The organism is Acidithiobacillus ferrooxidans ATCC 23270, assembly GCF_000021485.1.
Lineage (GTDB): Bacteria > Pseudomonadota > Gammaproteobacteria > Acidithiobacillales > Acidithiobacillaceae > Acidithiobacillus > Acidithiobacillus ferrooxidans.
In genome coordinates, this window is sequence record NC_011761.1 from 2170290 (window position 1) to 2283909 (window position 113620).

A 113620-nucleotide genomic window follows, 5' to 3' on the forward strand; every position below is an offset into this window, starting at 1 on the left:
GCGAAAGGGAACTGCTGTTTTTAGGATTAACCATGCACTCTTTCCTCGGCTTTCAGCGGTCCAAATGACAGGAGTTTTGCCTTCAGCGCCACGACCAACTTTCGCCCGGCCGCCCTTTCCCCACAAAGGCATCGTCCCGTACATCAAGCCATTCATCCGGTAGATACAGCGTTCCTGCCCGTCATGAAGGTCTGATGGCGCCAGCAGCCACCCACATCAATAAGCGTTTATTGCCTGTATTTGTTTGCCAATCTCGGCAACCTTTTGGGCGTTCTTAACGACTTCCTCCCAGCGACCATCCTTGATCTGTACAATCATGGTGTACGTTAAATATTCTGCTTTATCTTTCAGTATTTTTGTCTCATACCTTGGATTAGTTGGCGCATGATCTTCGCGTGCATAGGCAGATAATGGCGCGGTCATAAGGATCATCATCATAAAACCCCGCAGGGCAGCATGGCGAAGTCTGATCGTCATGATCCGTATTTCTTTGTATATCTCCTGGTGGGATGTTTCTAATGTCATGGCGAATCCTCATGTATTGACTCAGATGAATTTAGTAGCGATCCAGTGGATGATATAACCCGATAATATCCCCGTGGTATTCCCCGATGAGCCGGATTACAGTTACTTCGTATTTTCATTGTCTGACCGGCGTGATCCTGGTGATGACGTACCCCCCGGCGGTATCCTTTGCGAAGACGAAATTCACGATCTCTCCAGTCTTGAGGCCGTTGAGCATAGCCGTGTTCTGGAGCAGGAAATTCATTGACATACTGGGCCAGCCAAGGGCCTTGACGGGACCCATGGCGACATTGGCCGTGTTCGCATCGGGATTGATGCTGTTGATTTTGCCCTGCCCCATGAAGGTCTGGGCCTTGGTCGCTTGGCCTGATACGGTGCCCATATTGTCCATGCCTGGCATGTTGCCCATGGCCGCATAAGCCGGAAGCGTGGCCGCTGCCGAACACGCCAGAATGAGGCTGAAATAAAAACGTTTCATGTTCGTCTCCTTGCTGTTGGTGAACTGTTCGTTTATCAAAGTTTAAGCACTTAGTTATGGCAACAATTTCCGGTGTCCCTCCTTTCCGCCCACGGCGAAATTGCGCGTCCGTTCTGCTCGCCTATCCATCACTCATGCCTGCTTTTCGTGTCATCTCCGTTATTTGAAGTCATGTCGTCCAGCCCTTCCGTCCCGCCGCTCGGTCCGCCTGGGTCCGCCTGGACACTGAACGCAGCGTCCCAATCGGCATGAAGGGCTTGGTATTCCGACTCGGTGAACCCCTTGTGACCGTGGATCATGGCCGATATCAAGCCGTGGCGACCCGCGATCTCGTGCGCCATCACGAGCGCCACATGGACAATGACGAAGGCAAGCAGCAGAAAGAAACCCCATTCATGCATCACCATCAACGGGGAGTGCATCGCTTCGCTATCCGGCATGAGCGAGAGACGGATACCCAAGGCAATCTGCACCACGGCAATCAGGAAAAAGACGAGATAGGCGGGGCCGGCGAAAGCGTTATGCCCCCGATAGGGAGAAATCGGGCGGCGGAAACCGCTCAGATAGCAGGCGAGGGTTTCCCGCCAGATGCGGCGCTGGGCTGACGTCAGGGGCAGGAGGTCGCGCCAGCGCGCCGTCGGCGGGCCGACAAAGAGCCAGATGATGCGCACCACCAGCCCGGCGGCGAAAGCATAGCCGCCGACATAATGGATGATGTCGATCTTTCCCATCAGGGCGTCAGACATGTCGTTACCCAAGGCCAGGAGGGTCGCGCCTGAGGTGAATTGCGCCATCATGGCAAGCGCCATCCACCAATGCAGTGCCCGCAGCAGCGGGTCCCAGACAGGGTGCAGGATATAACGGTTATCCGTTGTTGAGTTCATACTTCCTCCAGGGTCTGCGTATCATTGACCAAGCCCACAAAGATCCGGGAAACAGCCCTCACCATCGCGCAAGGCCGACCCCGCCACTTTGCATCCAGATGGTCCCGGGACCCTGTGCGCGGCATATGCCCCAATTCGCTCCTGCGGCCAGATCCGTAGAAAGCGATCCCAGCCCAATGGATTCCCATTGGATCGAGGAATCACGAGCGATCCATGCCCCCGGATCCAAGTCCAAGGATTCCCCTTTCGCCAGTGTGAGTTCCCAGACGTCCCCGTGACCGTGCAGCCAAACCAGCCCCTCCGCATCCCCTACCACGGAAAAGCGATCAATGCTTGACGCGGTGTCCCCTGTGACCCAAGGTCCGTCGCTCTCGCCGGAGAAGCTCTCGATGTGGACCGCGCCGCTCGCCGCCAGAAAGTGCGGGGTGGGTGCCAACAGAGTATCTCCGTCATGCAGGCTCACCCCGAATATCTTGCCGACGCAATCCCGGCTGAGACTCAATGACCCGGGTCCGGATGCCATCATCAGCCACGACGGACGATCCCAAAAACTTCGAGCGCTTTTCGGCGACGTGGCCGAAATGATGGTTTTCTGGTCTTTCCACAATAAGGTGTGATGCTCAAAGAGCACAAAACTCAAAGGGCCCAAGTCCAGCGTCAATACCGGGGTTAATTCCCCATCCAGACGGAAGCGGATCCCGCCATGCCCCCCCATCTTCGCCGATGTCAATAATTTCGGTTCCATCATCAATCCTCCATGCCTACGCTTCGTTAGTGTTGCCACGAACTTCTCCTTCCCACTTCGCACGGCATCATCACCGCAGGCCCAATCGCCGTTTCTGCCACAGGGCGTAGAGGGCGGGGATCACCAGCAGCGCCAGTAACGCGGCGCTGAACATGCCGCCCACCATGGGGGCGGCAATACGCTTCATCACATCGGCACCGGCGCCATGGCTGAACATGATGGGCAAGAGGCCACCCACCACCAGGGTCAAGGTCATGGCCAGAGGCCGCAGACGCAGCATGGTCCCCTCGATGACGGCAAGCTGAAGATCATGCCAACTCTGCAAGGTGTCGCGGGCCTGCCGCCGGATGAGGGCCTGATCCAGGTAGAGGAGCATCACCACCCCGAATTCTGCCGCCACCCCCGCCAGGGCGATGAAGCCCACGGCCACGGCCACCGAGAGTTTGTAGCCGAGCCAGTAGACGAGCCAGAAACCGCCGACCAGGGACAGGGGCAGGGTGAGCAGGATGATGGTCACCTCCACCCAGTTTTTGAAGTTGAAGTAGAGGAGCAGGGCGATCAGCAGAATGACGGCGGGAATGACCAGCTCCAGGCGCTTGGCGGCCTGCTCCATGACCTGATACTGGCCTACCCAGGAGACGGTATAACCTCCTGGGAGACGGACGGCTTTCGCAATCGCCGCCTTGGCGCGGGGCACATAAGCACCGATGTTGGTGCCGGGCTTCAGGTCAATGTAGATCCAACTGTTCAGCCGACTGTTGTCGCTAGTGAGCATGGCTGGCCCTCCCTCGATGCGGAGGTCGGCCACCTGGGCCAAAGGGATCTGGGCGCCGTCGGGAGCGGCGATGCGGCTTTCCATCAGGGTGGCCAGGGACTGGCGCAGTTCCCGGGGGTAACGGAGATCCACCGGGAAGCGCTCCAGCCCTTGCACCGCAGTGGTCAGGATCTCGCCGCCGATCGCCGTCTCCACCAGACGGTTCACATCCGCCACCGAAAGACCGTAGCGGGCGGCCTTGGCGCGGTCGGTGTGCACGACGATGTAGCGGCCACCGGTGACGCGGGCCGCATAGGCGCTTTGGGTCCCAGGGACCTTGCGCAAAACCGTTTGGAGGTCCTGCCCCAGGCGGTTCAGGGTATCGAGATCCGTTCCGCCGATTTTAATGCCTAATGGCGTCTGGAGACCGGTAGTCAGCATATCCACCCGTCCTTTGAGCGGCTGCGTCCAGATATTCGACAGGCCGGGGACTTGCAAGGCTTTGTTCATCTTGCTTTGCAGCTTGTGCATGGTCATCCCGGCTGGCCACTGGTCGGGATTTTTCAAATTCACCACCGTATCAAACATGGACAGGGGCGATTGATCGGTCGCCGTTTGTGCCCTTCCGGCCTCGCCGAAAACCGTCTCCACCTCGGGGAAGGTCTTCAGGATGCGGTCCGTTTGCTGCAGGAGCGCGGCCGCCTGGCCGATGGAGACTGCCGGATCCTGGGTGACCGGCATGTAGAGCAGCGTCCCCTCGTTCAGGGGTGGCATAAATTCCGACCCCAGGCGATTCCAGGGGTAGTAGAGGGTGGCCGTGAGCAGCAGGGCGAGGACCAAAATGATCCAGGGAGCGCGCAGGACACCGTGGATGACCGGTCGGTAGAGGAAAGCCAGGACCCGATTCAGGGGGTTTTTGCTTTCGGGGAGGATGCGGCCGCGAATGAACCAAGCCATGAGGATGGGCACCAGGGTTACCGAGAGCATGGCGGCGGCGGCCACGGAAAATGTCTTGGTGAAGGCGAGGGGCGCGAAGAGCTTGCCTTCCTCGCCGCCCAGGGCGAAGACCGGCAGGAAGGAAACGGCGATGATGATCAGCGAGAAGAACAGTGCCGGACCGACCTCCTCCGCCGCCGCTATGGCCGCCGCCCAAGGGTCGACGCCGGGGTTGTGTTCTAAATGCTTGTGCATATTCTCGATCATGACCACGGGGGCATCCATCATCACGCCGATGGCGATGGCGATGCCGCCCAGGGACATGATGTTGGCGGGGATCCCCAGAGACCACATGATGAAAAAGGCGGCCAGTATCCCCAGCGGCAGGGCGATGAGCGCCACCAGCGCCGAACGTGCACGCAGCAGAAAGAGCAGGGAGATGAGCGCCACCGCCAGGGATTCTTCCAGCAGCTTACCGGTCAGGGTATGGATACTGCGCTGGATGAGCGGAGCTTGGCTGTAGGTGGTGACAACCTTCACGCCCTTGGGCAGGGAGGGCTGGATTTCCTTCAGCTTGCGCTCGATCTGGTGGATGAGGGCGTAGGCGTTGCCGCCCTGGTTCATCATGACGATCCCGCCCACCACCTGTCCGTGGCCGTTGAGCTCGGCAATCCCGTTGGGCAACTGCGGCCCCAACTGCACACGGGCCACCTCCCGCAGTGTAATGGGCACGCCGTTGCGCACCCCCAGCGAAGCATCCTCCAGGGCTTTCAGGGAATGGATGTAACCCGAGGTACGGACGATATAACTCGCTTCCCCCATATCCACCACCGAGCCGCTGGTCTCCCCGTTCGCGGCGCGGATGGCGGCCTCCACCTCCGGCAGGGTCAGGTTGTAGGCGAGGAGTTTCTGGGGGTTCACCACCACTTGGTACTCTTGCACCATCCCCCCCACCGTCGCCACCTCGGCGACGCCGGAGATGCCCTGCAGTTCGTACTTGAGGAACCAGTTCTGCAAGGTGGTGAGTTGGGCCAGATTCAAAGTTCCGCTGGGATCGGTGAGGGCATACTCGAAGATCCAGTCCACCCCCGAACTGTTGGGGCCAAGGGCCGGCGTGATCCCCGGCGGCAGCTTGGACTGCACCTGGCTCAGGTATTGGAGTACCAGATTACGGGCCTGATAGATGCTGGTGCCACCCTTGAAGAGGACGTAGACATAGGAATCCCCGAACATCGAGTAGCCGCGCACGGCTTGGGCGCCGGGCACCTCCTGCAGGGTGGTCTCCAGGGGATAGGTCACCTGATCCTGAACGATCTGCGGAGCCTGGCCCGGATAGGAGGTCTTGATGATGACCTGGGTGGGCGAGATGTCGGGGATGGCCTCCAGGGGAATATTGATCACCGCCAGCGTACCGGCGACGGTCAACACCAAGACAGCAATCATGACCAGCAAGCGGTTTTCCATACACCAACGCATGATCGCCCTAACGGACATTGCGACTCGCGCCACCCCAGAGGATGAAAGAGAATGGGGGGTGAGGAGATGGCGGATTGAGGTCGAGCAAGTTTTTGGTGATTCCATCCCGACTCTAACGTGACCCGCCAGGCCGACTCGTACCCCGGATTGCCTCCCTTGAGAGCGCACATTAAAAGGGCCGCCTGAGGCTTGCCACAGGCTGGTGATTTCGGCGCTGGCATTCGCCATCTCTCCCTTTGATAGTAATTGGAGAGACGTCGTTATGGAACTGCAATCCCTCTTTCACCGGGTTATCGGACTGGATGTTCATCAGGCCCAGGTCACCGCCTGTGCCATTCTCACGGACCCTGACGGAAACGTTACGATTGAGCGCCGGCAATTTGGTGCTTTTCAGAAGGACCGGAAGGCATTGGCCCTGTGGTGTGCCTCCCATCGGCCCGATACGGTGGTCATGGAGAGCACCGGGATCTACTGGAAGAGTCCCTATGCGGCCCTGGAAAAGGTGGGGATCCAGGCACAGGTCGTGAACGCCAGGCACGTCAAACAGGTCCCCGGTCGCAAGACCGATGTTGGGGATGCAGAGTGGCTCGCCACCCTGGCTCGAGCCGGACTGCTGCGGGGTTCCTTCGTTCCCCCGGCACAACTGCGGGAGCTGCGGCTGATCGCCCGACAGCGGCAAAATCTGGTGGGCATGCTCTCGTCGGAGAAAAACCGCTTGCACAAGGTGCTGACCGATGGCGGAATTCGACTGGGGGTGGTGGTCAGCGATATCCATGGGCAATCGGCCCGGGCCATGATCCAGGCCCTGATTCAGGGGAGTCCCCCGGAGGCCGTACTCCGACTGGCCAGCCGACGGCTCAAAGCCAGCCAGGAGGAGATCCTGGATGCCCTGCAAGGCGAGTTGAGTGCCAGTCACCGCTTTGTCCTGGACGAGACGCTCCGCCATATCGAGTCTCTGGAGGCCCAAATCGCGCGCTTCGATGTCCAACTGCTGGAGGGCTTGAAGCCGCAAAAGAATGCTCTCGAACTCCTGCAGACCTTGCCGGGCATCGATACCGTGGGTGCTGCCTTGCTGCTGGTCGAAATCGGAGACGACATGAGCGTCTTTGGGAGCGCCGATCGACTGGCCTCCTGGACCGGCCTTTGTCCCGGGAACAATGAGTCTGCCGGAAAACGGAAAAGTGGGCGAACCCGCAAGGGCAACCCGTATGTCCGTCGGATCCTCTGCGAATGCGCCCACGCCGCCAGTCGTACCCACTGCGCCCTGCGCTCCAAGTTCCAGAGTCTGGTCGTCCGTAGGGGGCACAAGCGCTCCATCATCGCCCTGGCCCACAAAATGCTGCGCATCATCTACTTCATGCTCTCACACGGCAAGTACTACCGGGATGCCGATACGGACTATGAGGCACTGAGTGTGCAGCGCAATGCTTCTCGCTGGATCAAGAAACTGATCAAATTCGGCTTCCTGCCGCAGCATCAGCCAGCGTAGAGCGTCACTTCGATCCCAATATGGCCACCCGATGGCCAGGGATTGCCGTGCCCATTCCACGGATTTCTTTCACATTAATCATGGGATTGACCTTCCTGGCCCCTGTTCATTCCGGGCGTGGTACCCGGGCCGGACGAGGTCGGGGGCGTCGGTGGGGCGCCTGCATCCCCGGCGGGAGCGGCCGGCGCCGGGGATTCCCGGCCCTGAGTCAGACCACTGTTCTGCGACCGGGAACGTCCACTGCCCGGCATGGCACTCGTGGTGGGCGCCGTGTTGCCACCCAGCATGCGGGCCTTGACCGACTGGAACTGGGATTCGGAATAGAGCAGGAACTGGGCGCTCTCCACCACCCGGTCGCCCACCTTGAGTCCCTTGTCGATGGCTACCCAGCCGTCGGTTTCCGGCCCTAGGGCGACCTGTACCGGCAGGAAGTGCCCTTGGCCCTCACCCAGCATCACGTAATCCCCCTGAGCGGTACGCAGTACGGCGCTGCTGGGCACCGCCAGGGTCTCCTTGGGGCTGGCTAAAATAGTGGCGGTGGCGTAGGTGCCGGGGCGCAACTCTCCGCCGGGATTGGGAAAGCTCAGCCGGGCCGTCACCGTCCGGTTTTTGGGGTCGAGGGTCGGATAGAGAAAGTTCAGACGTCCTTCCCAGTCCTTGCCGGGATAGGCCGGCAGATGCAGGCGCACGGGGTTGCCGATCCGTATCCAGGGCAATTGGTAGGAGTAGAGCGCTACATTGACCCATACCCGGTCGAGATTGGCGATTGCATAGATATTCGTCTGGGGCGAGACGTAACCACCTTGGCGCACGTCGAGGCTCTCGACCACCCCGGAAGCAGGCGCCAGGAGTGGCACGTCCCGTTGCGCCGTCCCGCGCTGGGCCAGGGCCGCGATCTCGCCTTCCGGCATGCCCAGCAGTCGCAATTTCGCCTTGGCTGCCGCCAGCAGAGCCGAGTCTTCCGTCGTTCCGCCCTGGCGACGGGCAATGAGATATTCCTGTTGGGCGCTATACAGCTCGGGAGAATAAATCTCGGCGAGTACCTGTCCGCGCCGCACGGGGTCACCGACGGCGCGGACATTCAAGCGTGTCACCCAGCCGGAGAAGCGCGGATTGACGGAATAGACGCGGTTCTCGTCCACTGCCACGGTGCCCACGGTGTGGATGGCCTGACCCATCGGACGGCGCTGGACATCCACGAGACGCACTCCCAGGTTTTGGGCTAGGCGCGGATCGATGCTGAGGCCGGACGCCTTGGGCGCGTTCGGACTGGAGGCATAGACCGGGAGATACGCCATCCCCATGCTGTCCTTCATTGGGTGATCCGAATGAATCTTGGGGTTCATGGGGGCGGCCCAGTAGAGGATATGCCGTCCCTTTGGCGTGCCTTCCTGAGAATGGGTTGCGGTGGAGTTGGCACTCGGTGCCGCGGCAGGGACTCGCAGCCACCACACCGCGCCAGCCCCCAGACCTACACCAATGCCCAGCAGGCCCATGCCGATGATCCAGTTGCGTGCCTTCATGGTTGCGTTGCTCCTTGGGTGGTGAGGAAATCCAGCTCTGCGGCGCTGAGGTCCAGGTCGCGGCGGTATTGCAGGCGGGTCAGAGCATAGTCCAGCACTTCTTTCTGGGTGCGCAGCACCGCGCTCAGTTCGGCACGTCCCGCCGCGTAGGCGGCGAGCGTCGCGGAAAAGGCATTCCGGGCGGTGGGAAGCAGTTGCCGATCGGTGCGCTCCAACCGGGCCTTGAGGGCTTCATAACGGGCGAAGGTGGTGCGCGCCTGCTGGGTCAAGGCAAGGTGCTGATCGTCGTAGCGATATTGCGCCTGCAGTGCCTTGGCCCGGGCGGCGGCGACGTCCTGGTCCTGGCGATCTCCCGGAAATATGGGCAGGCTCAGGTTGACCCCCGCTGACAGCCAGTTGGGGCTGCCGGGGTAGAAATCCTGGCCATAATCGACGCTGACCGTGACTTCCGGCCAATAGCCACGCTTGGCCACCTGCACGCCAATTTGCGCGGCGCGCGTTTGCGCCTGGGCGGACCGCAGGAGGGGTTGGCCGGAAAGCCGGGCTTCCGCTTGGGCAAGGGTGGGCGGGGGTGGCAGGTTCGGCCATTGCTTTTCTATGGACGGCGGTTTCCGTAGATCCAGGATCTGCGCGATTTGCGCCAGATCGCTCGCCTGCTCCGCCTGTAATTGATTGATATCATTGGCTAGGCTGTCGCGCGCCAGTTGTGCGCGGAGTACATCGGCCTGTGACCCTTGCGCGGAGCGATAGAGTGCCAGCGCCGCTTGCACGCTCTCTGTCTGCAACTGTTCCTGATGTCGGACCGTTGCTACCGCATCTTCGGCATAGAGGGCTTGCAGCCAGGCGCGGCGCAGCAATAACACCAACTCGGCAGACTGGCCGCGCAGGGTATCGGCCGCCGCCTGGGCTTCCACCCCTGCCTGCTGCCCTTCCAGCCCCAGTTTGCCAAAGGAGGGAAAAGTCTGGCTCAGGCCCACGCTCAGCATGCTCATCTGCTGCTGGTTCATGGAGAAGTTGTTGAGGGGTGCGTTGACCACACCGAGGGCGAGGTGCGGATCGGGGAGTTGGGCTACCGCCACCGCTTGGTGCCGCAATTCCGCGATCTTTTGGGTCAGGGCGCCGAGACCGGGATTTTGCCGCAGGGCGATCGCCTCTGCGCTCTGCAGGCTCAATGAGACGGCACTGGCATAAGGGCTAAACACCATCATCAGCATGACGGGAAGGGAGAGTAGCTCTGCGCCCCTGCGAATAGCCGCAACCCACTTTAGAAAATATTTATTTCCAGAACTTCTTTGCACATCGCTCATAATAGTCTCCACATGCGGCCCGGGTTAGGGCCGAAGACGCGAATTTCCTGTCCGGCGCGACTATGCGCGGGACTACGGATTCAGGCGGGAGGCTAAATGAGAAAACGAACTGCGGAGAGTGGGGGAAGACCAGTGTGGGCCGCAACGTGGAGAAAATGGGGAACGGGCTTAGGAGAAGGGAGAGTAAGCCAGGACGCGACGGAAACGGCGAGAGCCGACATGGCGGGGGTGATGTTGTTGGCACTCTCCGCCACCGGCGTCATCATATCGTGGTGGCAGCAAGCAGTCAGGCAGGTGCCTTGCTGGGCCGGAGCGCCGAGGGTCTGCTCGCAACGCGGTGTTTGTGTGCTGTGTGCGGCTACCCCTGTCATCGACAGGGCGCACGGCGCCGAGGCAGCGTCTACAGGTGCCAACATCCAAGGCAGCAGTAGAAGCAGGGCCATAAAGGCTATCCGGCGAACGAACAGGCGAAAAACGCGCACGGCACTCCCATCTCAAGCTGCTAGTGTGGCCATCACAACACAACGGCCATCAAAAAGTCAACGCTTTCCCGAACCCGCGACTGAGTGCCGCGCTTCCCGCCCTTACTGGCGCGCCCCTTATCCATAGCTTTTTCTATCGCTCCAACCGTCGGTGTTTGTAAGTCTTTTCCGACGGCGAGATCCTCCATCTCTGGCGGGAGGTCCACGAAATGGCCGTCCAGCACTTGGAAGTCCTGGACGTGGAAAACTTCCGCCCCCACTACGCCCAGAACCTCATCCACCGGGTCCGCAGCCTGGAGGAACACAAGGAAGAGGCCATCGCCATGGTCGGCGAGAAACGCTATCGCATCTGGGCAATCTATGTGGGGTGCCGTTACCAATATGTGGACCGAAGTTACCGCGAGGCAGAGGTGAGATGGGAAGAATCCAATGGTCAACAGGGGGACCATTGGCAGCGGAGGTAGAGTGGCCGAGGGACTTGCCTAGGACCATATCCTCAATCGCCAGGACACTGATGGCTGAGGTGGTCCCCATCCATGGGATAGTCTGAAAGAAGATGGAATAAGTGGACACCGCCTACTACACTGAAGTGGCGTTGAATGGTCAGCAACGAGTGTTTGTTCTGGGTCCGTGGCGTAGCGAGTGAACGACGAGGAACAGAAAATGTGGCCTTACATGATGGGTGGTTTTGGCAATGGTTATGATTGGACAGGGTCGGTATTCATGGTCCTGTTTTGGGGTTTGCTTTGCCTTTTGCTGATTTTTGCCATCGTTGCCGGCGTCATGTTGCTGGTGCAGGCCTTCACGGGTCGCGGGATTCGGGGCGGCGAGAAAAACACCGCGCTGGATGTGCTCCATGAACGCTATGCCCGCGGGGAAATAGGAAGGGATGAATACCTGGAAAGACGTCGCGACCTGGAACAATAACGTTTCTCCATCCACCAAAGCGGGCCCGGATGCGCCACCAACAGGTGGAACTGTGGTAGACATCTCGTCTCGTTGGTTAAGAGCCAATGTCTGCAGCCGGCTCTGCGGGCTCCTGCGGCGGTAAAATAGAGAGGATTCTATGGACCATTCGGGACATCAGGAACATGGGATGGGTAACGCTCATCCCGGCGCGCACGGCGGTCACAACCATGGTGCCATGATCGCCGATTTCCGGCGACGGTTTTGGGTATCGCTGGCCCTGACGATCCCTATCCTCCTTTTGTCGCCGCTTATCCAGCGGCTGCTGGGGCTGGAGGCGGCGCTCGCCTTCACAGGGTCATCCTATGTGCTTTTCGCGTTGTCGAGTGGAGTGTATTTCTACGGCGGCTGGCCCTTCCTGAAGGGACTGTTTGCCGAGCTCGAGACCCGCAAGCCAGCCATGATGACGCTGATCGCTCTGGCCATCAGCGTGGCCTATTTTTACTCGAGCGCCGTCGTGTTCGGGGTGCAGGGGGAAGTGTTCTTCTGGGAGCTCGCCACGCTGATCGATGTGATGCTGCTCGGCCACTGGATCGAGATGAAATCAGTCCTGGGGGCTTCTGGTGCACTGGAAAAACTGGTGCAAATGATGCCATCCGAGGCCCATCTCGTAACCCCGGAGGGCATGAAAGACGTGCCGGTCGCCAATCTGCAGCGCGGTGACCGGGTGTTGGTGAAGCCCGGCGAAAAAATCCCTACGGACGGACGTGTCATCGAGGGACGGACCACCATCAACCAGGCCATGCTCACCGGCGAAAGCCAGCCCGTGGAGAAGGGGGACGGCGACGAAGTGATCGGTGGTTCGGTTAACGGGGAGTCGAGTATCACCGTCGAGGTCCACAAGACCGGCAGTGAAACCTATCTTTCACAGGTCATCGAGATGGTGCGCCGGGCACAGGAGTCCCGCTCCCGGACCCAGGACCTGGCCGACCGCGCGGCCCTGGTGCTGACCCTTACCGCGTTGAGCGTCGGCGGACTTACCCTTGCCATTTGGCTGGTCCTTGGCCAGCACTTCGAGTTTGCCCTGGCCCGCATGGTCACCGTTATGGTGATTGCCTGTCCCCATGCCCTAGGCCTGGCGATTCCGCTGGTCGTCGCCGTGTCCACCGCCCTGGCGGCACAGCATGGGCTGCTTATCCGGGACCGGTCTGCTTTTGAACGGGCGCGCCAACTGCAGGCGGTGGTGTTCGACAAGACCGGGACCTTGACGGAGGGACGGTTCGGCGTCACGGATGTGGCCGTGCTGGGCGGATACGCCGAAGATGAGGTCGTGCGGCTCGCCGCAGCCCTCGAAAGTCAGTCGGAGCACCCCATCGCCGCCGGCATCGTGGCATATGCCAAAGCGAAGGGCATCGGCTTCGAGCCTCCCAAGGAATTCAAGGCCATCCCCGGCAAGGGTGCGCAAGCCGTTGTAAATGGGCGCAATGTGAAGGTCGTAAGCCCCGGCTATCTCAAGGAGAGCGGTCTCGATGTCAGCGATGAGCGGATCGCGGCCTTGGCATCCCAGGGCAAAACGGTGATATACCTGCTCGTCGACGAGAAACCGGCGGGGGCTGTCGCGCTGGCCGACATCATTCGAGCGGAGTCGCGGGAAGCCCTCGCGCGGCTGAAGGGGATGGGCGTACAGGTGATGATGTTGACCGGCGACTCCGCAGCGGTGGCCCGTTGGGTGGCCCAGGAAATGGGGCTGGACGACTATTTCGCCGAAGTGCTCCCTGGACAAAAGGCGGAGAAGATCAAGGAGGTAAAGGCGCGGGGATTGCGCGTGGCCATGGTCGGCGACGGCGTCAACGATGCGCCTGCCCTAGTGGAGGCGGATGTCGGGATCGCCATCGGGGCGGGCACGGACGTCGCCATCGAGTCGGCGGACATTGTGCTGGTCCGCTCCGATCCCCGGGATGTGGCGGCTATCCTGGAACTTTCCCGGGCGACCTATCGCAAGATGATCCAGAACCTGTGGTGGGGTGCCGGCTACAACATCGTGGCGATCCCCCTTGCTGCCGGGGTGGCTTACAGCGTTGGCCTGGTGCTTTCCCCGGCGGTGGGGGCGGCCCTGATGTCCATTTCCACCGTGATCGTCGCCATCAACGCCAAGCTCCTCCAGAGGGTTCGGCTCACCGCCTAGCGCATGGATCGACAAGCAGCCAGCATGTCGCTTGTTCAGAGATTCCCCGAACGCAGGATCGCTAATTAACCCATCTGGCAACTGCCGTCGCAAAGTAGGCGTTCATCGAATACCTCCTTTTCCTCACCCGGCGCAGCAGGAAAACTGCTTCACGTCCTTGTTGAGGTCTGCGCCGCGAGCTTCAGCCCTTCGACCATCGTCAGATAGGGGAACAACTGATCGGCCAGTTCCTGCACCGTCATGCGGTTGCGAATCGCCAGCGCGGCCGTCTGAATCAGCTCGCCCGCTTCCGGCGCGACTGTTAACGGACAAAAAAGTATCCTCCCAGAAAATATGTAACTTATTGATTTATCGTTATCCGAATTTAACTGGAAAACAATGTTTCATCCTGAATCGATGTGTCTCTGAGAGAATAGCGCATTTCTAGAACAATAAAGTTTCATCCTGCCGTCTGTTGGCAGGAATCCCTTGTGCTTGCGCTATACCCAATGTCACATGAGCAGTGTAACCAGATTGCCCGGAAATTGATGGTCGATGCTTAATCTGGTTGAATCGACCAGGTGGTAGGTGATGTTTTGTTTTGTGGCTGTCATCTATAGACGTTCTCTAATCGCCAGCAAGACGGTTATGAGAGACAAGCAGCGTGATAATCTGGTCCAGCTTATCGCTTTGGCGTTGGATTTTATCTTCAATCCTTGTCATCCTATTTTCAATACGATCCATTCTGGCATCAAGGCGCGACTCTATCCTCGCCATTGCTTCAGAAGCTTCCCGGCGCTGGGCCAATATCTGCGAGGCCTGCTCACGCAGCCGCTCACTCATTTGGCTTTGAACGCCGCGAACCTCGGCTATTTGCGCTTTATGCGCGTCGAGTTTAGGCACCAGTAACCTCTGCACTTCTTCTGCGACGCTCATCATAAATTCTCCATACCGCACATAGTATAAGGCGGAGGGAAACTCGACAAGTAGAACCAACCTGCTGTCTCTGGTTATATTAGAAAAGCAGTTGCGGCCCAGAAGCTTGGGTAATGGGGGGCACCATTAGGCCCAATAATGTTTAGATGGCAATAATAGGGCATGGGTCGCAAGGCGATTGCAACGGATCGCCCCTATCCCTGATTAGGTATGAACTCATTTGTCTGCGCACCCCGCGTGGGTTACGCTTGCCACGACTGGTAACAGCGCGGCCAGAAGCCATTTTCCGCAACACACTCTGCAACCAGACAGACCTACCCCGAGGGGGGAATAGCGCCGGCTGCGGGAAGACGGCGATGCAGGACGCGCACCGCATGGATGAAGGACAGATCCTGAGCAGCCTGACCGGTTTGCGCTGCAGCTTCGGTCATCAGATGGCGCACCGCCGCATGAACCAACAGGAGGGCATAGAATTCCTGCTCCACCAATTCCGGTCGCTTGCTGCGTAGTACGACCCGGCGCTCGGCCAGATGGGTCTTGAGTTCATCGAAACTGGATTCGATAGACCGGAAACTGAAGAAGTCATCGGCGAGCGCCCCTGGAATGATCTGCGGCTGGTCATCGCCCATGATCCCATGACGGCGGCGGACCAGACCGCCAAGCGGAATGCGCGGATCGAAGCGCTGATTACCCAGGGCGACCAGTGGGCCGGCAAACTGGATGATCAGGATGACGGCAAGAAACACCGGGGCCGCAAGCTCTCCGGCAGCGATGCCAAGGCACGCTTCTACCATGCCGTCTGCGAGGCACATTTATCGCGTATTATCCAGGTGGACATGGCCGCCAGCAGTTTAGCTACGATATCGACGATAGCGCACGGGCGCTGGCGGAACGCATGGATGGCAAGCTCCTGCTCGTGACCGATGGGCAGGAGCTACCGCTCAGCATTTTCTCTCGGACTCCATGCCACCAGCTGGGCCACGGGCTCGCCTTCTCTGAGGATGATGATTTCCTCGCCCTGGACGGCCAGCCCCACTTAGTAGGGCAGTCTTGCCTTGGCGTCGGTGAGATTCACGGTACTCATGGTATGACTCCTCTTGTATCTACATGCGTCGGTGAAGTTACGGAGCGGCCCTCGAAATGTCGGATACTCCACATCCTCCTGGACGGACTATAGCACTGCGGGAATCCCCGCGTTATCCCCCGCGACGACGGTCCAGGACCTCGTCCACCCTGCAATTTGCGTTGCGGTTTTTTGCGAACCTGGATATCCCCCGCGGTATCGTCTACATTGAGTGTGAGGTACTTGCACCGCAAATGTACGGCTATAGTAGGATAACCTATCTACAAGTGAGGTGTAACGTGATGAATACCAATCAGATGCATGATGTTCAGGCCGCTCTCTCATCCTGTTCCTGTACGGCGCGTGTAAAGGGTATCGGTCTTACCTTCGGGAATCTAGTGCTGTACGCCATGCCCATTTTGATATTAGCCGTTGCTGTAAGCCATTGGTTCGCACAGGACTATCTGTTGGAATTGGCTGCGGTTTTTGCGGGTGATGTCATTGGCCTTTTCCTGGTTATCCGCTTGGAGCGTTACCGTATCCGCGCGATCGCACAGCGAGTTTGCTAACGAGCATTTTCTGGGGTGGCACGGTTGCGGGGACGCTGACGATTCCAATTTGACACCCCCGCATTTGGTGGAATGCTACCGCTCCATCCAGTTGCGGGCAGTTCTTTGCGGAATTTCGCAAAGGAGAGGCACTGGAAACGCTATCGCATGTCGACACCCTGCTATTCGACAAGACCGGTACGTTGACCGAAGGCCGTCCTGCCCTTGTTGATCAGGGTGGCCCTGATTCTGCCAAAGCATTACGTCTGGCCGCAGCGTTGGAGTCGGCTTCCGAACACCCACTCGGGCGGGCTATTGTCACCGCGGCTGGCGAGCGCGGTATGCACTTGCCCACGGTCAAAAATTTCCGCTCCATTGCCGGCTATGGGATCGAAGGTGAAGTGGAAGGCCGTATGGTGCGTGTTGGCGCCCGACGTTTTATGGAGCGCGAAAATGTGCTGTTGGGGGATGACGCCGAGACTGCGGCACAAAGAGAAAATGGCGGGCGCACAGTGGTGTTCGTCGCGGTCGACGCAACGCTGATCGGGTGGCTCGCCATTGCCGATCGCATCAAACCGGAGGCGTATGTGGTTGTACAGGCATTACGCGCGCGTGGGCTGCAGGTAGCCATGGTCACTGGCGATGGACGGGCTACCGCTCAGTCTGTTGCCAGGCAATTACATATCGAGCAGGTGCATGCCGAGGTGCTGCCCCAGGATAAGGCGAAAGTCGTCACCCAATTGCAGGAACAGGGCCGCCGGGTCGCCTTCGTCGGCGATGGCATCAATGACGCTCCAGCGCTCGCACAGGCTAATGTCGGCATTGCACTCGCTTCAGGCACGGACATCGCCATCGAAGCAGCAGACGTGACCCTCACGCGTGGGCAACTCGGCGAGGTGGTCACGGCACTGACGGCGGCACGGCGCACCCTGAGCAATATCCGCGGCAATCTGTTCTGGGCCTTTTTCTACAATATTCTACTGATCCCTGTTGTGGCTGGCGTGGCCGTGCCTATCGGCATCCATCTGAATCCGATGGTGGCTGGCGTAGCCATGGGGCTGTCCTCCGTTTTCGTGCTCAGCAACAGTTTGCGCCTTAAACGGCTCAAGGCTTATGTACCAACGGTAACGCCGGGTGCTGTACAGAATACCGCACTCGAACCTGCTCATTCCTGAGCGATCGTTCAAACGAGGAGAATCCTTATGAGTCAGTTCGTTTTCAGCGTACCCGCCAAGGGCGATTTTGAAACCACCGTGGCGCAGGTCACTGCGGCCCTCAAGGTGGAAGGCTTCGGTGTGCTCACCACGATTGACGTGGCCGCGACGCTCAAGGCCAAACTGGGCATTGAGGGACGGCCCTATGTCATTCTCGGGGCTTGCAACCCGCACTATGCTCATCAGGCGTTGGAGGCCGATCCCGACATTGGTGCCTTGCTGCCCTGCAACGTGGTGGTGCGCACCGAGGCCGATGGCAGCGTGAGCGTGGTGTTCATGGATCCCGCCGCCGTGCTCGGCATGGTGGACAGGCCGCAAATTACCGCGCTCGGCATCGAGGTGCGCGACAAACTCCAGCGTGTGGCTGATGCCGTGCGCGGTTGAATGATACCTATACGAGCGTATTGAATATCCCTTTTACTTCATTCCCAACAGGAGAAAACCTATGAGCGATATCAGGCTGAAGATCACCGGTATGACCTGCGGACATTGCGTGCGGGCCGTGACGAAGGCGCTGGAAGGCGTATCTGGCGTTGAAAAGGCCGATGTCACCCTCACGCCAGGAGAAGCTGTAGTGCATGGTCAGGCGAGCGCTGCCGCATTGATCGCAGCGGTCAAGGAAGAAGGCTACGACACGGCTGTGCAGGACTGAAGCCATGGCGAAGGTGCTACTCTACACCAGTCCCGGCTGTCCGGACTGCGCCGCTGTCAAGCGCTACCTCGAAATGCGCGGTGTCGCTTTTGATGAACGCGACGTCACCGCGCCGGGCGTGGCCGAAGAAGCGAAATCCCGCTACGGCGTGCGCGTCGCGCCGATCACCGTGATCGACGGCGGGGCGCTGTACGGTACTTTTGCCGAACAGAAATCGCGGCTCGATGCTGCATTCGGTGGTTAAATGCAGTGTATCAGGAGGCTTGAAATGGACCGGAAAACCATCAGGCGTTTGGGTCTTGCCGCAGCGTGCGCGGCATTTATTGTTTCGCCCGCCTTCGCACAGGGCATGATGGGCGGCCCCGGCATGATGCCACACATGCCGATGATGGCGGTTCAGCATAGTCTTCCACGCCAAGCACCCGCAGCGATTTCCCGCTACGGCTGCATGAGTTGTCATGCGGTGGCACATGGCGTCGTCGGACCTGCCTTCGAATGGGTGGCCTGGAAATATCAAAAGCAGCCCGATGCCCTGGCGCGGGTTTCCTCCTTCATAGAGCACGGAGGAACATCCACATGGGGCGGCATGATGCCTGATCTAAACGTACCCGATGCAACCGCCCGGGATATTGCGCAATGGATCCTTAAACTCAAACCCGTACAGCCGCCGCAGACGCAGGGAGAGCACTGAACTGGGTTGACGTGAAGGTTCGCATGTATTTTTCGGCGCCTTGGGTTGGTGGCCAGCCGTGGTATTCCTGGTTATGCTGGCGGTGCTGCCCGCCGTGACACGCTCGGCCTGGGGATAACGCACCATGCAACCTCCGGGGCGGGCTCAGTAATGGGGCGGTTACAATTCTCGAAAACCATTCTCAAAGACTAACGGTTTACAGCCATAATAACGAATTTCGAGGACATGGTGGCCAAACTGCCGAACGGTCGCTTACGCTGTCCTGCCGCTGTTTGAGCCCAGATGCTCGGCAGCAGTAGAGGGTTGTTTGATGCCTGACCATACTGCTGCTGGTTTTGCAGGGCTTCTTGGGCAGATGCCAAACAACCATCTACTTAAGCGGGCATTCAACTTCATGATTAGCACGATGATTCCGCTGCACGGAGCCATCGCTCTGGTCGGGGTCCGGTGTTGACGGCGGCACGAAGCAAACTCAGGGGCAAGGCCGCCAAGTTGAAACGGCGGTTGAAGCGATAAGTCATGGTGGAGAGATAGCGTTGCGCATATTTGCGAAACTTGAAAGCATGGTAAGCCCCGGAAAGGCCCGTTTTGAGGTTGCCCAGCACGGTGTTGACCCACCGGAACTGGGGCAAATCCAGGGGCTTGCGGCCCCCGGCGACGATCACCGCATGCGAACGCCCCGCATCGGCTATTCCGTTGAAACAAGGGAGGCCATCGGTCAGGACCTGACATTCTGTATTGAGCGTGCTGCGCGCCCAGTCTTCTATGGCGGTACTGGTAAATCCCTGAATCGCGGTAAATCGCGCGTAGACGGGATGTCCCTGCGCATCCACCGAGACAGCGGCAACAAAAGGGACTTTGTTCTCAGACCCTCGTCCGGCCTTGCCACCGGGATTTTCCCCGCCCAGATAGGCATCATCGGCTTGTACCGCGCCCAGCAGAGTGTAGACCTCCTCGCGTTCGACCATGGCCTGCATCAGCTTATGGTGGATGTGCCAGGCCGTGGGGTAGCTGACGCCGAGTTGGCGCTTCAGAGCCAGTGCAGACAATCCCGTTTTGGCTTGGCTAATCAGATAAAGTGCCAGAAACCACGTGGTCAGAGGCAAGTGGGTACATTGAAAGAGGGGCTCCGGCAATCAACGAAGTCTGGTGGCGGCAATGGCTGCATTGAAAAGTTTTGCGCGAGCCACTTTTCAGAAGAGAATGCGGGGTACCGTCACACTGGCGGTAATGAAATCCATCTGGCCAGCATCTTCTCCTCAGTCATATCCTGGGAGACCATTCTGCACATCTGAAAAATTCAGAATACAACGCCGCTCAGTTACTTACCTTGATCCGGCAGAAGCAATCGTTCTATCAGTCCATCAATATTAGTCTCGACTTCCAGCAGTTCGGCATCGATATTCGCTGCCAGCCGCTCAAAATTTTCGTGCCCTATGAGACTCTCTTGACGTGCATCCAGCAAGCGCTGTTTCTGCATGGTCAGCAGTCGCCGATACAGGCGATAAAAGTCAGTGCGGAAACGATCCTCATCGGCAATGTCGAGGTTTGAGAGCCGGTCTTTGGCGTCTTTGCTTTGCTGGATATAGCGCGTGGACAAAGCATCGAGCGCCTGTGGATCCCGCACCCCCTCATGGCGCAATCGATCAATCTCCTGGAGCCCCATTTGCGCCAGGGTCAGACGCATGCGCTGCATCTCGAAATCGGCGGGGAGTTGCCTGCGGCTCAGCACCCCCAAGGCGCGGGCTACCGGAGATATGCTTAGGCCCTGAATCAAAATGGTCAACAAAACCACACCAAAAACGAGATTGATCAACATTTCCCGGAAGGGGAAGTGTTGTGGAAGACTCAAGGCCAGCACCATGGATAAGGCGCCACGAATGCCGCCCCAGATCAGCACAAAATTCCACGACCACGGCATGCGCGCGCGCGACCGGCTCAGCAAAGCCCCCATGCTATAGATGACTACCCCTCGGGCGATGGTGATGGCCACATAGGCCGCTATCACCAAGGGCCATATCCGTAGTAAATCAGGCAAGCGAATGGTGAGGCCCACCAGCAGGAATACCAGGGAATTCAGCGCAAAGCCGATGTACTCCCAAAAAGTGTTCACCACGAGTCTGACCGAGGGAGCCATGCCCCTTTTAGCACCGTAGTTTCCACAGATCAGGCCAGCCACGGCCGTACTGATGACCCCGGAATAACCCAACTGCATGGCAACCAGAAAGCTGCCATACGCGGCGAGTATGGTGAAGGTGATCTCTACCATGCCGTCATTGACGCGTTTGATGACCTCTGAACTCAGCCACCCGACGATGGTCCCGATCAAGACGCCACCACCCACCACGGCCAGAAACTTCACCGCCAAGGCGGAAGCGGTAATGGGTTTCCCCATCGCCATCGCCAGAAACAAGGTGAAGAAGACGATAGCGGTTCCATCATTCAGCAGGCTTTCACTCTCCACCAGAAAGGTGAGCCGTTGTGGTGCCTGCAGTTCGCGAAAAATGGCCAGAACCGAAATCGGATCCGTCGCGGCGACGGTCGCGCCAAATACCAAGGCGACACCGAGCGGCATGGTCACTGCCGCCAAATCGGGTAAATAACGACTGGTCCAGAGGAATACGAATGCCGTCACCACGATGGATATCAGCACACCGGGTACGGCGAGGCCAAAAATAGCCAACCGATCGCGCCATAAGGCACTGGCGGATAGGTGATATGCCGACTCAAAAACCAGTCCTGGCAGAAAAATAGTGAACAAAAGCTCGTGCGTCAGGACCGGCGCGGGAAACAGGTGGAGTGATCCCAATAACAGTCCGCCCAAGACCAGCGCAACCGTATAGGGTATGCGTAATCGGTTGGACGCCATCGCCAGTAATGACGCAGCCACGAAAAGATAGAGAATGGCAGTTTCCGGTATCATCATCGTTCCTACGTGCTATTCATTGAGTGAAAATCTGACGCACAACGCGTCCGGGTGAGGCAGTAGGCTGAATATAACCATCACCATGTGCCCAATCACTCCACCGTCACCTCCCAATGCCTATTTCTCACCGGATTTCCCAACCACCTTTTTGAAGCGTCCAACTCGCCGAGATTCCCAACGGTAGCCGAAGAATGTAGCAATAGACCGTTTTTTCCCAAGGCAGGCGCCGTTAATCAGAATCCGCAGAGGATCAAAATTCACCTTTCTTTTCCGGAGTGCGGCTCTGCGCAGAGTGGTAACGTGACGCTGACCGCCACGCCAGACCCATACGGCCAACATGATAAAAACGAGCCATAGTCCCCCTATCAACATACCCGCTAGCATAACACCCCCATTCCTTGGTCAAACAATGATCAGACCATCATGCAATCTCTGTTCAGAAGTCCGCGAACCGCGCTTAACATTCTCATGCTGGGCTTTCAGCCTGACCGCTAGCGGTAACAAACTGTCTGCTTGGTCCGCAATGACTTGGTTTTGCCATAAGCCGAAACGCTGGAACCTGTTCTTTCAGGAAATATTTTCAGTTGTTCATTGAACTTGGCCCCTTAACCCGGTTTTCGTTTCAACGAGCCTCACAGGCCCACTGCGTGCAGAGTCGCGGTTTTATCAATGCGCCATCACGCTAAAACCCCCTTTTCAAGGGGGGGGGGGTAAAGCGGCGCTTGGCTTTTGAGCCATCAATGGGCGAAAAAAGCCAATGCTTTGCGGTATGGCAGCCCCGTCCTTCCCGCTCTTGAGAGCGGCAGCCGTAGGCTGAGGGCGGGGAGGACGTCCACTGTTCGTCGATCTCTTTAGATTCCTTTTAGTAACTCCGTTTCATCTACGACATCCCAAATGCCGCCTGCAGCGAATCAAGTGCTGAACAGTCCAGCGGTATTTGGCGTTTTCCACTTTCATATGTCACGTCCATCGCAACACCCACCACCCTGTTATCCAATTTGGCGCCGATGCGGAAGATCTCTTAACACTTTGGCCAGTTCGGCGGAATTGGATGCTGTAGATGCCACCCATCTGTCCGCTTAGTGATAAAAGATCTTCCGCATCGTGCTGTTTATCCGCGCGTTTGAATGGTCGTGGAAAGCTCACGGCGCATGCCCAATTCCATGGGCAAATTGTAGCATATAGGCATTTATCTGCTGGTCAGAAACGGCTTGATGAATAGCCATATAGAAAATTGACACGCTCAGCACAGCCACGACACCCATACTGGGGAAAAATGTCAGTGTGCCGATACCCCCCAAACTTTTGGGTCCGATCCAACTGATGAGCCAGAGGCCGCAGAAATAAGGTATGACCCACCACATATACTGCCAGCCCATTTCCGACCAACGACCCTTGCGCCAGATTCCCGTTATCGCATAGATCGCCAGCAAGCCAGAGAGCGTGCTGAAGATGAAATTCAGGGTATGCAGGCCAGACCAAAAGACAATCCAGTTTGAAACCACAAAAGCGAGGGGAGCCAGTGCCGGCGCCCACCACAGCCGAAATGGTCGGTCACCCTCCGGTAGCGCCCGACGCAACTGCAGTAACGCGATAGGGCCGATCACATAGGAAAGTACGGTCATCGAGGCAATATAACCCACCATTTTCTGCCAGGATGGGAAAGGGAAAAAGAACACCGCGCCCACTACATAAAGCAGGATGAGGCTCACCCAGGGAACGCCAAAGCGATTGACCCGCGACACCCATTGCGGTGCGGCTCCCGTCTCCGCCGTCGCCAAGCTGACTCGGGCGGCCGTGGTCGTGTAGATCAACGCGGTGCCCGCCGGAGACACGAAAGCATCCACATACAGAAGCACGGCTAACCAGCCGATTCCGATCGAAATAGCTAGCGCTGCAAACGGACCGTTGATGCCGTGAAAACGCAAGTTCTGCCATCCCCCATGCGCCAGATCCTGCGGGTTGACGGCACCTAGAAAAGCCACCTGCAGACCGATGTAAATGGCTGAGGCAATAAGCACGGAACCGATCACGGCGATGGGGACGTCCCTGCGCGGATTCTTGCTCTCCCCGGCAAGATCGATGGCGTGCCGGAATCCCAGCAGGCTAAAAATGACACCACCACTGGCGACCGCCGCAAACATGCCATGCAGGTCAGTCACCTGGTTGACCGCACGCACCGCAAAATTACCCGGATGCCACGAAATGGAGATCAATAGAATCACCGTCAACAACGGAATGGCCAGTTTCCACCCTGTGGCCGCATTATTGATTTTGAGCACCCAGCGCACCACCAGAAAATTGAGAACAACGAATATCGTCAACAGCAGCAGGGCCGTTCCGAATCCCTGCGCGCTCAACAAACCCGTGTGCGGCTGCAAAAATCCCGGCAGATAGTTATTGGCATACGTCAGCACGGCCGTCACTTCAATCGGCGCTATCGCAGCATATGAGAGAAAAAGCATCCAGCTCCACAGGTGCCCAACGATAGGACCATTACCCACATGCGCCAAATGTACCACCGCCCCGGCACGCGGGATCAGCGGCGCCAATTCGGCAAAAACCAGGGCGAGGAGCAGAATCGCCAGCGCGCCGATGAGCCAGGACCCGATGCTCAGGGGTCCGGCAAACTCTGCGGTATACAGTGGACCGAACAACCATCCTGACCCAATGGAGGCACCGACGCACGCGAACAGCAATCCCGTCAGGCCACCCTCGCGGCGAAGCTTGTTTTTGCGTATTACAGGCTTAAAACGGGGCACAAATTCCTCCTTTTTGAGCTCTGATCATGTGGATACACCATGGGTTTGGGCGGACCCCTTTTCAGTGGATTCCTGTTTCCGCAAATACTGGTTCAGGCTATTGCCATGCAACTGCACAATCCGCCACTGCGGCGCACCTTCCGCATTCAGGGTCCAGAAGCCCAACCAAGCATTTTGCAGGCAGACCCACAACAAATGATGATTGACTTCTTTCAGTAATACCCAGGTGTGCTCATCTTTTACAGGGCCCGCGAACAGTCCACCGAACACAGGATTATCGGCGGCCACTGCAGAACGGACCTGCTGTGCCAGCCACTCGTCGGTGAGCGTGGCCGGTTTTTGAGAGAAAAAGCCACGAGCCCGTTTCCGATGGTAGCGATAGAGGACATAGAATCCGACGAGCAGCGCCACAAAACTCAACAACACGATGCTGATCATGACGGAAGGATACGTCGCGGAACCGATTTCTACGCTCTTTGATGCCAGCACGTCTGTCCACAGCAACATGGCTAAAAGAGCCGGTCAGCCCGGCGCACCAAAATACGGCGCCAGTGTTTTACATCCTGCAAACTGACCCCATACTGACAGGCGATGTCCCCGGCCTGATCGGGTCTCGCGCGATACGCCGCCAAAGCAATCATGGCCTTGACCGACGGGTCGGGCTGCCAGTGTCCTGACTTCGATCTCGCACGGCGGGGATAGAGACGCCAAGCGTTCTCCAACAAGGTACGCCAGCAGGACTTCACCAGACTAGCGTCCACCCGTAATTCCTGTGCCAGGCTTTCAAAAGACCATTGCGGTTTTCTCACCGCGAGCAGCGCCAGAGTAGTGCAAAGCTGGCGTGAAGACGATGTCATGAAAGCCACCATAACTGATTCCTCTTAAAAAAAAGGTGGTGAAAGCACCAGGAAGGCATGTTGTCCCCCACTATCGCGTTCCGATGATTTGCTGTTGATCCTGCCGCGCATCATGATAACCCTCCAGAAAGGCATAGAGCTGCATGCTTGGCAAAGGACAGGCCACTTTTGAATACCTTTCCTGCCCCGCTGAAATCGCCAGTTGAAAAGCACAGCCAGGATGTGTTAGCGCCCAGTCATACCCTGCCTTCCTGGCCCTCTCGCGCCGAAGCTTGCTGGCAATTCCACCGATCCTGTACCACAGCAGGAATATCCCGCCAAGCACAAAAACGCCTTCTGCCAGATCGCCGACCAGTGACGGAGCGCTCATGACGCCGAAAGCTCACCGTAAAAAGGCGGGTTACAGGCCTCGTCCCCCATTTCCCCGGTGCGGATGCGAATGGCTTCCGAGACATTCAACACAAAAATCTTCCCGTCTCCATCCTTGCCGGTGCGTGCTTCCTTAACCACTGCCGCAATGGCATCATCCAGCCTTTCATCACTGATGACCGCTTCGATTTTTATCCTGGCGATAAAATCAGAAACATACGTATGGCCTCGATAAATTTGAGAATGGCCTTTGCGCTGTTCAAAACCCGTGACTTCGGTAACCGTCATCCCCCGTATACCGATAGTGGCCAGTGCATCACAAATGTCATCCAGCTTGAATGGTCTGATAATGGCGGATAACTGTTTCATGGCGACACCTCATACGCAGACTTGAGACTTCACAAAAGGTACCTATCGGTCCTATGGTTAAAACAGAAACCCAGTTTCGAATAGCGCGCGAGCCTGTGTAGGATTATTCCCTTGCGGACCGAAGACATCACCCTGGGTATAGCTGCTTGCCTGCACATAGGAAAACTCAGCGCGGGCGAAGAAATCGTGATCCTGGTAGGTGGGCGTCACGGTGATGGACCACGCCTTACTACCAGGTCCATACATCAGATTAACCGCGCCATCGGTGGCATTGCCGGTGCTCGCAATGTACTCGGCCCGGGCGGCCAGGGTAACGTGGGGGGTGAGGGCATAACTCGCCAGAATGGCCGCGCCTCTGGTCCCCGTGCCGCGTTCCACGCCGATAGCGGGATTGGCCGACACCTGGGTGTACTGGAGGTAGGGCTGAATCATCCATGGGCCCGAGCTATAGGTATAGATCAGGTTGTAGATGTCGCTGTTGTTTTGATAAACCGGGGTGGCGAGTGTGGAATAACCCGTCTGTCCCGCATTGCCCATGCCCACGAAACTCACGGTGTTGGCGGAGTTAATGGTGTAGGACAGGTCGCCGGAAAGCCAGTTGAAGCGATTGGAGTAGAAACCGTCACTCCATGCGAGAGAGGCGCTCAATGGCCCCGCGCTGTAGTTGACTTGCACCCCGCGATTGACGGCGTTTTCCTGGTTCCACAACAAGCCGCGCTCGATGTTCATATTCTCGAAAGTGAAGGTGTATTCCGCGCCGATCAGGGTGGGGAGTTTGCCGATCAGCACCGAGAAGTTTTTGGTGGGAGCGATCTTCAGATAGGCCTGTGGCAAGGCACCATAATAGTCGGCGGTGGTGGCTCCCGTGGAAAGGAAAGGCGTGCCCAGGGCAGGCATATTGTAGGCACCGGCCTGGAGGAAGAACTGGATCAGCCCGTGTGTCTTCTGGATGAAGATCTGGCCATTGCTGATATCGGCGTGGGTGAGCCGATCACCGGGGACTCGGTTGTCCTGCCAGACGCCCATGCCGCTCATCACGCCGGTAATGTCCAGTTTTCCTAGCGGGCCGGCATTAAACTGAAAAGGAGATGGTGACTGCAGCGGTCCGGTCATCGCTGGCATCGGCAGGGGCGCGGCTTGAACAGTGTCCGATACCAGAGCCAGTGTGGATAACACTGCGACAGCAAGGATTGTTAAACTCCTCTTGCTGCTGGTGCGAGGGGCTTTTTTCGTGGTGAAGCGGTTCATCATGTTTCTCCAATTGCGTAAAAGAGGCCTGTACACCAGGTATGACTGGCGCGATCGCGTAGCCAATAAATGTGAAAATTTATTGGCCGTTGAATATTGGTATTGCGGTAAAAGGTGGCGTTTCCGAATAAAAAGCCACCACCTCATCTTTTACCCGGCGCACGGGATGGATCACCCACTGTTGGCCGTGGTGGATCTGAAGACGTGTCCAGGCATCCCGACGCAATTTCCGGTCGAATTTTCCAGAACGCAGAAATGTCCCCAAAAGTGCCCCCTTGTGCAAGCGCAGGAGCACATCCGGAATTCGTCCATCGGCAATGAGCGTGGTCGCACCAGAGCGCGCCGCATGGGTGGCGGCGTGTATTTTGGTGAGCATCCCGCCGGTACCCACGGTGCCACCGCTTCCACCCGCCATATGCTCATACCGTGGGTCACCCGCCATACCTTCCGTGATCATTTCGGCATCAGGCCGTGCGCGCGGGTCCGCTGTAAATAGCCCTGATTGATCAGTCAGCAATACCATCAGGTCGGCATGCCAGACGTTGCTGACCAGGGCGGCCAAATGGTCGTTGTTGCCCAGAGCATTATCCAGATCGACGATCGCATCGTTCTCATTGATAATGGGCAACATCTGCATTCTCAAGAGCATTTCGATGGCGGACCGAGTCTTCTTGAGGCGCTTCCGATCTCTGAAGTTATCGCGCGTCAGCAGTATTTGCCCGCAATGCGTCCCTCCCTCGGCCAGGAGATTCTCATAAGCATGAATCAGGGCGGATTGCTCCACGCTGGCCGCCGCCTGACGCTCTTCGGCGGTGGTCATCTTCTGGGCCCATCCCAGGTGACATTTGCCGGCACTGACGGAACCGGAGGAAACTAATACGACCTCAATATCTTCGGCGCGAAGTCGCAGTATTTGCTGCACAAGTTTCTGCATGGCCGACAAATCCAGTCGTTGGCCGTCTTGAGTCAGCAGACTGCTCCCGATCTTGATAACCCAGCGGCGTGCGCGCTGCTGTAGCGCTGCCCGGTCGGGCACTACGGAATGCATAGTTGCTTTACCGACAATATTCATGGTCATTATAAAGACTCCATTGGTTTAAAAACCCGTTTGGTTATGTCCTCAACGAAGATTGTAGATGGTCCTCATCTATAAATTCCATATAAATGGTATATAATTTGTGTATATTTTTAGGGGCTGTAATCAACCTGGAAGGCTGCAGATCAGGGGTGCTTATAAGATGGTTGTCCGCAGGCATGGCCTTTTTATTTCCATAGCCCCACCATTCGCAGGCCACCCGGTCCCGGGCCGCCCATGCGACGTCTCCATGCGCCGGATCAAGGAGCGCAGCACCGTCTCGTAGAGGACATCCCCCATCACGCCGTCCTCAATGCCGCGATCGATATTCGGATTGTCGTTGACCTCCACGACGAAAACGCCTTCGGACGTTTCCTTGAGATCCACACCATAGAGTCCGTCCCCAATCAGGTTGGCGGCGCGGACGGCAGTCTGCAGAACGAGCGCGGGTGCTTCGTGGAGGGGGATCGTGCGAAACCCGCCCTGCAGGGCGCGCCCGTTGTCCAGGTGACGCACGATCTGCCAATGGTTGGACGACATGAAGTATTGGCAGGCGAACAGGGGTTGCCGGTCCAGCATGCCGATGCGCCAGTCGAACGGCGTATAGCAATAAGGTTGAGCCAGCAGCAGGTCAGAGTCAGCGAACAGTTCGGCGGCCACCTTTCTCAAGGTCTCCGGATCGGTGACTTTCCGGACTCCGCGGGAGAAGGACCCGTCCGGCACCTTGAGCACGAAAGGATAGGACAGCCGTTTCTCCAGGCGTCGAAGATCGGTCTTGCGGATAATGACGGTTTCGAGGATCGGCACCTGATGCGCCCGCAGTATCTCCGTCAGATACACCTTGTTCGTGCAGCGCAGAATGGAATCCGGGTCGTCGATCACCACCAGCCCTTCCTGTTCGGCCTTCCGGGCGAACTCGTAGGTGTGGTGGTCAATACGCGTGGTCTCCCGGATGAACAAAGCGTCGAACTCGGCCAGTCGCCCATAGTCCCGGCGCTGAATCAGTTCGACGTGAATTCCCAGACGCTTTCCTATGCGGACAAAATGCTTCAGCGTTCGAGAACTGGATGGCGGCAATACTTCCCGGGGATCGTGGAGGATGGCCAGATCGTAGCGCATGCGCTCGGCGGGCTTGCAGCCTGCAGGCTTCGACTTGCGCCGGCGGCGAGCGAGATAGTGCTGAAGGGCGGCACGGAGCTCCGCTTTTTCCACGGCGTCCAGGTCTCCGATGGGTAACGCGCAAACCCTTTGGATGCGCCAGACGCCATTGGCCCGAAGCTGCACCTCCAGCGCCGGCATGGGCAGGTGCTCGAAGAGTTCCCGTGCGAGTCCCTGCATGGGGCCATCCGCCGTCCAGCCGAAGAAAATCCGCAACACATAAGTGGATCCCACCTCCTTCTGCAGGTTTTCCGTCGCTTTTTCCAGCAGAGGTTGCAAATCGGCGAGTCCCGGGCGGTACAGGGATTGCCTGCGCACTTCCAGCAGGGTGCGCACTTCCGGCAGAACGTGGTGACCGCGGGCCTCACCCAGCAGCGAGCAATAGTAACCCACACCCCCATACTCCAGGTTCCGGCACAGGTTGATGACCCGGGTGCGTCGATCTTCCGGCTGGTATTTGCGGCGCAGGTAATCTATCGCGGTGATGACGGGGATATCGAAATCATCGGCCGGCCAGTCGCGGCGGGAATCGACAACGATCAGGTTTTTAGGCATGGGAAATTCCGGGATTTGGGTGAACGATACGCATCAGAGCGGTTTTTCCATGCGAATCGCGGCGGTGCGGTCCACCTGTGGCGGTGCGGCCTCGTAGTATGACGCGATGCGGTCGAAAGGCCGGTAACCGACGCTGGTGTACAGGCGAAGAGCCGCAGTATTGTCCTCGCGCACTTCCAATCGTATCCGATTCCGCCCGGACGCCATGGCGACAGACTCGGTACATGCCAGAAGTGTCCGGGCCATGCCTATCTGGCGGTGTTCCGGCGCCACGGCCAGTGAATAGATACGTGCGATGCGTGAATTTCGCCGCATCAGGAGAAGCGCATAGCCGGTAACCGTCCAAGCAACCCACCTTCCCAAATTTTCTGACCTGACCGATCCTGATCTGCATTCAGCGCGGAGGGATGGTGATGAAGAAAGAAGAGAAAGTAGCTTATTGGCGGCAGCAGGTAGAGGGATTTCAGGCGAGCGGACAGTCGGTCAAGAATTATTGTGCGCAGGCGGGGATCGCCGTAGCCACGCTGCATTACTGGCGCAAGCGCTTTGCCGATTCTGCACAAACGCCGTTGCTGTCCGCCGTGCCCGAAGGGTTTTTGCCGGTAACTCTGGCTGCGCCGGTCAGGACGCCTGTTTCACCGGTAGAAATTCACCTGTTATCCGGTCGTAGCCTGAAGCTTGCGGCGGCGGTAGATACCAGCTGGCTCCAGACCTTGGTGCAGATTCTGGAAAGACCATGTGGCTAAATTCGAGCAGCCGGATCTGGCTCGCGGCAGCGCCCGTGGATATGCGCTTGGGCTTTGATGGCCTGGCGGCTAAGGTGCAGGGGGTATTGGCTGCCGATCCTTTTTGCGGTCATGCTTTTGTCTTTCGCAACCGCCGGGGGGATCGTCTGAAATTGTTACTGTGGGATGGACTGGGTTTCTGGCTGGTGTATCGCCGTCTGGATCAGGGACGACTCCATTGGCCCCGCGCCGATGCCGGTGCCCTGGAACTCTCCGCTGCGCAGTGGGCGATGCTGGTAGAGGGGCGCCCGTGGACGCCGTTACCGACCTTGGAAAAATGCACACCAAAACTGCTGTAACTAGCGGGAATTGCTTGTATAAATAGCCCAGTTCCGATACTATTTTCTGATGATTTCAGCGCCGCAAACGCCTCTTCCCACCAGCCCGGACGCCCTGCGCGATCTGGTGCTGAGCCTGCTGCAACAGCAGGAGGAACAGGAAGCGGAACGCACCCGGATCATCGCCCAACAGCAAGCGGCCATTGCCCTGCGCGATGAAACCATCGCCCGCCTGGAAAGCACCATCGCCAAACTGCAGCGCTGGCGATTCGGACGCCGTTCGGAAAAGCTCTCTCCCGACCAGATCAGTCTTTGGGAAGAATCGCTGGATACCGAAATCGCGGCGATGGAAAGCCTCCTCGAAACCGTTCTGGAAGACAGTGCGGCCGTGACCGCTGGCCGTGCAGAGGGAGCAGCCGCCGACGCGCAGACCGTAACGGTCCCCGCCCGTCCCGTACGCCGGCACCCCGGCCGCATGGCGATCCCCGCCCATCTGCCCCGGGTAGAAGTACGTCACGATCCCAAGACTTGCACTTGCGCGCAATGTGGGGGTCCACTCGAAACTGTCGGGGAAGAGATCAGCGAAAAACTGGATTATATCCCCGGACGCTTCCAGGTGATTCGCCATATCCGCCCCAAACTGGCCTGCCGCCCCTGTGGTACCATCGAAAGTCCGGCATTACCGGCACAGGTGATTGACAAGGGCTTGCCCACGGCGCGCCTGGTGGCCCATGTGATGACGGCGAAACACGTGGATCACCTGCCTTTGTACCGGCAGGGAACCCAGTACCAGCGAGCGGGCGTACCGATCTCTCGCGCCACCCTCTGCAGCTGGCTGGGTCAGGGCGAATACTGGATCAGTCTGCTCGCCGAAGCTTGCAAAATGGCCTTACTGGAAGGAAAGATTCTGCACGCCGACGAGACGCCCTTGCCCGTCCTCAACCCCGGCAGCGGCAAGACGGACAAAGCCTATCTCTGGGTGTATCGCAGCCAGGCGGATGCCCCGCATCCCGTCGTGGTCTTTGATTATGCCCCGGACCGTAAGGGGATCCACGCGCAACACTTCCTGGGCGACTGGCAAGGCATCCTCCAGACCGATGACTATGGGGGGTATGATGCCCTCTACCGCAAGGAACAGATCATCGAAGCCGGATGCTGGGCGCATGTACGCCGCCACTTCTATGACGTGGAACAGCGCGGTCCCAGTCCGGTAGCCCAGAAAGCCCTGGCCTGGATCGTCAAACTCTACGCCATCGAAGCGGAGATCAAGGAATCTCTACCAGATCAGAAAGTCGCCGCCCGGCAGCAGCGTGCCGGTCCCCTGCTGGAAGCCTTCCATGCCTGGCTCACGGAAACCCAGATGCAGGTGGCGCCGAAAAGTGGTATTGCCAAAGCGATGGCCTATGCCCTCAACCGTTGGAAAGCACTGACGCTCTACCTCGAAGAAGGACAACTCAGCATCGATAATAATCCGGTGGAGCGGGCGCTGCGGGGCGTGGCCATTGGTCGCAAGAATTTTTTATTTGTTGGAAATGATGCGGGTGGTGAACGTGCCGCGTCCTTCTACAGCATTATCGAAACGTGCAAACTCAACGGCGTCGAGCCCTTCGCTTACCTCTGCGATGTGCTGGAAAAGCTCCCGACCTGGCCCAACAAGCGGCTCCACGAACTTTTGCCGTGGAACTGGAAAAAAACCGCATTACCCTGATCGGCGCTAACCCGCAAGGGTGGGTTGGCTGAACGTTTACCATAGCCGCAAATGCGAGTGCCATTTTCGACCACGAGAATCCTGGCGCGCGCTTGCAGAGTGCAACCCCCTGCCGGGGTGCAACTCCCATGTGCCAGAAAACGGCGTAGCCCGGAGCGTGAAATACGATCCATGGAAAAGCATTGGTTCTCAATGGCGGTAAGCGCATCCAGATCCCTAAGGCCAGCCTCGCGGATGGTGCCAGCATGGGGCGCTGGTCGCGCCTTCGTTAGGGCTGTGGTGTTCAATCTGGTGCGAAGTCTTTCTGTGAATGGACGAGGGTCGCGGCACCCCCCGCCGGGTTCAGCAGGTCCGCCAGCAGATAATTCCTTTTTTCGATTAAGTACGCGAAGATTCTGTCACTCCTCAATAAAATTCTGCCGCCACACGAGTTTTCCCGAAGGATAACCGGACAGCCATGTACCTCGCGAGTCATCTAAATCTTCCGAAGGCTCTGGGCGTCCGTCGCAACGCTAGGAGTTTACCCTGTCCTGAAACGTCTTCGTGGCCTTGAAGGTCACGACGCGTCGTGCTGGGATCTGGATTTTCTCACCCGTCGCAAGATTCCGGCCTTTCCTCGCTGATCTGTTGGTGAAATGGAGCGTATCGACTTCCGGGATGAGTATCTTTTCCGCCGAGTGCATTTCGGCGCGAATGGTCCTGGCAAAGGCTTCCAGGAACCGCGCCGCATATGACCATATTACGTCTTCGGGGCATAAAGTAGATACCATTTGCGTAACGCCAGCAGGCACCATACAAACTCGACCACACCGAAAGGCCAAGTGCCGGCCAGAAATCCATAAATGGACGTTCCGAGGCACGATACGGAAAATGCCAGAGTCCACCAAAGGGAGCGCGCCTCCAGGGCATAAAAAATCATCATCAATGTAACAGTGATTACGCCGAAGAGCGTTAATGGTGACATGGGTGGTTCCTTGCGGGGTGAGAACTGATGCCTGTTTAAGAGCCTGCGCAGGAGGTAAAAAAGAGCGTCCATCTGTCCTTTCAAAAAACCAGCAAAACACTTTTCCTGGCAGACAGACTCGGCACACCGACCATGATCAGATCACGGCAGCGAGGGATCATCGGAATGGATGGACTGCGGTGTCTTTCCCTCGTGCGCCATTGCCCATCCGCGCTCAAATGCATAAGCCAGCACGCCAGACATATGTTCGGGAAAATAGGCTTCGCAGGCATCCTCGACCTGGTCGGCAGTAGCGTCCAAGTGTTGCAGCGCCCAATGGTAGCCCGCCCACTCGGCCGCGAGGATGCTTTCTTTCAGTGTTTCCATGTGTTTTTCTACCTCCGTAGATACCCTGCCGTTAGTAGAGTAGAGAGAAACGCCCTCCGCCAACGGTAGGGTTTTGTGGTGTCGCATTACCCCTGGGTGCAGGGTGAGCCTACCGAGCGGATCGCTCCGCCCTGAAACGCACTGATTTTGCGGCGAAGGAGTGCCACTTTCCGCATCTCGCAGCGATATATGCCAAGCGTGACTGTGACTGTGAGCAGGATGACCAAAGTCGCACCCGCCCAGGAAGCCATCATGATTTCGCTCCTTTCGTGAGCGGAGATCTTGTTGCTCCATGCGCGGCGGCGTATCGGTCATGCAGCGCGAGGTCGAGTTTCACCACATTGACCACGGGTTCGCCGAGGAAACCCAGCAGGGGTTCTGTGGTGTTCTCCTTGACCAAGTGGCGCAATGTCACGATATCAATACCACCAGCCTGCGCAATGCGCGGGATCTGATAGAGTGCTGCCGCAATACTGATGTCGGGATCCAGACCACTCGCGGAAGAAGTCACGAGGTCCACCGGAACCGGGCCTTTCTCAGCGGGATCCGCGGCCTTGATGGCCTTGATCCGCGCCGCCACGTGCTGTGCCAGAACAGGATTGTTCGGACCCAGATTGGAGGCGCCGGACCCGGCGCCATTGTAAGGCACCGGTGAAGTCGCCGAAGGACGGCTCCAGAAGTACTGCGGTTCACGGAAATACTGGCCGATGAGGCTGGAACCCACGATCCGCCCATGCTGGCGAATGAGAGAGCCGTTGGCCTGATGGGGAAACACGACCTGGCCGATACCCGTCATCGCCAGGGGATAGATCAGACCGGTCATTACGGCCAGAACCAGGAACAGCAACAGCGCGGTTTTGATGTCTTTGATCATGGTGTCATCCTCCTACAGTACAACCAGCAGCATGTCGATCAGCTTGATGAAGATAAATGGCGCAATAATGCCGCCCAATCCGTAGATCCACACGTTGCGGCGCAGGATGTGCTGCGCCGAGTCCGCGCGGAACTTGATCCCCTTGAGGGCCAGTGGAATCAGAAAGGGGATGATGAGCGCGTTAAAGATGACTGCGGCCATGATGGCATGGGTAGGCGAGCTCAAATCCATGATGTTCAGCTCGCCCAATTGGGGATAAGTCGATACAAACGCCGCCGGGATGATGGCGAAGTATTTGGCCACATCGTTCGCCACACTGAAGGTGGTGAGGGCGCCGCGGGTCATCAGCAGTTGCTTGCCGATCTGGACGATCTCCAGCAGTTTGGTGGGATTGGAGTCCAAGTCGACCATGTTGGAGGCTTCGCGCGCCGCCTGGGTACCACTGGCCATGCAGAGACCGACATCCGCCTGGGCCAGGGCTGGGGAATCGTTGGTGCCGTCCCCGGTCATCGCGACCATGTAACCCTCATTCTGGTATTCTCGAATGCGCGCGAGCTTGGTTTCCGGTTTGGCTTCCGCGAGATAATCATCGACCCCCGCTTCAGCGGCAATGGCGGCGGCAGTCAACGGATTGTCGCCGGTCACCATGACGGTGCGGATACCCATCGCCCGCAATTCGGCAAAGCGCGATTTGATGTCGGCTTTGACGATGTCCCGCAACTCGATGGCACCCAATACCGCTGCGCCAGAGCAGACCACCAGGGGTGTTGCGCCACCCCCCGCGATTTCCTGCACTATGCCGTCCAGCTCGTTAGGCCAGGTGCCCCCCAGCGACTGGACCCACGCCTTCATGGCGTCGGGAGATCCCTTACGCAATTGCTGCCCATTCCAGTCCACCCCACTCATGCGGGTTTCGGCAGTAAAAGGGATCAATTGGGCTTCCAGTGGCAAGGCTTCCCGGCTTTGCGGGTAATGTTTGTCGGCAAGGGTCACGATACTTTTGCCCTCCGGCGTCTCATCGGCCAAAGAGGCGCGGCGGGCCGCCTGCGCGAGGATTTCCTGGGTAACCGCTAAAACGGGGTAAAACGCCGCTGCGGATCGGTTGCCGTAGGTAATGGTGCCGGTTTTATCGAGAAGCAGCACATCCACGTCACCCGCCGCCTCGATGGCACGCCCGGAAGTCGCCACCACATTGCTCTGCAGCAAGCGCACGATGCCGGCAATACCGATAGCGGGTAATAGCGCTCCGATGGTGGTGGGAATCAGGCAGACCAGCAAGGCTACCAGCACCGTCAGGCTGATCACCGATCCGGAGTGGCTGGCGTAATGGACGCTATACCAGGAAAACGGATAAATGGTGACGGTGACCACCAGAAAAACGAGCGTCAAAACGACCAACAGTATGCTTAGAGCGATTTCGTTAGGGGTTTTGCGTCGCGATGCCCCCTCCACCATGGCGATCATTTTGTCGAGGAAGGTGTGTCCGGCCTCCTGCGTCACCCGGATGATGAGCCAGTCCGAGATCACCCGGGTACCGCCGGTGACCGCGCTACGATCACCCCCGCTTTCGCGGATGACGGGCGCGCTCTCGCCCGTGATGGCGCTTTCATCGACGGCGGCGACTCCCGCCACCGCCTCGCCGTCGGTGGGGACGAGGTCTCCCGCTTCTATCAGGACAAAGTCGCCGCTGCGCAGGCTGGCGCCGGGAACCTCCTTATAGCTCGCCTCGCGCACCGGTTTCGGCAGTTTTTTGGCCGTAACTTCCTGCCGGCTCTGCCGCAAACTGTTGGCCTGGGCCTCGCCCTGACGCTCGGCCAGCGCTTCGGCAAAATTGGCAAAAATCAGTGTGAGCCAGAGCCAGAGGTCGATCACAGCGGTAAAAGGCGCTTCACTGTTATGCACGATTAGATCGTGAAAAAAGAGGGCCAGCAGCAGCCAGGAGCCGACGTAGACGACGAACATCACCGGATTGCGCAACTGGCGACGCGGGGAGAGCATGCTGAAGCTGTCCCACAGGGCGCCCCGGCCCTGATCTTTCCAGTTGATCGGAGATGCCGCATGTTTATGATGGGTAGATTCCATGAATATGATTCCTCTAATGAGTCAGGGTGCTGATGGGCGCCAGTTGATCTGCAATCGGACCCAGCGCCAGTGCCGGAAAGAAGTTGAGCGCGCCGACCAGAAGAATGACCCCCACCAGTAGGCCGATGAAGATCGGCGTATGCGTCGTCAGGGTACCCGCCCCGGCGGGGATCTTCTTTTTACCCGCAAGTGCGCCCGCCAAGGCCAGCAGCGGCAGATAGGGCCAATAGCGACCGAAGAGTATGGCCATTCCGGTGATGAGGTTGTAAAAGGTCGTGTCACTGCTCAGCCCATCAAAGGCGCTGCCATTATTGTTGGCAGGACTGGTAATGGCATAGAGGATCTCGCTGAAACCATGCGCCCCGGGGTTAAGGGCCCCGGCACGTCCGGCGGTCGTACTCACGGCGACCGCCGTACCGATCAAAACCAGTAATGGCATGATGAGGATGGCCAGTGAGGCCATTTTGATCTCGAACGACTCGATTTTTTTACCGAGAAACTCCGGCGTGCGCCCTACCATGAGACCACCGAGAAAAACGGCAAAGATCATGAAAGCGAGCACCGTCGCCAAACCCGTCCCGACGCCGCCAAACACCGTTTCCCCCATTTGCATGAAGAACAGGTTGATTCCGCCGGACAGGGGCATGAACGAGTCATAGGTGCTGTTAGCCGCACCGGTGGAGGTTGCGGTCGCGATACTGCCGAACAGCGCCGACGCGCCAGCACCGATGCGATCTTCTATCCCTTCCAGATTGCCACCACCGGCGAGGCTGGCCATATTGGCTTGCGTGGCCCCCAGATGGGTCAGCAGCGGGTTACCCAATAGCTCAAAATGTTCACTGACCACGGTTAAAGGAACAAAAAGTACGAGCGTGGCGATCATGATGGCCCAGGCTGTGCGTTTGGCCTTCACCATGTGCCCGAACATGAACACCAGGGCAGAGGGAATCAGGATCATGGCCACCATTTCCAGGAAATTGGTGAAGCCCGTGGGATTTTCGAAAGGGTGCGCATCGTTCATGTCGAAGAACCCGCCCCCATTGTTACCCAGCATCATGATGGCCTCTTGAGAGGCTACCGGTCCCACATGAATCATCTGATGAAGAATAGTCTTGCCGCCGGACACAAATGGAGCGATGAGGTCAGCGCGCACTACCCCTGTCAACGTTTGTACCACGCCCTGTTCCATAAGAATCAGCGCAAAGAGCGCGGACAGGGGGAGCAGTACGTAGAGAACGGTGCGCGTCATGTCGACCCAGAAATTTCCGAGATTCTTGGTTTTATGACGGGCGAGAGCGCGAATGATGGGCAGGACGATAGTGATGCCCGTCGCCGCCGAGAGGAAATTCTGCACGGTCAGGCCCAGCATCTGCGAGAGATAACTCATGGTCGAGCCGCCGGAGTAATCCTGCCAATTGGTATTGGTGATAAAACTGACTGCGGTATTGAATGCGGAAGCACTTGGGACGCCGCCGAAGTGTAAAGGATTCAGGGGCAGCGCGCCTTGCGCCAACAACAAGGCATAGAGAAAAACGCCACCGATCAGGTTAAAGATCAACAGGGCGATGGCGTAGCGCTTCCAATCCATTTCCTCGCTCGCCGAAACGCCGATGACGCGGTACAGTCCCCGCTCCACGGGACTCATCAGGCGTGTCGCCCAAAACCTCTCGCCGGCATAAACGCGATGCATGTAGCGACCCAGAGGCAAGGCCAGCAGAATGGTCAACAACAGAACCGCGGCGGTCAGCATGATGGTGAATATCATAGGAATCGTTCCGGATTAATCAGAAATACCAAAAGATAGATGAAGAGCATTGCCCCCAAACCGAGGCCTATCCATGCAAAAGCGTTCATCTTATGTTCCTCAGACGATCCAACATCTCAACAACCCCTAGGGATGCCAAGAAAAAAACAACTATAATCAATAAGTAAACAAATTCCATGCCAACCTCCTTCGCGAGCGCAGGCCCACACCCCGCACACCATCATAATGTAGCCGTGTGCAACACTAGCAAGCATCCATCTATAAATTCCATATAAAACCTATATAAAACGTATATAAATTCGTGATTGTTCAGCCCAATGCTGGATTCACCGCACCGACGCTCCCCGCTGCGGAGCACACAGCGGGGGTGGATCCATATGATTCCTCAATGAGCCAGCGTGTTGAGGGGTGCCAGTTGTTCTGCAATCGGTCCCAGCGCCAGTGCCGGAAAGAAATTGAGCGCGCCGAGCAGAATGACAACACCTACCAGCAGACCGATGAAGATTGGGGTATGGGTCGTCAAGGTGCCGGCGCCAACGGGGATCGTCTTTTTGCCCGCCAGCGAACCCGCCAGTGCCAGCAGCGCCAGATAGGGCCAATAGCGGCCGAAGAGCATGACGATCCCGGTGATGATGTTGTAAAAGGTCGTATCACTGCTCAATCCACCAAAGGCGCTGCCATTATTGTTGGCGGGACTGGTAATGGCATAGAGGATCTCGCTGAAACCATGCGTCCCCGGATTAAAGGCCCCGGCCCGTCCGGCGCTCGTACTCACGGCGATCGCCGTACCAATCAAAACCAGTAATGGCATGATGAGGATGGCCAGTGAGGCCATTTTAATCTCAAAGGACTCAATCTTTTTACCGAGAAACTCTGGCGTACGTCCCACCAGGAGGCCACCCAGAAATACCGTGAAGATCGCAAAAGCGAGCATGGTTGCTAATCCCGTACCCACACCGCCGATCACGCACTCTCCCAGATCCATAAAGAAGAGATTGACACCACCGGACAGGGGCATAAGCGAATCATAAGCGCAATCCGCAAGACCGGATGACGTGGTGGTGGCGAGGCTTGAAAACAGGTCTGAAGCCGCCACACCAAAGCGATCCTCAACCCCTTCCATATTGCCGCCACCGGCCAGCACAGCGGTATGCGCCTGCGTGACATGGAGTGTATTGAATAGTGGGTTGCCCGCGAGGTCGACATGTTCGCTCAAAAAAGCCAAGGGCACAAAAATCACCAACATGGCGATTAATAGCGCCCAAGCAGTGCCTTTAGCCTTGGCCATGTGACCAAACATAAACACGATAGCAATCGGGATCAGTATCATACCAATCATATACAAAAAATTAGTCAGCGCGGTTGGGTTTTCAAACGGATGGGCGAAACTCGCATCGAAAAACCCTTCACCGTTATTACACAGCACTGCGATGGATGCTTGCGAGGCCACCGGTCCCATCGCGATCATCTGTTGAGTGATTTGTTTCCCCCCGCTTTGGAAGGGTGCAATCAAATGGACCTGCACATAAGGCCCAAAGGTCTGGATAACGCCCTGCTGAATGAAAATTAGCGCCAGTATGATTGACATGGGGATCAGAACGTAGAGGATAATGCGCGTAATATCGACCCAGAAATTACCCAAAAGGTGCGTGTTTTTTCGCACTACGCCACGAATAATGGCCAGAACGATAGCAATACCGCTTGCTCCACCGATAAAATTCAGATCTGTATAGGGCAGCATCTGCGACAGATAACTCAGCGTCGTTTCACCACCATAATCTTGCCAGTTGGTGGTGGTTATCGCAGCAATGGCGGAATTGAAAGCCGTGCCAATGGACGTTCCAGGTAGATGCTGTGGATTCAGCGGCAAGGCGCCTTGTGCTTGAAAAATAAAATACATAAACAAAACGCCGAGAATATTGAAAAGCAATAGGGACAGGGAATAGCGTTTCCATCCCATTTCATCGTCGACAGGTACTCCGGTCAGACGATATATTCTTTTTTCCAGCGGTCCCAGGAAACGGGTGGCCCAGAATCGATGACCTTCAACAACACGATACATATAGTGGCCCAACGGCAATGCCAGAAAAACTGACAATGCCAGAACTGCAACAAGGAGAATGATTGCAGAAGTCATAAGGATTGCTCCGCTTTGGGTGGGAACGACAAGAACGACAGCAAGTAAAAGAACAGGATGACGCGCAATCTCAGACCAACCCAGCCGAAGGCGGTCATTTGTGCCTCCTCATTCGTCCCAGCATCTCGGCGCCTCCATAAAACCAAAAACTACCACAAAAATAAGCTGATAGATCACTGCGTGCTTAAAGGCACTATAACTAATATATCGGATACCATAACTACCCACCACATCTAGTCTGGTATGGTTGGGCGCTAACCGGATAAGCACGGATCACTGTTCATCAGTAAGGATTCTATCTTCCGGTGAATCGTTGCCCGCCACATACACGAAGACTAGCAAGGTTCCATCTATAAATTCCATATAAAATACATATAATTTGTCTATAAATTTGGATCGACAGAGTGCCTGTCCCGCATGAAACGGCCCCGAGCGCCAGTCCATCACCGCCTACCTGTGGGGCGAACTGGCTGTGCTGACCTGCCCCTGCCACCTCTTCATTGCCGTCGTGCTGGCAGGTACGACGCCGGCACGTTCCTCGGTGAGCATTTGGGTTATCGCGGCGCTCGGTTTGACCGACTTGTTCCTTCTGTCGCTGTCGCTGGCGTTGCGGGCATCAGGCCCTTGACTCCGTACCCTGGTACGGCAGTAAGTTGGGCCTACCCAACCCCTATAATAAGCTTATATCGTGATGACATAGCGTGATGACCAGGAGGATCTGTCCATGTCAGCCATAACCCGCATCATCGACAAAATTGGCATAGTCGGTACCATCGTCGGTAGTTTCAGTTGCGCCATGTGTTTCCCCGCAGCAGCGAGCCTCGGCGCTGCAATCGGATTGGGCTTTCTCAGCCAGTGGGAAGGCCTGTTCGTGCAGTGGCTGATTCCGATTTTCGCCAGCGTGGCATTATTGGCGACCTTGGCGGGCTGGTTCTCGCACCGCCAATGGCAACGCACGCTGCTGGGCTCGATCGGTCCGGTGCTAGCGCTTGTCGGGGTGTTTGGGTTAACGCATCACTTTCTGGACAAGGACCTGGCGCGCGTAATTTTTTATACCGGATTGGTGGTGATGTTCCTTGTCTCCATCTGGGACATGGTCAATCCGGCGAACCGCCGCTGCGCGACCGACGGCTGCGAAACGCCCGCCCCGCGTAGCTGAGCACATAGACACTTTGGAGGATATTATGACCGAGAACGCGCCCACCGAACTCGCTATCACTGGCATGACCTGCGACGGTTGCGCCGCGCATGTGCGCAAAGCACTCGAAGGCGTGCCCGGCGTACGCGAGGCGCAGGTGTCCTACCCGGATGCCACGGCCCGGGTCGTGCTGGAGGGCGAGGTGCCGATGCAGCGGCTAATCAAGGCGGTGGTTGCAAGTGGCTATGGTGTGCATCCACGGAGCGACGGTGCCTCCTCCACAAACGATGGACAGGAGCTACACATCGCTGTGATCGGCAGCGGCGGAGCGGCGATGGCGTGCGCATTGAAGGCTGTCGAGCGGGGCGCGCGCGTGACGCTGATCGAACGCAGCACCATCGGCGGCACCTGCGTGAACATCGGTTGCGTGCCGTCCAAGATCATGATCCGCGCCGCCCATATCGCCCACCTGCGCCGGGAAAGCCCATTCGATGGCGGCATCCAGGCGGTCGCGCCGACCATCCAGCGCACAGCGCTGCTGGTCCAACAGCAGGCCCGTGTCGATGAACTGCGTCACGCCAAGTACGAAGGCATCCTGGACGGCAACCCGGCCATCACCGTTCTGCGCGGTGAAGCGCGTTTCAAGGACAGCCGGAGTGTTGTCGTCCATTTGAACGATGGTGGCGAGCGCGTCGTAATGTTCGACCGCTGCCTGGTTGCCACGGGCGCCAGTCCGGCCGTGCCGCCGATTCCCGGCTTGAAAGACACTCCTTATTGGACCTCCACCGAAGCGCTGGTCAGCGAATCGATCCCCGAGCGTCTGGCCGTGATCGGCTCGTCGGTGGTGGCGCTGGAACTGGCGCAAGCCTTCGCCCGGCTCGGCAGCCATGTGACGATCCTGGCGCGCGGCACCTTGTTCCTCCGGGAAGACCCGGCCATCGGTGAGGCCATCACGGCGGCGTTTCGCGCCGAAGGCATCGAGGTGCTGGAGCACACCCAGGCCAGCCAGGTCGCTTATGCGGATGGCGAATTTGTGCTAGCCACCGGGCACGGCGAACTGCGCGCCGATAAGCTGCTGGTCGCCACTGGTCGCGCACCGAACACACGCCGCCTGAATCTGGAAGCGGCGGGCGTGGCCATCAATGCGCAAGGGGCCATCGTCATCGACCAGGGTATGCGCACGAACAGCCCGAACATTTACGCCGCTGGCGACTGCACCGACCAGCCGCAATTCGTCTACGTGGCGGCAGCGGCCGGCACCCGTGCGGCCATCAACATGATGGGCGGTAGTGCAGCCCTGGACTTGACGGCGATGCCAGCCGTGGTGTTCACCGATCCGCAAGTGGCGACTGTGGGTTACAGCGGCGCGGAAGCGCATCGCGACGGCATCGAAACCGACAGCCGCACGCTGACGCTCGACAACGTGCCGCGGGCGCTCGCCAATTTCAATACACGCGGCTTCATCAAGCTGGTAGCCGAAGTGGGCAGTGGTCGCCTAATCGGCGTGCAGGTGGTCGCCCCGGAAGCGGGCGAGCTGATCCAGACTGCCGCGCTGGCGATTCGTAACCGGATGACGGTACAGGAACTGGCTGACCAGTTGTTTCCCTACCTGACGATGGTCGAAGGGCTGAAGCTTGCTGCCCAGACCTTCACCAGGGATGTGAAGCAGTTGTCCTGCTGTGCGGGTTGAGACGGATTGATAAAGGAGTCCCGTTGCGGCATGAACGTCGCAAGACCAAGGAGACCATGAGCGAACTTCCGTTCGGGCAGCCAGGCCTGCCCAGCACTTGGGCCAGTGCCCACAAGCAGGCTGTGGGCACTGCCTTGAGTGAACGTTCCCGCGTCTGGTTCACCGTCGCCGACGGTGTGTTAACCGAGGTTTATCATCCGACGATCGACTGTCCGAATCAACGCGATCTTCAGTTCCTGATCACCGATGGTGGTGAGCTATTTCACGAAGAGCGACGCGATCTGGAACATAGCGTCGAGTGGATCGAAGACGGCATTCCGGCCTTCCAGATTGTCAGCCGAGATCCGCAAGGCCGCTACCGACTGATCAAGACGGTCTGCACGGATCCCGATGCCGACTGCGTGCTTGAGCGAGTCCACTTCGAGCCTTTGGTGGAAGCAGCCCGACATTACCGCCTGTATCTGCTGTGGGCGCCCCATCTCGACAACCAGGGGTCGGATAACCACGGTCGCGTTGAATATGGCGCCAACGAATGCGACTGGCTCATCGCCTGGCGCGGGTCTCGATACGCTGCGGTAACCGCCACGGTACCCTTCTCACGCATGTCAGCCGGCTATGTGGGTCATTCCGACGGCTGGCAGGATATAAACAGACACCGGCACCTAGAATGGAACTTCACGACAGCGGGACCGGGCAATATTGCGCTGACGGCAGAACTGGAGTTGCCGCCAGACGGTCATTTCATGCTTTGTGTCGGGTTCGGCAACAGCGAGCGGACGGCCATCAAGGCTGCAAGCGGCTGCCTGGACCGCAACGGATTCGCGTCGGTTCTCAATCGCTACATGGAAGGGTGGCGCGCTTATCAGCGCGGATTGCTCGATCTGTCGGCCCAGAGCGGCGACGGCGGGCAGCTTTACCGGCGTAGCATCGCGGTGTTGCGTACGCATATCGACAAGATTCATCGCGGCGCGGGCGTGGCCTCGTTGTCCATTCCCTGGGGCGAATCGGCATCGGCGGACCAGCCGATTGGCGGCTATCACTTGGTCTGGCCGCGCGATCTCTACCACCAGGCCATGGGCTTGCTCGCCGCCGGCGACCGGGAGAGGCCAGCGCAGATTCTGCATTATTTGTTCTCTCGACAGCGCGAGGATGGAAGCTTCTTTCAGAATTTCTGGGTGGATGGCAGGCCCTACTGGCAAGGCCTGCAGCTCGACGAAGTCGGCTATTCGGTGCTGTTGGCCAACCACCTGCACCACGAAGGGCTCTTGGACTTCGACCCGTATCCCGTGGTACAGCGTGCCGCCGATTTCCTGGTGAACCATGGGCCGGTCACCCCCCAGGACCGCTGGGAGGAGAACAGAGGTTACAGTCCCCATACCCTGGCGGTAGTGGTTGCCGCGCTGCGCGCTGCGGCAGCGGTGGCCGATGCGACCGGAAAAGGGGCGCAGGCCGTCACTTACCGACAGGTGGCGCAAGACTGGGAACAACGCATCGAGGATTGGACCTTCACCGATTGCGGTCGATTGCTCTTCGGCCATCCCGAGCACTACGAGCGTATCGCCCTGATCCCGTCGGTCGACACCGGTGAGCATCTGCCAGAGTGTCGAGTATTTCTGCCAATTCGCAATCTACCAGCGGAAGCAATGTACAACCAGTCCCAATGTTGCGTGGTAGACGGCGGTTTCCTGGAGTTGGTACGCCTGGGTCTGCGCACCGCCGCCGACCTGCACGTTCTCAAGACCCTGCCGGTATGGGATGCACTGTGCCGACGCGAGACGCCTTGCGGACCGGCGTGGTATCGCTACAACGGGGATGGTTACGGTGAGCACGAGGACGGTTCACCATTCGATGGTACCGGGCGCGGACGCTTGTGGCCGTTGCTCACCGGCGAGCGCGGACACTATGAAGTTGCCGCCGGACGCGACTCCCGGCCCTACATCAAGGCGCTGGAGTGCTTTGCCAACGAAAACGGCATGCTGCCCGAGCAAGTGTGGGATACAGAACCGCGTCTGGGCCATGGCACGGGTTCGGCCACACCTCTGGTGTGGGCTCACGCGGAGTATATCCGGCTGCTGGGCGCTTCGAGTCGTAAAGGAACATGAACATGAATCGGTACACAATTTCCAAGCTGGCTGAGGGCGCGGGTGTCAGCGTGCATATCGTGCGCGACTACTTGCTGCGCGGACTGCTGCGGCCGGTGGCGCGTACCCAAGGCGGCTACGGTCTGTTCGACGAGGCGGCCTTGCAACGGCTGTGCTTGGTGCGGGCTGCCTTCGAAGCGGGCATCGGCCTCGATGCGCTGGCGCGGTTGTGCCGGGCACTCGATACGTCGGACGGCGACCAGGCCGCCGCGCAGCTTACCGCGCTGCGCCAGATCGTCAAACGCCGACGCGAAGCGTTGGCCGATCTGGAAGCGCAGTTGGCCACCCTGCCGAGCGAGCACAGCACGCGGAGAGTTTGCCATGAATAGCCCCGAACGCTGGGCCGACCGAAACACGCAAGCCGTTCACCGGCTATCTGTGGGGCGGGCGGGTCGTGCTCACCTGTCTCTCCTGTTCCTGCCTGTGGCCGAGTCGTCCGAACTGATGCCTGCGGCAATCCGGCACTGTTCGCCACGTTCGATGCCTTGCGTGCCCTCGCCGTGCGCTTTTCTGCCGACGACTTCGACATGGGATACCCCTTACTAATATAACGAGAGACGTAACAGAAGCGCTCCGCTAAATTCAGACGTTATATATCAGAGAATTAATGGAGGTGTGAACATGACAACACTGATTTGCCCCACATGCGGTTGCTCCTTAGTAAGGTTGGGCATTACTAAAGAGAATGCTGTTATACAGGAATATCGAGGAAAGGAATATTCATTCTGTTGCGACGGGTGTGCCGTTACGTTCCAAGAAAATGCCGAAACCCTGCTGGAAGAAACAAATAGTCTCGTTGTGTGCCCAAGTTGTTTGGCTGAAAAACCAATCAATCAAACTGTGGCAATTAGTTTTCGAGATAAGGAACTGTATTTTTGTAGATGCCCGCATTGCATTACTGTTTTTCGGGAAGATCCCGAATATTATCTGAAGCGCTTGTCCGGAGAAATGGAATTTGCTGGCATATTTTCTGGAGGTCGAGGATGCTGTAGTTAATGTACAAATTACGTTATTCACCCCGGAAGGCGCGGAGTACGTCGAGCACTTCTGCGGGCTGGAGTGCTACCTGCGCTTCCATGCGCGGATCAGCATTGCGACCGAACCGAGCGCTTGCGATTCGCCGCCGTCAGGTTGAGGCATACCTCAAGCGGACAGGGGCGTCGTCAGTTGCAGTTAATCTGAGCACACCGTTTTCGATTGCAAGCCGTTACACTTAGGCCATCAAAAACCGATTCTGGGCCATTTCTCGATGCCTTTTCGCGGTTGACAGACGCCGCCCCCACAACAGGCGAGTCCGCACAACAAATGGGGGTGCGTGATGGTCAGTCATCGAGTTTTGGTCGGGTAGACGGGTCATTGCGCAGCCAGCGGCTCCAAAACGCCTCATTGATGCGGGATGATGAAAGGGTATTGGTTGGATTCTCAGGCTGTTGCGATGACTTGGGAGGCTTTTTACGACGTGTTTCCCAGGCGTTTAGCGCGGTCGTGTACGCCTTTCCTTTGGTGCGTTCCCAGGTCATCACGCGCTTGTCGAAAGGCGGCACCTTGCTGACCAACCCGTAATTGCTCGCCAATCTTAAAGCGTTGCCAACCGCTGCAGGCGGAAATCCCGTAGCGGTGGCGAGTTCCCGTGAATCCATGGCTCCTGCTAAGGCAGCAACGACAATCGGGACCAGTTCTTCGGTGGTTTTCTGAGGTTCTTTTGATGGTTTGTGCAGGGTGCTTTTTTCGGTGAAGCCTTGGAAATGGTCCACCTCATGCGGTCCCTGCGAGTAATGGGGGTGTTTCCGAGGATGGTAACGCCCAAACATTGATGGGTGACCCCGATGCATTGATGGTGCAGTGGTGTGCGTGGACCAGCCCCTGTTTTGCCAGGTCCACTATAAGGTGATTGGTGCGCAGGCAGGATAGCTTGAGGGCGTCTGCGACTTCCTTGCAGGTCCTGGGGCCGTTGCGGAGGCAGCGCAGGATACGTTCTTTGTCTTTGTGGTGGGTCTCGTGCATGGCGATGATGCTACTCACGGAGATCGGCGGGTGCAACTGCATCACCTGCTTTTTATTGGCATGTTTTATGCTGCGCATCACCTGAAAAAGGCATCCATATCCTCCATCTCGACACGATGCCGCGCCTTCCGGCTTTGAATGGCCGGGTCAGCGTCACGCTCGGCCTTCCGCTCCTGATAAATCGCCTTGAACTCCTCCCAAGTCAGGTTCAACCCCGTGCGCCTGTTCAACGACTCCACAAAACCCCTGTCTATGTTCGCCATCATCACACACCCCCTTTTTCGTTTCCGCATCCATCGCCTGTAAAAAACCAGGTGAGCGCATGAACGCCCTCCTGGCAACGTGGAGCGGGCTATCACGATCGGAAAACGATCCAGGCTCGGTAGGGCCGAGGGATAGTAGTCCCCATGCGGCCTGAACCGTCCTCCGCTGAATAGCTTAGCGCAATAAACAAGACAAATCTATGCCTGTATACTATTATTCAATCTACAGATCGGCCGCCCCGCAGCCTGGGGCGTTCGTTTGGTGCCATCGGCACTGAACGGGTCTGTGAGAAAGGTGATTTTACAGGCAATCAGCGATGGATGGAGGTTGACATGACATTCGGAGTTGAAGTGGCAAGAATGCTCACCCTTGCAATGGTTGGCGCTGCTGGCGCCGTCACGGTTTCTGTTCTGGTTGGTGCAGTTATTTTGTGGTTCGTCAATTCCATTCCATGAACTGCAGGATAAGGCGATAGGGTGCCCATTCTTACACCGCGATACCGATCATCGGTCAAACAAGCCGTTGATCCGTTTTGGACAACAGTGTGGGAGTATGATCGGCAACGGCAGCAGCCTACGCGCCGCCACAAGGGTTTGGCCGATGAGGTAGCCACGTCCAAACTGGTTAACACGCAAAGAATAGATCCCTACCTGACGACAGGTGAACGAGTACCGCGGGCAATGGAAAGGGGCTGTGATGCGCCGTAACAGCGACGAAAGGCGGATGTATGCCATACGGAGATTGAGCCGGGCGGTGGACCGGCAGATCACCAGTGCCGGGGAAGCAAAGCAGCGGGCGGCGTTCTGGGCAAAAGTCTGGGGCGTTCGTGCCGGGTTCAGTGGCGCATCGTCAAACATCTGCACTGGGAAGAAGGGGCACGGTCATTGAATACGGGTTGATCGCGGTCGCCATCCGGAACGTCTCATCGGTGATGCGCTGCATGGGGTCGATAGAGAAAACGGAAAATATAGCACGGTAGGACGGCTGGAAGCCCTGCCACGCTTCATTTTCTCATTGCTGCATCCGATTGAAGTATACCTCAAGCGGACAGGGGTGCCGTCAGTTGCAATTAATGTGAGCACACCATTTTCGATTGCGAGCACAGGCGGATGATTGCGACCATAGGCGCAAATAATGTGAGCACGAGGACCCGTCAGTCGCAGTTAATGTGAGCTGAAAATGCCCGTTGATTGCGAGCACGCCGTTTTCGATTGCAAGCCGCTACACCTACGGCTGCGGGCGGGTCGGCAGCACTCAGCCATCGCCATAATCCAGTCCTTTTGGCTTGTTCGTGTTAGTGATCTCAGTGAATATAACTTCAGCTGCGTGACATGATTACCCGGTATACTGCGGTGTTATGGAGTATGGAGTACACCATTTCAGAGAGGTGCACCATGTACGGACGTTATGTCATCCACCACAGAACGCTCGAACGCTTGGTGCTATTGCTGGGCGTACGTTCTCCCCATCTGTCGCGGCAGCACAGCGTCGCCCCGAGGGAGCCTGTGCCCCAGCGATGCAGGGGCATACACGGCCCAGGCACATTGCCCAGGCTGTTGTTGGCGGCGCGGGTTGCCATCGCGACCTTGGCAACCGCTATGCTGGCCAGCTGCGCGCCCGGCCTGCCGCCTTCGGTCGCTACTAAGCCGGTCTTGCCGCCGCCGCCGCACTTTCTTACAAACAGCACGGAAGTAACCATCGGGGTGCTGGACGAAGGCTGGCACACCGGTCTGGTCCTGCCTGTCGGAGCTCTCGGTCCGTCCTTGGACCACTTGCGCCATTGGTTCCCGGAAGCGAAGTATCTCGCATACGGATGGGGCAACCGGAACTTTTACATAGCAACCCATCCGGGACCGGGAATGGCGATCGACGCCTTGTTTCCCTCTTCGAGCGTTGTTTTCGTCGAAGGCCTATCAAAGCACCCGAAAAATGCGCTTCCGCCTGATGCTCATCTGCGCTGGATATGCGTGTCCCGCACCGCCGTCTGGAGGCTCGACGCCTATCTTGGAGACTACCTGCGAATGGGGCCAAGCGAGGATCCGGTCAGTCTGGCCCCCGGCCCATTTCCGGGAAGCCGTTTCTTTGCCTCTACAGGCACCTACGATGCTTTCCATACTTGCAATACTTGGACGGCAGCAGCCCTGAAGTTCGCCGACCTGCCTGTTAGCGACGAGGGAGTCTTGTTTGCCGGACAGGTCATGTCGGAGATCCGGCCTCTGCGTTCCTGCCCAGAATGAACGGCAAAATGCATCACGTCATCTGGTGTGATGCCGATCCGGGGACTACCCAAGAATTTCATAATTTTTAGCGGGTACACAGCCATGCTGTCTCCTTCATCATTGGGGAGCGAATTCTTTCGCGACAAAGCCAAGGCTTTAACCGGGGTTTCATGCTCTGTTGCTATGGCCTGCGCGTGTTGCCAAAGCGTGGGTCGCCTCCATTGTCTGGGGTGCAGGTATATCGCGCTGAGCAAGGCGGTGGTGGCTGATTGGGAGTACAGACCTCGCCGGGCAACCCTCGGGATGATTGGCCGGGAGGGCTAATATCCAGGTTGCTCCATGAAATCGCCCTTACACCACAAGCAGTGCCAATGATGGCGCGCACCGCCCTACAGAAAAGTCTTCCGTGCATGACCCTGGCGACACGGGACGATGACTCTATTTGCCCTGCAGCTTGGTGAGATGTGCCTGGAGTTTCCTAATCTGCGATTTTACACGTGCCGCCTTGGCCAGTCGCAGCGTTTCGCTCTTGGACGTCAAAATCGTATCCAGACGTTTCAGCCGCATAATGCGAGCCTGGATATGGGCAATCCGTTTCTGCTTGACGATTTGAGCATGGGTTGCGATTGCCGTTTTAGCGGAAGTTACCGCTGAAGTGGAGGGAATGGTTGTGGACGCGACCGCCAACGGTGTGCCAAGCAAAATACCAATAACAGAAACAACGAACAAGCGATTATTCATCTTGAAAACTCCTTCTTGATTTAGCATATCCCAGGTGCTCGACCGTCTCGGTCTGTAGTGCCCGCTCCACCAGCTGCTTGGTCAGCCCGCCTTTACCTATCCAATCTTCCGGGGTCTTGTAGGAGGAATCTTCGCCCAGATCCATCCCGCCTGCCGCCACGGCCTGGACCAGCCTGTTTTTAGGAATTTCAGCAACCATCATTCATTTTTCCGATTCTCTGCCAGTATCTGGTCTTTCCACGGCGTCCATGCCTGGACCATCTTCATGCCCGGCATTTCTCTTTCGCAGGCAGATGCGGATCGCAGGGTGCGCGTCCTTCGCGGGACGCGCACCCGTCCTGATGCTGAATGGTCCCTTCTTTCATGAAAATATTCAGGTTGTTCTTGGTGGCAAAGTGCAGCAACTCCGCGTAAGCTTCCGGCTGTGACTGTTCCAGGGCTTCGTCGAAAATAATGGACGCATAGCCATCGATGGTTGCCGGTTCCACGTCATCCTCATAGTGAATTTTATGGTTCGGACCAAAGTGTGCCAGGCCTGCTCCCTCAATCAGCATTTCCGCCCAGTCCGATGGCCGGAATTTACGACGATCCGGCAGCACAACGCCTTCAATAACAATGAGCATGTTTTATTCCTGTGCGTGAATGGTCAGGATTCGATCTTGCCGGGCGCAACCCTTGCAGGGTGCGCCCCTTGCTAGATGTGCCCTTCCCGACGGGTGATGCCCACAGCGACGATGCTCGTCAGGCTGACTACTTGCAAAGGGTGATGAACAGCCGTTTGGGCGATCCCTTTAGCCATGGGGTAACTGGTGGTGATGACGCAAATCAGCCCATCCTGGCGATGAATGTCCAGGACGGCATATTTCATGCCGAGATCCAACGCATGCTGTGCCAAGGCAAGAATGCGATCACTGATCCGATGCTGTAATGCTTGCAGCAGGCTGATTTCCGTTTCAACCATGGCATATCCCCTTTTTGTGCCGTATTTCTGAGTGCGTGTGTTTGAGTCTGTTTACGTCGTGAAGTTCATCAAGATGGTATCAGCATGTCATACTCCAAACTGTCGCTGCAGCACGGTATCCACCACTTCGCACATCGGGCCTTTTTCTTCCGCGCACAGGTGCCGGATCACATGAAAGGGGATCCCCGCGTCCCACAGGGAGAACCCACAGGCCATGATGCAGGCACCGGTCCGGCTGCCGACCAGGCCCCATTCCGTGATTCCCGTAAACCCCCGCAAGGCATCCATCGCCGCCTGGTCCAGCCCGTAGCCCGTTTTCTCCAGGACGATTTCATGACCCACGTCAATCACCGCTCCGCCATCCTGGCCGTCGTTCAGGCGGGTTCTGAACAGATTGCCGGGCAGGTTGACGAATCGGGTGCCCACGATGGCGGAATCACTGCCCACGATCGCCGGAATGCGCAATTGAGGTATGGATACCGGAGAACGCCATGAAAAGCTTCACCCGCCACGCCCAGACCGAAGGAATTTCTCCGGGGACCTTGGCAGGGAGACTGTTGGCCGAAGCCGTTCTCGCCCTCCCTCCGCGCCAAGGGCTATCCTCAGGGGAGATCATCACCCTGCACGCCGCAATCGGGCTGGACAAGGGAGACCGCCCCCGCTTCACCGTTACTTTGCTCCGTGCTTATCGGGTTAGCTCCCATAGATACTTATATATGGTGTATCACTGCTTTCATGAGCACTGTTCATGGTATGCGGCATGCCGTTTTAGGCGACAACCCGATAAGCACGCTTTGCTCCACTAAAGATGTCCCCAGACACTTCATCCTTTTGGGTGAAATCCGGCCGTACTCAAGGAATTCAGATCCCTGGATGGGACATCTCCTCATCGCTCGCGCCGTGCGATCACCCGCCGCCGCAACGGATGGGGATGCGCGACGATAATCCGGCGGACCGGACGACGACGCGCCCGGTAAGCGATACGGATGCGGCCGCCGACGGGACGGATAACCGGATGCATACGCCATCGGTAAAAAGGCCGATTCCTGTACACGGGAACCACCCGCGCGCGCCAGATCCGGTAACGCGCCAAATCCACATGATGTCGCAGCCACCAGCCAGGATGATAGACGCGATACCACGGCGCCACCCGCGCCCTCCACCAGATGAAATAGGGCCGAAAGGCGGATACCGGAGGCGGCGGACCGTACAAGAGTGGTGACGGCACGACCATGGTCATGGGCAGCGGCAGCCAGGGGCCGTAGTAATCGCCGCTGTACAGCCAGCCACCCGCCGACCATTCGTAATAGAGCCCATCATCAGAGTAGACAAAATCCGCCATAGCCGGCAGGTAGTAGGCATTGACTCCGTCCCCCACGGAGAAAGCAAACTCTACACCGGCTGTCGCGCGCGGGATAGAAAATACCCACACCCCGCACAACAGGAGGAACGAGATCAACCCAAGGACCGCCCATTTGCCCCAGAAACGACCGTTTTCCCGCATGTTCACCTCCGCCCCGCGTCAGCTTGGGTTTTCCTGAGCGCGAAGACTTACCGTCGCCAACCGCAGTGCCAGCAGGGATGGATGTAATATCCCCCACGCGGAACGACCACACAACCGGACAGCAACGCCAATCCCAGCAGCATGACCAGGATCTTCCAACCGCTTTGATACGATGGCCCACCATGAGAAAACATGATTTTCACCTCCAACGCCCAGCCTAGTCAGCGGCCTGGGCTTGCCGTGAATTTTCCTATTACTCAAATACTTTGGGTACCTGGGGATGTTCCTCCCGTGCGGCCGCCCGCTTCACTGCGGACTGGACGGCGAGAAGCGTCGCCAGTGCTTGCGCACCCTTGATAAAAGTCAAAATAATGGCCGCCAGGAGAGCCAGCAGCGTATCCCACAAACGCGGGGTGATCGGGGGCCATTAGTGCCACCGCCCGTGTGCCAAAACCTGCGTCCCGTCCTCCGCCAGCCATGGCCAGGAACCTGGCGGGCACCCGGGCAGGGCCGATACACCCGGCATTCCGGGCACCGTATCCAACGTTTCCGCGAGCACCGATCTCCGCCGACTGGCGAGGGAGGAACCGTTACGCCCCATGGCGGCCCCGCAGCCAGAAGTCATCGCGCAACCTGCCAGAGCGATCACCATCCCTATCCACACGCCAACCATTTTGCGTTCGCCCACCGCTTTTACTGGCCCTGCAGTTTGCCGAACCGCGTCTGGAGTTTCGCGATCCGCGCATCCACCTTGGCGAGGCGTCGCGTTTTGCCTTTGGACCGCAAAAGGGTTTCCCGATGCTCGAGATGACCGAGGCGGGATTGGATGCGGGCAACCCGTTGCGCCGACGTGAGTGACGCGGCGCTTGCCGCCACCGAAGAGAGCGAAAGGCACCAAACCAGAAGAAGGATGCCGATAGGGACCGATTTGCCGAAAAGGATCATTCATGGAAACCTCCCAATCTGTGGTTTGCCTGAGAACAACCTCGCCCCCCATCCGGATGTCCAATCCCATTGGAAACCTTCGGGAATATTTCATGGAAGAATACGGAGGCAGTATAAATCGTGCCTTTTCACAATACCACGACGAATTTGTTACAGAATGTGAATCCAGAATCGTACCGTCCGCCTTACTGGCAACCTGCGGCATGGGTGGCTGTCACTGACGGGCATAATAACGCCACCGATGAGCAGCGGATGAGGACTGGCCTAGACGGTACCAGTTTCTTTGCCGCGCAAACGGAGTTGAACCTAGTGCCTGACCAGCGGGAGAAGAAACCCTTTCAGATGCACGTGGCCCGTTGAACAGGCTGAACATACGGTGCAGCAAATCGTACGTTTAGGCTTGGTTGGCCGCTTCCTGTGGTGCATGATTCGACAAGAGCAAGCAGTCAAGCTTGGTCGCACTGACATCGAAATCGTCGACGACAGAACCGAGCCGCCCGGGACTATCTACCATCATGCATTGCTTGAGCTCAAGATACTGCGCAGCTTTGGATCCACTGGGACTCCTGTGACTCAGGAGGTCTTGGAGCGACACATCCTTGACGGAGTGAACCAGGCGCATTCATACGGCGACACCCACAACAGTCTGCTCCGAATGCTCTGTTGCTTCGACATGCGAAAAGCCGATATCGGTGATAGTGTGACGTTCGCCCATGTGAGCAATCTGGCCAAGGACCTCAACGTCAGCCTCCGCCGATGGTACCTATATCACTCTTCCAAAGCCCTTCGGGAGGCGAACGCCGACGCAAAAGTTTCGACGGTAGGTGGAGCCCCCTAGCATCCTTACGTCTTCGTACTGATAACGTTGGCACATTATTCAGACAACCCCATCTGACTTATTGAGGGTAACCAGTACGACTTACCTTCAACATTTATAGCCATGCCCTCACCGTCCGTTCTCAACACATCCGCTCCTATCCCCACCTTCCTCGGCAACCCATGAAAATACGCCAACCCCACCGACACCCATCGGCGCAAAAACTCGTCGCCTTCCCCACCCTCACGCATCATCGCCAGCATTTCCTGCTCTAACTTACGCTGACGGACTTTTTGGGCGGCACCCTCTTTGGCTTTAGGCATCGCGACACCCACAGAATGCGCCTCACGCAAATATCGCACAAACCCCGTCAGAGCGGCACGTTGGCCGGGCACCTTAGCCAAATATACATCCACAGCCTTCTGATCTGGCTTCTTTAGGCCCATTTTCTGGGCTTCCAACATCAACGCTTTCGCAGGTGCCATGGCAAGGCGCACGGATCGCAAACTCAGTTTTCCAGCTTTCACCTTCGCCATAAGTGTATCGTGATAGCCTTTCAGTACCCGCAGACCTGGCGGATCGCCTTCCAGCGCCTTCAGCATACCAGCAATTTGCCGCTTCTCGGAATCTCCTGCCTGCACAGCAACATCTTTGACCACTAGCCCAGTTTCCTGCATCCACCGCATGGGAAGCCTCACCCTGCGTAGCCCCTCGGCGCCGAAATGAGCAATCAATCGGTTATAGTCCGGGATAGCCTTCCAAACTTTCTCGATCTCCATAAAGAAGGAAAGATAGCGGTTCACGGTAATGGCGGCCTTGTTATCCCCGACAGTAACGGCCAACCATGCACCAAATCGCTCAAAATGACCAGCCATAACCGGCATAGCAAACGCTGCCAAGTTCATGGCTATCCGCTTGGTCAGGAGGCTTCGCCAATAGCACGGCTCACACTGGGCACCCCTGCCAGCCGGCATAGATTGCCCACATTCCTGGCAGAGGATCATTCCGCCATCGAGGCAGACTTTGCACAAGCGCCGCCCATCGTCGGTCACCACCAAGAGTCTAGGGTGGTGGCATGCCTGGCAGTTTCCGTGATCTGCATGGGCGCATTTTGAGCAAAGCCGTAGATTATGATTAAACCGAGATACCCGCGTTAGCCTTCTCGACAACTCGCCACAAAGCTCACAGGCCTCAGCCTCCCTAAAATATTTCGCACAGGAATTACATACAGGGCCAGAGCGCGTCACCCGTCCCACTCGGAAGTCTGTCTTTCCACACCGGATGCAGGGCTGGTCCAGCGCACAGTGACGACACACAGCAGTTATATCCCTGCGCGGCAACCGTGCGTAATTCCCACACTTCGGACAAAGTCGGCGCTTGAATTCTCGTGCGTAGCATGTGGGACAATACTTATAGCCGTGGTAAACCCGCGTTATTTTTCTGCCTCGCTTGCCACATTCGTCGCAAATCACCTCAGCCGACAGCGTCGCCACCGTATCCATCATCGCTGCGACATCTCCAGCTTGCGCTGTAATCGCCGCCACATGCGCATTACTTCGTGACGCGGCCGGGGCTGACCAGGATCGCGTACTGCCTGCTTTCTGGGTCCTCTGGCGTTATCAGGCAGTTGCGCGAAAGTCTCAGCGAACAAGTCTGGCATCCGTTCTCCCTTGCTCACAAAACCTTGGCGGGTAATACCGGATTCCTGGAGATACTTAGACACGTCGGCCAAGTCGGTTCGCATCAGCTTCCACAGCGCGCCCAGCAACAGGTGACGTTCCGCTGTACCGAGCAGTTCCACCCCCGTGCCGGGATTCAGCGGTAGCTCAGGGACTGCAACCCCCATCCGCTCCAGAAATACGTGCAACGCCTCCGCATCGCTACGATTAGCTCTTCGCAATAATGCGGACAAAAAAGACGCACCGGCAAACCATGCATCGGTCTCCGTCGGGTGCGCCATAAACTGACCACTGCCATGACGAATCGCCTCGTCGCCTGCATCCTGGAACGCCATAGCATCGTCCGAACATGGCGTAATAGCGCCCACATCCCGCAAATCGCCTCTGCAGGTCGCGCAGACCGCCATATGACCATCCTCCGCATGCAGACGGTGCGGCTCCAAGGGCGCCCTACAATGTGGGCAGCGGTCTAGCAGCGAACAATGATGATGCTCGCAACCCACATGCCACGCGAGACGCCATTGCAGGCGATAATAAGGAATACGGTCATCGCGCAAACAATCAGGACAATACTGCAGACCGCTTCGCCGCTTGGTATTCCGCGCTCCCAGCGCCAATATCCATGGCCACACGGCCCTGTCGGGCAGAGGTCCTTTACTGACACGCTCAGCGACACTTTTGAGCGTCGCGGCACGAAAGGAAGACAGCGGAATCCCCGCCGGGGCGGTCAGCTTATTCAACGGTGCGTCATCCAGAAAACGGTCTGCGTCTCTCGTCCATATGCGCCACTTAGGCCACACTTCGCCGGTAAGCACCATGGGATCGCAGCCTTGGGCAAGCGCCGCCCGCACTAGCCACGACGAGATAATCTCATCGGGCAGCAAAGGTACAGAACGCACCTAACGCGGGCGCTCTACACCAGTTCCCGAATGCCATGCGTAGGCCGCAGCCATTGCTTCCCCTCTATGATCGATTTGTCGATTTTCTCCGTACCCGTTTTAATGGCTTCCACCGCACACTCCACCAAAAGCCGATGGAGATTCCCAAGATTTCCTTCGGAAATGGCGAAAAGCAGACTTACCGTCTCGCTTTGATGTAACAAAGAGGGCTTTTTGAGTGGTAATACTCGTTCAAAACTCGCTACCAGTTGCTGAAACTCTGGATTCAATTCCCAAGGCGGCAACGTGACCACATCAAAGCGGCTGGCGTGCTGTGGGTCCGTGTGCAAAACCCGGACGGCCTCTCTGATGCCCACGCCAACGATGGGGATCGCCAATTCGTTGCATAGCAGCTTGATGGCGTTCATGACCTCGCGTTGTTTAGTCACCGTCCCCGTCAGGAGAGAGTGAAATTCGTCGATAACCAGGATACGCACATGGCAGTCTCGCATCAGATGAACCACCTGGTAGCGCAGCTTAGAAGCAGAATCCGTCGCTCGGTACGGTGTCCAGAAACGCTCCAGGATCGCTATATACAACCCCTTTTCGTCCGCGCTGGGCGGCGCTTCGCTTACAATAACCGGTTTGACGGGTTCCGCATCCTCATTAACGTAGCCCTCTCCATGCAACTTCTGAAAACGCCGAATAACCGTTGTCTTGCCATTGTTGGAATCACCAACGATCAACAGATTAGGCATACGTGGGCGCACGGGCTTTTCCATTAAACTGCGCAAGTTATCCAAAAGGCGATTAGCCTGGGCGTAACCTATCCAGCGCGGCTCGTCGAGAAATGCCATGCGGTCCTTATCCGACATGCCCAAAATATGGCGGAATTCCGGATGAATATGAGTAAGGTCCATCATGCAATATCATCCAATGGCTTAACAACGCCTTTCAGCAACATCGAGGCAGGGGCCGCTTTCTCCAATACGCTTCTATTTGAAGTCAGCGGCTGTGATGGAGATACCTTTTTCGCGTGTTCCTTGCGCTTTTGCTGTTGGCGACGCGCCTTTTTCGTCCTTTCCGACGAGCCATCGACCTGTTGCCGCAGATCATTCAAGGCTTGGAGCACCATGGCCTCATCCACAGATTTCATACCCTGCTGACGAGCGCGGCTTACCGCCTGCTGGTACTCCCAGATACTCATGCTCGGTATCGTCTGATCCGCGTATGGGATGCGAAAATACATTTTTAACTCAGGATCATGGAACCAGATCACGCTGATATCACGGGGATCACGGCGGAAAATGAATTGCCGCTTTTTACCGGGGGTGTCCGGGTCATCCGCATTGATCCACTGCCGGATAACGTCCGCATAATAGGTCAGTCCATCTACGGAAACACCATCCGCCTGAATAGTCCGCTTGAACATTGGCAAAAAGTCCAATAACAATACCTCACGATTCGCAGGTAACGCGGGCATTCCACGGCCCGGGGTGTTTTTATCCCCGAAGATACCCAGTTCCCATTTTTTCTCGGGCGTCATACCGATGGAAGAATGAAGTCGCTTGTGGTACACCTTGCAAATAAGGGTAACCAGCCATGTTTCAAATTCCGACTTGGTCATCGTAGCGTGCTTCTCGGAGTCGTATTCGTCCCGTTCCTTTATCGACGAGAACGTAGTTCCGGGTAGATCATGGATCTCTTTCAGCATGGTGCCCAATAAACGTTCGATGTGACCGCCATAGCGGGGCTGCTTTACCGGTCGGTATTCCAGACGAATATTGTACATCATGCAGGAATTGCGGAAGCTTTCCGAGCGGAAATCCGATCCATTATCCACATGAATGGTCGTCATTAGACCAGACACTGGCCATTTTGCATCGACCTTATGCAAGACCAACCAATCATCTTTGGGAAGAATAGCTTGCGCCACGCACATCCCCACAGAGGTTACCGAAGGTGCGTCAAAGGACAGATAGTAGCCAACGACCATGCGACTAAACACATCTATTGCCATAGTAATATAGGGGCGGCCAATGGGTTTGCGATAAATATCGTCAACCAAAATAATATCTGCGGGTGTGTGGTCTATCTGCACAACAGCCAGTGGATAATCCGCGTTGGGGAACTGACCGGGGACAGGAATGAACTTGTTCTTGGCCTTCTCACGATATCCCCGCTTGCGTAGCGTCTCACGTTCACTAATCTCCGCGACCCTGGCACGTACCGTGTTCGGGTGCGGTACCTCAGTGAGTTGCGCTTCAATACACCGTCGGCGCGCCTCCAAAACTACCTTCTGAACGGAGGGCCGCTGCACAGTCAGATACAGCACACTGATAACGTCCTGAATGATCTGTTCCGCATGGACCGATATTTTCTTGGCACCCCTCCTGACACCTCTTTTCTCCGGCATGAGCCCGTCAAGAGTTCCCGCATCCCGATATAGCTTCAGCCAACGGTAAAGCGTGGTGAAATTGATTCCCACTTCTTGAGCTCGAGCCTCTACCTCACGCCGCCCCACGTCAAATCGGTCCAGAAGCGGTTGTATCGCTGCATATCGGGATTGCGCCGTCTTCCAATCTTCGTCGGCAATGGTATCCAGATCACGAACCATTACGGTGCCATCCGCCGCAGGTGCCAAGTCAGCGATACGCAGGGTGCAACTCCGGGCAGACTCCACATCCAACCCAATGACGGTTTCCAAATCCAGCACTTCAGTGATGCGATAAATCTTTCCGGAGGTCATCACCATCTTTCCTGGCGCTGGCAGAAACGTTTGTCGGGCTGGCTTAGCCATGATCCGGCACCCAAAGTTCGCTGGTCTGGGACAATGGCTGTGACCAGTCGCACTCCATCCGTGCAGTCGCCAGCAGGTGCCACAGGTGGCTAATGCCTATGGCGCGGTCCACTTCTCCAAAAAAGTGGCGGGCCAACAGGTGGTCAAACGTCGCTGTCCCCATTTGACGCAGATTCCCGATAATCCATTCAGACTCTTCCGGCACGAACTGCATTTGCCGATATCTCTGCAGAAACATGGCATTCTTCCAGCGTTGGTCGCGGATACGCGGTTCATGCCTCAAATGAAATATGTAGCCCCGCTCCTTGCAATGAGTCATGGCCGCACGGAATTTTGCTTTCCATTCGGGCAAATGCTTATCCAGTTCGCTGGCGGGCTTCACCTCAACAAGAATAGGGGCATGGTAAGGCCCAGGATATGCCCGGTAGGTCACCAGATAGTCCGGTGTATAGGGATAGACTTGCCCGCGAAGGCCAACAAATTCAATAGTCGTGGGTTGCGAAACGACATCTAGTACCCGCCTATCCGTTTCCAGGCGGATCAGAAAGTCGCGTTCCAACGTAGACTCGAAGTCTACTGGACCCACGCCGCGAAACGGATAAAGCCCGGAAACACTACGCCGAGTCGTACCGATCTTGCGCCTGGAGGGGTTATCAACTTTGTTGCAGCTATTGATATTCATATTGAACCTTGTAGCGGCTATTGGTGGTATTGTGTAGCAGCAATTGGTGTAAATCAAGCGGCGTAAGCAGTTGTTTCATGGTTCATAGTGTAGCATTAATTGGTAGAAGTCACAGTGGTTCGCACCCTCGCCCCGGTGAAATCAGTCTGGCACATCATGGCGTTCTTTTCCTGGACGAAATGCCCGAGTTCCCTCGCGCGGTGCTGGAAGTCCTGCGGGAGCCGTTGGAATCGGGAGAAATCCATATCGCCAGGGCGGCGCGGCGGGCCACTTTTCCAGCCCGGTTTCAGTTGGTCGCCGCGATGAATCCCTGTCCCTGCGGCCATCTCGGTGATCCGCAGCAGATATGCCGCTGTACCCCGGCACAGGTCAGCCAATACCGCAGTCGGCTCTCCGGCCCGCTGCTGGACCGCATCGACATCCAGATGGAAGTGCCCGCCCTGCCGGTAAGCGCCTTACAAGAGGCGGGACCAGGCGAAAGTTCTGCCTACTGGCGCGAACGCATAGCTCAGGCCGTTGATCGCCAGTGGCAGCGGCAGCAGGTGCGCAATGCACAACTTCAGGGCGAACTGCTGGATCAGTTTTGCGCTCTGGATACGGTGGGCACCCGCCTGCTCAGCCGCGCCACCGAGACCCTGCACCTCTCCGCGCGGGGCTACCATCGGGTGCTGCGCGTCGCCCGCAGTATCGCGGATCTGGAAGGGAGTGATCCGATCGGTACCCAGCATCTGGCAGAAGCCATCCAGTATCGCCGCCTGGCGCAGACGCTGGCCCAATGATCCTAGAAAAAGCAGTTAAGGGCCGGACAGGGCGGATCACCTGGAAATGACTACGCACTTAGTCCACAGTTAAGCCGTCCGGTGGAAAACTCGTGCTGCTGGATGACCAAACTGCGGCCACGCGGTCGCGCTAACAGGGATAGGATTTACCACGTCAGGATGCGCTTGGCCGTGGCCAGCGCCGGTAATGCTTGCCCCGGCGTCAACATCGGCAACTGCTGGGCAAGGTCTTCTACGGTCATGCCGACGAGGTCCAGGGATTGGGCGCAGCCGATGATCCGGACACCATTGTCTTCCGCCAGCTTGATGAAATCCGCTACACTCTTGCCGCCGGTGAGTGGATAAATCGTTTCGGATACTCCCTTTTTTAGCAATTCCGTCGCTGGGCCGGTGAAGTACATGACAACGTTTTGCTCTGCCGCTGCCGCAGTAGCCGCGAGGAAAAAGGCAGAAGGCAGGCGCTTGGGATTTTCGGGACCAGTAATCAGGATGATGACGAGGTCAGCAGCGTTTTGTTCGGACATGGAAGTTCTCCTTTCGTTTCGCAGTGAACGGGCGGCTGCGGGGCTCCAAGCCCCCCCTGCCGGTATGGCAATGAACCTACGTGTTCAGTAGATATAGTATGGTGGCTCCCTTCACACTGGTTTGTTGAGCGCGGTGTGGAGAGGCCCTTCCAGGGTGATCGGGCAGGCCTGATTGCCGATCTGAAAGAATCCGTCCGGCCATTCATTCCGATATGTGTACTCTGTGGGATCTGGAAAAGCCTCATGACACCCTCCTGGGCGTGTCCTTGTCCCAAATCAGCTGTAGCAAGCGTGAGTCGCCGACGTTGCTGGCGACAGGGCACTGCTCGCACCCGAGATGTGTCGGCGGATTCTCGCAACCGAAACACCGTTTCACGAGTCGAGCAGTCGTAGCAATTTGTTCCAGCACGAGCTCACATTCCTTCTTCTTCCATTCCACCCTTCGGCGCAATTCTTCAAGCAAGGCGAATACCTTATGACTCGCCTGATGGCCGGTCTGGCTATGGGAACGGATGGTCGCAAGTTCGGCAATATCCCGCAACGCGACACCTAGGGTAGCCAGGTGCTGAACTACGCGGATGAGCTCGATGTCATCGTCTGTGTACAGACGCACACCCTTTGCCGTCTTCACCGGTGCCAGGATTCCCTGCTCCTCATAGAAGCGAAGCGTGCGGGTTGAAGTATTGAGCAGGCTTGCCGCCTCACCAATCTTCAGAGGTTTCATCCTCTCGGTCCCAGTAGAGCCATGCTTGGCCCTGGGCATCGTGGCCTACAACCCTATCAACTGAGCCTGATGACCGTGCTTCAAAACACTTTCCAGCAACTCCTTTGACGATGTGGTGTTCGGTTGATACTGCACGACAATAAGATGCTCCTGTTTGGGATCGAAGCTCACTTGGGTAACCCCTGGGACCTCACGCAGACAGGTTAGGAGGGGGCGCGAAGTGCCCTCATCCAATACGTCATTGACGTGAATCAGGACCTTAACGTGGGACGTGGTCATCGGTATATCTCCTTATTGTATCCTGTGAACAACATCATATCCGCCGCTCTGGCGTACTCGAAAAAGGTTGCCGCTCCGCCGCACTCGATACTGGTCACTTCTGAGATTCAGCCGTTCATCTAACATTAACGTTAACGTTAACGTTAACATAGTGTCAGCAGGCGCCGTCTGTCAAGTACGTACATTGGCTAGGAAAATCCATCCATGTTTGCTCCTACTGCCCTTTACGTTCCTGCTGGAGCATAGCCAGGGCTTCCGAATTTTTTCAGGGAAAAGTAGGCTATTTGCGCTTCGAAATCCGTACGCTGATTTTGGACGCCATTTTCATAGCGGCGCCCACCAGTTCCCGGACGCATCCTCCCCCACTTCCCGGGCGATGTGGGGGGCGACATCCAGATAACTGCGCACCAAGCCATCGCCCTTACCCAGAGATCGCAACCCCATGGCGCCGTCCAGGTACTGACCCAGGCCTGACGGTCTGAAGACCAGAGTGGCTTCTTCCTGCCGTCGTCCCCCGCATCTGGCGGAAGCGGTTCAGTATCGGCGCATGGCGCAGTCGCGGGGCCAATGATCGGTCGGAGCAAAAGCTGCCGGCTTATACCGTTGGGGGCGGCCACTCTGGCCCGCATGGCTACCGGCCTGGTCCGCCGCCGCACCTGCCGGTGATGGCGTTGCCGTCTCAGTTCTCGCGATGGCCGCCATTCGGGAAAAGTAGGTCGCCGCGCGTTGCGAATTTTCAGGAACACCCAGACCCTTCTCATATGCCAGCCCCATATCGAAGTCCGCCCGGGCGCTGCCGAGCCGGGCCGCCCGGCGATACCAGCGCAGGGCTTCGGGCCAGCCTTTGACGACGGTGCTTTCCTGGCGGGTAATCAGGGGAGAGTAGAGGGTGCCAAGATAAAAAGCCGCGTCGGCATTCTGCGATACCGCGGCCTGCCGCAAACGCGCCAGCGCGGCTGGGTTCTGTTCGGCCTGATTACGCAGGGATTCCAGGTCTTGCGCCTGGACGACAAGGGGCCACAGGCCCGCCGTCATCAGGACTATTGCGCGCAGAAACATCGGCTCTCCTCCGCCCCACCCAAGGCGTTATGATCCCGCATGCTCCCGGGTAGCATGAAACACGATTTGCGGCCAGCGCTCCATGGTGAGGTCCAGGTTAACCCGGGAAGGTGCCAGGTAGGCGAGGCGATTCCCCGCGTCTTCCGCAAGCTGCTCTTCATGCTTTCGGGTAAATTCGGCGAGTATTTTTGGATCAGCACACTGAATCCAGCGCGCCGTCTGCACCGTCACCGTCTCAAAAATCGCGTCCACCGTATATTCGGTTTTCAGCCGTTCCGCCACCACATCAAATTGCAGTACGCCCACCGCACCCAGGATCATATCCCCACCATGCAGCGGTTTGAAGACCTGGGTTGCGCCTTCTTCCGCCAGTTGCTGCAAGCCTTTTTGCAGTTGCTTGGCCTTGAGCGGGTTCCGCAGGCGCACCCTGCGGAACAACTCCGGCGCGAAGTATGGAATCCCGGTGAATTGCAACACTTCGCCCTGACTGAAACTGTCACCGATCTGAATGCTGCCGTGATTATGCAAGCCGATGATGTCACCGGCAAAGGCCTCCTCCACCAGTTCGCGCTCCTGCGCCAGGAAAGTAATAGGATTATGCACCTGGATGTCCCGCCCCAGACGCAACTGTCTGATTTTCATACCACGTTTGAAATGCCCGGAGCAGATCCGGAGAAAGGCCACCCGATCGCGATGCTGAGGATCCATATTCGCCTGAATCTTGAATACAAAACCGCTGAAGGCCTCTTCTTCGGGCATCACGGTCCGACCGGTAGTAGGACGGGGGCGCGGCGAAGGTGCCCAGTCGATAAGCGCCCCCAGCAATTCCCGCACCCCGAAGTTGTTGATGGCGGAGCCGAAAAACACCGGCGTCTGCTGTCCCTGCAAAAATTCCTCCAGCGAGAAGGGGTGGGAGGCGCCACGCAGCAATTCCACCTGCTCCCGCAACTCGGGCATTTCTTCGGGAAAGCGGCGGTCCAGCTCCGGGTTATTGATCCCGGCAATCCGCTCCACCGCCTGCTCCCGGGTCTCCTCCCCCGCAGCGAAGACCAGCACTTCATCGCGTAGCAGGTGATACACCCCGCGGAAACGCTTGCCCATGCCGATAGGCCAGGTGACGGGGGCGCACCGAATGCCGAGCACCGATTCCACCTCATCCAGCAATTCCGTCGGGTCACGGCTTTCGCGGTCGAACTTGTTCATAAAGGTGATGATGGGGGTATCGCGCAGACGGCAGACCTCCAGCAACTTGATGGTCTGCGCCTCGACGCCATTGCCGCCGTCGATCACCATCAATGCCGAATCTACGGCTGTCAGCACCCGGTAGGTATCTTCGGAAAAGTCCTGATGACCCGGCGTGTCCAGCAAATTGATGACGTGTTCGTCATACTCGAACTGCATGACCGAACTGGCCACCGAAATACCGCGGCTCTTTTCAATGGCCATCCAGTCGCTGGTCGCATGACGACTGCTTTTACGCGCTTTGACCGTCCCCGCGAGCTGAATGGCACCCCCGAAGAGCAGGAGCTTTTCGGTAAGCGTAGTCTTACCGGCATCCGGGTGGGAGATGATGGCGAAGGTACGGCGACGCCGAATGGCGTCGGTAAAAGCATTGGCCGGAGCCGCAGCAACAGGGGATAACGACATAAACGATCAACCTTCCTTGAGTTGGTTTGCGGACGGCAGGAGCGACAGGGACAAGACCAGAGCATCCTCCCGACCCTCTCCATCTCCATTGCGATAATAATTCAGACGCACCCCGATTTCATGAAATCCTTGGGAACGGTACAGATCCTGCGCACCCGCATTGGACACGCGCACTTCCAGAAAAACCCTTTGCGCACCCAGTTGCCCGGCGCGACAGAGGAGATGTTGCAGCATCCGCCGCCCGAAACCGCGTCGACGCAAGGCGGTCGCCACACCGAGGTTCAGGATATGCGCCTCGGCCGCGCCCGTGGAGAGGACGCCAAAGGCGCCCAGCACACCGCCATCATTTTCCATAATCCAGGCATCATAACCCGCTTGCAGACATTCGCGGAAAACACCCCGCGTCCATGGCCCCGGGGAGATTTGCGACTCCAGCGCCGCCACCGCGTCCAGATCATCCGCCCGCATGGGACGCAGATTCATTTTACGTTTCCTCTGGCAGGGAGGGGCGGATATAGTGCGGCTCCAACAGCGCCGGGAGAATACCCCGGTCTCCCGCCTGACAGCGCGCCTGGGCAAGGCGCAATACGGCTCCGGCCCGAGGAAAACTGTCGCCGCTCCAGCCCAGTATCTTCGGGCCCTGCCAGCGGGCATGATAAGCGTGCCAGCCCGTACCGAGCCCCCACCACTGACCCTCATCTGGCCAATCCACGGCCTCAGGTGCACAGACTTTTTCGGTGCCCCTTAATCGGGGAATCCCTTGCGCGTCCTGACCGAACACCCCGGTGTAGACTTCTCCTTTGCGTGCATCCAGCGCCGCGAGCACCAGCGGTTGGGGTACCGTCGCCGCCAGTGCCTGCAGACTGGAAACGGGATAGACCGGCAGCCCGCGTGCCATTGCCAGTGCCTGCGCCGTGCTGACACCGATGCGCACCCCGGTGAAGCCTCCCGGACCTACGCCACAGGCGATGGCCCCTATGTCGGCGAGGGTGACGCCAGCGCGATCCAAAACCTGCTGAACCATGGGGAGCAGCAACCGGCTGTGGGCATTGACCGCCACGATAAACGCTTCGACCACTCCGGCCGAGGTGCTGACGGCCACTGAGCAGGCCTCAGTAGCGGTGTCCATAGCCAGAAAACGCGGCAGTCCCATCAGGCTTCTCCCCGCCAGAACGCATGGATCGCGTCGAGGCTGGAAACACGCCGCATAGGCGGCAGACTGTCGAGGAAGATGCGCCCGTAACCCTTGCTGCGCAGGCGCGGGTCGCAAAGCATCAGCACACCGCGATCCATCTCCGAGCGAATCAGCCGCCCTACACCCTGGCGCAGGGCAATCACCGCCTGAGGAATCTGTAACTCGCGGAAGGGTTCACCGCCCTCTGCCTGACACTGCTCCGTGCGGGCACGCAGAATCGGATCAGAGGGATTGGCAAAGGGCAATTTGTCGATGATGACACAGGAGAGGGCCTCGCCCTGCACGTCCACCCCCTCCCAAAAGCTGGCCGCACCCAGCAGAACCGCATTACCCAAACTGCGAAAACGGTCCAGGAGACGGGGGCGCGGCATACTCCCCTGCACCAGAATGGGGAAGGACAACCGCTGTGGCAGGGATACCGCCGCCTCCTGCAAAGCCCGGTGACTGGTGAAGAGAAAGAAGGTCCGTCCGCCACTGGCCTCGATGACTGGTGCCGCGGCGTCCAAGCAAGCCCGTGTATAGGAAGGATGACCGGGCTCCGGCATCAGAGGCGGTAGATAGAGCAGGGATTGCCGCGCATAATCAAAGGGCGAGGCTGCTGTAAGGGTGCTCACCGCCGTCAGGCCCAGAGCACGTTCAGTACTGGCGAAACTGTCACCTACCCGCAAGGTCGCACTGGTGAGAATGACACTTTCCACCGGTTCCAGCAGGTGCCGCTGCAAGGGCGCCGCCACATCCAGGGGGGTGGCATGGAGCTGCACCGTGCGAGATTTCTTCTCCTGCCAGAACACCATGTTCGGGGCGTTGTGCGCGGCAAAGAAATCCACCGTCGCCAGCAGCACCACCCCACGCGCCGCACATTGTTCCAGGCCCTTGCCGCGCGCTGCTGCAGCGTTCAGTGCCTGACCCAGTTCCGCCACCGCCTGACGCAAACGGGCGAAGGCAGAGCCTTCCGCACTATCGGGATTCAAAGCCCAGGAGCCACGCTCGTCACCCGGACCCAGAACCGTCCGCCACGCCGTCGTTTGCGTTTCCACCTGTGCGGCTGCTGCAAGCAAACCCTCGTCATCCCCCGCTTCGGCCAGAGTTTCGGCGCGGCTATCCCGCCCCCAGTCCCAGAGCTGATGGCTGCTCAGGTGCTGGCCGAAATAACGCCCGGCCAGATCCAGCACTTGATGGGCCTCATCCAGCACCATGGCATCGACTCGCGGCAACAGGTCCCCCATACCGTTGGCCTTCAACGCCAAGTCAGAAAAAAGCAGATGATGATTCACCACCAGAATCTCCGCCTCCTGAGCCTGGCGCCGCGCCTCGATGACATGGCAGCGCCCATATTCTGGGCATTCACTGCCAGGACAGTTGTCCCGGGTCGACGTTACCAGAGGCCAGATCGGCGAATCTTCGGGCACCGAGGTCAGTTCACTGACGTCGCCCTCCCGCGTCCGCCCCGCCCAGTCGGCCACCCTCGCCAAGGGTGCCACCAAGGCTGGCGCCACACCCTCGGCACTGAAGCGTTGCAGACGATGCCGGCAGAGATAGTTGGCTCGCCCCTTAAGGCGACTCACGCGCAAGGGCTTTCCCATCGCCCGCAACAGCAGCGGGATATCCTTCTCCAGTATCTGATCCTGCAGCGCCTTGCTGCCGGTAGAAACCAGCACCTTGCGCCCCGAAAGCATGGCGGGCAGGAGATAAGCGAAGGTTTTACCGGTGCCCGTCCCTGCCTCGATCAGCGCCACCCCTCCGTCGCGCAGGGTATGGGCCACCTGCGCGGCCATAGCCTGTTGCTGCTCCCGTGCCCTGAATTGCGGCAACGCCCGTGCCAACGCGCCGGTCTCGCCCAACAGCACAGACCAGTCCTGGCCTCCCCCAGTCACGCCCGACACCTCATCGCTGCTCCCGTTTTATCGTCAGTCCTGCTATTTTTACACAAATCATGGGGAAAGAGGGCATTCATGTATAAACGGCGTGTACGCATCCTGTTCTGGCATCCGACCGATCCGGCAAAAGCCCGCTATGCCACGACGCTGGCGGAATCCCTGGGCGCCGACTGGCTGGAGGCGCGGTCGGAGGAAACCGACCACGACTGGCCCGACCTACTCATCGCCCTCGACTGCCACACCGCACCGCCTATTTTCCGCGCCGCACATACCCAGTGCAAATGCTGGCCCCTGGTGGCCCAGGACATCTGGGAGGACGCCGTGCACAAACGCATCCTCGGCATGATCGGCGGCCTGCATTTGCTCGCCCGCATGGATCGGAGCGGGGCACCCTCCGGCGCTGCCGCGCCCCTTGGCAAAACTTCGGCGCCGGACTAAACCAATAAAAAAATGCTGAACTGCTTCAGAAGGAGGGTTTCACGGCTGCCAAGACTCAGGCGCCCGACCGTTATGAGTGGAAGACGCCGGATGATATGGAGCAAGACGTCTAGCGCCCATATGCGTCGCTGCCCGCCTATACAGAATATAGCACCCCAGGCTGAACCAGGGCGCGGGGTTGTTAGACGATAAGGCGGATGGTTACTTCGTCATCAGGAAGCGCTGGACACCGGCAGACGGCGCGCCCCGTCAAAACGTGCGGCCCAATAAGGGTCATTCAAACTCGCTACGCGAACTCCCGTGCTCGGGGTCTGGGCGCTGACGAAGTGCTGGTCACCGATATATATCCCGACATGGGAAAAAGGCCGGTGCAGAGTGTCAAAAAACACCAGGTCGCCCGGCTTTAGATCATCCCGGGAAACCCTCCGCAACTGGGCGGCCTGGGCATAAGACGTACGCGGCACATGAATATCAAACTTCGCCAGGATGTATTTGACGAAACCACTGCAGTCGAACCCCGAGACCGGGCTCATCCCGCCCCAGCGATAGGGAGCACCGATGAATTTGAGCGCAGACACCACCATCTGACGAGGGGACAACCAGGAGCCTGTGGCAGAATGGCCATCCGAATCCGCATATTCCCCTTCCTGCGCGATATCATCCGCCAGTTGGGTAGCCGCTTGCGACCCGACAGCGATATTTCCACTGCTTTCCAGTGCCTGCAAAGGGTGGCGGGTCCAGTGATAGGCCTGACTCGCCAGCATCTCCAACGCCAGCCGCAGATGCGATTGCTCCGGCAGCGGGGTCCCGGGCACCGGATCAACCGGAGCGGCCACCGGCCGTTTCGGAAGAACCACTGGCGCCTCATCCGTCACCATCCCGGCCTTGACTAGTCCCAGCGACTGGTCAACAAAAATGGGGCTTGTTACGTTATCTCTATCCACTACCGGAAAGGACTGCATAGGGAAACCGTAGGTCGGAACGGCCTGCGGCGCCGCACCGACTCCAGCAAATTCAACGGGGGCAAGATGCAGCAACCGTAACGCCGTCGGCGTCAGCGAGGTGTAGTCACTTTTTAGGGCATGTGTCGCTTTGTGGTGGGAGCGCGTGTAAGCATGGTGGGCGACCCTATGCAAGGGTGTGTGGATATAGTGGTGACTGACCCGGTGCAAAGGCTTGTGGATAGAGTGGTGACTGACCCGATGCAAAGGCTTGTGAACCACCCCGTGCGGGGCCGCCTGACACACACCGATCCCGCCTAAAAGCGTCATTACCGTCATGGCAACCTGCCAGTGATGTTTTTTTTGCATTCGTTCGTCTCCCGAATCACCTGGGAATCGCCGCTGCGTAATCCGCCCGTTGGCCGATTATGCAGAGACATTGCCATTTCTCAAAATTAAGACAGAGAAACTTCGAGGCTCTCCCTACCCACAATAAAAAAGCCGAACAAGTTCGGCTCGATATGCATACTGCGCTCCGAATGCGGACACATGGCGACGACCCAGAGCGCCCGCCGGACTACCGGTTACGCGGTCACTCTCTCCCAAACCAGGTCTAATATTAGTCATTAGTAAAATCAATGGTCCACAGTCCTTCTTTGGGACTATAGGTCGTATTCACGCCCAAGGCAAGACCCCATCGCTAGTCATGAAGCACCATGGCGCAAGTCCGGACAAGTGCCATCGATACCATGATCGCAACAGGATTCCGAGGCCACGCCCGCTCCAGTCAGAGATTATTGACATGCAGCCCTCTCTATACCTATCATAATACGAATGAGTCTTATTACATAAATAAAGGAGCGTATCCCATGCCCCGTCTTTTTCATCCGGCCACTGCCGTGCTCATCATCTGCGCTGGCACTTTCGGGCCATTTTCCGGTATCTGGGCGGCGGAGAATCCAGCGACCCGGGGAAACGGCCCTATCCCCGATACAACCGGCCTTTCTCCCAAATATTTGCCCGCTTACCGTCATCTGATAGACGGTATCTCCTGGGCTGGGCATGCCGACAGTGAGCTATTTTCCAACCTCAGCGGCGGCATTCGCCGGGGCAGCGAGGGCAACCTTGCCGGCCAGATTGGTGGCGAGTACGACACCGAGAAGGCCGGTCTCTGGAAGGGCGGCAAATTTAGCCTCTCCCTCATGGGCATTTATAGCAGCAAAGTCCAGCAAAATTATAGCGGCGACATCCAGACGGCCAGCAACATCTGGGCACCTGACGCGATTCGTTTTTACGATGCCGCCTTTCGCCAACGCTGGACGGACTGGCTCAACACCCGTGTCGGTTACATGGATGTGAATTATTACTTCGACGTCACTGCCAATGCCTTGCAGCTCATCAACAGCTCCTTTGGCATAACGCCGACCATGACCGTCAATGTCCCGGGTACCGCCACCTATCCTTATTCGGGCCTAGGGTTCCTGGTGGGCATCCATAACGAGCACCTGAGCAGCAAGGTTGCAGTATTTCAGGGCGACCCACAGCACCAGACCTCCGCCTTCGATCGCGGCTACATGGCGTTGTGGGAAGGTGGCCTGCACTGGGGCAAAAAAGATGACGAGGATCTGGAGGACAATACCGACAATTACGGCAGGTATATACTCAAAATAGGTGGTTGGCATTATCAACAATCCAACCCTGACCTCTACGGGCTTTCCCCGACCACCTCCGGCATCTATGCCGTGGCCGAGGGCAATTGGGATCTATCTGGAGAACGGGAACTGGGCGCTTTTATCCAGATGGGCGGTGCGCCGCAGAACTTCAATCCAGTACCTTGGTATCTGGGCATCGGTTTGCGCCTGGGCCATCCCTTCGCCAGTCGGCCGGATGACAGCCTGTCCGTGGGCATGGCTAAGGCATGGCTACGCTCCGGACCCGTGGCGGATGCCCTGGGTGTGAAGCCCGCGGATATCCGCGGCGCGGAAACGTCCTATGAATTGACCTACGTGGCGAAACTTACGGAGCATGTCAGTCTGCAGCCGGACCTTCAGTATATTCAGCACCCCAATGGCTATTATCCGGATAGCACCGTTGGCCTTCTGCGCGTACATGTTGAATTCTTCTGAAGTCCGACCGATCTGCCATGGACGTTTTCATCATGAATTCATCTATTATTTCCCCACCCGAGCCACTGTTCATCGGTGATCTCCGTCCTGGCGACCACGCCCGTGTACTGGAGATCACCGGAGGCAAAATCATGCAGCAGCGTCTGGGCATGCTGGGTATCCGCCGCGACACTCTTGTCCGCGTGGTGCATGGACCTGGCAAACGCGGCGCGGTCTTACAGGTGGGCGGCGCACGCGTCGCCCTGGGCTGGGGAGTCATCCAGCGTGTCCGCGTAGCCATCATCCCCACCGAAAGCCCCCATACCGGAGAAAAAACATGAGCGACTGTCATGGAACACCACAGCGTAACCCGGGGTCGGCCAGGTTGCCGGTCATCGCCCTGGCGGGTAACCCGAATTGCGGCAAAACCACCCTTTTCAATCTGCTGACCGGCGCTCATCAGCATGTGGGCAACTGGCCCGGCGTCACTGTGGAGCGGCGCAGCGGCACTATGACCCTGGGCCGCCGCAAAATCTCGGTGGTAGACCTTCCCGGTATCTACAGTCTGATGGGGGGTGGCGGAGAAGATCAGCGGGTGGCGCGCGATTTCCTATTGGATAGTGATATCGAACTGATCGTCAATATCGTCGACGCCTCCAATCTGGAGCGGCACATGGCGCTGACCGCCGAGCTTCTGGAAACAGGGCGCCCGATGGTTCTGGTCCTGAACATGGTCGACGAGGCGGAAGCCCACGGTCTGCAGGTACGCAGCCATGAACTCTCGGCAGCCATGGGTATTCCGGTCATCCCCACGGTAGCCCGGAAAGCCAGGAGCCGCATCAGCCTGATGGAGGCCCTGACCCAGGCACTGGATCACCCCGCCCTGGGAAACATGCTCGATTATGGCCAGCTTATCGAAGCGGCACTCACCGCTCTCGGCACCCTGCTGCCCGGTGACCCACCCGCTCACCGGCGCTTTACCGCTCTGTGCCTGCTGGAAGGGAACATCGACCCGGCCGACCCAAAAACGCAGCATGCCCTGCGACAGATCAGCAGCGAACTCGCAGGAACGAGCGATGAAACCCCTGCCGACCTGATCATGGACCGGCGCTTCGCCTGGGCGCAGGAAATGGCGACCATTGCGTTGCACCGCCAGGGTCCGGCCGGGCTCCGTCAAAAAATCACCGACCGACTGGATCGGGTGGTATTGAACGACTGGCTGGGCGTACCGGTTTTTCTGGCGGTACTGTATCTGGTTTTCGTCGTCAGCTTCAGTGGCGGCAATGTCTTCCTGGACTTCTTCGATCAGGCCTCGGCAGCACTGCTGATCCATGGCGTCGGTCACGTGCTGCTCGGCGCCGGGCTGCCCACCTGGCTGGTCTCCATCATCGCCGGTGGTATCGGCGGCGGGCTGAATCTGGTGATTTCCTTCATCCCACCCATCGGCCTCACTTTTCTCTTTCTCGCCTTTCTGGACGATTCGGGCTACATGGCCCGCGCCGCCTACGCCATGGACCGCCTGATGCGCCGTATGAGCTTACCCGGCAATGCCCTGGTGCCCATGGTCATCGGCTTCGGCTGCAATGTACCCGCCATCATGGGCTCGCGCATCATCGAAGACCCGCGGGGGCGCATTCTGACCGTGCTGATGCAGCCCTTCATGTCCTGCTCCGCACGCCTGACCATTTACATGGCCTTTGCCGTCGTGTTTTTCCGCAGCAACGGCGGCCAGGTGGTCTTTGCCCTCTATGTGCTGGGGATCATCGTTGCTCTACTGACGGCGTGGCTACTTGGCAAAACCGCCCTGCGCGGCGAGGTGCTGCCCTTCGTCATGGAACTGCCACCCTATCGCCTGCCCAGCTTCCGCAGCGTGTTTCTCCAGGCCTGGCAGCGCCTGAAGGTGTTTATCTTCCGGGTGGGTCGGGTGATTGCGGTCATCGGCGTCGTGCTCTTTATTCTCCCTGGCATCGGCTGGACGGATCGCGGTCTGCGCAGCACCGACATCGACCATTCCCTGCTAGCCCAGGGTAGCCGCGCGCTGGTCCCGATTTTTGAACCCATGGGCATTCATCAAGACAACTGGCCCGCCATTTCCGGCCTGATTGCCGGAGCGGCCGCCAAGGAGATCGTGATCGGCACCCTCAACGGCATTTATCAGCGGCAGAATGCAGCCGACCTGATGGCGGACTACCGCGATCCCGACATCGCCGGGCAACTCCTGGGCGCGATCAAAACCATCCCCGCCAACGCGGTTACTTTTTTTACCACACTGGATGATCCGCTCGGCCTCTCGGCCATGGACTCCACGGGTACCGCCGAACAGGCCTCCGGTGCCGAAAGCGCCACCCTGCAAGCCATTGCGGCCGGATTCACCCCCCTCTCCGCCTTTGCTTATCTGGTCTTTGTGCTGCTTTATGTACCCTGCGCCAGCACCATGGGGGCACTGCGCCGGGAAGTCGGATGGGGATGGATGAGCTTCTCCCTGCTTTATGGCACCGGCCTGGCCTGGAGCGCCAGCACGGTGATTTACCAGTCGGGTACCTTCGCCAAACATCCCGGCTATTCTGCGGCATGGATCGCGGGAGTATTGGCGGCTTTTGCCTTGCTGGTTGTCGGTCTGCGGCTTTATGGACAACGCAGCGACGCCCTATCCAAGCCATCTCAGCACCGAAGGGCGTCGGCATGAAACCGTTATTCGCAGTTCGGGAGGTGCTGCAGAAACAAGGCATGGCCAGCGCCAGTCAGATAGCTGCGGAATTGAAGCTCTCGGTCGGACTGGTCGAGGACATGCTGATGTACTGGCGGCGGCGCGACATGGTAGAGCAAGTATCGGTGGGCGCCCGGGAAGGTTGTGGCCGTAGTTGCAAATCAGGCGCCTGCGGCAGTTGTGGCAACACCATGACGTCTTCTGTTCAGGCCTACCGCTGGTGCGACGGAAATCTCCTCGTGGAAAAGCTTCCATGCAAAGGGAAGATGGAATAGGCGGTCACTTGCCCTATTGTCTCGGTGACGGGGTTCTCTATACTTATCCCACAGGCCGGAACTGATGTTTGACTGGCCATGACGGACGAGGTGACAGGTGCGGGTAAAAGTGGCAGCCATTCAGATGGCCGTTGGCGAAGACGAGGCCGCGAATATTGCAAATGCGCTACAGCAGGTCAGCGTAGCGGCCGATGCCGGAGCGAGGATCATCCTCCTCCAGGAACTCTTCAGCACGCCGTACTTCTGCAAAGATCAGAATCCCGATTTCCTGACCCTGGCGCAGCCCCGCGACAGCCACCCCGCCCTGCTCGCCATGCAAAAGCTGGCGCGGCAACGCGAGATCGTGATCCCAGTCAGTTTTTTTGAGCGCGCCAATAACGCCTTCTTCAACAGTTTGGTGGTTTTTGACGCCGACGGCAGCGATCTCGGGCTTTATCGCAAGGCGCATATTCCGGACGGCCCCGGCTATCAGGAAAAGTTTTATTTCAGCCCGGGCGACACCGGGTTCCGCGTGTTCGACAGCCGCTACGGACGCCTCGGCGTCGCCATCTGCTGGGACCAGTGGTTCCCGGAAGCGGCGCGGGTGATGGCCCTGCGGGGCGCCGAAATACTGCTCTACCCCACTGCCATCGGTTCCGAGCCTCAGGCACCGGAAATCCACAGTCGCGGGCACTGGACCCGGGTCATGCAGGGCCATGCCGCCGCCAACCTGATCCCCGTCGTGGCTGCCAATCGGGTGGGACGGGAAATCGGCCGGGAAAGCGAGATCACCTTCTATGGCGGTTCCTTCATCAGCGACGCGACCGGCGCACTCATCGCCCATGCCGGTCAGGAAGAAACCATCCTCTACGCCGATCTGGACCTGCAAGCCCTCGCTGCCCAGCGGCTGGAGTGGGGGCTCTTCCGGGATCGCCGCCCGGAACTCTATGCGCCCATCCTGACTTTGGACGGAAATCCGCACCGTGGATGATACCCACCCCTCAGCACCACCCGTTATCGCACTGAGTGCCTATGAGCGCAACGGGGAGGCCTTTTCCCTCGCCCCTCAATATGCCGCCGCCGTTTGTCAGGCGGGTGGGTTGCCCGTCCTCTTTCCGCCTCAGTGCCCCGAAGCCCAGGTCATCCTGTCGCGCTGTGACGCACTCGTGCTTACCGGCGGCGGCGACATCTCTCCCGATTTTTATGGCGCGCCGTGCGGCAACAGCACCCACGCCGTACACCGGGATCGCGATGCCGCCGAGATCGCTCTGGCGCGGGAAGCCATCGCCCGGGGTATCCCGGTACTCGGCATCTGCCGCGGCCTGCAGATCATCAACGTGGCGCTGGGCGGCGACCTGCTCCAGGACCTGCCCACCAGCATCGGCACTCGCATCTGCCATCGCAACGCCGAACATGACCCCGTCCTGCATGAGGTCATCGTCCTGCCGGACACGTTGCTGAGAGGCATCGTCGGGCAGGATACCCTGGAGATATCCTCCTGGCACCACCAGGCCATCGCGAATATGGCCCCCGCGCTACGCATCAACGCCATCGCCGAAGATGGTGTCATTGAAGCCGTGGACATGCCCGACAATCCGGACGTCTTCGCCGTCCAGTGGCACCCGGAACATACCGCCGCCGGTGACCCGCACCAACAGGCCCTGTTTGCCTGGCTGGTACAGCGCGCCGCTCGGCGCGTGGCGCGCTGGACGGGACACGGCGCGACAAAAAATTAGCGGGAAGGGGTCCCGGCAGGCTGCAAACGCTGCTGCAGCCATGCCAGCGCGGCGGGAATCAGCGAAACCACGATGATGGCGACAAGCACCATACTCAGGTGGCTTTTGACCCAAGGAAAGCGCCCGAGAAAATATCCCGCACCCAGCAAGCCCCCCACCCACAGGATCGCTCCTGTCAGATTGAAGCCCAGGAAGCGGCGATAGGGCATGGCGGCAATACCGGCCACAAAGGGCGCGAAGGTTCGGATAACCGGCAAAAAGCGGGCAATGATCACGGTTTTTCCGCCGTGTCGCACATAGAAGCGCCGGGTCGTATCCAGGTGCCGGACATTGAGCAGGCGCCCACCAAAGAGGTGGACACCCCAACGGCGGCCCACCGCGTAATTCACCGCATCACCCAGCACCGCGGCCGTCACCAGCAGACCCAGCAGCCCGGGTGCGCTCATGACGCCCACCCCGGCAAGCGTGCCGCAGATAAAAAGCATGGAGTCGCCCGGCAGGACCGGCATGATCACCAGCCCCGTTTCCGCAAAGAGGATCAGGAACAACAGGGCATAGACCCACGCCCCGTATTCCTGAAGAAGGATGGTCAGGTATTGGTCGAAATGCAGCAGGATCCGCACGAGGTGATGAATGTCCGGCATTATTGGCGCGATCACCCTCTGTAACGCGGATTCATGCGTCTTCCGGCGCGCCGCAGTAGCGCTGATAGTGACGTTCGAACATCTTCTCCAGTTCCACAATCACGGTCTCCGCCGTATCCCCGCCCATCACATGCCTGGACATCAGATTGGAGGTGTCATTGAGCATTGCCTTGGCATCCAGCATGGCATAGCTCTCGCGCAGGCGTTTGATGGCGCCGACGACGGTCTCTCCGTCTTTGGCGGGCAGCAGCTTCGGTTCCTGGGGTGCCACCGCCGGCTCCGGCCGTTGTCGGCTTTTCAGAAAATCCGCGAAGGCCAGTACCTGCTCCTGCTCCGCGCTCCCGAGCTTGCGCAGGACGCGGAGAAAATGACGCTCCCGGCTATTCATACATCCGCTCCGGTATCCACCTTGAGAGAAAACACCCGTGGCTTGCGCTTCTCGGTCATGAGGGACAACTCGCGGACCATGGCGATGATGACCCGGTCCGTGGTTTTCTGCATCTCCGGCCACAACGCCCGCGCCTGTTCCAGAAGTTCACCGATATTCCCGGGGGTTTCGCGGCCTTCTTCCATGAGGATGTCTTCAATCAACCCCGGCTTCATCTCCGGCCGGAACAGCAGTCCCACAACCCCGTCCTCCGCGCGGAAGGCAATCCAGCGGCCGTCATCATCCACCACCAGCGGCTTGATGTCTTCCGGCAAGGTCGCCGTCCCCGGAGACCAGACCATGACTCGGGCCCCGTCCACCGCCTGCGCCAACGGGTCGTCACGGCCTGCCTCCGTAGCATGTGCCGTGGTGAAATAGGCGTTATGGTAAGGCTCTGGATGCAGTTCCGCCCCTTCGTACTGTGCCAGCAACAACGCGCCCAGACCGAAGCCGACCACCGGCCGCTTCGCCTTGCGAAAAATAGCGATGGTATTGAGCTCCTGGGTCAGCCATGTGTATCGGTCCGACTCCAGGGGGGACATCGGTCCACCCAACAGGAACAATGCATCAAAGGTCAGGGCATTGCCCGGCAGTTCGCCACTGAGAAAAACCCGAAAGTAACTGAAACCGATGTCGCGTTTCTCCAGTTGACTCTCCACGATGCCCAGGAACTCCGAGTAACTGTGCTGCACGACAGCGAAATGCTTCATGTCAAACCTCCCGACGTACCGGCACCGACAGCATGTCCCTGCTACAGCGATCCTTGGCGAACTCCAGAAATTCATCCATCACCAGACTGCGGAATTTCTGCTTTTGATAGACGAAGGAATAAGGACGGGCCAGCGGCGGATCCAGCGGGCGGGCCAGCAAAGTCCCCAACGCCAGCTCCTTGAGGACAGTCGCCTCAGAAACGACCGCCACCCCCAGCCCGCCTTCCACGGCGCCCTTGACGGCTTCCGGGCTGCCCAGCTCCATGGTGATATTGAGATCGTTGGCATCCACGCCGACCTGATTCAGGTACTCCATGGTCACCTCACGGGTGCCCGATCCTTCTTCACGGGACACGAAGGGATAATCCAGCAATTCCTGCGGCGTCACACTTTCGTGAGTGCCCAGGACATGGTCGGGATGGGCAATCACAATCATGGAGTCCATGCAACACTTGAGGGTGGCGAGGCTCTTGTTGGTTACCAGACCTTCCACCAGCCCCAGATCGATACTGTTATCCTCGATCATGTGGACGATTTTATCCGTATTACCCACATACATACGCACCTGCACATCGGGATACTTCATTTTGAAGTCACCCAGCACCCGCGGCAGCATGTATTCGGCAATGGTCGTGCTGGCACCAATGAACAGATGCCCGCGCAGATCGCCCGTCATTTCCCCCACCCGATTGGACATTTCGCCATAAAGCGAGATGATGCGCTCAGAGTAATCATAAACCACCATACCGGCCTCGGTGAGGCTGATGCGATTATGGGTGCGGTCAAACAAGCGCGTGTTGAACTGTTCTTCCAGCTGCTTGACCTGGAAGGTCACCGCCGGCTGGGTCATATGCAGCGTATCCGCGGCCTTGGTAAAGCTGAGCAGCCTTGCCACCGTGTGAAAAACCTGTAAACGCCTGTCTGCCATGGAAATCCTCAAGTCGCCCGCGACTTTTCGCCAGTTTAGGGGTAATATCTGAGCGCTTCAATACAGTATTACGGAGGATACCCCATGCCCAAGGCTTGGGAAAAGCTCGATCTGCAAGGCGCCGGGGTACAGAGTCTACAAATTCGCCTGCAAAAACTCCAGAAAAAATCTCTATGGGGTTATCTGTACTGGTGTTGTTTCCCGGTCGGCGCCCATCGCTTCTACCTGGAACAGCCGTGGGCCTGGGCCTTTCCGCTGGTCAGCATGGCGATTGTCGCACTGGCTTTTCTGGGTCTGACCTGGGAGGCAGTCGGTTTCGCCGTCGCGCTCTGCGTCGCCGCGCTTTGGGATCTCAGCCGTATTGGTCCGTGGATCAGCGCCTACAACAAGGATCTGCGCAAGGCGAGCTGGTTTGCCAGACAAACGCCAGCCGCTCCCGCCGATTACCAGGGGCGCGCGGACACCCGGGAACACCCCATGCTGTGGCAGCGCGAGCTACAGGACTATACCCAAACCAAGGAGAGCGAGCGCGCCGGTCATCCTGCCGCCAATGCGCCTGACAGGAAAGGCTTTGCACCGGGCCAGCGCCGACTTTCTTTCGCGGAACAGGAGCGACTGCTTGCGGAGATGGCGAAATCCGCCAAAAGCACAGCGGCGGAAAATCCACCCGATTCCACCGAAAAGTAAGCGGAAGCCCTTCCCGGCCTGCTACTGCTCCTTTTCAAACATGGCCAGATAACGTTCCTTGGAAAGCGGAAGCTGTCTGGCCACCGCCAGGAAATCAGGGAGATGCAGCGGGGTACTGAGCCCCACCAGAGTGACACCTATGCCGGGCGTGGAGCGCACAAACTGAATGGCGCGCTGCGCGGCATCGGCCAATTCCGGCATGGCTTCCTGCAGGGACGGCACCTCTTCCCGCGCCAGCAGACCTTTACCAAGGGGGTGGCTGGCCATGATGGTCAGCTTGAGCTGGAAAGCCGCCTGGATGGTGGAGCCGATGTTGCCCTGCCCCGTGACCTGACTGAAACGGGTGTAGGCCTCCGGCATCAGCGCGTTGAAAGGCAACTGCACTACCCGCAGATGATGGCGGTTTCCCTGCCCCGCCGCCTTCTCCGCCAGTCCGATGAGGCTGGTCAGAGACTGGAACAGGGTATTATCCGTCTCTACCCGGCAGGCATTGAAGGTGGAAATGCCGTAGTAGCGAATCTTGTTGGCCTGCACCGCCGCTTCGAGCATAGTGAACACATCAGTCAGTTTGCGATACATCTGTTCTTTGCCGATCAAAGGGATATGCACCTCCGGCTGATCCACCAGAAACACATCCAGGGTTCCCAGACCGGTTTGCGCGCGCAACGTATCCAGTTGCCAGGCAATATATTCGGGGCTCAGACAGTGGACCCCCTGGGCCAGGTCCTCCTCTTTACCCAGCCCCTTGGCCGCCACCTCCTCACGGAAGAATGTCAGCGGATCCTCTGGCCGTCCGTCGGGGAAGGTCAGAAAGCCCCCCTTGCCAACCACGAAAAACTCCTCACGCTGGATACCTGCCGCTATCGCCTTTGCGATACCTACACCTACCGCCCGCCCGGCCCGCCCGAGGCGGTAGTTGGCACCCGTGTCGACGACGTTGATGCCCGACTGCAAGGCCCGCGCCACAATGGCCGCCACCGCGACATCCGTCACGTCGTCCACGCCACCGGGGAAGGTACCGACGCCCAGGGAGGATAGCTTGATGCGGGTGTTCAAAAAGTCACTGAAGTGTTCGTCAGCGAGAGTCCCGGCGAAGCGCGCCACATAGGCTTTGGTACCCGCACTGTTGGCGGCCCCCGGAATCAGTCCATTTTCCGCAGCATTCACGCAGCGTTACTCCTGTTGGCAAAGAGGGGATGGTGGTGCAGCAAAAAATCCAGGCGTTCACGCAACTCGGCACGCACCGGGCCGGGCCGGGCCGCATCTTCCAGACTCAGGAACTGCTGACGATAGTCTGGCGCATCCTCATCGTCCAGTTCCCATTCGACCGCCTGGAGCAATGCTTGCCCGGATGCGGGCAATTCTGCGGGTAACGAGCGACCGCTGAGAATCGCCCAGAGACCGGCCCAGCAGCGCGCCAAAGCAACGGGATGATAACCACCCCCGCCCAGGGCCAGCAGACGCGGGCTTTCCGCCGTGATCTGGCGCACGACTTGCCAGAATAAGCCGTTGGAGACCCGAAACTTGCTCAAAGGATCCGGTGCGAGGATATCGGTGCCCGCCTGCAGAACGACGACATCTGGGCTGAAACGCTGCAAGACACGAGGCCATAACTCCGCAAAAGCCAGCGCATATTCACTGTCATTCACCTCTTTGGGCAAAGGCAGATTAACCGCCAGCCCCGGCCAGTCGGTGAGCTTGCCGCCCAGAAAGGGATAGGCGTAGTCCGTATCCATGTGCAGGGAGGCCGTCAGCGTGTCCGGATCCTCCACAAAGGCCGCCTCCACCCCGTCACCGTGGTGGGCATCCATGTCCCAGTACAGCACCCGCAGACCGGCGCGGCGCAGACGCTGAATGGCGAGCACCGGATCGTTGAGGTAGCAGAAGCCGCGCGCCTGACCCGGTGCGGCATGGTGCATTCCGCCCGCGGGGCTGAAGGCAGTTACGCCTTCTAGCACGGCTTCCGCCGCGAGCACGCTGGAACCGGTAGCCAGGGAGGGCGTGTCGAAAAAACCGGGGAAATAGGGATTCTCCAGCGTACCCAACTGATAACGCTGACGATCGCTATCCTGTACACCACCACGAAACTGCGCCCGCTCAAAGGCCTGTATGTACTCTTTCGTATGAAAGCCGAAGAGTTCCCGATGGCTCGCCGGGCGGCCCTGCCGGTATTCTTCCGGCGCCATGGCCCCGTAACTGTTGATGAGGTCCAGGGTCAGGGAGACCCGCGGAATCGCCAGGGGATGGTTACTCCCATAACTCGCCCGCCGGTAACGCGCCGCCCCGACGAAAACCGCTGGGCGGGTCGCGGCGATCTGTGGGCGCAGCATTCCCCGCTCGTTCACTCCGCTGGCAACCGTCTGCGCCTCGCCCGTCACGCGCTGTGGCCCCGCAGGCGCAGATAGATCTCCGGTAGACGTGCCGGCAGACTGTCGAGATGGGGCAGCACGAGATAGTGCCCCGGCCCGAAGACCAGCGGCAGATATTCGCCACCACGCGGGTCCAGACTGATACAAAAGGCGTGGATACCCAAGTCTTGCGCCTCCTTCACCGCCATGCGCGTATCCTCCTGCAAATAGCGGGGGTCACCGCCGTCATCATAATCGGCGGGACGCCCATCCGACAGAATCAGGAGCAGACGCCGCTGTGCAGGACTCCGCAGCATCAGCCGCGAGCTGTGGCGAATGGCCGCCCCCATGCGTGTCGCCAGCCGCCCGGACAGTCCGCCGAGCAGGGCCCGCGCCCGCAGATCGAACCTGTCCGCAAAGCGCTTGATGGGATAGAGCAAGACTTCATCATGATACTTGCTGGCGAATCCATAGAGTGCAAAGGGATCGCCCACCTCCACCAGCGCCTCGCCAAAGAGGAGCATGGCTGCGCGCAGACGATCCACCACCCGCACTCCGGAATCTCCCGCCTCTGCCATGATGGAGGTGGAGAGATCGGCAAGGAGCAAAACTGCGGTATCCCGTTGCTGCGGACGTCTTTGCTGGTAGACGCTGGCTTTCGGCGAGCGTCCGGCACGCCGTTCCACCATAAATTGTACCGCAGCCTCCAGATCCGGCTCGTCGCCCTCGTACTGACGGCGGCGCGTTGCCATCCGGGTCGGTTTCTGTGCCTGCAAGGCCTGCTTCAGACGGCGCAGGGTACCATCATATGCGGTAGCGATTTCCATTGCCTTGGCTTCGTCATACTCGCGCAGACTACGCTCATGGACCCGCGCCCAGTCTTCCTTATAGCTTTGATGGCGGTAATCCCATTCGCGATAGGCCCAACCGCCCCTGGGCCCTTTGACTCCCCGGCCACGGCCCGTCACCTTCGCGGGCATGGGAATGCCCACCCCGACCCGCCCGCCGGTACCCTGAATATCCTCTGGGGGAATATCCATATCCGGGTCATTCCCTTCGGCCTGCTGCGGAGACTCCCGAGGTTTTTCTTCGTGACCTGCGGCACCCAGCCCACCGCCGCCATCCATTTCCGGCGCATCACTGTCGTGTTTCCGGCGCGGATACACCGGCCGTGCGGCATTGGGCGAATGGCCGGGCAGATAGGCGCTGGCGCGCTCCGCCAAGGTCAGCGGCGGCAGATCCGTGTTCGCATACCACGTCAATGCCGCACGAAAGGCATCCACTACGCCGGCCTGAGGCGTGGTCAGCGCAGCGAGTCCGGCAGACAAACGACCAGCGCGCGCGTCTTCCAGCAGTCGCAGCGCCTCCTCATGGTAATATCTGGCGGGTCCTTCCGGCAGATTGCGGCCACGCGCCGCCCGCACCACCCGCGCCAGATAACCGGGCATTTCCCGCTCCAGCGCCGCATCCACGCGCAAATCTTCACAGAGGTCAAAAATGAGCTGGAAGCGGATCATGTCCTCCCCAAAGCGCGCAAAGAGCGGCCGCCAGGTTATGCGCTGGTCGGGATCCAGGGGTGGATGCTCCATACCGATTTCCGCAAAGAGGGCGCGGATGGCATCCTGCCCGTAGCTGTCGAAGACCAGATGCGCACCGGTGTGGTAGATGGCCAGCAGGGCCTCTTCCCGGTCGGGCATCACTGCCGGCACAAAAAGGCTGCGCCCGTCGGTCTCGAGAAAGCTGCGCCCGCCCTCCAGACTCCAGCTCCCCTCCTCCAGAGGCAGATGCAGCCCGGTCCAGGCCTGGAGCAACAATCCGAAAAGCCGCTTATGGGCCCCCATATGAAAGCCGGGCAGGACCTCCAGCAGAAAGCCACGCGCCTCATCGCTCTCCAGTCGGAACCATGCCTCACCACGCAGCCGCCCCGCCGCCAGCACATCCGCGCCACGCTGCGCCCACTCCGTCACACCATCCAGGCCACAGATGCCGCGCACCTGGATGGCACCCTCCAGATACGTCCCCAAACCCAGACGGCCCTTGGCCAGGGTGTCGGCGGGCGCCAGCAGCGCCCGCAGCCCCTCCGTACCCGCGTTGCCAAACAGAATGGCTGCAGGCACCCGGAAATAGGACGCCGCGCTGTCCACATGCCGGTCAATCCACGTCGCCCCCAAATCGAACCAGAGCGCCTCGCCATCTGCACCCCAGCTCCGGCGCACTGCTCCGGCCTGTTCAAAGAAGCCCACCGCCGCCCGGAACGTGCCACGCTGACTGAGAAAGTGGCGGGCCTGATCCAGCCAGGGGTCCAGTCCTCCAAAGGCCTGCGTCAGATCCGCCGTTGCATGGAAAAACGCCTTGCCTGCCTCCCGGTCATAAAAAAACAGGTCACGGCCGGTCTCCAGATAGCGCAGGGCGGCGGTCTCACCTAGCGATGTGACGGCGGGCAAGGCCGCCCGCGCATCCCGACCAGCCACGAAACTAATGGCCGCCAGGTGGTCGAGGATATCCTCCGTCGCCGCCGACATGGTCGTTCCTTAGCCCTGTTCCGGGAAGAAGGTCCGGAAAATCTCCAGCAGCGCCTCGGCCAATTCCGGATCGTCCGTCTGCGGATGGATGATCGCCACCACACAGGCCTCCAGCGCGTCCAGACCCGCCACCATCAATGCCCCCGCATAGATCAGCGCCCGGGTCGAGGTGACTTCCTGCAACCCCTGCTCCTTCAGGTTCCGCGCCTTGCCCGCCGCCGCCACCAGTGCCTTCGCCCGGCCCTCATCCACGCCCGCCTCTTTCATCACGATACAGGTTTCCACATCGGCTGGCGGATAATTGAAGTTCATGCCGACGAATCGCTGTTTGGTCGACGGCTTGAGATCCTTCAACACCGTCTGATAGCCGGGATTATAAGAAATCACCAGCATGAAATCGCGGTGCGCCGTGATCTCGATGCCGAGCTTCTCGATGGGCAGATGACGGCGATGGTCGGTCAGCGGATGGATGACGACCGTCGTATCGGTACGTGCTTCGACGATCTCGTCCAGGTAGCAGATGGCCCCCTCCCGCACCGCCCTGGTCAGCGGACCGTCCTGCCAGACCGTTTCGTTGCCTTCGATCAGAAAGCGACCGATCAGGTCCGAACTGGTCAGATCCTCGTGGCAGGCCACGGTCACCAGCGGCCGCTTCAGGCGCCACGCCATGTGCTCCAGAAAACGGGTCTTGCCGCAGCCCGTCGGCCCCTTGAGCATGACCGGTAGACGCCGGTCCCAGGCCGCCAGGAACACCCTAACCTCATTTGCCACCGGCTGATAAAAAGGCTCATCGATGAGCACGCGCAAGCCGTCACTCTCTGCCATTTTCGCCTCACTCATACATCGTCCCCGCTGTTTTGCTCGACATGACTGCGCAGATAAAGGCAGATATGGCGCAGGGTATGGATCACCATGCGCTCCGGCTGTGCGGGCAGCGCGTCGGCACGCCCCGCCTTCAGGCAATTCTGGTAAAAAACCAATTCACGACAATTATCGCGGATGGTGTTCCAGTGAGGGGCACCCTTCACCAGCGCCTTCCACAATTCCAGCAAATCCGCATCATGGGCATAAGGCTTGTGCTCCGCAGCCAGCATGATGCGCAGCATGGCGGATGCCTCCGCCACCCCAGCCGCCACCAGTTCCGGCAAGGGCATCCCCGCAGCCTGCTGCCCCGCCAGGGCGTCAATGCGCCCCTGCGCCCCGTCTAATGCGCTTATCAACCCGTTTGGCTCTGTCATCGTCACTCCTGCAGGATTTTTCGATCGCGCCCCGCTACCACTCCGGGCGGTTTTCGTCTAGGATAAAAGAGTTTTAACTGCATGCATGTACAATTCATTTTATAGCGTGATTAAGAAGGGGCTACCATGAGTACGAATCTGATCAAAATGGTCAAACTCAACAACCTGCAATACAATGCCAACCGCGATCCGCAGGTTTATCGCCGCGTCGCCGGTCATCCTTTCCGGATTCAGGCCATGCTCGAAGGCAAGGGAACGGCAAAGATCAGCGTCATCTGCGAAGGCAAGACCATGAAGGAAACCAGCATCGAACTGCCCGGTATTTTCTCCTACGAAATCACCTTCAAGGACGCCGGCATCCGTATCGCCACCCTGAGCGTCAGCGTTGACGGTCAGAGCGAAAGCCGCGACCTGATGCTCAGCACCGAAGCCCACGCCAAAGTAGGCTGACACTGCGCAGCAGACCATCCCCATCGGCGCTTCTGCCGATGGGCGGTCTACCCCTCACCAGCCAAACTGGGCAAAAAATTCCGGCAGACGCTGCAAACCCGTATCCCGGTCAAAAAAGCGATCCGCCCGTGCCGAACGCGCCGCGTCCCGCCGCTCCTGACTTCCACCCAGACAGAATATCGCAATATTCAACTGGTATTCCCGCCGCAAGGTATCGATCAATTCAATGGGGTCCTCGATCCTTGGATCATCATCCAGACTGAGCAGCATGAAACGATGCAGCAGCACTTCCTGCCAATCGCCGAGGCCATCCAGGTCCGTAGCCTCCGTCATTCCCCAGCCTTCGGGCGTCGCCGCCACCACGGCCGCCCGTAATTCGGGATCGCCCGCCATAAGAATAAAGCGCTTGCGCATCCGGTCACTGATACTCGGCACCAGGCCACCTCCCTTGCATGAATTCAGGATATCCGTAGCAGGCACGACGGATTCAATCCGCCCAGACCGCCGTCTCCGATAGTCTTTCGCCCCAGAGCGCGGCCCCGGCGCCGGCCATTTCCCGCAAGCGTTCGTCAAACCTCTCCGAACCGGGCTGCAGGCCGGTCAGCGTATCCCCCTGCCCTGCCGACCAGGCAGAACCAGCGATGCGCCGAAAGGTGCCGTTTTCCGTCCACACCCGCAGCCAGTGGCCATCAGGCCAGTGTTGTTCCGTCAGGAAAGCCCCCGCCTTGAGCTTGATCCCGGCACGCACCCGACGACGGACCGGCTGCTCCCAGTCCACATCTTCCAGCTCCACCTGCGTCATGGCACGTCTTTCAGCCTCTGTAGGCCTTGTTACGACAACATCCCAGCCTGCCGCATGGAGCAGCGCCGGGCAGGCATCCAGCACCACTTCCGGGCCCACCACGCGGCCCAGCAACCGCGACCAGCTACCTAAGTCCTCCTCCAGCGCCTCCTTCAGCCATGCGCGAAAACCCGCCGAAGGGGCAGCCACGCAATCCGCAAAAGATGTCCACTGGGCCTCCAGGATAAAGCTGCCACCCAGCACCAGACTATGCCCGATGGAAGCCGCCCCGGTGCCCCCGATCTTGCGCCCCCGGCACCAGAAGTCCTGCCCACCCCGCACCTCCACCTCCAGGCCAAAATGGGCGTGTACGGCAAGCACCCAGGGGGCAATCCGGTCAAACAACTCCGGTGCGCGGCGGACTCCCGCCGCGGCGGGGAAAATGAAGAAGTAATTCAGCTGGCCGGGGTCCACCCACACCACGCCACCCCCCAGGGGCCGCCGCAACACCGGGATGTCCAGTTGCTCGCAAGCCCGCCGGTCCAGTTCCGCGCCCGGCCCCTGGGCGGCGCCCAGACTCAGATGGGCGTCGGACTGCGCCAGCAACAGAATGGGCATGTCCGGCTCCCCCTGCGCCTCCGCCAAGCCGGCATAAGCGCGATGCAGCGCCTCGGGACCGAGCTTCCCCAGATGGAGCAGACGAATGGACGCCACTTACCTACCCGTTCTGTGAAATTTCGCCCTGCGCTTCCTGATCTTTCGGCCGATAAAAGGATGAGAAATAGAAGTCGCGCTCATTGAGGGCCTGGTGCCAGCGCGCCCGCTCTTCCACGCCCGCCTGCATGATCCCAGCCATGGCCATGGACTGCTCGCTGTCGAGAATCAGGATGCCGTCCTGCAAGTCTTCATCCAGATCAATAAAATGTGCCGCCAATCCCTGCGGCTCCTGGATATGCACCAGAAAAGACTTGCAGGAGGGATCCTCCGGGTCCAGCGGCGTCATCACCAGCCGCCCCAGATAAGCCATCCGCGCCAGTTGATTGAAACGGGGGATCTCCAGCTTCTTCCCCATCTTGTACTTCTTCAGCTCATTTTTCAGACTGCTCACATCGGTAATCGGTATCGACTTCATGACAATCCCTAGCAATATGGTCGGCTATATATTCCCCCAAAACCTCATCCCCATGCAAGGCGCCCACAAAAAAGGGAGACGGTCGCCCGTCTCCCTCATAACCCGAGGAGGGATGTATCAGATATATCAGAAGTCGTAACCGACCTGAATACCGTAGGAGTTTTCGTACATGGTGGCACTGGCAGGCATAGGACCACCGAAGGGGGAAGAACCGGCCGGACCCGTATTGGTATTGGAGAACTCGTGCATGTAGGCTTCCGTCAGCTTCCAGCCCATGCCCAGCTTTTGCGTGGCGCCAAAGGTGATGGCATTCTGCACGATGGCCGGGAAGATCAGATTGGAGGCGATGGTGTTGTTGCTGATGGGATTGGAACCCCAGGTATAACCGGCACGTACCTGCAACCAGTTGTTCACGTCATACTGGGTACCGAAGTTGGCCACCCACTGGTTGCTCCAGTGCATGGGGAGTGCAATGGAGGACAATCCTCCCACTGCTGCGCCACCCTGATATGCCGTCCATGGTCCAAAAATGGTGAAATTGTTCATGGTATTGTGCCAGTTGATCCATTGTCCCTCGATGCTGACCAACCACTGCCGGATGGGACGAATCGCGAGACCCAGGGCGATCTGCTGAGGATAGTTGAGGTGCCCACTATACTGGCCAGGTGCTCCGATCACGCCATTACCCGTCGCCGGGCTCACCTGGTTCTGCAAACCTGCTTGCCAGGTCATGGGGGTGAACAGGATGGGTGATTTATAGGTCGCACCCAATGTCACCATGTGATTCACCTTATACAACACGCCCAAGGTCGCGCCGACGCCATAGGCCCAACTCGGGGTGGCCAGATTGAGTCCACCCTGCTGCGGCATCATTTGCGTTATGGGGCCATTCGGACCAACACCTACGACAACAGGGGCGTTCTGGGAAAATGTTTGCTGAAAAGAACCCTGCTCCGCCGCAATATTCAACGATGCGCCGACGGAGAGACGATCATTTGCCTTCCACGCAACGGACGGCGCCATCTGCATGAAGGTGATACTGCTATAGGCCTGCGCGTAACCGGCGGGACCCAAATTCTGCAGATAATTGACACCCAGACCAGAAGTGCCGTAAACGCCGCCACCGAATACCCAGTTCTTGGCAAAGGCCGGGGCCACCCAGCCGATGGCCGGAACACCGTAGACATTGCTATGGCTGCCGATCTCGCCAAAACCCAGATTCGTCTTGCGGACCGGGTTGAAAATCTCCGCCGAGAATGCCGCCTGCGGCGTCATCAATGCCAATCCGGCCGGGTTGCTCATAGCCGCAGACAAGGGATCATCCGGAGCCGCAACAACGGCGCCCGCCATACCCACGGCATACTGCCCGATACCGATCAACTGATAACCATCTGTAGCAAACGCACTGGCCGACAGGCCCATCGCCAACGTCGCGCCGACCGCAATCCCTAAGATCCGTGATTTTTTCATGTAATTTCTCCGCCCCTGTTTGTATCGCTGATGACACGTTGATTGTGTCGGAACGGAAACAGTGTTGCAAGATATTGTATCCGTAAATTTTTTAATCGGTTTATCAAGCCGTAAAATATTGGTTTATTAGCAACAATAAATATTATTGGAATTTACTGTTGCGTGACTGATAAAAAAAGGGGCCGGAGCCCCTTTTCCGCACCTCGCCCGTTTTATCCGGGAAACCGCAAGTCCTGCAACCGCATCTGGCGACGCACGATTTCCACATCTTCCCTGTTCAACGCAAAGGGGAAAGAGCGGATGTCCGAAGGCGAGGAATCCCCATAAGGCCGATTACAGGCGCTGACTTCTTCATCATCCTTCCCTGGGCAGCCGGAGGTCTGGAAGGGCTTACCCGAGTCGATGATGTCTTCCAGCTCCGCCTGGGGATAACCGAAACTCAGCACGCGACCATACTGATCAAACTCCATATCCTCATAACGGCCACCCGCATAATCGATGAGGAAGCGGCCCAACTGCACCCGGCGCCAATGGTCCTGGGGCACGGCGTCCCAATCCTCCATCATGGAGCCTTTCTCGGGGAAGAAGGCAAACATGTGGTTATGGCCACCCATGTCTTTCATCTTCTGACAAACGGCGAGGATTTCCTGCTCGGTCTCGCCCATGCCGCAGATCAGATGCGCACCGAATTTTTCGGGACCATAAATCTCTGCCGCCCATTCGATGGTCTGCCAGTACTTGTCCCAGGAATGGGGGCTCTGCACCGTCTTGCCACGGGTACGCTCGAAGATTTCCGGCGTCACCGCATCCAGGGCGACGGTAAAGATATCCGCGCCCATCGCCTTGAGGTCGATGAGATCCTGTTTATCCATGGTGGTCGGGTTGGAGAGAATGGAAGCGGGGATATGGGGCGCCACCTCCATCCAGCGCTTCAGCATGACTTGTGTATCATGGTCTGAATCGGGGTGGGTGATCATACTGATGCACATACGCTGGAACTGACCCTTGTCGCTGTTCTTGGCGATACGTTCGAGCATTTCATCCACGCGCACCGTCGGCCAGTCCACCCGGATGAAGTTGCGGTCGGCGTAATCGCGGCTCTCTTCCCGATGCCGGGCCAGACCGCAGTAGGTGCAGTTGGCACGACAGCCTTCCGGGTAGGTCATCAGTAGATTCAGACAATTCGTACAGGAGGTGCGGTGCATCACCCCAGGCACCAGACCCAGCGTAATCGCCGCCGCGGTGCTGAGCTGCACATATTCAGGTGACCGCATCGTCGGCGTTTTGACGAAATAATCCGGGCGATAAAAGTTCAAGGGCTGAGAATTTTCTTGGGCTACCGCACTCATGGAAGTTCCTCCTGTCATTCCGCCTCAGGCGGCGTAGTATTCATCAAAGGCGATCCAGCCGGATCGCATCACCCTGTCTTCCTGGGCCGCAGGCTGTCGCCACACGGCTTCCAAAGATTTTCTTCGCTGCACGGCCCGCGCCAAGGCCGGACCAAACTGATCCTGCATATCTTCTGCGTAGCTCTCCAACGCGTCCCCGTCGCCCGCCAGATAACCAGCAGCGGCCAATCCTGCGCCTTCACCACTGATCACCGCAGCGGGGATACCCGCCCCCGTGATGGGATGGGTAAGCCCCGCCGCGTCTCCGACAAGCACCACGTTGCCACGCACCATCGGTCGAATGCCACCCACGGGAATCGCGCCACCGGTACGCCCGAGGACGGCTTCGCCGATGATGCCACGCGCCACCATCTGCCGATGCAACTGCTCCAGCGGCAATTTAAGGTTGTTCTCAAAATGCCGATCCGCACCCAATCCGAGATTGGCCACCGGCCCACGGGGAAACAACCAACCATAGCCTCCCGGAAAAGCATCCGAAAGAAAAATATCCGTATCCGCATAGGGACGCAGCAATGGCACCGTATATTGACGGGTATAAACGACCTCTTGATGCGGCAAGCCCACGGCCTCCGCCACCAGACTGTGTGGCCCGTCGGCGCCGATCAGCAGGCGGGGGCGCACGGTGAATGCCTCTCCGGTGCCGCGCCGCAGGCGGGCCACTTCGCCATCCCAGGCGAGGAATTGGCAACGCGTTTCAAGCTGAGCACCGGCTGCCTGCGCCAGCTTTGCCAGTCCCTGGTCGAAACGTGCCCGGTCAATCATGATGCCAGGGAAAACGCTGTGATGCTGCAACCCGGAGGGCAGCACCGTCAACATCCCTGCCACGTCCTGCACCCGCGAATCCGTTTCATGCACCGTACGCAAGAGCGGCATGGGGACAAACTCGGCGCATTGCACCGGGACGCCGACCTCCGCACGACGATCCACGCAGATCACCGTAAGGCCTTTGCCCGCAGCGGCACGCGCTGCCGCCGCGCCGGCCGGACCGGCGCCAATCACCAGTACATCTATGGCTAAAGGGTTCACGCGTCTTTTGCCGCCATCCGCAATACCGTCGCGAAATGCTCCGGCTGTAAGCCGAAGCCATCGACAGCCTGCTTCTCGAACAATCCCTCGATAACACCGTCCACGTCGTTCAGATGGACATTACGCAGCGCCGCCTCCAGATCGACGATAGCGCGCCGGGGCTGGACAAAATAATCACCGCTGAAGTGAACCTGCCGCACTCGGTTCCCATAACTATCCCAGAGCATTTCTGCTTGCAGCGTGCCACCGGGGGCGCGCAAGGTCGCTTTACGCAGCGGCATATCGTCGCGCGCGCGGCGGTTGATGCCAAGCCAGTCCGCGTCACGCACCTCCGCCAATGCCTCCGGCAACAGCGCGGCCACGGCATCCGGCAGGTCGCCCCGGACGAAAGACAGCCCCAAATGCGCGCGGAAACCATCCAGTAAGGCCTTCTGTACCGCCGTCAACTCCGGCGCTTTACCCAACAAGGCCTTCAAGCTGGTCACCCGTTCCGCCACCGAAGAGATGGCATGGGCATTCAGTTTCTCCAGCGGCACCCGCAGTACGCGCAACATCCGCGGAATATCCAGATCGACCAGCACCGTCCCCTGAAAGAGCAGCACATTGCCATCCATAATCCCGCCGGTACCCGAAATTTTCCGCCCTTCCACCTCGATGTCGTTGCGCGGGCGAAACCGTGCGCTCACCCCAAGAAGCGATAAGCCAGCCGCCGCCGCTTCACAGATTCTCTGCGACAGCGAGGCCATATCGCCCTGGGGTAGCGCGTCCCGCCGACAAACCAGTTCCCAGCCTATCTGGGTGGGATCAAAAATCAGTGCGCCGCCGCCGGTAAGACGACGCTGCACGGCGATCCCCTGCTCACGACAGAACTCCAGGTTGAGTTCCTGCTCCGGTGATTGGTGATAACCGACCAGCGCGGATTCCTCAAAGCGCAGGAAACGGAAAATGCTGGGAATCTGTCCTTCGGACATTGCCAGGAGCAACGTCTTGTCCAAGGCCATATTTTCGTCGGCCGGGCGCACGCCCGTATCGACCACGAGCCAGTCCTTGGCGTTATACGTTGTCATAACGTAGGCAACCGGACGAACGTGAGTCCCAGAAGAAACAATGCAGTCTCAGGCCGTAAACACAATCGGGATATCCCGCAGTTGTGGGCGACGTTTCGGCGCGGCGGGGACATAATCCAGAGGCACAGTGGTCGTCTCGTCACCGAGCGCCAGGACTTCTTCACCGACAATCATGGAGCAGCAGGACGGTGTCACAAAGACATCCCGTTCCAGGTGCTTGGCGAGGGCCAGCATGCCATCAGAGGGGAAGGCCACCCCGTTCAGTCCCGCCATGACCGCATAGGTATCGGTGATGGAACGATGCACCCCGGAAGGCCGTGCGCAGCCCAGCAATACCGGTGTTTCCGGCAGCGCAGCCCGCGCATCCATAAAGAATTTACCAATTTCATCCGCCGCTGGCGTCGCGAAAGGCCGGCTCGAAGCGGCATACTGCGGCATGATCACCACCAGCACCAGGGCACTGGGCAGATGCCGCTGGATAATTTCAAGAGCGTTCCACTCACCGAGCAATTCACCGTAATGCAGCCCGATGACGATATGCGGCACCACTTTCATCCTGGTGGCCACCAATGCCTCCAGCGCCGCCTCAAAATCATCCACCGAACGGCGCAAATGGTAGACCTGGTTGATGGTGTCCTGGGCACCGATCACATCCATCATGGCCACATCGACACCCGCATCCTCCATCCCACGCGCGAACTCCGGGGTGGCGATACCCGTATGCATGGCGATCTGTAAATTCGGATAGCGATCCTTGATCTTGCGCACCGTCGGGAAATAGGGTTCATAGTGGACCACGTTCTGATGGTCCGAACCTCCTGAAAGCAGCAGCCCACGGCCCCCATCCAGGACGATCCGGTCCACCAGACGATCCAGTTCTTCCGGCGTGCGCACCGGAATCATCGGCTCCAGAATCTTCGCCTTACAGTGGTCACACTGCAACTTGCAATCACCACCGGTGATGGATATGGCCGGAAAAGCATTCTTCCCGCAGGCGGAAACTTCGGACGTTTCATGGTGCTTGAAAGAAGGCGTATAGAAATTGATACGACCCACCTGACTACCGGACAGACCGGACCACCGTTCGCGCATAGAGTCCACCAGATCCGCATTGAGGACCAGATCCTCCAAAGCCTCTACTTGCGCAACAGCGTTCAACCATGGGTTCATATGAATTTCCATCCTTTATGCAGAGAGAAAGCCGGACGGCCGCGAAATGCGGCCGTCTTCCTGAATCATGACGGATTGCACCAATCAGCAGCCGCCAAAACCATCAGCCGTCATCTTTGCTTCGAATGCCGCCAAAGCATCGGCGCCGGTCTTCAGTTCACCGGCATCGCCTGCAAAATCAGCGGGCGTCAGCTTGGCAATCCAGCCGCTTCCATAGGGATCCTTGTTGATGAGGCCCGGCTCCTTGGCCACATCGTCATTGCTCGACACCACCGTACCGCTGACGGGACTCTTCAACGGGCCAACCCACTTGCCGGACTCCACCGTTGCTGCGGACTTGTCCTTCTTGATCTCCTTGCCAGCGCCCTTGGGTGTATAGGAAACGATCTGTCCAGCCAACGCACAGGCATAGGAGGTCATGCCGATGGTCACAGTGCCATCGTCTTCCTTGCGCAGCCACACGTTATTCTCGACGTTGTACAGCAGATCTTCGGGGATTTCACAGCCACGTACAGTTCCCATCATTCTCTCCTTTGGTTTGCATTTCCAGTAAACAGGTCCCGCTGCCAAGCAGGATTTAAAAAAACAGCAGTCGGTCAACCGACAGAATCAGATCGGCCAGATCACCGGCAGAAGCCACCGCATCCACTTCGTCGATCAGGTTGTCGGCCTCGATCTCATAGCCGGGAAGCGCCGGTCGACAGACCTGGATTTCCACTCCGGCATTTTTGGCGTCACGAATGAAGTCGATAATCCGCTTGCCGCCAGCCATCGCCGAAAGATTTTCCGCAACGCCCGTCTGCATCAGCCGGACCGCCTCCATCGTGCAAAAAATCTTAACCTCCGCATCCATGGAAGACAACAGGGCACCCAGATAAAACGGCGTCGCACAGCGATGCGCGGTGCTCGGCCCGCTGGTCATGACGATGACCACCGACTTTTCGCCCTGATCCTCCAGATAGTGGTAGTCGCTCATCGCATTCCTCGCTCACAATGAATGTCATCACGCAGACAGCGCTGCCGGTACAACTCAAAGGCGACGTCCCCAGTAGACAGCTTTTTGAGCGCAGCGTCCACCGAAGCCACCGGGCGTACCCGGGCGATCCAGGCTTCGTAGGGTTCGATATTGAGCAGATTGGGATCTTCCAGGACATCTTCGTTGGCCGATTCGATCACGCAATCGAAGACATTCGGAACCGGACCTGCCCATTTTCCGCTCTCGATAGTGGCAACCGGCTTACCCAGCGGACGACGTGTCCCTGGTCGGCGTACCCGGACATGCAGAATCTTTCCGGCGATCGACTGAGATATGTCGGTCATACCCACCGTAAGCGTGCCATCGCCTTCGCGTCGCACCCAGATCTGGCATTCCCGATCGTAATATAATTCGGCGCGGAATTCGCAACCGTTACATTCCATGGCCTTCCCCTGGTGTCAGCGACGGGTAAAAAAAAGCGCCCCGCAAAGGGGCGCTTCCCCATACCATTTCAGATAATGCCCTTGGCGGCAAGAAGATCCATCGAGTCGCTGACATTGTCGGGAATGCCTACCTTGCGCGCAGACAGACCCATGGCCAAACCGAGCAACTGGGTGAAATAAATCACCTTGACGCTCGATTTGATGCCGAACTCCGTCTCCGCACGGATCTGATGCATTTCCAGACCGGAATGGCAGGTGGGACACTCGGTGGCGATCACCTCCGCACCGGCATCTTCCGCCGCCTGAAGGATATTCAGCACCAACTGGGTGGAAGTATCCGAATCCGACAACGTATGCGCCCCACCACAACATGCCGTCTTCAAGGGGAAATCCACGCTCACGGCACCGGCTGCTGCGAGCAGGTCATCCATGAAATGCGGCGCATAGCTCGATTCCGAACCGGGACCCTGATCCTTTTCCGGGAAAATCTGCCGGGGACGGGTGTACATGCAACCATAGTAGTTGGCGATCTTCAGGCCGTTGAGACTCTTTTTGACCTTGCTTTTGATGCCATCGACACCCACTTCCTCCATGAACCATTCCAGCGCGTGCAGGCTGCGCACGTCGCCTTCATAAACAGGGTCACCCGACTTGTTGGCGAGTTCCTGCACCGTCTTCATGGTTTCTTCTGAAGTAGCACATTCATATTCGGTCTGCTTCAAATTACGATAGCAGCCGTTACAAGGCGCCATCACCGTATCACAGCCCTGCAGCTTACTGGCGATGGCCAGATTCCGCGCCGACATATAGGTCTGCAACATGGGATGAATGTTCTTTACCTCCATCGCACCACAGCAGTTGTAGTCCTCGAGGTTTTCCATTTCCAGACCCAGTTCCTTCACCAGAACGCGGGTGGATTTGTCATAGGGTCCGCCGGAACCTTCCAGCGCACAGCCCGGATAATATGCAACCTTAGCCATGATGCGCGGCCTCCTTCTGTGCCTTCACGTATTCAGCGAGGACTTCACCGGTTTTACCCCAGGATTTGGTCTTGGGACGGAACACCACATTCATGCCCATTTTGGTCAACTGACCCAAGGGCATGTGCTTGGTCAGGCGTTTGCCAAACTCCACGATCCAGGCCTGGACCAAGGGTTGCCCGGCACGTTTGAAGAACCCCACCATGACTTCGGTATCCTCGATACGCCCGAATTCGATGCACTGATGCGTAAATTCTTCATCAAAATGAGTGGAAAGGGTCTTGGGGGTCAGACCATTTTCTTCCATCCAGTGGGCGGTGGCTTTCATCACACCTTCGGGACGGACGTCCTTGGGGCAGATATTGGTGCACTTGTTACACGAAACACACTGCCAGATAATGTCTTTATCTTTCATCAACTCGGCCTTCAGGCCCAAGCGAATCAGATAAATCCAGTAACGCGGGTTAAAATCCACATTCTGCGCATACATGGTGCAGGAATTCGTGCAGGAGCCGCACTGCCAGCAACGGTGCACGTTCTCGCCACCGCTGTAACTCTGGATGATCTCTTCAAAATGCTCTTCGTAGTCCGTCAGCGTGCGGGGGGTAATCATGGTGTTCCAGGAACCTGAAACGTCCACCCCGTCTATTACCAGGTGATCGTGCTGCAAAATCCGATCGGGATCGATCAGTGTTTTTTCATGAATAGCCATAGCCGCTCCTATACCCTAATTCATCAATGAATGGCGTCTCTCTTGATGCGAGATCCACCCATCCGCCGGTGTACTTCTACGCCCAGCAATTTACGGATTTGTTCCGTAAAGTCTGTTTGGCCGCCAAAATCCGAACGCAAAAAGCCTTCTGCCATAGCGCGCACATATTGTGAATACTGGTAGGCCAGGATGATATCGACCATATATGGCACATCACGATACACCCCCAGTTCCAGCAGCGCTTCCCGCATCCACTGGCGCAGACCCTCGAACATTTCGGGACTTTCTCCAAAAGGGAAAGCCGTCAGGTAGTCGCCCCCGCGGATGAACTCCCGCACCGCGCCTGAGGTGGTACCCTGGTCCCAGACCCAGCGCGTCATCAACGGATAGCGTTCGGGATCACTGAAGTGCAGAACCTCAGCCCCCATGTCCCTGATAACGCGTTTCGTCTTTCCCGTAGCAGGCAAAGCCTCTTCAAAACGCGTCATACGCTGCGTCAGATCACCATGGCCCTCCAGCAAATCGCGCATCATTTCACCTACCCGCGCCGCGCCCTGCTCCTCTATGACGGGCCAGATCTTGCGTCTCGCGGTAAACATCTGCTCCACGAGATGCGCCATCTGTGCTTCCGTCAAGGGTCGTTTGTCCTCCAGCAGGAGACGACGAAAACTCGCCGTCTTCTCTGTCAGGCTACCGACCAGGTCTGCAAGACCCTGCTGTCCCTCGAACGCCTCTTCAAGCTCATAAAAGGATCTGTTGAGCAGCCCCTTATCGAGATCGATCGGCAGCGAGGCGGGAACGATGTGTTCGCCGTTCCCGCTGTGGTGGATATCAGCTGGCAATTTTCTGCTGTCCGTAGAGATCCGCCACAGCACGCGCCCCAGCGGACTGGCCTTGCGCTACGGAAGAATCGATATCTTCCGGGCCGGTCGCCGCACCGCACACGTAAATCCCTTTACGCGTCGTACCCTGGCTGTTGGTATACTGTTCCGCGCGGTCGATAAATCCGTGTTTTTCCAGACCGATACCAAAAGTCCTGGCAATTTCCGGGTTCAATGCATTGGGATCCATACCGATGGCGTGAACGACGATATCCATGGGAATCACGATAGGACGCTTGACCAGGGTATCCTCACCCTTGACCAGCAAACGACCGTCAGGCGACTTGGTGACCTCGGCGATACGCGCCTTGACGAACTTGGTTTTGAACTCTTCCTGACTCTTCCAGTAGAATTTGTCTTCGTAAAGGCCGAAGGTACGAATATCCATGTAATAAATGAACACATCGGTACTCGGAGAAATTTCCTTGATCTCCATGGCGAGATTGGTGGAAACGGTGCAACAGATCTTGGAGCACCATTCACGACCAATCTGACGGTCACGTGAACCGACGCAAAGCAGGATGGCCACGCGCTCCGGAACCCGGCCGTCCGAAGGACAACGAATCTGGCCCGCTGTCACCATCTGCTCCATCTGCGTGGTGGTCAGGACGTCCTCGTAGGTACCGAAGCCCCATTCCGGCTTGTTGATGGAGTCGAAATGGGTGAATCCCGTACCCAGTATGATGGCACCCGCTTCCACCTTGTCGCCGTTGCTCAGGGTGGCGGTAAAGTTACCGGCCTCACCCTCTACCTGGGTGACCTTGGCAGACTTGTGGATGCTGATATTGCCGTCGCCTTCCACACGGCTGACCATGCGGCCGATGGCATCTTTGGCCCATTCGCCAGAAGGTACCAGCTTGGCGTAACCGGAGATGATGGGCGCCCCACCGAGAATATCTTCTTTCTCGACGATGACGGCCTTCTTCCCCATGGAGGCTATGGTGGCGGCTGCCGACAAGCCTGCTGGACCTGCACCTACGACTAACACTGTATCTTGTGCACTCACTGAACTTTCTCCTTAAGCGCCCGCTTTCATATTGATGTTTTGATTGGTGGCCAGTTCGGGGTTGTAGAGGTATTCCACATTGCCCTGTTCCACCTGCTTGAGATAATCCTGGAAATCGGCCTTGGCCTTGTCCCAGCTGATGCCCATCTTTTCCACCAGATCTTCACAGGGCGAAGCATGCCACTGCAACTGCACGATCTTGAAGGGATCGGCACCACAGGCCAGGGCCGCGAGCTGGACGTCGGCGACAATGGGAATGCTGTAGTTCATGTCGTGGGCCTTGCCGATCCACTGGTTCTTGTCCATGGTGGTGATGCAGCCGGTGTCGATGCCGACCATCACATCGGCGTTGGCTTCTTCCCGGGCGACCTTGATCTTGCGATTCATCGTAAAACTGCGGGTGAACTCGCGCTCCGAGATGATGTGCCGAAACCCGAAGCCACAGCAGTCATACCAGGTGGAGTAGTCGATGACCTGGGCACCCAGCGCCTGGGCGACGGAGGTGCCGACAGCGGTACGATTACCGCCCAGCACCGTGTTGTCGTAGACGGCGTCTTCCGCCACCATCTTGTAATAGTGACAGGCGGCGTGGTTGGTGACCCGGATGTTGCTCATGTCGATGGTCTGCAATTCGCTGGCGATACGGTTGCGCATGACGTGCAGCCATTCGCTGTAGTGGACCACTTCCTCGGGGATGACGATCTTGCCGTCCACCAGACGGCCCAGTTTGCCGAGGATCTTCTTGACCTTCTCCCGCAGTTCGGCGGACTCGATGAGGTATTTGCGGATCTCCTTGTAGTTGCCGAAGGAGGTGCCGCAGTGCACCAGAGGGTAGAAGTGGCCGTTCTCGAAGCCGTGCTGCTTGCCGGAGACGTAGGCCTGATGGAAGTTGCGCAGGAAGACGGCGGCCAGGGACTCCACATTGCCGATGCCGGAGCCATGGTAGTTCCAGGCGGTGCAGGAAGTCTGGTCGGTCTCGTCCAGATAGTCCATGCCAAACTTGTTCATGAACCAGAGGATACTGGTGGGATAGCCGGGGATGTTGCCGCACTGCCCGCAACTCTTATGATGCCAGAACTGATTCGTAGGAATCCGCTTTTTCCAGCCATACAGAGTATCTACTTCAACGGGCTTGTGCTGGTCCGTAAGGCGGTGGACGATGATTTCGCCTTCCTTCTCCAACTGCCACATGTGATCACGGACGTCATCCATCCGCTCGCCCAGGTCCATCGTACGCCGGTCGACATGGCTGCGCACCCAGGCCGTTGCCGCTTCGGCTTCGTTCGCCGAAAGATTCGTGTCCTGAAAGAAGGCGCCGTGCCCCGCCACGCCTTGCTGTGTGCTGTTGTCGCTCATGATGGTCTCCTCAGTCCTTGTCGTTCTGGCTCTCGAGCCAGTCTTCATAGTCTTCACGTTTCTCGTCAATGAAGTCCTCAATGACGTCGAAAAGGTTTTCATCCATGGTTTCCAATGACTTCAGCACGCCCGTCATTTCCCAGATGGTGTACATCTCGACGGAGGTTTTTAGCGACACTTCCCACGCCGTTTCCACGGTTTGCAAGGTGCGCACCGGAATGGCTTTACGCAGTATGCGCAAGTCGCCTTCCACCTTCTGGATATTGGGGCCCCAGTCGGGGAAGTGATCGGGCTGGATCATGTCGGGGGACAACTGATTGCCCGTGGTGATCAGCTTGAGCATGACGCGCCCGAACGGTCGCAGCACATCTTTAGCCGACTGCATGCCATGGCGGATGGACACTTCGCGCATGATCATGACAAGCCCACCGGGGGAATTCTTGAAAGGACAGCGTGCGGCACAGGTCATACACTGCGCACAGGCCCACATTTTCTCCTGCATCGCATCGTAGATCTGCTCGACATTTTCCGTCCACAACAACTGCACAATCTCGCGCGGGCTATAGTCATAGAACTGCGCAGACGGGCAGGTGGCCGTGCAAATGCCACAATTCAAACATCCATTGAGTTCGTGGTCATAACGAAAATCCGCACGGATTTCGTCGAACATCTCCCTCATTTCAGCGTAAGTCGCCATTCACTCGCTCCTCGCTAACAATAATTACGTCGTACCTGTTGACCCGCAGTGCAGCCCGTCAGTTCACATGAAGAGCGTAATATCTGACTCTCCGGCGAACTCAAAGAACGAGGCAGCACCACCGAGTTCAATGCCGTCAATGAAATCCGCGGTGTCAAACTCGAAAAGATCAACGGTCATCTGGCAGGCGATCATCCGTACTTCTGCTTCGACACAGAGCTCACGAAGTTCTTCCAGACTGGCTACACCCTTTGCCTTCATTTTGCTCTTCATCATGGAGGTAGCCATCCCTTCCATGCCGGGGAGCACCATCATCAGTGTCGGCATCGGTATCGGCATGGGCATTGCGGGATTCCCGAGCGGACTCACGCGCAGATGGCTCAAATCCTTCTTCAACAACTGCAGGCCGTAGAAGGTGAAAAATATTTCAACCCCATAGCCGAGCGCCGCTGCGGTAGATGCCAGGATGAAGGGCGGATAACCCCAATCCAGGGTGCCCTTCGTAGCGATAATTGCCAACTTTTTCTCGTCCATTATTTGATACTCCCGGTCGGGCTCGCGGCCCGGCTGTGATAAATTAAGCCTTCTGGATGAAGAAGATGAACTCGCCAGCAGCTTCCGCCTGTTCCAACAGGGGATTCTTGGTCTGCTTGGCAAACGCTTCGAAATCCTTCACCGCGCCAGGGTCGGTGGCGACGACCTTCAGGACCTGACCAGAGGTCAACTCCCCAAGCGCCTTCTTGGTGCGGAGAATCGGCAGCGGGCAATTCAGTCCGCGCGCGTCGAGTACTTTGTCTTCTTGTACCATGGGTTAACCTCCTCGGTTATGATGTCTGAAAAACTACCTGCAAGACTCTATCAGGAAAAGTATGAACAGCAAGGCAAATATTTTGATTTGATGATTAAGCACCCCTATTTTAGAGTATCCTTATCAACTGGACAACTGGACCAAGGGGAACCCCCGGTTGACCCAGGCGGAGATTCCGCCACGCAAATTAAGCACTTGGCCGAAACCTTGGGACGCCGCGAAAGCCGCCGCCTGCGCCGAACGCCCGCCGCTCAGGCAGTAAAAAACGAGCGGTTGCGATTTATCCATCTGCTGCACGGACATGGGAAGCAGGTGCAGCGGCAGGTGTCTGGCACCATCGATGACGCCCCGCGCCACTTCGCCGGGCGAGCGCACGTCAATCAGCGTAAACGCCCCTCCCTGTTCCCGTAAGGCTTTGAGCTGATCCGCAGTGATTTCCTGAAATCCGTACATGTGCCACTCGCTTGCATGAAAGAAAATTGACCGGGGATTCTACATGAAACGCCCGGCAGGCTAACCCCCAAGCCGCATCATGAACACTCTGGCGGAACGGTTGGGGTCATTTACAAAGTGATGGTGCTCCGGCTTGTCCCGCCAGATCCCTTGGGTAATGGCCTCCGCGATCTGTCCGTCACTGGCTGCTCCGCGTATGAGAGGCAAAAGTTCCAACCCCCCATCCTGCCCCAGACAATACACCAGACGCCCCGTTGCAGTGAGGCGTACACGGTTGCAGGTTGCGCAAAAATCGTCGCTGATGGGCGTAATGAAGCCCACCTGGGAGCGCACCGCGGGGAGCTGATAGAGGCGCGCCGGACCATTGTCTGCGGGTCGGATCACGGGTTGCAACGGACCGAAGTGCTGCTCGATAACCTGCTGCGCCTCGGCAGCGCTCAAGAATTGCGTCTCCCGGGCATCCGCCCCCGCTTCACCGAGCGGCATGGCCTCGATGAAGCGGATATCGACACCACGCTGTATCGCATATTCCAGCAGCGCTGGCAGGCTATCCCCATTATCCTGGCGCAGCAGAACGACGTTGAGTTTTATCCGGGGAATCTTTGCCCGTATCGCCGCATCGATTCCTTCCAGGACGCGACGCACGTCGCCACCACGGGTCACCCGTGCGAAAACCTCAGGGTCCAGACTGTCGAGACTGACATTCAGGTTGTTGACGCCCAGCTGTTTCAGAGCGTCGGCGCGCCGCCCCAGCAGCACTCCATTAGTGCTGATGCTGATCTTGCCGACACCGTGACGTCGCGCGAAGCCGACGAAAGACAGAATCCGTGGGTGAAGGAGCGGTTCGCCACCCGTAAAACGGATATGGCGGACGCCGAGCCCGCTGAAAATGCGAATCAGGCGGTCATATTCTTCCGCCTGTAGATGGTCTTTCCGCACGAAGAAGGGGGTCCCCTCCTCGGGAGAACAGTAGCTACACCGGAAATTGCAGTGCTCCGTCACCGAAATGCGCAGATAGGTAACGCGCCGACCGAACTGGTCCGCCAACGCAGCCCCCTGCGCCGGTTCTGCAACTAATCCCTGCGGCATGCCGTCTGCTCCCTGGGAACCTTACCCTAAGAGGGTTATACTAGACCTCTTTTAAGACTATGTTCAACTCTGCCGACACCCATGACAGAGACAAATGATATGCTGCGCTGCGCCAACCCCCGGGACGGCCGTTACAGAACGGCTGGAAGGTATGCCCGGATTTTTGACAACGCAAGTCAACGTTTTTAATTTTACAATAAGTAGCGCTTATTTGCTTTGTGCCCGGCGCGGTGATTAGTTTAGAGGCACACAAACCAAGGAGATCCATACATGATTCGCAATGATTTCAAGGAACATTCGCGCATTACCGTCACCTGGAAAGACAAGGACGGCAAGCTGCGACCTGGCAACTTCTATGTCTATGCCCTTCTCAAGGACGCCATGATCGTACGCGCCACCGACAAGGACGGCCTGCTGCGCAAACTCCCTTTCAGCGATGTACTGCGCGTGGTGAAGTTTCAGGACGTGGCACCACAGGACCGGTACATGATCCCCGAAGACATCCTGAAGGAAGCGAGCTGGAAGGACCGGGATGTGATGATGCGCTACAGCTCCTCGCCACACCGCGGCAAGTAGATATCAGCGGACTGGCGGGCAGGACGCAGGGATTCTCTCCCAGAGACCCGTCTTGCCGCCCTCTTTCCGTAAGAGACCGATATTTTGCAGCAGCATCCCACGATCAATGGCCTTGCACATGTCATAAATAGTGAGCAATCCCACGGAAACAGCCGTGAGCGCCTCCATTTCGATGCCCGTCTGGCCGATACAACGCACTTCTGCGCGGCAGACAATCCGCGCAGGATCGGAAGCAGGGGTTAATTCGACTTCGACACCGGTGAGGAGCAAGGGGTGGGCCAGAGGAATCAACTCCCAGGTCCTTTTGGTGGCCTGTATGGCCGCGATGCGCGCCACCCCCAGGACGTCACCCTTTCCCATTCGTCCAGAAGCAATGCGTTCCAGGGTGGAATCCGCCATCAGAATTTCGCCTGCCGCCAGCGCAACCCTGGTCGTCACCGCCTTGGTACCGACATCGACCATGTGCGCATCGCCTTGCTCATTGAAATGATTGACGGCATCCGGATTTGACATGAATGGGGGACTCCTTTTCGTAAGGGACCGAAAAACACGCACCACGCAGGACCACCATCCATGAGCATTCCGCAATGGCCGTGAACGATTCTCCGTTCTTTTGGTATCCCCGCGCAAGCCGGACGTTTGGCATCATGACTTTGGTCTCGGCCGTTCCTCATGATAGACTGCGCGATGCACACGGCTTGTTGCGGATGCAGTAATTTTTCTGCTCCCCCGAAGCGCCTCCATCCATTTCCAGAAAGGCTTCTAACTTGATGATATTTAAACGAATTCTTGGCCTTTTCTCCACCGACCTGGCCGTAGACCTGGGTACCGCCAACACCCTGATTTACGTACGCGGCAAGGGTATTGTGCTCTCCGAGCCCTCCGTGGTAGCCATCCACACCGGACGGCATGGGGCTACCAGCCGACAGTTGCACGTCGGAGAGGAAGCCAAACGTATGCTGGGCCGCACACCGGCCAACATTACGGCCATCCGGCCGCTGAAAGACGGTGTGATTGCCGATTTCCAGATTACCGAGGCCATGCTCAAGCACTTCATCAAACGTGTGCATCATCAACGTTTCCTCAGCCCCAGTCCGCGGATCATCGTCTGTGTACCCTATGGTGCAACACAAGTGGAACGGCGCGCCATCCGTGAATCGGCGATGAGCGCCGGGGCGCGCGAAGTGCACCTGATCGAGGAGCCGATGGCTGCCGCCATCGGCGCCGGGATGCCCGTTGCGGAGCCCACTGGCTCCATGGTGGTGGATATTGGCGGCGGCACTACCGAAGTCGGCGTCATCGCATTGGGCGGGGTGGTCTACTCCCAGAGTGTGCGGGTAGGCGGCGACAAAATGGACGAGGCGATCGTCAACTATATCCGGCGCAATTACGGCATGCTGATCGGCGAGACGACCGCCGAAGAGATCAAGAAGAAGGTTGGCTGCGCTTATCCCGGTCAGGAAGTGCTCAGTATAGAAGTGCGCGGTCGCAATCTCGCCGAAGGCGTTCCCCGGACATTTACGATTACCAGCAATGAAATCCTCGAAGCCCTCCAGGAACCATTAGGCGCCATTGTCGGTGCCATCAGACTGGCCCTGGAGCAAACCCCCCCCGAACTCGCGGGCGATATCGCTGAACGGGGCATGGTGTTGACGGGTGGCGGCGCCCTCCTTCGCGATCTGGATCGACTGATCATGGAGGAAACCGCGCTACCGGTCATCGTTGCGGAGGATCCATTGACCTGCGTGGCACGGGGCAGCGGCCGGGCACTGGAAGAACTGGAGTTGCTGGGTGAGGTATTTGCCGACGATTAAGCCTTCGGCTACCACGAGCTACCATGCCTGCATTGTTTTTCCCCCGCCGCTACCCGCCGCTCCTTCGCGTAGCGGTGCTGATGTTGTTGACTGTATTCGTCTCGGTATCCAGCGAAAAACACCCCAACATGGGAAACGTCTCTTTGACCATAGCTTATCCTGTGCAGTGGATCAGCATGCAGGGGGCACGTCTGTGGCGGCAGACCGACCATTACCTGCAAAGCCGTGCTGCGCTGGAATCCGAAAACGTCAGACTACGCGCCGAACTCGTCCATGCACAGCCCAAGCTGTTGGAAGCAGATATTCTGCGTGACGAAAACCGTCAACTTCTCGCATTGCTCGACAGCATCCCCCACCCGCCCGGAAAGGTGGCCGTAGCGCAGATTATCGCCCAAAACTTGGCACCAGGCAGCCAGTTATTGGTCGCCAACCTGGGTACGCGTGCGGGGGTCTTTGTCGGACAACCGGTCCTCGCTGCCGGCGGAGTGGCGGGACAGGTGGTTCGCGTTTCCCCGGAGAGCAGCGAAGTGGCGCTGCTCTCCGACCTGGACAGCAGCATCCCCGTAAAGCCCGCAGGCTCGGACACACCATTGCTGGTGGATGGCACGGGGAACCTGGACAGTCTTACGGTACCCTTCCAACCGCGCAACACCCCCCTGAAAGTCGGCGACAAGCTCGTCACCTCGGGTCTGGGTGGGCGTTACCCGGCGGGGCTCAATGTCGGTACGATTTCCGCAGTCATCCACAATGGTGACCAACCCTTTGCACAGATTGCGGTACGACCGGCCGTTCACCTCGGGCGATTGGGCACCGTGCTCATGCTCTGGGTTAACCCAGCCTCCCAGCCCGCAGCAGCGCCATGATCGCCGTCGTAGTCGTTCTCGGTTTTTTCTTCGCGCTCGTGGCGGAAGCCATTCCCTGCGGTCCGTTTTACGCATCGCTCCACCCGGATTTTGTAGCCCTGCTACTGCTCTATTGGGCCATCAGCAGTGCTTCTGAACTGAGCTTTACCGTGGTCTGGCTGATCGGGCTACTTCAGGATATGGTACTTGGCGATGTGCTGGGAGCCCAGGCTATCGCCGGGGTCGTCATGATTTATCTGCTCTACACCGGCATTGCCAGGGTTCGCAGTCTGGCGTCCTGGGAGCAACTCTTCTTCATATTCATGTTGCTGCTGGCCCACCGGTTGCTGGTCTGGTCGTGGCAGGCCTGGGCAGGCACCATCACATGGCATTTTTCGCTGCTTTTAGGGCCACTGATCGGCGCCCTGTTGTGGCCGCTTTTTACGTTGACGCTCGATTATCTGCGTCACGCATTGCGCCTGAACCATACATGAATGCAGTACAGCCCGCCCGGGAACATCGACAATTCACCCGCCGACTGCTGGTCGCTGCGGGACTGATCACGGCGCTTACGGCGCTGCTGGCCATACAGATATTCCGGCTGCAGGTCTGGGATCACGATCTCTATGCCACCCAATCCACCCATAACACCCTTGTGCTGTTGCCCATCGCCCCCCAGCGAGGTCTGATTCTTGACCGGCATGGGCAGGTACTCGCCGATGATCAGACCGGCTTCGCCCTTACGATCACGCCGAACAAAGCCATGCACCCGGAGGAAACCATCCGGCGCCTACGGCGGATATTGCCCGTCAGTGCAGAGGACCAGCAACGCTTCAACCGTGATCTATCCCATGCACGTCCCTATCAGCCCATTCTTCTGCGTCGCAATCTGAGTCCCGGAGAGTTGGCCGCATTTGCCGTGCAGCGACATCAATTTCCGGGGGTAGCCATACAAACCAGGACCAAACGCCACTATCCCTATGGTTCACTGTTCGCCCATGCAGTGGGCTATGTGGGCCGCCTGACCCCTGCGGAAATCCGCGAGGAGCAGATGGCGGACTACGCGGGGCTGGACAGCATCGGCAAAAGCGGCCTTGAAGCACAGTATGAAACCCTGCTGAAAGGACAGCCGGGCGACCAAGAGGTAGAGGTCGATGCACGCGGGCATACCTTACACACACGCTTGCGCAACCCGCCCCGGGAGGGCGTAACCATTCGGACGACTCTGGATCTTGCGGTGCAGCAGGCCGCTGCCAAGGCCATGATAGGCCAGCAGGGCGCCGTAGTGGCACTGGATCCGCGCAATGGTGACGTACTCGCCGCTTATTCGGCCCCCGCATTCGATCCGAATGCTTTCGTAGATGGCCTGAGTACCGCTGTATGGAGCAGCCTGCGGGACGATCCTGGCACGCCCATGGCCAACCGCTTTCTGCGGGGCAGCTATCCTCCGGGCTCTACCATCAAACCTTTTGTGGCACTCAGCGCCCTGCGCGACAAGGCCATCGCCGCTGATCAGCGGCTCGCTGGCGGCGCTTACTACCAGATTCCCGGTACCAAACACAAATATTACGACTGGAAACCCGGTGGTCATGGTGCGCAAAATCTGCGCGAAGCCATTCGCGATTCCAATGACGTATATTTTTACCAGATTGCCATGCGTCTTGGCGTAATCCAGCTCGGCAACGGTCTCGCGCATTTTGGCTTTGGTCAGCGCAGTGGAGTGGATTTACCCGGGGAAGCCGCCGGGGTGATCCCCTCCCCGGTCTGGCTACGTCGGCGCTATGGCCAGACTTGGTATCAGGGACAAACCGTGATGATGGGAATAGGACAGGGTTATCTGCTGAGCACCCCGCTCCAGTTGGCGCGGGCCACAGCCAGCATCGCCAATGGTGGCAAACTGGTTATACCGCATATGAAACAATCACCCGACGGTGCGACGCAACCCCTGGATTTTTCGCCAGAGGACATCGCCGTCATTCAGGGTGCGATGCGTGATGCGGTGACTTCAGGTACCGGCAAATCACTGGCCAACGATCTCCATGCCATTGCCGGCAAAACCGGCACTGCCCAGGTGCATCATGCGCAGCGCAATGATTCCGGTCGGGTGCTGCGCGATACGGTTCAACTTTGGCAGGATCACGCGCTCTTCATCGCCTACGCTCCGGCTGACCATCCGCGCATCGCCGTGGCGGTAGTGGTCGAACATGGCGGCCATGGAGGCAGCACTGCCGGGCCTGTCGCGAGAGCGGTTATCGACGCCTACCTCAATACATTGACGACAGCGGAGGTCAATTCATGAGTTGGCACACACGCCTGCTGAAGCCCCTGCAGAAACTGGACCCGGCAATCATGACGGGGGTGGTAATGCTCATGCTCATCAGCCTCGCGGTGATCTACAGTGGCAGCCAGGAAAGTATCCGCATCGTGCTTGCCCAACTTTTGCGATTCGCGATCGGCATCCTCGTCCTCATTCTCATTGCCAATACACCACCGGAGCGTATTCGCGCCTGGGCACCCGCCTTGTACGCTACAGGCGTCCTCTTACTGGTGATCACACTCGTGGCGGGCAAAGCCAATCTCGGCGCACGCCGCTGGCTGGGCGTCGGCCCGCTGACCTTTCAGCCCTCGGAGCTCATGAAACTTGCCCTACCCCTGTTCCTCGCCTATTACTATTCGCAACGGGAAAATGTTCGCCACTGGCTTTCCGCCGTCACCGGATTTGTGCTGATTGCCATCCCCTTTCTGCTCATCGCCAAGGAGCCGGATCTGGGTACGGCGGCGCAAATTGGCGCTGCCGGGGTCTTCATGATGTGGCTGGCGGGTGTGCGCCGCCGATGGTTTATCGCGTTGATCATCCTAGCCGCCATCAGTGGGCCGGTACTCTGGCATTTTCTGCATGGATACCAAAAAGAACGCATACTGACCTTTCTCGATCCTCAACGCGACCCCCTGGGCGCCGGTTATCACATCATCCAGAGCATGATTGCCGTGGGTTCGGGAGGATTCTGGGGGAAGGGCTGGTTCAACGGTACCCAGGTCAACCTCGATTTCCTGCCGGAAGCCCAGACCGACTTCGTTTTTGCGGGATTTGCCGAGGAGTTTGGTCTGGTCGGCGTCCTGATCCTCATCTCTACTTATCTGCTCATCGTCCTGCGCGGGCTGGTCATTGCCTACGAAAGCCGTGACGCCTTCGGCCGTCTCATCGCCGGCACCCTGAGTCTGACGTTTTTTCTTTATATTTTCATAAATATGGGTATGACCACCGGAATTCTTCCGGTAGTCGGAGTGCCGCTGCCACTGGTAAGCTATGGTGGGACCGCCATGCTGACTTTCATGGTCGGACTGGGCATACTGATGTCGGTCCACGCCCATCCACGCATCCACGCATCCACGAATGATGGGGTTTTTCCGCCCAAAGGCATGGGGTACCAGGTATTGCCCGCCGTCCCCAAGCATGATTTTCTCCGCAAGCGTCGCTATAATTCCAGACTTGCCCAATCCCCCTGAATTCCAATCAGCGTTTACCACTGAGGTCTCTTCATGATTGCCCGTACTTCCCTGATCACCCGGATACTCTTCCTGTTGGCCGGCTTCTGTTTCACCCCCTGGGCATCCGCTGCCACCCCCACACCCATGTTGCCCACACCGCCAGCCCCGGCACTGCCTGCCATCGTCAGCTATACGCTGATGGACTACGATACGGGTCAGATCATCGCCGCCAAAAGTGAAAACCTGCGCCGCGCGCCGGCCAGTCTCACCAAACTCATGACAGCCTATCTGACCTATCAGGCCATTCAGGGCGGCACCCTGACCGCTCAGGAAAACATCCCCATCTCCAATACCGCTTGGAAAACGGGGGGTTCCAGCATGTTCGTCCAGCCCAATGTCCCGGCGAATGTCGACCAATTACTGCATGGATTACTGATTGATTCGGGGAACGATGCGGCGGTCGCCCTCGCCGAGGCGGTGGGCGGCAGCCAGTCTGGTTTCGTCACACTGATGAACGATTCGGCTCTGCGCCTCAATCTGCACAACACCCATTACAGCAATGTCGACGGTCTGCCGGACAACAATCTCTATACTACCGCGCTGGATGTCGCCAAGCTGTCGCGCGCATTCATCCGGCAGTTTCCGCAAGTGATCCAGATCACCAAGGAAAAGTCGTATACCTATAACGGCATTACCCAGCGGAGCTGGAACCCCGTGCTTTTCCGTGACCCTACGGTGGACGGTCTGAAAACCGGTCTGACCGATGCCTCCGGTTATTGTATCGATGCCACCGCCATACGAAATGGCCGCCGTCTCATCGCCGTCGTTCTTGGTGGGCCGAGTTGGGCCGGCAGCACCAATGCGGTTGAAGCCCTGCTGGATTACGGATACCGCTTTTTCGTCAACCATCCGGTTTATACCGCCGGAGAAAAGGTCAGCGAAATCAGCCGCAGCGATTTATCGCCGATGCATATCCCCGTGGGGGTCGAACAGAACGTAGACATTACGGTTCCGAAAGGGCGGTTTTCCAGTCTTCAGCGCGTGGTCGAGATTGCACCCCATCTTCAGGTACCGATGAAGAAAGGTACGGTCGTCGGGCGACTGGTCTTCCTGCTGAATGGCAAAATGCTGAAGTCTGTACCTGTAGTGACGCAGACTGCGGTAGAAAAGGCGGGCTGGATAACGCAAATGTTCCATAAGATCAGAAGCGCGCTGTAGGCGGGGCGCCGAAGCTGCGGCCACCATGCTGACAGTTTCCCGCAGGCTGTACGCACCTCCGGTTGGGGCTTCACCTCCGGCGGAGGAAGACTTACCATGGCCAACAGGCCCCGCAAAGGCCTGTCACCATTTTAATGGCATTTGTGGGCAATCCCGGCTGGTCTTCCGGCCCGCGCTTCGGCAGTGCGGTCCCAGGAACAACGGCCCATGTTCGGGGGAGCCTATCATGCTCACGGCAAGCCGGCATGGATGAGTCCTGTCCGACGATGACACGAGAGGGTTACGAGACGCTATGGAAACCGACACAAATCCGGCAAAAGACTTTCCGCACCTGCATCATGTCAAAGCCATCGGTCAGCACGACGATCTGCTCGCCGCGGTGCGTGCGGCAATTGCGCCTCATGCACCGGACTTGCCGGACACGGCGTTCTCCTGCCGGCCCAGCAGCCAGGGAAACTATCAGGCCGTCACGGTATCCATCGAAGCCAGAAG

124 protein-coding genes and 4 pseudogenes (2 of these 128 only partly in view) are annotated in these 113620 nt (G+C 58.2%); 43 read left to right on the forward strand and 85 right to left on the reverse strand.

Annotated elements, in window-relative coordinates; translation table 11 throughout:
- On the forward strand, positions 1-68 hold the final stretch of the coding sequence (locus AFE_RS11140) for a hypothetical protein (protein ID WP_012537188.1). It extends 145 nt beyond the left edge of the window; only the last 68 of its 213 coding nucleotides appear in the window; the start codon falls outside the window, past its left edge; its stop codon occupies positions 66-68.
- A 148-nt stretch (positions 69-216) separates the two neighbouring features.
- On the opposite strand, the gene AFE_RS11145 is transcribed toward AFE_RS11140, so the two are convergent.
- The 5 genes from AFE_RS11145 to AFE_RS11165 form a co-directional block, all read right to left on the reverse strand.
- On the reverse strand, positions 217-525 hold the full coding sequence (locus tag AFE_RS11145; protein ID WP_012537189.1) for a hypothetical protein: 309 nt from the start codon (positions 523-525) through the stop codon (positions 217-219).
- A 115-nt stretch (positions 526-640) separates the two neighbouring features.
- Positions 641-1003, reverse strand: coding sequence for a copper-binding protein (locus AFE_RS11150; protein ID WP_012537190.1), 363 nt, complete (start codon positions 1001-1003; stop codon positions 641-643).
- Between the two features lie 128 nt (positions 1004-1131).
- The gene (locus AFE_RS11155; RefSeq protein ID WP_012607418.1) at positions 1132-1887 is read right to left on the reverse strand and encodes a cytochrome b/b6 domain-containing protein; all 756 of its coding nucleotides are present in this window, start codon (positions 1885-1887) and stop codon (positions 1132-1134) included.
- 58 nt (positions 1888-1945) lie between these two features.
- Positions 1946-2635, reverse strand: a complete 690-nt coding sequence (locus tag AFE_RS11160; RefSeq protein ID WP_012537192.1) for an AIM24 family protein — start codon at positions 2633-2635, stop codon at positions 1946-1948.
- A 67-nt stretch (positions 2636-2702) separates the two neighbouring features.
- The gene (locus AFE_RS11165; protein WP_012607420.1) at positions 2703-5816 is read right to left on the reverse strand and encodes an efflux RND transporter permease subunit; all 3114 of its coding nucleotides are present in this window, start codon (positions 5814-5816) and stop codon (positions 2703-2705) included.
- Between the two features lie 244 nt (positions 5817-6060).
- Here AFE_RS11165 and AFE_RS11170 point away from each other — a divergent pair, with 244 nt between their 5' ends.
- The gene (locus AFE_RS11170) at positions 6061-7287 is read left to right on the forward strand and encodes an IS110-like element ISAfe3 family transposase (protein ID WP_012606582.1); all 1227 of its coding nucleotides are present in this window, start codon (positions 6061-6063) and stop codon (positions 7285-7287) included.
- A 74-nt stretch (positions 7288-7361) separates the two neighbouring features.
- Here AFE_RS11170 and AFE_RS11175 read toward each other — a convergent pair whose 3' ends face one another.
- From AFE_RS11175 to AFE_RS11185, 3 genes are all read right to left on the reverse strand, one after another.
- Entirely contained in the window at positions 7362-8810 is a 1449-nt protein-coding gene (locus AFE_RS11175) for an efflux RND transporter periplasmic adaptor subunit (protein ID WP_012537194.1), read from the reverse strand.
- On the reverse strand, positions 8807-10117 hold the full coding sequence (locus AFE_RS11180; RefSeq protein ID WP_012537195.1) for a TolC family protein: 1311 nt from the start codon (positions 10115-10117) through the stop codon (positions 8807-8809). The genes AFE_RS11175 and AFE_RS11180 overlap by 4 nt, the downstream gene beginning before the upstream one ends.
- A 92-nt stretch (positions 10118-10209) precedes the next feature.
- Positions 10210-10560 (reverse strand): hypothetical protein, encoded by a 351-nt coding sequence (locus AFE_RS11185; protein ID WP_012607422.1) that lies wholly within the window; start codon positions 10558-10560, stop codon positions 10210-10212.
- A 212-nt stretch (positions 10561-10772) separates the two neighbouring features.
- On the opposite strand from AFE_RS11185, the pseudogene AFE_RS15775 reads away from it, so the two are divergent.
- The 3 genes and pseudogenes from AFE_RS15775 to AFE_RS11200 form a co-directional block, all read left to right on the forward strand.
- Positions 10773-11063, forward strand: a pseudogene (locus tag AFE_RS15775) (class I SAM-dependent methyltransferase); the annotation flags it as partial.
- Positions 11064-11262: 199 nt separating this feature from the next.
- Positions 11263-11526, forward strand: a complete 264-nt coding sequence (locus tag AFE_RS11195; RefSeq protein WP_012537197.1) for an SHOCT domain-containing protein — start codon at positions 11263-11265, stop codon at positions 11524-11526.
- A 169-nt stretch (positions 11527-11695) separates the two neighbouring features.
- Positions 11696-13690: a copper-translocating P-type ATPase gene (locus AFE_RS11200; RefSeq protein ID WP_225487190.1), complete on the forward strand. Its 1995-nt coding sequence runs from the start codon at positions 11696-11698 to the stop codon at positions 13688-13690.
- Between the two features lie 123 nt (positions 13691-13813).
- Here AFE_RS11200 and AFE_RS15780 read toward each other — a convergent pair.
- The 3 genes and pseudogenes from AFE_RS15780 to AFE_RS16615 all read right to left on the reverse strand — a co-directional run.
- Positions 13814-13989: pseudogene (locus tag AFE_RS15780) on the reverse strand (mercury(II) reductase); the annotation flags it as partial.
- A 307-nt stretch (positions 13990-14296) separates the two neighbouring features.
- Positions 14297-14608: a snapin/pallidin family protein gene (locus AFE_RS11205; RefSeq protein ID WP_009569249.1), complete on the reverse strand. Its 312-nt coding sequence runs from the start codon at positions 14606-14608 to the stop codon at positions 14297-14299.
- A 311-nt stretch (positions 14609-14919) separates the two neighbouring features.
- The gene (locus AFE_RS16615) at positions 14920-15093 is read right to left on the reverse strand and encodes a hypothetical protein (protein ID WP_158303828.1); all 174 of its coding nucleotides are present in this window, start codon (positions 15091-15093) and stop codon (positions 14920-14922) included.
- A gap of 84 nt (positions 15094-15177) precedes the next feature.
- On the opposite strand from AFE_RS16615, the pseudogene AFE_RS16620 reads away from it, so the two are divergent.
- From AFE_RS16620 to AFE_RS11245, 7 genes and pseudogenes are all read left to right on the forward strand, one after another.
- Positions 15178-15563 (forward strand): annotated as a pseudogene (locus AFE_RS16620) (IS1634 family transposase); the annotation flags it as partial.
- Between the two features lie 407 nt (positions 15564-15970).
- Entirely contained in the window at positions 15971-16237 is a 267-nt protein-coding gene (locus AFE_RS11220; RefSeq protein ID WP_009569252.1) for a hypothetical protein, read from the forward strand.
- 62 nt (positions 16238-16299) lie between these two features.
- Positions 16300-17391: a heavy metal translocating P-type ATPase gene (locus AFE_RS11225; protein WP_225487670.1), complete on the forward strand. Its 1092-nt coding sequence runs from the start codon at positions 16300-16302 to the stop codon at positions 17389-17391.
- Between the two features lie 27 nt (positions 17392-17418).
- Positions 17419-17814: a DUF302 domain-containing protein gene (locus AFE_RS11230; protein WP_012537200.1), complete on the forward strand. Its 396-nt coding sequence runs from the start codon at positions 17419-17421 to the stop codon at positions 17812-17814.
- 61 nt (positions 17815-17875) lie between these two features.
- Positions 17876-18082, forward strand: coding sequence for a CopZ family metallochaperone (locus tag AFE_RS11235; RefSeq protein WP_009560961.1), 207 nt, complete (start codon positions 17876-17878; stop codon positions 18080-18082).
- A gap of 4 nt (positions 18083-18086) precedes the next feature.
- On the forward strand, positions 18087-18326 hold the full coding sequence (locus tag AFE_RS11240) for a glutaredoxin family protein (protein ID WP_009560960.1): 240 nt from the start codon (positions 18087-18089) through the stop codon (positions 18324-18326).
- A 24-nt stretch (positions 18327-18350) separates the two neighbouring features.
- The gene (locus tag AFE_RS11245; protein WP_012537201.1) at positions 18351-18773 is read left to right on the forward strand and encodes a c-type cytochrome; all 423 of its coding nucleotides are present in this window, start codon (positions 18351-18353) and stop codon (positions 18771-18773) included.
- A 398-nt stretch (positions 18774-19171) separates the two neighbouring features.
- Here the strand turns inward: AFE_RS11245 and AFE_RS11250 are convergent.
- The 11 genes and pseudogenes from AFE_RS11250 to AFE_RS11305 form a co-directional block, all read right to left on the reverse strand.
- Positions 19172-20021, reverse strand: a pseudogene (locus AFE_RS11250) (IS1595 family transposase); the annotation flags it as partial.
- Positions 20022-20094: 73 nt separating this feature from the next.
- Positions 20095-21699 carry a cation:proton antiporter gene (locus tag AFE_RS11255; protein WP_225981804.1) on the reverse strand — a complete coding sequence of 535 codons (1605 nt, stop codon included), beginning with the start codon at positions 21697-21699 and terminating at the stop codon, positions 20095-20097.
- A 1142-nt stretch (positions 21700-22841) separates the two neighbouring features.
- A complete protein-coding gene (locus AFE_RS11265) occupies positions 22842-24461 on the reverse strand; it encodes an APC family permease (RefSeq protein ID WP_012537204.1) in 1620 nt (539 codons plus the stop codon).
- 24 nt (positions 24462-24485) lie between these two features.
- The gene (locus AFE_RS11270) at positions 24486-24950 is read right to left on the reverse strand and encodes a hypothetical protein (RefSeq protein ID WP_148208625.1); all 465 of its coding nucleotides are present in this window, start codon (positions 24948-24950) and stop codon (positions 24486-24488) included.
- Positions 24951-24970: 20 nt separating this feature from the next.
- On the reverse strand, positions 24971-25318 hold the full coding sequence (locus AFE_RS11275) for a hypothetical protein (protein WP_223306780.1): 348 nt from the start codon (positions 25316-25318) through the stop codon (positions 24971-24973).
- A gap of 70 nt (positions 25319-25388) precedes the next feature.
- Positions 25389-25688 (reverse strand): hypothetical protein, encoded by a 300-nt coding sequence (locus AFE_RS11280; RefSeq protein ID WP_012537207.1) that lies wholly within the window; start codon positions 25686-25688, stop codon positions 25389-25391.
- The gene (locus AFE_RS11285; RefSeq protein WP_009561063.1) at positions 25685-26056 is read right to left on the reverse strand and encodes a P-II family nitrogen regulator; all 372 of its coding nucleotides are present in this window, start codon (positions 26054-26056) and stop codon (positions 25685-25687) included. The genes AFE_RS11280 and AFE_RS11285 overlap by 4 nt, the downstream gene beginning before the upstream one ends.
- A gap of 57 nt (positions 26057-26113) precedes the next feature.
- Entirely contained in the window at positions 26114-27304 is a 1191-nt protein-coding gene (locus AFE_RS11290) for a porin (RefSeq protein WP_012537208.1), read from the reverse strand.
- Positions 27305-27383: 79 nt separating this feature from the next.
- Complete coding sequence (gene proB, locus AFE_RS11295; RefSeq protein ID WP_009566656.1) at positions 27384-28382, reverse strand: glutamate 5-kinase; 999 nt, start codon at positions 28380-28382, stop codon at positions 27384-27386.
- Positions 28383-28535: 153 nt separating this feature from the next.
- A complete protein-coding gene (locus tag AFE_RS11300; protein WP_012537209.1) occupies positions 28536-30092 on the reverse strand; it encodes a RimK family alpha-L-glutamate ligase in 1557 nt (518 codons plus the stop codon).
- Positions 30093-30125: 33 nt separating this feature from the next.
- Positions 30126-30455: a GNAT family N-acetyltransferase gene (locus AFE_RS11305; RefSeq protein WP_012607436.1), complete on the reverse strand. Its 330-nt coding sequence runs from the start codon at positions 30453-30455 to the stop codon at positions 30126-30128.
- Between the two features lie 50 nt (positions 30456-30505).
- Between AFE_RS11305 and tnpA the strand changes: the two genes are divergently transcribed.
- Genes tnpA through AFE_RS11320 form a run of 3 tightly spaced genes read left to right on the forward strand, consistent with a single transcriptional unit; the run spans position 30506 to position 32863 of the window.
- A complete protein-coding gene (gene tnpA / locus AFE_RS11310; RefSeq protein ID WP_012535937.1) occupies positions 30506-30838 on the forward strand; it encodes an IS66 family insertion sequence element accessory protein TnpA in 333 nt (110 codons plus the stop codon).
- Positions 30829-31176 (forward strand): IS66 family insertion sequence element accessory protein TnpB, encoded by a 348-nt coding sequence (tnpB, locus tag AFE_RS11315; protein WP_012535936.1) that lies wholly within the window; start codon positions 30829-30831, stop codon positions 31174-31176. The genes tnpA and tnpB overlap by 10 nt, the downstream gene beginning before the upstream one ends.
- A 49-nt stretch (positions 31177-31225) precedes the next feature.
- Positions 31226-32863 carry an IS66-like element ISAfe4 family transposase gene (locus AFE_RS11320; RefSeq protein ID WP_012535935.1) on the forward strand — a complete coding sequence of 546 codons (1638 nt, stop codon included), beginning with the start codon at positions 31226-31228 and terminating at the stop codon, positions 32861-32863.
- A 512-nt stretch (positions 32864-33375) separates the two neighbouring features.
- On the opposite strand, the gene AFE_RS15790 is transcribed toward AFE_RS11320, so the two are convergent.
- The 9 genes from AFE_RS15790 to kdpA (AFE_RS11360) all read right to left on the reverse strand — a co-directional run bounded on the left by AFE_RS15790 (position 33376) and on the right by kdpA (AFE_RS11360) (position 41051).
- Complete coding sequence (locus AFE_RS15790) at positions 33376-33657, reverse strand: HU family DNA-binding protein (protein WP_012537211.1); 282 nt, start codon at positions 33655-33657, stop codon at positions 33376-33378.
- Entirely contained in the window at positions 33603-33827 is a 225-nt protein-coding gene (locus tag AFE_RS11330; RefSeq protein WP_012537212.1) for a hypothetical protein, read from the reverse strand. The genes AFE_RS15790 and AFE_RS11330 overlap by 55 nt, the downstream gene beginning before the upstream one ends.
- Before the next feature lie 141 nt (positions 33828-33968).
- Positions 33969-34193 carry a hypothetical protein gene (locus AFE_RS11335; protein ID WP_009569773.1) on the reverse strand — a complete coding sequence of 75 codons (225 nt, stop codon included), beginning with the start codon at positions 34191-34193 and terminating at the stop codon, positions 33969-33971.
- Between the two features lie 86 nt (positions 34194-34279).
- Positions 34280-34447 (reverse strand): hypothetical protein, encoded by a 168-nt coding sequence (locus tag AFE_RS16385; RefSeq protein ID WP_009569774.1) that lies wholly within the window; start codon positions 34445-34447, stop codon positions 34280-34282.
- The gene (gene kdpC, locus AFE_RS11340) at positions 34444-35067 is read right to left on the reverse strand and encodes a potassium-transporting ATPase subunit KdpC (protein WP_012537214.1); all 624 of its coding nucleotides are present in this window, start codon (positions 35065-35067) and stop codon (positions 34444-34446) included. Before kdpC ends, AFE_RS16385 begins: the two co-directional genes overlap by 4 nt.
- A 12-nt stretch (positions 35068-35079) precedes the next feature.
- Entirely contained in the window at positions 35080-37149 is a 2070-nt protein-coding gene (gene kdpB / locus AFE_RS11345; protein ID WP_012537215.1) for a potassium-transporting ATPase subunit KdpB, read from the reverse strand.
- Positions 37150-37162: 13 nt separating this feature from the next.
- A complete protein-coding gene (kdpA, locus tag AFE_RS11350; RefSeq protein WP_012537216.1) occupies positions 37163-38914 on the reverse strand; it encodes a potassium-transporting ATPase subunit KdpA in 1752 nt (583 codons plus the stop codon).
- Positions 38911-39003: a K(+)-transporting ATPase subunit F gene (gene kdpF, locus AFE_RS17010; RefSeq protein WP_009569372.1), complete on the reverse strand. Its 93-nt coding sequence runs from the start codon at positions 39001-39003 to the stop codon at positions 38911-38913. Before kdpF ends, kdpA (AFE_RS11350) begins: the two co-directional genes overlap by 4 nt.
- Before the next feature lie 296 nt (positions 39004-39299).
- The gene (gene kdpA / locus AFE_RS11360; protein ID WP_012607439.1) at positions 39300-41051 is read right to left on the reverse strand and encodes a potassium-transporting ATPase subunit KdpA; all 1752 of its coding nucleotides are present in this window, start codon (positions 41049-41051) and stop codon (positions 39300-39302) included.
- A gap of 442 nt (positions 41052-41493) precedes the next feature.
- Here kdpA (AFE_RS11360) and AFE_RS15795 point away from each other — a divergent pair, with 442 nt between their 5' ends.
- From AFE_RS15795 to AFE_RS15810, 7 genes are all read left to right on the forward strand, one after another.
- On the forward strand, positions 41494-41679 hold the full coding sequence (locus AFE_RS15795; protein WP_074874174.1) for a hypothetical protein: 186 nt from the start codon (positions 41494-41496) through the stop codon (positions 41677-41679).
- A gap of 96 nt (positions 41680-41775) precedes the next feature.
- Positions 41776-42210: an organomercurial transporter MerC gene (gene merC, locus AFE_RS11365; RefSeq protein WP_009567170.1), complete on the forward strand. Its 435-nt coding sequence runs from the start codon at positions 41776-41778 to the stop codon at positions 42208-42210.
- Between the two features lie 25 nt (positions 42211-42235).
- Entirely contained in the window at positions 42236-43879 is a 1644-nt protein-coding gene (gene merA, locus AFE_RS11370) for a mercury(II) reductase (protein WP_012607441.1), read from the forward strand.
- Between the two features lie 23 nt (positions 43880-43902).
- Positions 43903-45981: a glycoside hydrolase family 15 protein gene (locus AFE_RS11375; protein WP_012537219.1), complete on the forward strand. Its 2079-nt coding sequence runs from the start codon at positions 43903-43905 to the stop codon at positions 45979-45981.
- Positions 45978-46349, forward strand: a complete 372-nt coding sequence (gene merD / locus AFE_RS11380; protein ID WP_009568511.1) for a mercury resistance co-regulator MerD — start codon at positions 45978-45980, stop codon at positions 46347-46349. The genes AFE_RS11375 and merD overlap by 4 nt, the downstream gene beginning before the upstream one ends.
- On the forward strand, positions 46346-46465 hold the full coding sequence (locus tag AFE_RS15800) for a hypothetical protein (protein ID WP_080513213.1): 120 nt from the start codon (positions 46346-46348) through the stop codon (positions 46463-46465). Before merD ends, AFE_RS15800 begins: the two co-directional genes overlap by 4 nt.
- A 510-nt stretch (positions 46466-46975) precedes the next feature.
- Positions 46976-47155, forward strand: coding sequence for a DUF3330 domain-containing protein (locus AFE_RS15810; protein WP_009568515.1), 180 nt, complete (start codon positions 46976-46978; stop codon positions 47153-47155).
- 187 nt (positions 47156-47342) lie between these two features.
- On the opposite strand, the gene AFE_RS11385 is transcribed toward AFE_RS15810, so the two are convergent.
- From AFE_RS11385 to AFE_RS11395, 3 genes are read right to left on the reverse strand one after another with little or no spacing between them, the layout of a single operon-like run.
- The gene (locus tag AFE_RS11385; RefSeq protein WP_009568517.1) at positions 47343-47774 is read right to left on the reverse strand and encodes a hypothetical protein; all 432 of its coding nucleotides are present in this window, start codon (positions 47772-47774) and stop codon (positions 47343-47345) included.
- 1 nt (position 47775) lies between these two features.
- Positions 47776-48102: a hypothetical protein gene (locus AFE_RS11390; protein WP_012537222.1), complete on the reverse strand. Its 327-nt coding sequence runs from the start codon at positions 48100-48102 to the stop codon at positions 47776-47778.
- The gene (locus AFE_RS11395; protein ID WP_012537223.1) at positions 48102-48290 is read right to left on the reverse strand and encodes a hypothetical protein; all 189 of its coding nucleotides are present in this window, start codon (positions 48288-48290) and stop codon (positions 48102-48104) included. Before AFE_RS11395 ends, AFE_RS11390 begins: the two co-directional genes overlap by 1 nt.
- Positions 48291-48620: 330 nt before the next feature.
- Here AFE_RS11395 and AFE_RS16960 point away from each other — a divergent pair, with 330 nt between their 5' ends.
- The 3 genes from AFE_RS16960 to AFE_RS11405 all read left to right on the forward strand — a co-directional run bounded on the left by AFE_RS16960 (position 48621) and on the right by AFE_RS11405 (position 50525).
- Positions 48621-48743, forward strand: coding sequence for a hypothetical protein (locus AFE_RS16960; RefSeq protein ID WP_257246328.1), 123 nt, complete (start codon positions 48621-48623; stop codon positions 48741-48743).
- Positions 48744-48984: 241 nt separating this feature from the next.
- Positions 48985-49176, forward strand: coding sequence for a hypothetical protein (locus tag AFE_RS11400; protein ID WP_009562702.1), 192 nt, complete (start codon positions 48985-48987; stop codon positions 49174-49176).
- 506 nt (positions 49177-49682) lie between these two features.
- Positions 49683-50525: a DUF2459 domain-containing protein gene (locus AFE_RS11405; protein WP_041647457.1), complete on the forward strand. Its 843-nt coding sequence runs from the start codon at positions 49683-49685 to the stop codon at positions 50523-50525.
- Between the two features lie 420 nt (positions 50526-50945).
- Here the strand turns inward: AFE_RS11405 and AFE_RS11410 are convergent, their stop codons facing one another.
- From AFE_RS11410 to AFE_RS11475, 12 genes are all read right to left on the reverse strand, one after another.
- Entirely contained in the window at positions 50946-51248 is a 303-nt protein-coding gene (locus tag AFE_RS11410; RefSeq protein ID WP_009562706.1) for a hypothetical protein, read from the reverse strand.
- Positions 51241-51450: a hypothetical protein gene (locus AFE_RS11415; protein ID WP_009562708.1), complete on the reverse strand. Its 210-nt coding sequence runs from the start codon at positions 51448-51450 to the stop codon at positions 51241-51243. Before AFE_RS11415 ends, AFE_RS11410 begins: the two co-directional genes overlap by 8 nt.
- A 61-nt stretch (positions 51451-51511) precedes the next feature.
- Positions 51512-51871, reverse strand: a complete 360-nt coding sequence (locus AFE_RS11420; RefSeq protein WP_009562710.1) for a DUF3579 domain-containing protein — start codon at positions 51869-51871, stop codon at positions 51512-51514.
- Positions 51872-51942: 71 nt separating this feature from the next.
- Positions 51943-52209, reverse strand: a complete 267-nt coding sequence (locus AFE_RS11425) for a hypothetical protein (protein ID WP_009562712.1) — start codon at positions 52207-52209, stop codon at positions 51943-51945.
- A gap of 87 nt (positions 52210-52296) precedes the next feature.
- The gene (locus AFE_RS11430) at positions 52297-52656 is read right to left on the reverse strand and encodes a hypothetical protein (RefSeq protein WP_229129738.1); all 360 of its coding nucleotides are present in this window, start codon (positions 52654-52656) and stop codon (positions 52297-52299) included.
- A 439-nt stretch (positions 52657-53095) separates the two neighbouring features.
- Entirely contained in the window at positions 53096-53713 is a 618-nt protein-coding gene (locus AFE_RS11440) for a hypothetical protein (RefSeq protein ID WP_009563470.1), read from the reverse strand.
- A 693-nt stretch (positions 53714-54406) separates the two neighbouring features.
- On the reverse strand, positions 54407-54658 hold the full coding sequence (locus AFE_RS11445; RefSeq protein WP_009563471.1) for a hypothetical protein: 252 nt from the start codon (positions 54656-54658) through the stop codon (positions 54407-54409).
- An 873-nt stretch (positions 54659-55531) separates the two neighbouring features.
- Positions 55532-56380 carry a hypothetical protein gene (locus AFE_RS16210; RefSeq protein WP_148208626.1) on the reverse strand — a complete coding sequence of 283 codons (849 nt, stop codon included), beginning with the start codon at positions 56378-56380 and terminating at the stop codon, positions 55532-55534.
- Between the two features lie 596 nt (positions 56381-56976).
- Positions 56977-58053: a TniQ family protein gene (locus AFE_RS11460; protein WP_111122573.1), complete on the reverse strand. Its 1077-nt coding sequence runs from the start codon at positions 58051-58053 to the stop codon at positions 56977-56979.
- Between the two features lie 14 nt (positions 58054-58067).
- The gene (locus tag AFE_RS11465) at positions 58068-58955 is read right to left on the reverse strand and encodes a TniB family NTP-binding protein (RefSeq protein WP_041646474.1); all 888 of its coding nucleotides are present in this window, start codon (positions 58953-58955) and stop codon (positions 58068-58070) included.
- Positions 58952-60832 carry a Mu transposase C-terminal domain-containing protein gene (locus tag AFE_RS11470; protein ID WP_012607455.1) on the reverse strand — a complete coding sequence of 627 codons (1881 nt, stop codon included), beginning with the start codon at positions 60830-60832 and terminating at the stop codon, positions 58952-58954. Before AFE_RS11470 ends, AFE_RS11465 begins: the two co-directional genes overlap by 4 nt.
- A complete protein-coding gene (locus AFE_RS11475) occupies positions 60825-61514 on the reverse strand; it encodes a heteromeric transposase endonuclease subunit TnsA (protein WP_012537231.1) in 690 nt (229 codons plus the stop codon). The genes AFE_RS11470 and AFE_RS11475 overlap by 8 nt, the downstream gene beginning before the upstream one ends.
- A 77-nt stretch (positions 61515-61591) precedes the next feature.
- Between AFE_RS11475 and AFE_RS11480 the strand changes: the two genes are divergently transcribed.
- Complete coding sequence (locus tag AFE_RS11480) at positions 61592-62293, forward strand: ATP-binding protein (RefSeq protein WP_074874161.1); 702 nt, start codon at positions 61592-61594, stop codon at positions 62291-62293.
- A 146-nt stretch (positions 62294-62439) separates the two neighbouring features.
- Here the strand turns inward: AFE_RS11480 and AFE_RS11485 are convergent, their stop codons facing one another.
- The 7 genes from AFE_RS11485 to AFE_RS11520 form a co-directional block, all read right to left on the reverse strand.
- A complete protein-coding gene (locus AFE_RS11485) occupies positions 62440-62817 on the reverse strand; it encodes a DsrE family protein (RefSeq protein WP_012537232.1) in 378 nt (125 codons plus the stop codon).
- Positions 62818-63058: 241 nt separating this feature from the next.
- Positions 63059-63541 (reverse strand): MerR family transcriptional regulator, encoded by a 483-nt coding sequence (locus AFE_RS11490; protein ID WP_009561598.1) that lies wholly within the window; start codon positions 63539-63541, stop codon positions 63059-63061.
- Positions 63542-64354: 813 nt separating this feature from the next.
- Entirely contained in the window at positions 64355-64879 is a 525-nt protein-coding gene (locus tag AFE_RS11500) for a tetratricopeptide repeat protein (protein WP_009561601.1), read from the reverse strand.
- Between the two features lie 27 nt (positions 64880-64906).
- The gene (locus tag AFE_RS11505) at positions 64907-66526 is read right to left on the reverse strand and encodes a peptide chain release factor 3 (protein ID WP_012537233.1); all 1620 of its coding nucleotides are present in this window, start codon (positions 66524-66526) and stop codon (positions 64907-64909) included.
- A gap of 6 nt (positions 66527-66532) precedes the next feature.
- On the reverse strand, positions 66533-67009 hold the full coding sequence (gene rimI / locus AFE_RS11510) for a ribosomal protein S18-alanine N-acetyltransferase (protein WP_012537234.1): 477 nt from the start codon (positions 67007-67009) through the stop codon (positions 66533-66535).
- Position 67010: 1 nt separating this feature from the next.
- Positions 67011-67679 carry a tRNA (adenosine(37)-N6)-threonylcarbamoyltransferase complex dimerization subunit type 1 TsaB gene (tsaB, locus tag AFE_RS11515; RefSeq protein ID WP_012537235.1) on the reverse strand — a complete coding sequence of 223 codons (669 nt, stop codon included), beginning with the start codon at positions 67677-67679 and terminating at the stop codon, positions 67011-67013.
- Positions 67679-69595, reverse strand: a complete 1917-nt coding sequence (locus AFE_RS11520) for an ATP-dependent DNA helicase (protein WP_225487192.1) — start codon at positions 69593-69595, stop codon at positions 67679-67681. Before AFE_RS11520 ends, tsaB begins: the two co-directional genes overlap by 1 nt.
- 78 nt (positions 69596-69673) lie before the next feature.
- Between AFE_RS11520 and AFE_RS11525 the strand changes: the two genes are divergently transcribed.
- Positions 69674-70036: a hypothetical protein gene (locus tag AFE_RS11525; RefSeq protein ID WP_009569361.1), complete on the forward strand. Its 363-nt coding sequence runs from the start codon at positions 69674-69676 to the stop codon at positions 70034-70036.
- Positions 70037-70248: 212 nt separating this feature from the next.
- Here the strand turns inward: AFE_RS11525 and AFE_RS11530 are convergent, their stop codons facing one another.
- Entirely contained in the window at positions 70249-71346 is a 1098-nt protein-coding gene (locus tag AFE_RS11530; RefSeq protein ID WP_012537237.1) for a C40 family peptidase, read from the reverse strand.
- A 500-nt stretch (positions 71347-71846) separates the two neighbouring features.
- Here AFE_RS11530 and AFE_RS11535 point away from each other — a divergent pair, with 500 nt between their 5' ends.
- The 6 genes from AFE_RS11535 (at position 71847) to AFE_RS11560 (ending at position 77779) form a co-directional block, all read left to right on the forward strand.
- Positions 71847-73103: a carbohydrate porin gene (locus tag AFE_RS11535; RefSeq protein WP_012537238.1), complete on the forward strand. Its 1257-nt coding sequence runs from the start codon at positions 71847-71849 to the stop codon at positions 73101-73103.
- Positions 73104-73135: 32 nt separating this feature from the next.
- Positions 73136-73423: a FeoA family protein gene (locus AFE_RS11540; RefSeq protein ID WP_012537239.1), complete on the forward strand. Its 288-nt coding sequence runs from the start codon at positions 73136-73138 to the stop codon at positions 73421-73423.
- The gene (gene feoB / locus AFE_RS11545; RefSeq protein WP_012537240.1) at positions 73420-75768 is read left to right on the forward strand and encodes a Fe(2+) transporter permease subunit FeoB; all 2349 of its coding nucleotides are present in this window, start codon (positions 73420-73422) and stop codon (positions 75766-75768) included. The genes AFE_RS11540 and feoB overlap by 4 nt, the downstream gene beginning before the upstream one ends.
- Positions 75765-76064, forward strand: a complete 300-nt coding sequence (locus AFE_RS11550; protein WP_012537241.1) for a FeoC-like transcriptional regulator — start codon at positions 75765-75767, stop codon at positions 76062-76064. The genes feoB and AFE_RS11550 overlap by 4 nt, the downstream gene beginning before the upstream one ends.
- 109 nt (positions 76065-76173) lie before the next feature.
- Positions 76174-77034, forward strand: a complete 861-nt coding sequence (gene aguB / locus AFE_RS11555) for an N-carbamoylputrescine amidase (RefSeq protein WP_225487193.1) — start codon at positions 76174-76176, stop codon at positions 77032-77034.
- Positions 77027-77779: a gamma-glutamyl-gamma-aminobutyrate hydrolase family protein gene (locus AFE_RS11560; protein ID WP_009562419.1), complete on the forward strand. Its 753-nt coding sequence runs from the start codon at positions 77027-77029 to the stop codon at positions 77777-77779. Before aguB ends, AFE_RS11560 begins: the two co-directional genes overlap by 8 nt.
- Here AFE_RS11560 and AFE_RS11565 read toward each other — a convergent pair.
- Genes AFE_RS11565 through AFE_RS11580 form a run of 4 tightly spaced genes read right to left on the reverse strand, consistent with a single transcriptional unit; the run spans position 77776 to position 80488 of the window.
- Positions 77776-78423: a VTT domain-containing protein gene (locus AFE_RS11565; RefSeq protein WP_009562418.1), complete on the reverse strand. Its 648-nt coding sequence runs from the start codon at positions 78421-78423 to the stop codon at positions 77776-77778. The genes AFE_RS11560 and AFE_RS11565 overlap by 4 nt on opposite strands.
- 31 nt (positions 78424-78454) lie before the next feature.
- Positions 78455-78811, reverse strand: coding sequence for a hypothetical protein (locus AFE_RS11570; protein WP_009562417.1), 357 nt, complete (start codon positions 78809-78811; stop codon positions 78455-78457).
- Positions 78808-79560, reverse strand: coding sequence for a type 1 glutamine amidotransferase (locus AFE_RS11575; protein ID WP_012537243.1), 753 nt, complete (start codon positions 79558-79560; stop codon positions 78808-78810). Before AFE_RS11575 ends, AFE_RS11570 begins: the two co-directional genes overlap by 4 nt.
- Position 79561: 1 nt before the next feature.
- Positions 79562-80488: a LysR family transcriptional regulator gene (locus AFE_RS11580; protein ID WP_009564938.1), complete on the reverse strand. Its 927-nt coding sequence runs from the start codon at positions 80486-80488 to the stop codon at positions 79562-79564.
- Between the two features lie 84 nt (positions 80489-80572).
- Between AFE_RS11580 and AFE_RS11585 the strand changes: the two genes are divergently transcribed.
- Positions 80573-81175 (forward strand): hypothetical protein, encoded by a 603-nt coding sequence (locus AFE_RS11585; protein WP_009564939.1) that lies wholly within the window; start codon positions 80573-80575, stop codon positions 81173-81175.
- A 21-nt stretch (positions 81176-81196) separates the two neighbouring features.
- On the opposite strand, the gene AFE_RS11590 is transcribed toward AFE_RS11585, so the two are convergent.
- The 5 genes from AFE_RS11590 to AFE_RS11610 are packed head-to-tail and all read right to left on the reverse strand — an operon-like array spanning position 81197 to position 87283.
- On the reverse strand, positions 81197-82342 hold the full coding sequence (locus tag AFE_RS11590; RefSeq protein WP_012537244.1) for an aldo/keto reductase: 1146 nt from the start codon (positions 82340-82342) through the stop codon (positions 81197-81199).
- Positions 82339-83505, reverse strand: a complete 1167-nt coding sequence (locus AFE_RS11595; RefSeq protein ID WP_012607461.1) for an acetoin utilization protein AcuC — start codon at positions 83503-83505, stop codon at positions 82339-82341. Before AFE_RS11595 ends, AFE_RS11590 begins: the two co-directional genes overlap by 4 nt.
- A gap of 44 nt (positions 83506-83549) precedes the next feature.
- Positions 83550-86045, reverse strand: coding sequence for a nitric oxide reductase activation protein NorD (locus AFE_RS11600; RefSeq protein ID WP_009563394.1), 2496 nt, complete (start codon positions 86043-86045; stop codon positions 83550-83552).
- Positions 86046-86054: 9 nt separating this feature from the next.
- A complete protein-coding gene (locus AFE_RS11605) occupies positions 86055-86885 on the reverse strand; it encodes a CbbQ/NirQ/NorQ/GpvN family protein (protein ID WP_012607463.1) in 831 nt (276 codons plus the stop codon).
- Complete coding sequence (locus AFE_RS11610; protein ID WP_012537246.1) at positions 86882-87283, reverse strand: hypothetical protein; 402 nt, start codon at positions 87281-87283, stop codon at positions 86882-86884. Before AFE_RS11610 ends, AFE_RS11605 begins: the two co-directional genes overlap by 4 nt.
- Positions 87284-87409: 126 nt before the next feature.
- On the opposite strand from AFE_RS11610, the gene AFE_RS11615 reads away from it, so the two are divergent.
- Entirely contained in the window at positions 87410-87733 is a 324-nt protein-coding gene (locus AFE_RS11615; RefSeq protein WP_009563398.1) for a hypothetical protein, read from the forward strand.
- Positions 87734-87787: 54 nt separating this feature from the next.
- Here AFE_RS11615 and AFE_RS11620 read toward each other — a convergent pair whose 3' ends face one another.
- The 21 genes from AFE_RS11620 to moaA form a co-directional block, all read right to left on the reverse strand.
- Positions 87788-88168 carry a hypothetical protein gene (locus tag AFE_RS11620; protein ID WP_009563400.1) on the reverse strand — a complete coding sequence of 127 codons (381 nt, stop codon included), beginning with the start codon at positions 88166-88168 and terminating at the stop codon, positions 87788-87790.
- A gap of 52 nt (positions 88169-88220) precedes the next feature.
- On the reverse strand, positions 88221-89228 hold the full coding sequence (locus AFE_RS11625; RefSeq protein WP_012537247.1) for a lipoate--protein ligase family protein: 1008 nt from the start codon (positions 89226-89228) through the stop codon (positions 88221-88223).
- A 4-nt stretch (positions 89229-89232) separates the two neighbouring features.
- Positions 89233-89646: a hypothetical protein gene (locus AFE_RS11630; RefSeq protein ID WP_009567349.1), complete on the reverse strand. Its 414-nt coding sequence runs from the start codon at positions 89644-89646 to the stop codon at positions 89233-89235.
- A 126-nt stretch (positions 89647-89772) separates the two neighbouring features.
- Entirely contained in the window at positions 89773-91116 is a 1344-nt protein-coding gene (locus AFE_RS11635; protein ID WP_012537248.1) for an OmpP1/FadL family transporter, read from the reverse strand.
- Positions 91117-91328: 212 nt separating this feature from the next.
- Positions 91329-92465, reverse strand: a complete 1137-nt coding sequence (locus AFE_RS11640; RefSeq protein ID WP_012537249.1) for a radical SAM protein — start codon at positions 92463-92465, stop codon at positions 91329-91331.
- Positions 92466-92489: 24 nt separating this feature from the next.
- Positions 92490-93551 (reverse strand): geranylgeranyl reductase family protein, encoded by a 1062-nt coding sequence (locus tag AFE_RS11645; protein WP_009565665.1) that lies wholly within the window; start codon positions 93549-93551, stop codon positions 92490-92492.
- The gene (locus AFE_RS11650; protein WP_012537250.1) at positions 93548-94618 is read right to left on the reverse strand and encodes a lipoate--protein ligase family protein; all 1071 of its coding nucleotides are present in this window, start codon (positions 94616-94618) and stop codon (positions 93548-93550) included. The genes AFE_RS11645 and AFE_RS11650 overlap by 4 nt, the downstream gene beginning before the upstream one ends.
- 48 nt (positions 94619-94666) lie before the next feature.
- Positions 94667-95788 (reverse strand): radical SAM protein, encoded by a 1122-nt coding sequence (locus AFE_RS11655; protein ID WP_012537251.1) that lies wholly within the window; start codon positions 95786-95788, stop codon positions 94667-94669.
- 84 nt (positions 95789-95872) lie between these two features.
- On the reverse strand, positions 95873-96313 hold the full coding sequence (locus AFE_RS11660; protein ID WP_225981811.1) for a glycine cleavage system protein H: 441 nt from the start codon (positions 96311-96313) through the stop codon (positions 95873-95875).
- A gap of 52 nt (positions 96314-96365) precedes the next feature.
- The gene (locus AFE_RS11665) at positions 96366-96764 is read right to left on the reverse strand and encodes a DsrE family protein (RefSeq protein WP_012537253.1); all 399 of its coding nucleotides are present in this window, start codon (positions 96762-96764) and stop codon (positions 96366-96368) included.
- Positions 96761-97207: a glycine cleavage system protein H gene (locus AFE_RS11670; RefSeq protein ID WP_009565261.1), complete on the reverse strand. Its 447-nt coding sequence runs from the start codon at positions 97205-97207 to the stop codon at positions 96761-96763. The genes AFE_RS11665 and AFE_RS11670 overlap by 4 nt, the downstream gene beginning before the upstream one ends.
- A 68-nt stretch (positions 97208-97275) precedes the next feature.
- Positions 97276-98187, reverse strand: a complete 912-nt coding sequence (locus AFE_RS11675; RefSeq protein WP_012537254.1) for a CoB--CoM heterodisulfide reductase iron-sulfur subunit B family protein — start codon at positions 98185-98187, stop codon at positions 97276-97278.
- The gene (locus AFE_RS11680) at positions 98180-98899 is read right to left on the reverse strand and encodes a 4Fe-4S dicluster domain-containing protein (RefSeq protein ID WP_012607468.1); all 720 of its coding nucleotides are present in this window, start codon (positions 98897-98899) and stop codon (positions 98180-98182) included. The genes AFE_RS11675 and AFE_RS11680 overlap by 8 nt, the downstream gene beginning before the upstream one ends.
- A 23-nt stretch (positions 98900-98922) precedes the next feature.
- On the reverse strand, positions 98923-99741 hold the full coding sequence (locus AFE_RS11685; RefSeq protein ID WP_012537255.1) for a hypothetical protein: 819 nt from the start codon (positions 99739-99741) through the stop codon (positions 98923-98925).
- Entirely contained in the window at positions 99731-100786 is a 1056-nt protein-coding gene (locus AFE_RS11690; RefSeq protein ID WP_012537256.1) for a CoB--CoM heterodisulfide reductase iron-sulfur subunit A family protein, read from the reverse strand. Before AFE_RS11690 ends, AFE_RS11685 begins: the two co-directional genes overlap by 11 nt.
- 12 nt (positions 100787-100798) lie before the next feature.
- Positions 100799-102142 (reverse strand): heterodisulfide reductase-related iron-sulfur binding cluster, encoded by a 1344-nt coding sequence (locus AFE_RS11695; RefSeq protein ID WP_012537257.1) that lies wholly within the window; start codon positions 102140-102142, stop codon positions 100799-100801.
- A gap of 10 nt (positions 102143-102152) precedes the next feature.
- Positions 102153-102839: a 4Fe-4S dicluster domain-containing protein gene (locus AFE_RS11700; RefSeq protein ID WP_009562302.1), complete on the reverse strand. Its 687-nt coding sequence runs from the start codon at positions 102837-102839 to the stop codon at positions 102153-102155.
- A gap of 63 nt (positions 102840-102902) precedes the next feature.
- On the reverse strand, positions 102903-103373 hold the full coding sequence (gene dsrE2 / locus AFE_RS11705; protein WP_009562304.1) for a sulfur carrier protein DsrE2: 471 nt from the start codon (positions 103371-103373) through the stop codon (positions 102903-102905).
- Positions 103374-103416: 43 nt separating this feature from the next.
- The gene (locus tag AFE_RS11710; protein WP_009562307.1) at positions 103417-103647 is read right to left on the reverse strand and encodes a sulfurtransferase TusA family protein; all 231 of its coding nucleotides are present in this window, start codon (positions 103645-103647) and stop codon (positions 103417-103419) included.
- A gap of 123 nt (positions 103648-103770) precedes the next feature.
- On the reverse strand, positions 103771-104100 hold the full coding sequence (locus tag AFE_RS11715; protein ID WP_012537258.1) for a rhodanese-like domain-containing protein: 330 nt from the start codon (positions 104098-104100) through the stop codon (positions 103771-103773).
- Positions 104101-104160: 60 nt separating this feature from the next.
- Positions 104161-105189, reverse strand: a complete 1029-nt coding sequence (gene moaA, locus AFE_RS11720; protein WP_009567484.1) for a GTP 3',8-cyclase MoaA — start codon at positions 105187-105189, stop codon at positions 104161-104163.
- Between the two features lie 270 nt (positions 105190-105459).
- Here moaA and AFE_RS11725 point away from each other — a divergent pair, with 270 nt between their 5' ends.
- Positions 105460-105765: a hypothetical protein gene (locus tag AFE_RS11725; protein ID WP_009567485.1), complete on the forward strand. Its 306-nt coding sequence runs from the start codon at positions 105460-105462 to the stop codon at positions 105763-105765.
- 3 nt (positions 105766-105768) lie between these two features.
- Here the strand turns inward: AFE_RS11725 and moaC are convergent, their stop codons facing one another.
- Positions 105769-106278, reverse strand: a complete 510-nt coding sequence (gene moaC, locus AFE_RS11730) for a cyclic pyranopterin monophosphate synthase MoaC (RefSeq protein ID WP_009567486.1) — start codon at positions 106276-106278, stop codon at positions 105769-105771.
- Positions 106279-106535: 257 nt separating this feature from the next.
- On the opposite strand from moaC, the gene AFE_RS11735 reads away from it, so the two are divergent.
- The 7 genes from AFE_RS11735 to AFE_RS11765 all read left to right on the forward strand — a co-directional run.
- Complete coding sequence (locus AFE_RS11735) at positions 106536-107579, forward strand: rod shape-determining protein (protein ID WP_009567487.1); 1044 nt, start codon at positions 106536-106538, stop codon at positions 107577-107579.
- Between the two features lie 23 nt (positions 107580-107602).
- Positions 107603-108442: a rod shape-determining protein MreC gene (mreC, locus tag AFE_RS11740; protein ID WP_012537259.1), complete on the forward strand. Its 840-nt coding sequence runs from the start codon at positions 107603-107605 to the stop codon at positions 108440-108442.
- Positions 108439-108915 carry a rod shape-determining protein MreD gene (gene mreD, locus AFE_RS11745; RefSeq protein WP_009567489.1) on the forward strand — a complete coding sequence of 159 codons (477 nt, stop codon included), beginning with the start codon at positions 108439-108441 and terminating at the stop codon, positions 108913-108915. Before mreC ends, mreD begins: the two co-directional genes overlap by 4 nt.
- A complete protein-coding gene (gene mrdA, locus AFE_RS11750; RefSeq protein ID WP_009567490.1) occupies positions 108912-110720 on the forward strand; it encodes a penicillin-binding protein 2 in 1809 nt (602 codons plus the stop codon). Before mreD ends, mrdA begins: the two co-directional genes overlap by 4 nt.
- The gene (rodA, locus tag AFE_RS11755) at positions 110717-111928 is read left to right on the forward strand and encodes a rod shape-determining protein RodA (protein WP_012607471.1); all 1212 of its coding nucleotides are present in this window, start codon (positions 110717-110719) and stop codon (positions 111926-111928) included. Before mrdA ends, rodA begins: the two co-directional genes overlap by 4 nt.
- Before the next feature lie 33 nt (positions 111929-111961).
- Entirely contained in the window at positions 111962-113128 is a 1167-nt protein-coding gene (locus tag AFE_RS11760; protein WP_012537261.1) for a D-alanyl-D-alanine carboxypeptidase family protein, read from the forward strand.
- Positions 113129-113420: 292 nt separating this feature from the next.
- A protein-coding gene (locus AFE_RS11765; protein ID WP_012537262.1) for a YbeD family protein crosses the window boundary here: on the forward strand, positions 113421-113620 show its 5' portion. The gene runs 67 nt beyond the window's last position; 200 of the gene's 267 nt are visible here — the first part of the coding sequence; it begins with the start codon at positions 113421-113423; its stop codon lies beyond the right edge, outside the window.

Coding starts and splice junctions, on each gene's coding strand:
- AFE_RS11145 (WP_012537189.1), bottom strand. CDS start 525: ATGACATTAGAAACATCCCACCAGGAGATATACAAAGAAATACGGATC.
- AFE_RS11150 (WP_012537190.1), bottom strand. CDS start 1,003: ATGAAACGTTTTTATTTCAGCCTCATTCTGGCGTGTTCGGCAGCGGCC.
- AFE_RS11155 (WP_012607418.1), bottom strand. CDS start 1,887: ATGAACTCAACAACGGATAACCGTTATATCCTGCACCCTGTCTGGGAC.
- AFE_RS11160 (WP_012537192.1), bottom strand. CDS start 2,635: ATGATGGAACCGAAATTATTGACATCGGCGAAGATGGGGGGGCATGGC.
- AFE_RS11165 (WP_012607420.1), bottom strand. CDS start 5,816: ATGTCCGTTAGGGCGATCATGCGTTGGTGTATGGAAAACCGCTTGCTG.
- AFE_RS11170 (WP_012606582.1), top strand. CDS start 6,061: ATGGAACTGCAATCCCTCTTTCACCGGGTTATCGGACTGGATGTTCAT.
- AFE_RS11175 (WP_012537194.1), bottom strand. CDS start 8,810: ATGAAGGCACGCAACTGGATCATCGGCATGGGCCTGCTGGGCATTGGT.
- AFE_RS11180 (WP_012537195.1), bottom strand. CDS start 10,117: ATGAGCGATGTGCAAAGAAGTTCTGGAAATAAATATTTTCTAAAGTGG.
- AFE_RS11185 (WP_012607422.1), bottom strand. CDS start 10,560: ATGGCCCTGCTTCTACTGCTGCCTTGGATGTTGGCACCTGTAGACGCT.
- AFE_RS11195 (WP_012537197.1), top strand. CDS start 11,263: ATGTGGCCTTACATGATGGGTGGTTTTGGCAATGGTTATGATTGGACA.
- AFE_RS11200 (WP_225487190.1), top strand. CDS start 11,696: ATGGGTAACGCTCATCCCGGCGCGCACGGCGGTCACAACCATGGTGCC.
- AFE_RS11205 (WP_009569249.1), bottom strand. CDS start 14,608: ATGATGAGCGTCGCAGAAGAAGTGCAGAGGTTACTGGTGCCTAAACTC.
- AFE_RS11220 (WP_009569252.1), top strand. CDS start 15,971: ATGAATACCAATCAGATGCATGATGTTCAGGCCGCTCTCTCATCCTGT.
- AFE_RS11230 (WP_012537200.1), top strand. CDS start 17,419: ATGAGTCAGTTCGTTTTCAGCGTACCCGCCAAGGGCGATTTTGAAACC.
- AFE_RS11235 (WP_009560961.1), top strand. CDS start 17,876: ATGAGCGATATCAGGCTGAAGATCACCGGTATGACCTGCGGACATTGC.
- AFE_RS11240 (WP_009560960.1), top strand. CDS start 18,087: ATGGCGAAGGTGCTACTCTACACCAGTCCCGGCTGTCCGGACTGCGCC.
- AFE_RS11245 (WP_012537201.1), top strand. CDS start 18,351: ATGGACCGGAAAACCATCAGGCGTTTGGGTCTTGCCGCAGCGTGCGCG.
- AFE_RS11255 (WP_225981804.1), bottom strand. CDS start 21,699: ATGATGATACCGGAAACTGCCATTCTCTATCTTTTCGTGGCTGCGTCA.
- AFE_RS11275 (WP_223306780.1), bottom strand. CDS start 25,318: ATGACATCGTCTTCACGCCAGCTTTGCACTACTCTGGCGCTGCTCGCG.
- AFE_RS11280 (WP_012537207.1), bottom strand. CDS start 25,688: ATGAGCGCTCCGTCACTGGTCGGCGATCTGGCAGAAGGCGTTTTTGTG.
- AFE_RS11285 (WP_009561063.1), bottom strand. CDS start 26,056: ATGAAACAGTTATCCGCCATTATCAGACCATTCAAGCTGGATGACATT.
- AFE_RS11290 (WP_012537208.1), bottom strand. CDS start 27,304: ATGAACCGCTTCACCACGAAAAAAGCCCCTCGCACCAGCAGCAAGAGG.
- proB (WP_009566656.1), bottom strand. CDS start 28,382: ATGACCATGAATATTGTCGGTAAAGCAACTATGCATTCCGTAGTGCCC.
- AFE_RS11300 (WP_012537209.1), bottom strand. CDS start 30,092: ATGCCTAAAAACCTGATCGTTGTCGATTCCCGCCGCGACTGGCCGGCC.
- tnpA (WP_012535937.1), top strand. CDS start 30,506: ATGAAGAAAGAAGAGAAAGTAGCTTATTGGCGGCAGCAGGTAGAGGGA.
- tnpB (WP_012535936.1), top strand. CDS start 30,829: ATGTGGCTAAATTCGAGCAGCCGGATCTGGCTCGCGGCAGCGCCCGTG.
- AFE_RS11320 (WP_012535935.1), top strand. CDS start 31,226: ATGATTTCAGCGCCGCAAACGCCTCTTCCCACCAGCCCGGACGCCCTG.
- AFE_RS15790 (WP_012537211.1), bottom strand. CDS start 33,657: ATGGTGCCTGCTGGCGTTACGCAAATGGTATCTACTTTATGCCCCGAA.
- AFE_RS11330 (WP_012537212.1), bottom strand. CDS start 33,827: ATGTCACCATTAACGCTCTTCGGCGTAATCACTGTTACATTGATGATG.
- AFE_RS11335 (WP_009569773.1), bottom strand. CDS start 34,193: ATGGAAACACTGAAAGAAAGCATCCTCGCGGCCGAGTGGGCGGGCTAC.
- AFE_RS16385 (WP_009569774.1), bottom strand. CDS start 34,447: ATGATGGCTTCCTGGGCGGGTGCGACTTTGGTCATCCTGCTCACAGTC.
- kdpC (WP_012537214.1), bottom strand. CDS start 35,067: ATGATCAAAGACATCAAAACCGCGCTGTTGCTGTTCCTGGTTCTGGCC.
- kdpB (WP_012537215.1), bottom strand. CDS start 37,149: ATGGAATCTACCCATCATAAACATGCGGCATCTCCGATCAACTGGAAA.
- kdpA (WP_012537216.1), bottom strand. CDS start 38,914: ATGATATTCACCATCATGCTGACCGCCGCGGTTCTGTTGTTGACCATT.
- kdpF (WP_009569372.1), bottom strand. CDS start 39,003: ATGAACGCTTTTGCATGGATAGGCCTCGGTTTGGGGGCAATGCTCTTC.
- kdpA (WP_012607439.1), bottom strand. CDS start 41,051: ATGACTTCTGCAATCATTCTCCTTGTTGCAGTTCTGGCATTGTCAGTT.
- merC (WP_009567170.1), top strand. CDS start 41,776: ATGTCAGCCATAACCCGCATCATCGACAAAATTGGCATAGTCGGTACC.
- merA (WP_012607441.1), top strand. CDS start 42,236: ATGACCGAGAACGCGCCCACCGAACTCGCTATCACTGGCATGACCTGC.
- merD (WP_009568511.1), top strand. CDS start 45,978: ATGAACATGAATCGGTACACAATTTCCAAGCTGGCTGAGGGCGCGGGT.
- AFE_RS11390 (WP_012537222.1), bottom strand. CDS start 48,102: ATGCGCAGCATAAAACATGCCAATAAAAAGCAGGTGATGCAGTTGCAC.
- AFE_RS11395 (WP_012537223.1), bottom strand. CDS start 48,290: ATGATGGCGAACATAGACAGGGGTTTTGTGGAGTCGTTGAACAGGCGC.
- AFE_RS16960 (WP_257246328.1), top strand. CDS start 48,621: ATGACATTCGGAGTTGAAGTGGCAAGAATGCTCACCCTTGCAATGGTT.
- AFE_RS11400 (WP_009562702.1), top strand. CDS start 48,985: ATGCGCCGTAACAGCGACGAAAGGCGGATGTATGCCATACGGAGATTG.
- AFE_RS11405 (WP_041647457.1), top strand. CDS start 49,683: ATGTACGGACGTTATGTCATCCACCACAGAACGCTCGAACGCTTGGTG.
- AFE_RS11410 (WP_009562706.1), bottom strand. CDS start 51,248: ATGAATAATCGCTTGTTCGTTGTTTCTGTTATTGGTATTTTGCTTGGC.
- AFE_RS11415 (WP_009562708.1), bottom strand. CDS start 51,450: ATGATGGTTGCTGAAATTCCTAAAAACAGGCTGGTCCAGGCCGTGGCG.
- AFE_RS11420 (WP_009562710.1), bottom strand. CDS start 51,871: ATGCTCATTGTTATTGAAGGCGTTGTGCTGCCGGATCGTCGTAAATTC.
- AFE_RS11425 (WP_009562712.1), bottom strand. CDS start 52,209: ATGGTTGAAACGGAAATCAGCCTGCTGCAAGCATTACAGCATCGGATC.
- AFE_RS11440 (WP_009563470.1), bottom strand. CDS start 53,713: ATGCGGGAAAACGGTCGTTTCTGGGGCAAATGGGCGGTCCTTGGGTTG.
- AFE_RS11445 (WP_009563471.1), bottom strand. CDS start 54,658: ATGATCCTTTTCGGCAAATCGGTCCCTATCGGCATCCTTCTTCTGGTT.
- AFE_RS16210 (WP_148208626.1), bottom strand. CDS start 56,380: ATGAACTTGGCAGCGTTTGCTATGCCGGTTATGGCTGGTCATTTTGAG.
- AFE_RS11465 (WP_041646474.1), bottom strand. CDS start 58,955: ATGATGGACCTTACTCATATTCATCCGGAATTCCGCCATATTTTGGGC.
- AFE_RS11470 (WP_012607455.1), bottom strand. CDS start 60,832: ATGGCTAAGCCAGCCCGACAAACGTTTCTGCCAGCGCCAGGAAAGATG.
- AFE_RS11475 (WP_012537231.1), bottom strand. CDS start 61,514: ATGAATATCAATAGCTGCAACAAAGTTGATAACCCCTCCAGGCGCAAG.
- AFE_RS11480 (WP_074874161.1), top strand. CDS start 61,592: ATGGTTCATAGTGTAGCATTAATTGGTAGAAGTCACAGTGGTTCGCAC.
- AFE_RS11485 (WP_012537232.1), bottom strand. CDS start 62,817: ATGTCCGAACAAAACGCTGCTGACCTCGTCATCATCCTGATTACTGGT.
- AFE_RS11490 (WP_009561598.1), bottom strand. CDS start 63,541: ATGAAACCTCTGAAGATTGGTGAGGCGGCAAGCCTGCTCAATACTTCA.
- AFE_RS11500 (WP_009561601.1), bottom strand. CDS start 64,879: ATGTTTCTGCGCGCAATAGTCCTGATGACGGCGGGCCTGTGGCCCCTT.
- AFE_RS11505 (WP_012537233.1), bottom strand. CDS start 66,526: ATGTCGTTATCCCCTGTTGCTGCGGCTCCGGCCAATGCTTTTACCGAC.
- rimI (WP_012537234.1), bottom strand. CDS start 67,009: ATGAATCTGCGTCCCATGCGGGCGGATGATCTGGACGCGGTGGCGGCG.
- tsaB (WP_012537235.1), bottom strand. CDS start 67,679: ATGGGACTGCCGCGTTTTCTGGCTATGGACACCGCTACTGAGGCCTGC.
- AFE_RS11525 (WP_009569361.1), top strand. CDS start 69,674: ATGTATAAACGGCGTGTACGCATCCTGTTCTGGCATCCGACCGATCCG.
- AFE_RS11530 (WP_012537237.1), bottom strand. CDS start 71,346: ATGCAAAAAAAACATCACTGGCAGGTTGCCATGACGGTAATGACGCTT.
- AFE_RS11535 (WP_012537238.1), top strand. CDS start 71,847: ATGCCCCGTCTTTTTCATCCGGCCACTGCCGTGCTCATCATCTGCGCT.
- AFE_RS11540 (WP_012537239.1), top strand. CDS start 73,136: ATGAATTCATCTATTATTTCCCCACCCGAGCCACTGTTCATCGGTGAT.
- feoB (WP_012537240.1), top strand. CDS start 73,420: ATGAGCGACTGTCATGGAACACCACAGCGTAACCCGGGGTCGGCCAGG.
- AFE_RS11550 (WP_012537241.1), top strand. CDS start 75,765: ATGAAACCGTTATTCGCAGTTCGGGAGGTGCTGCAGAAACAAGGCATG.
- AFE_RS11565 (WP_009562418.1), bottom strand. CDS start 78,423: ATGCCGGACATTCATCACCTCGTGCGGATCCTGCTGCATTTCGACCAA.
- AFE_RS11570 (WP_009562417.1), bottom strand. CDS start 78,811: ATGAATAGCCGGGAGCGTCATTTTCTCCGCGTCCTGCGCAAGCTCGGG.
- AFE_RS11575 (WP_012537243.1), bottom strand. CDS start 79,560: ATGAAGCATTTCGCTGTCGTGCAGCACAGTTACTCGGAGTTCCTGGGC.
- AFE_RS11580 (WP_009564938.1), bottom strand. CDS start 80,488: ATGGCAGACAGGCGTTTACAGGTTTTTCACACGGTGGCAAGGCTGCTC.
- AFE_RS11585 (WP_009564939.1), top strand. CDS start 80,573: ATGCCCAAGGCTTGGGAAAAGCTCGATCTGCAAGGCGCCGGGGTACAG.
- AFE_RS11595 (WP_012607461.1), bottom strand. CDS start 83,505: ATGCTGCGCCCACAGATCGCCGCGACCCGCCCAGCGGTTTTCGTCGGG.
- AFE_RS11600 (WP_009563394.1), bottom strand. CDS start 86,045: ATGTCGGCGGCGACGGAGGATATCCTCGACCACCTGGCGGCCATTAGT.
- AFE_RS11605 (WP_012607463.1), bottom strand. CDS start 86,885: ATGAGTGAGGCGAAAATGGCAGAGAGTGACGGCTTGCGCGTGCTCATC.
- AFE_RS11610 (WP_012537246.1), bottom strand. CDS start 87,283: ATGACAGAGCCAAACGGGTTGATAAGCGCATTAGACGGGGCGCAGGGG.
- AFE_RS11615 (WP_009563398.1), top strand. CDS start 87,410: ATGAGTACGAATCTGATCAAAATGGTCAAACTCAACAACCTGCAATAC.
- AFE_RS11630 (WP_009567349.1), bottom strand. CDS start 89,646: ATGAAGTCGATACCGATTACCGATGTGAGCAGTCTGAAAAATGAGCTG.
- AFE_RS11635 (WP_012537248.1), bottom strand. CDS start 91,116: ATGAAAAAATCACGGATCTTAGGGATTGCGGTCGGCGCGACGTTGGCG.
- AFE_RS11640 (WP_012537249.1), bottom strand. CDS start 92,465: ATGAGTGCGGTAGCCCAAGAAAATTCTCAGCCCTTGAACTTTTATCGC.
- AFE_RS11650 (WP_012537250.1), bottom strand. CDS start 94,618: ATGACAACGTATAACGCCAAGGACTGGCTCGTGGTCGATACGGGCGTG.
- AFE_RS11655 (WP_012537251.1), bottom strand. CDS start 95,788: ATGAACCCATGGTTGAACGCTGTTGCGCAAGTAGAGGCTTTGGAGGAT.
- AFE_RS11660 (WP_225981811.1), bottom strand. CDS start 96,313: ATGATGGGAACTGTACGTGGCTGTGAAATCCCCGAAGATCTGCTGTAC.
- AFE_RS11665 (WP_012537253.1), bottom strand. CDS start 96,764: ATGAGCGACTACCACTATCTGGAGGATCAGGGCGAAAAGTCGGTGGTC.
- AFE_RS11670 (WP_009565261.1), bottom strand. CDS start 97,207: ATGGAATGTAACGGTTGCGAATTCCGCGCCGAATTATATTACGATCGG.
- AFE_RS11675 (WP_012537254.1), bottom strand. CDS start 98,187: ATGGCTAAGGTTGCATATTATCCGGGCTGTGCGCTGGAAGGTTCCGGC.
- AFE_RS11680 (WP_012607468.1), bottom strand. CDS start 98,899: ATGGCTATTCATGAAAAAACACTGATCGATCCCGATCGGATTTTGCAG.
- AFE_RS11695 (WP_012537257.1), bottom strand. CDS start 102,142: ATGAGCGACAACAGCACACAGCAAGGCGTGGCGGGGCACGGCGCCTTC.
- AFE_RS11700 (WP_009562302.1), bottom strand. CDS start 102,839: ATGGCGACTTACGCTGAAATGAGGGAGATGTTCGACGAAATCCGTGCG.
- dsrE2 (WP_009562304.1), bottom strand. CDS start 103,373: ATGGACGAGAAAAAGTTGGCAATTATCGCTACGAAGGGCACCCTGGAT.
- AFE_RS11710 (WP_009562307.1), bottom strand. CDS start 103,647: ATGGTACAAGAAGACAAAGTACTCGACGCGCGCGGACTGAATTGCCCG.
- AFE_RS11715 (WP_012537258.1), bottom strand. CDS start 104,100: ATGTACGGATTTCAGGAAATCACTGCGGATCAGCTCAAAGCCTTACGG.
- moaA (WP_009567484.1), bottom strand. CDS start 105,189: ATGCCGCAGGGATTAGTTGCAGAACCGGCGCAGGGGGCTGCGTTGGCG.
- AFE_RS11725 (WP_009567485.1), top strand. CDS start 105,460: ATGATTCGCAATGATTTCAAGGAACATTCGCGCATTACCGTCACCTGG.
- moaC (WP_009567486.1), bottom strand. CDS start 106,278: ATGTCAAATCCGGATGCCGTCAATCATTTCAATGAGCAAGGCGATGCG.
- AFE_RS11735 (WP_009567487.1), top strand. CDS start 106,536: ATGATATTTAAACGAATTCTTGGCCTTTTCTCCACCGACCTGGCCGTA.
- mreC (WP_012537259.1), top strand. CDS start 107,603: ATGCCTGCATTGTTTTTCCCCCGCCGCTACCCGCCGCTCCTTCGCGTA.
- mreD (WP_009567489.1), top strand. CDS start 108,439: ATGATCGCCGTCGTAGTCGTTCTCGGTTTTTTCTTCGCGCTCGTGGCG.
- mrdA (WP_009567490.1), top strand. CDS start 108,912: ATGAATGCAGTACAGCCCGCCCGGGAACATCGACAATTCACCCGCCGA.
- rodA (WP_012607471.1), top strand. CDS start 110,717: ATGAGTTGGCACACACGCCTGCTGAAGCCCCTGCAGAAACTGGACCCG.
- AFE_RS11760 (WP_012537261.1), top strand. CDS start 111,962: ATGATTGCCCGTACTTCCCTGATCACCCGGATACTCTTCCTGTTGGCC.